Genomic DNA, 115,343 nt, shown 5'->3' with positions numbered 1-115,343 from the left:
TTTGAATAAGATAAATGGCACGCCAATTCGTTCTTTAGATGATGTTTGCAAATTTGTCAATGATTCAGAGACTAAAATATTTGAGCTTGAATGTAAATCTAGTAAATGCATTAGGCCTGAACAAAAATTTATTTTTAGGATATCCAACACCAATTATACCAAAAGAACTGATATTGTTGAGAAGATTGCTGAATCGAGAACTAATCCGAGATTAGGTGCATAATTTCTACGTTATCTAGCAAAGAGGGCATCGCCCTCTTTGTCTTATCTAATTAATCTCTAGAGGAGAGTGAAAGCTTATAGTTTATTAACGTCAATCACACCGGTCACGCGATAGATCCTCCAATAAAGACACCCGTCCCCATCTTTGATTCAAAAAGAGCTTTGGAGAAGTCCTCTATAATGGTAAACTTGCGCCCCTTTGTACCGAAGGGATGGGCGTTACATATTAAGTCAGGGAGATTTCCAAAATATATTAAAAAGAAGTCATTATGAAAAAAGGTGTTCGTGCCCAAACTGTTTCCTCTTCTAGTTCTAATAGCCAGCAATACTTCAAGAAATACCAGGAAACTGCCCAAAGGCTTTTTAATGATGTAGCAAAGGTCCAGGCGATATCTGGCAATCCGCAATATCAGGTACTCGATAAAAAGTATCAATCTTATTTGACGAACACGTCCCGTACCAAGCTGCTGCTGAAGGAGCTGCTTAAGCTGCTGCAAACAAAAGTGCTTGAAACGCAGTTGGCTATGATGAGTACGCCACAAACATTTGAAGCAATCAATTCGACATTATTATCAATGAATAAAAAAATCAATATTATTCATTATTTGCTCGAATGCGTTGTTCCCCATCACCTTGATTGTGAAGAGGTGACATTACAATTGCATAATGCTCTTTGGGAAGATGTAACAAATTCTTATAAATTTATAAAAACCATTTTAGGTAACAATATTGCTCCGATAGGTGAAAACCTGCTTTTACTAGAATTAGAAAAACAATATAGGCAAATTGTTATTAAACATACGCCTTATTATGCTGCTTTTTTGGAAAATGTAGTACAAGAAAAGAAATCAACCTTATCCCAACACTTGTTAGAGGGAGCCAAAACTAAAATTTGGAAAGGATTTGAAAATCTTATCAATATTCAATTAGATATTTGCTTTATAAACAAATTGGTGGGGGCCGAAGCAATATCAGCACAAGCGCATGACAATGCAGCCGCTATGATAGCAAAACTCGGTGAAAGAATTCCTCAAATAGTGAAAGTGGCTCATTATGAACAAGCATCCGTAGAGCATGCCTTAAAAGAGGGATTACAAAAAAAACTCGATTGGTTATCCGCTTATAATCCATCATTTGCAGAGCAAATGCTACTTGCTATGTATAAAAGTGGAAATATGTCGACAGCACTCATGTTAGCTGCTCTTACGAGATTAAAAGAACAAGCCCCATCCCAGGATTATAGCCTTAACCTGGAACAGGTGATTCAAGATATGGGGGCATTAACCTTAAAAAATGCTTCACGCAAGCTGGATGATATTCAAACCTTAACAGAAGTGAATATGGATTTTCACCAGAGTTGGGCTTATGTATTACAAATTGAACAAGTATCACTTACTCAAGCGTTAGTCTTATTGCCGTATATTGATAAGCTATTGTTAACTTGGAAAAACTTATTTGCCCAATCGACTAAAACCGTGATGGTTACTAAGCTACTTTGTGAATGCTTGGAAGACCTGGTTAAAAGATCCATTGAAACCCGGTTAAAACTGATAGCTTTACAAAAAGCGAATGAGGCTAAAGAAGCTAAAGAAGCTAAAGAAGCTAAAGAAGCTAAAGAAGCGCTAGCAAAGCAAGCGGCACAAAGCATTAAGATCGTGCCTGTAGAAATCCCTAAAAAGCAAGCGCCACAGCTGCAACCGGTAGAAGAAGTCACGGCTTTATTGTCTGATTTAAAAATTCAATCAGAGGAACCGATTAAAGTAAAATCAGCCAGTAGCAGCTTAACTAAGGTATCACAAACTGTCCCCTCTGTTGCAAAAACATCTCCTCAAAAACCACAAAGTAAGAAACAAAGGGCGCGTCATCAAAAAAGTAGTGTGCAAGGAGCGCCGAGTTTGCTGCTTTCAACTAAAGGTAAACAGAATAAGGCACTACCCCACAACCAAGACGAAAAATCTGCTGAAAAAGAGGCATTACCTTTATTAGAGGAAACAATAGAGGATACCACCCATTTATTAGCTAATTTGGTATTGGTGTCAGATGAAGTGAATGTTGCTAGTGTTGAAACAGATACGACGTTTGTGGCTCCAGCTGCGCTATTGACCACAACGTTTATGCAAGAATTGAATGTGAAAGAACAAGAAGGTATTGCTGAGGCTGAGGTCGTTCTGCCTGTGGCATTGCCTGTGCTTGAAGTGGATATCCAAAAGCAAGATGATGATGAGAAAGTGCCAGCAAAAGCATCTTCTTCGATCCATGAAACGACCATCCCAACTATTGTCGAATCTATCATTGTTGACGATGAGCCGGTGAATGTTCATTTGCCGATTGCTCCTACCGGACTAACAATTCCAATAAAGCCAGAAGTGGCTAAAATGCTAACGCTACTCAATAAAGCGGGATACTGGGCAGTTGTTGTTGGCGGTTATGTTCGAGATGGTTTGCTAAACATTCCATCCAATGACGTTGATATTATTACGAATTGCCCGGAATCACTATTGGCAGAGATTTTAAAAGAACCCTGCGTAGAAAATCCATTTATTTTGGGGCTCTTTGAAATCAGGGATATGGATATTCTCTGTACCGAGCTTTCATTAGAGGCAGAATTAAGAAGACGCGATCTCACCATCAATGCCTTCATTGCAGATCGTGAAGGGAGGGTTTATGATTTATTGGGTAATATTGCTGATTTGGACAAACCCTATTTAGTGATGATAGGCGATGTCAATGAGCGTTTAGCAGAAGACCCATCTCGAATTTTACGTCTGATTCAGGGTGCCAATCACGTTAATAAATGTATTAGCTCTGACTATTTCCCTGCCATTTATAGTAATGCCCAAAACATGACTCATTTGCCATTTGGTAAATACATGAAAAAACTAAGCAGTTTTTTCTTAAATGGAAAAGCAGGCTGTCATTTATCAGGGTTACTATATTTGTATATTTATGGTTTTATGACGCCTCCTACAAGCATTGATTTTAGTAACTTTCCTTGGGAGTGTTATTGGGGATATCTGCATAATAAAATGTCGGAAATTGATTCTATATCGGATGCAGGACGAGAGGAATTATATACGCCTTATTCCATTTTAGGGCTTTTACTGTTGCCAGAGTTTTACCAAAGAGTTGGAATGACCAATTCATTATCTCAAGCTGCTGAAGAAGTGGTTGACTCTTTTTGTAATACTTATCAAGGAACATTTTCTGATATAGAAAAAAGTTGTTTTACCAATTCAGTAAAAGCATTATTTGAAATGTACTACATTGATTTTAGAAACTATCAAGTTAATGTTCAAGTTGAGCTAAAACGCGCGGTTGAGCAACAAAGACGTCATCATAAAGGGCGAGATGAAACGAGAGAAAAAGTTTCAATGCCTCAGCAGAATTATGCTAGAAGTGATAAAGTGCCTAAGACTGCTGTGGTACCTCAATATAATCAATCTAGGGCTAAAAGTAGTCCTGGCTGGCGTAAACCAAGCCAACCTACCTTGAGTGATTTTCTTGTAAAATCAAGCAGTGAGCCTACGCCAAAATTACGTCAATCAACAGCAAAGTCTGTTAAAGCAAAACCTAATTTACAAGGTGGTTTCTAAATGTTAAGCAGCGGTAGCTGCGATTTAATAGCCCCAGGTAAAGCGAACGCGCCGTAAGGCAAGTGAGTGGAACCCGGGGTGGCAGGAAGTAGGGATCGCTTCGTGACATCCTAGCAATATTAAGTACACCTAAGAATTCTTCTTATTTACTTTTCATCTCTAAAATTTATAATTGCAGCTCCCTCAGTAAGTTTCGCAACTTTTTCCCCGAGGAGTAGCTATCAAGTGTCTGTTAATGGCCCATCTGACGAAATTTCAATTGATATTATTAATATTGCGATTGAATCTAAGATAGAAGAACTCTATAAACGGTTAGATGAAGCTAAAAAATTAACATCGTTGCAAACTGATTTATCATCGGAATTCAACCAAAGCCACATTAATCAATTTCATGAGATATGTTTACAGGCAGGGGAACTCATCAAGATAATAAGAGAATTAGACCCCACTATAAAATTAGATGAGATATTTCATAGGATAGAAACTCAGCTCGACGGTGAAATAATGCTCATTATTTTTTATCATTATTTAGATTTGGCTTATTCTAGTATTTTTGAACGGCATGTGCCTGAAACGCCCCAAACACTAGAATTACTGGAAACAGAGACAGAAACTGCTCCGTCGTTTTCAGCTGAATGTTTCTTTAGCACAACGTATCATAATGTTACTAACACATTAAGCCGTTTTTCCTTCTCTTCCTCAAGCTCATCTTCACCTTCTTTGGAAAAGGAATCACCTTTAGCAAAATATCGAGGGATAGTTTAATCATTCTTAGTTAAACAAGGATCGTTTGATCATGGCTAAAATTCATATTGTACTAGATATTGATAATGTTCTTGCCGATCGCTGCACTTTAATAAATAGGGAATTCCATTTTTTAAGAAATGGCGCAGTGCTCAGTGTAAATAATCATCTTTATTATATCTTTCCAGGAATTATCCCTTTACTAAAAAGGCTCTATTCTTATGACAATGTTGAAGTTTCATTCTTTAGTTCTGGCACTAAAGTGAGAGATAAAGAATTGATTAAAAAACTCTTAATTTTAGCCTTAGGTGAAGGTGGTTATCAATTAATAAAACCAACGTTGATTGTTCGTTCAAAGGATGACCAAACTCTAATCTCATCCAGAGTGAAGGTTAAAGATTTACTTAAGATCGTTAATGTTGATGATTTACCTCGTACAATTTTTGTCGATGATGAGTTTTGCTTTGAACCTCAGCAAGCGCACAATTTTCTAAAAAGCCAAAAAGTTTCTGCAAATGCTTATTCTGAAGACATGGGTGATGATAGCTCAGATTATCGATGGCAACGAGTTAACAATGCTTATTATCTAGCGGGAAGATTAATTCAATTAATCAATTTTCTGAGCGCTGATCCTAGTAATACAGTAAGCAATTGCTTATTTCCAATTCAATTTAACAATGATTCTAGTGGTGGTTATCTCTTTAATATGCATGTCTATCATGATAGAGCAATATATGAATATGGTCTTGCCATGTTGCAAGCTATCGATCCTAGTTTAACGTTAGTCTCAGCTGATTTCTATCGTGAATCTATTGAAACGATAGACTTTTCGACTAATCTTTCCCCTTACTTACCTAGGTATTATTCATCACTAGAACAGGGTATGAGCGTTGATGTTAGTATTGAAGAATTTGCAGAAATCTCACTTAAAAATAGGCGTGCTTATTTATCGAGTATTAGATAAGTACGGTATTTTCCTGAGTGCTTGTACATCTTTAATTGGGTAGCCTTTAATCTTAAGAAGAAAACAGTTTGTCCAGAAAATGCTGCATTGTTTGAAAAAATCATTATAACTAATCGAACTTTGTTAAGTATTTTTAGATAAGAGGTAGCTATGTTGAATTCATTTTGGGATTTTGTGGTTGGGCTATCAAGTCGTTCTGTTGCAAATTCAGGAACTCCCACCATTACGAATGACCAACCAACGCTCGTATTAGAAAGTGATAGCGATGATGATTCCGAATATGTTGCTAGTGATGAAAGTGATCTTGAAAGCTCACTTGAAAGCGACGAAGATAATGATCTTGAGAGTGAATCCGAAGAAGATAACGATCAGCAATTTGATCTAGATGCTTATGTTGCTTGGAGAACTGCGCAAGAAGAAGAAAAAGGAACCAAAAGATTGGCATCTGAACGACGTGATATTGATAACGAACTTGAAAATGCTAAACGACTTCGTAAACGCTAACATTCCTGTACCTACTCTCCGGTTGTCCTGAATTCTTAAGGCCTACGAGGCTTTAGGAATTCAGGCATAGGGCTTTGTGGGCCTTGCACCGATGGAACCGCACCTATTGCCCGAAGATAAGCATTTATACCATCTCGAGCGGCCATTGCTTCCATAGGTAATACTGGAGGTCTAGCAACTGGTTTCACAGCAGGCAATGGTGAATGATATGGGCTAGCGTAAGGTGAGGATTGCTGCATGGCAGAGTACTTTTGCATCATTAAACACATAGGATCGATTGGCGCTGCTTGGGGTATAGAAGGTGCAGGTACCTGAGCGATTGGAGAAAATATTCCGGGTGTAAAGACTTGTCGTTTAAAAAACATGGGATCAAGTTTAACGGGTGCAGGTTCTGCTTTGGGTACAAAAGGAATATCAGTTGCTGGTTTCTTCTTATTTTGTAGCAGTGTCTCCAGCATTTTCTCAATGGTTGAAAAACCATATTGATAGGCAGCGGTTTTTAATTCAGATCCATTATTCAAATCGAGTACCAGTTGCCATCTTGGATCGCAAATCCAGCTATGGCCAGATTGCAAGTAAAGAGACCAAGTATGTATCCGAGGACTTCTCGCTGATCCTGAATTGAGATCGCAACGGTAGTGTATGGCTTTACCTTTGGGTAATATTCCCATCTTGATTAAGTCACCGATTAAATATGCAGATAGTAGTGCTTTATGACGGCATACTAATAGTTTTTTTTCAATCAACTCATCGATGGTGATATCTCGCGGAATGGGTTTCGTCAGCAAAAAGAGACTTAGTTCGTCATCGAGTTCATGTTCTCTCGCGTGACGAGATTTGCCTGCTATTGCTGTTAATTCATCGACAATGTTATTAACTATCGTCAGAACTTCTTTTACTGGTTTACCAACGGTTTCATTAATAACCTGTTCTCTTAATTGAATGATGCGAGGGGAGTTTGTATCCAATAATAAATTTTCTCGTGCAGCACTGCTGCCCATTGATACCCATAAGGTTTCAGATTCATTAGCGAAATCCACCTCAGTGCGTACCCAATTCCAAAGCTTACCATCAACTGTTTGATAGATATAACCTGGCAACCCTCTGTCATCGCGATGAAAATCAATCGCTCTGCGGGTGCGCGTTGGTGAATGTAGCATGCTGTGAATCCTGGTCATCAATTTGAATGTCATTATGTTACTCAATTAAATTGAAGAAAAAATTAAGAAAATGTCTGAAGCAAATCACGGGATAATTATAAATGATTGATTACATTAGTATTGTCTTTGCGGCCTTAAGATAAAGCGCATTCTGCAGCAGATAGTTGTGGCTATGTTAATTGAGTGTACATGCTCATACGCTATAAAATGCTATCTTTTGGATGCGAATTTTAGTAAAATAACACACCTATTGCTTGTATATAAATTCATTTTGACCAAATTAACGGAGAAAATAATGCGTTTTGTTTTTGTACCTGGAAAAAATAAAGAATCTAGCACGCTTCAAAAACAAATAGTTAAAATAAATAAAAGAAACAAAATCTTTCACCCTGTCGTTGTTGATATGGCAAATGAAAATAGTGTTGAAACCAATTTTACGAAAAAAGTTGTTGCTAACGATGTTATTGAAATTCGTGCTGAAGGCCGACCTTGGGACATAGGGCTTGATTATGAGTCTACCAGAGATTTCTCACCTTTTTCTCTTGCCTTATTTCTCCAAAAAATCTTAGCCAACAAGGGTAACATAGCATTACAAATTGAGCTTCATGCTTGTAATTCAGCGACTATAGCAACGGGCCCTAGGGGTGATATTTGCTTTGCTAAAGACTTTAGTGGCGCGTTAGAGAAGCTAGGACTCACTCAGGTAAAAGTAGTGGGTTATGCAGGCTATGTGCAATCAGAAAGGCATTTTAAACAATCGGTTGTGGCTGAACCTGAAAGATCTCGTGCAAAAATTCCTCATTGTACACTGGATGAAGCAACGGCGGTTTATCTCAATGGAAAATTGGTCGGCGCCCCTGAAAAAATCTTAGTTAACGATTATTGCTATACGGAAAAAGATATCCTTAGCTTAAATAGTTTGCAAAATTATTTTAATGATGCCGAAAAAGTAGCGATGGCTGCATGTGAACAACGCTTCAAAGAACTTTCCTTAGAATTCGAAGCGTCTGTGGAAAAGGAGGACTCAGAAGCATCTGATGAATTTATTCAATTCCCATTGATTTATAATCCCAAGTTAGCAGAAGCAGCAATGGCTTCAAGCTCTGTAATATCTACCGTTGAACGTGAAGAATCTTGCCTTTCTCGTGCACCTCATCGATTTTAGTACAGCCATCCGTTTGAATAATACGCCCATCTGCTAGCAATGGAATGCATTTAGTTTTCAAGCTTATAATTGGAGGCACAGAAAACTATAAGGTGGGAATATACAATGTTACATTCAGCTCCAAGAAGAGTAAGAAAAACCCAAAAAGGTTCAAAAGCAATTTCACAAAATAATAAATTTTATTTTGCTCCGCTTAATCCGAAAAATATTAAAATTAAAGATGAAAAATCTTTAATTAGAAATGGGTATTTTGGCCAAATAATTTACAATAGATCGACTTCTCTGCAAACCCTAGCACGGCACATTCGTGATGGTGATACCATTGAGCTTCATGGTGATGGGCTTCCATGGGTTATGGGAGGAGTGAATTATAATGCTGAACTTGATTTAAATCCATTTACCTTTGCTAATTTACTTGATAACACCATTGAAAATAAAGATATTAATTTAATTATTGATTTACGTTTTTGTTCTAGCGGAGTTGAAGCAGTTGGCCCAAAAGGTAATTTCAATTTTACGCAAGATTTAAGTAAGGCATTAGCGAATAAAGGCTTTAGAAATATTCAAGTCTATGGCTATACCGGTTATATTAATTCTGAAAGCCAATTTCGACAAAGTGTTTCTTCAGTAGGCGATGGTAGTATTCATGGTGCTAAAATTAAGCATTGCACGCTAGATGATGGTCGATTAATTTATCAAAATGGTGAATTATTATCACCAGCCAAAAAAACACTGGTTGACGAATTTCCCTATGATCGTGATGACATTCGTAAAGATGGAACCTTGAGAGATTACCTTGCCGCAAGGAAAGAATGTTATAGAACATTAGCAGAGATTGAAGGAGAAGGTGTTCTAGAGCATTCTTTCGATCATCTTGTGACCGATAAGGAAAATGCTCCACTTAATTTTATGTATAACAAAGAATACATGCCATCTACTCATGAATCTTTTAAAATGGTTGACTTAGACGCAATCCGCTCTACATCTGATGTCAGACAAACAAAAGCTTCAATCTTGTTATAATGAGTAAATTTCAAAAATGGGTCACACTGTGGCCCATTTTTTTTGCGATAAGTCTTAGCCGCGTGCCTATTATCTGGTCGTTCTCTTCAGAACTAGCATTTTTTGGTATTGGCTTAGTTCAGCTGCGACCGGATCAGAAAATGCATAATTTTGCAATTTTTCATCTTTATCAAGTGCTTGGTAATCGACTTTTTCCGTTGCGAAAGTGACTGCAGGTCGTTTTAATTTTCCTGTTGCTTCTCGCTGTCTTAGATGATATAGATTTCCGGTAAATTTCAGTGGAATTTGCAAGATCTCTGGAAAAATGCTGATGATTAACGTCGGCGTCCACCGCCACCATGAAAACTACCCCGATTAGAAGAGCCGCGATGCATTGAGCGTTGCTGAGAACCTCGATGTGTCGCACGCTGCGGGGTGTGTTGTTTTCTCGCTTGATTATGGTGTGGTGGTCTATGTTGTCCAGCACCTCGTCCACCATTGTAGTTTCGTGAGGGGTGGCGAGCCTGTTGCGAAGGTTTACGAGCCTGTTGCGAAGGTTTACGAGCCTGTTGTGCTTTGGCCTTCGATTTAGCATGAGACGGTTTCTTATTCGCTAATTGTTGCTGCGGGCTCTTTTTCGCCTGTTTAAGGCTTTGTGCGCGTTCTTGGGAGAGTTGTTGACGGCCTTGTTCCGCGCGGTCACGAAATGCTTCTCGTGATTGGGTATTTTGTATTTGATCCCTGCCATATTTGTGCTGTGTAACTTTGTCACGATAGGGGACATTACCACGGTGTTCTGGGTGATGCTGCCAGCGATCACCATTGATATTTGCGCCATTGAATTTGTTGTATCGATTGACATCTATATTGACATAGCGATTGCCCCAATCAAAATGGCCCCACAGTGCGTTGCCTACAATTGCAGCGGTTGCAAATGTGAGTAATGCAGCAGCAGGGGAATAGCCATAGGGATAATAATCATAGGGAGGATACTCAGGGTAAGGCCATTCCCCATAAACGACATTAGGATCGTAGACCGGGACATATACCACGTTTGGATCGGTTTGTTCAATGGTGATGACACTTGGCTTAGAAGGCGTTGCTGCGGGTGCTTGGGTGACATTAACGACTTGTTCTTTACTGGATTTTAAATGACCTTTCTCTTGCGCCATATTTCTTAAACGTTGAATGGCTTCTAACACATCTTGCTGTTGCGCTAAAAAGGCATCGCCTAGTTTTTGGGTCATTTCTAGCTTATCACTCATGGTTTTCAATACATCGGGTACGGTGGTGAGTGATTTGACGCTTTCATCCCATTTTTGCTGCTTTAATGCGGCTTCTAATTCTGCGCCTTTAAGCTTTGGGTTTTCCTTAACCCAACGGGCAGCACTCACAATTTCAAGCGGGTAGGTTGATGCCATGAGTATCTGTGAGAGTAATGAATCTGGATAGAGTGCAATAGGAGCGACTAGTTGTTCAATTTCTGCTTTTGAATACAGTGTTTGTTTTTCTGGTTGGGCAAAAGCGGGAAAGATCAAAATGAGGGCAAGTGTCCATGTCAGGATGGATTTTAAAGTAGAATTCATAGAGCCCCCATTAAATAATTACTTTGAAGTCATAGCAGAGTTTGGTAAAAGTTAGCGTGCATATCCTGATTGTTGGTTAAGCCTACTTCTTGCGGCTTGTTTTTTGTAGTTAGCTACTTGTGTATAGAAATTGATGACTTTGTCCTGAGTTGCATCTAACAGATAAGTTTGGGAAAATGCGGCCCCTTGCATAACAATCATAAAAAAGGAAGTACGCATGCAACACGGACCTTCAGCGCAATCTCAATCTTCATCTCTTCCAGAATACCGGCATACTTATTTTTCAAAACTATTTGGTGCTGGGAGTGGTGCATTTATTGAGCAAGGTATTTTTCATGGGCTTGATACAGCTTCAAAAAATGCCATGGCACATAATCAGCCGGTGTTACCCTGGTTTAGAGGATTAGTACAACAAGAAGGGATCCTGGGTGCAACGAAAAGACTCTATGCGGGATTTGGTATTGGGTTGCTTAAAAAGGCACCCATGCGATCTTATAAATATGGTGTGCAAGATGCTCTAAATGACTATTTAACTCGAGAATATGGTGCAGCATTTGAGCGTACTTTTGGTGTTTATGGCGTGGTTGCAATACAGGCATTGGCTGGAGCCACTACCGGTGCATTTGAGCCATGGTTCTTTCAACCGATTGATACGTTGCAGATTAGAAAACAAGCGTTAAAGGAAAAAGTTTCGTTTGAAAATGCCAAAAAACTTGGGGTAAGAAACCTTTACCGAGCCAGTTTATTTACAGGTATGTTTAGGAATGTGCCCGGCTCGATTGGTCTTTTTGGTGGCTCTGAATTTGCCAATGCCATGATGGACAATCAAGATCATCATAGTAATGCTAAAAATTTACTCGCCAAATGGGGCGGTGCCTTCTTAAGTTTGATCTTATCTCAGCCTGGTGACGTTGTTAAAACGAAAATGCAAGTTCATCAAAAAGGTTTTCTGCCTACGCTAAAAGACGTAACGGTGAAGGAACTTGTTACCAGTGGTTTAAGTGCTCGACTGCTTATGTCAGCTAAGGTCGGTGTTGGCTTTTTAGTGATTGAAAAAACGATGAGTGCTTCAAAACGCCTTTTTGGGGAAGAGGTTAAACTATCTCGTGTCAGTTCGATGGATGAAGATTCAATCGTTGCTGCTGTTTTTAATAGTTCGAGTGAATCGTTTGTTCCTGGATTTGAAGGTGGCGAAAGACAAGTGGGCGAACGTTTAGTTGATCAAGATGCTACTCATGAACAGATAGATGAATTAACTGAAAAAATGAAAAAAGTAAGAATGTAGAGCGTATCTGTATTTCGCGAATTGCATATCCAGATGCAATTCGCGATTAACCTGTATACTTCTTAAAGGCAACTACGTTTAGAGGCTTTATGATTACAGCGTTAACACCACCTATTCGGGAAGTGATTGAAAAAGCAGAAAAAATGCTTTCTTTTCATTTTCAAACCCCATTAAATATCGAAAATGTTGTTCAACTTAGTGAGCCTGATAGACGTAATCTCATTTTACGATTAATGGTTAATAGCGCCAATGAAATGATCCCTCAGCGTTTTATCGTCAAGAAAACCACGTTAGAGCTTCGTGGCGAAACCGAGCAAGAGCAGATGAGTCGTTTTGCCCGTGATTGGGCTGGAATTGAATTTTTAACAAGCATTGGCACGCATCATGCCCCCCGCTTTTATGGTGGCGATCGAGAAAGCCAATTTATTATTATCGAAGATTTAGGTGAACCTCATTATAGTTTAGTGGGGCCTTTAACCCGCTTACCAACACCCGCTAATGTTCAAGAAGCAATCAATGCGTTAGCAATCTATTCGCGTCGCTTAGGGCAAATGCATGCTGATACCTTTGGTAAAACAAATGAATTTACCCAGATTTTACACCGAATTTATCCCCATACATTACGACTTCAATCGCTGAAGGAAACCAATATTGCTGAGGTGATGGCCTGCTTTAAGCGGCATACAGGGGATGATTCCTTTGAATTACGTCAAGAACTTGAAGCCATTCAGCAAGTCATGTCTTGTGGTGATTTTGAGGTGCTGCTTCATGGTGATATTTGTCCTGATAATGTTTATTTTCAACAGTCAGATATGCAAATCATTGATTTTGAGTATGGTGATGTTGGACCTGCTTTGATAGATGGGGTTTACTTACGAATGAGCATGCCAAGCTGCTGGTGCGCTAAAGTGACTCCTTCTCATATTGTGACGCAAATGGAAACCATTTACCAAAATGAACTCAAAACCAAGATTTTATTAGCAAATAATGAAGCGATATATAATAAAGCCTGTGTTTATGCTTGTGCATTATGGATTATTCGCGTCATTAATTGGCATGTAGATGAAGTGATGGAGCAAGATAGTATTTGTCCCAGCGGACCGGTCGATCAGGATTCATTGTGGAAGCCCGAAAGTAATGCTTTTCGCCCACGTATTTTGTCGCGATTAGCGGCTTTTATTGATATTGCAGAAAAACATCAGCATTTACCAGCACTTACTCAAGCCTCATCCAAGCTTTTAAAGCATTTGCAGCAACAATGGCCTACCACTCATTTTATGGATTACTATCCTGTTTTTACATAGAATTTGAGTTCTGAGGAATTCTCAGGGCTTGATCTCCCCCTTCTTACTCACATCCATTAACGGCTTCTTTTCCAGCAAATCGATCAGCAACCCATTGAATATAGAGTGGCTCTGCTTTCTCTGGGGTAGTGAAGTGATTTTGATTGCCTGAAAGTTGTACGCGAGTAATATTGGCCCCTAATTGACACATTTGTTCTGCGTAAAGCTTGCCCATGACGGGAGGCACGGTTGTATCATCGGTTCCATAATAAATAATAATGGGTGCCATGGGTTTGACAGGCATAACACTACTTTTCTGATAAGCTTCAATCCAAGCGCTTGCATTTTTGATATCACTACGAAGCAAATTTTTGTACTCTTTACCATAAGCAAAATTAAATGTATCGGTTGCAGCATGCATACATTTTCTTTCTAAAACTTCATTAACAATCTTGGCGCCTTCATCGGTAAAAATATCATTGAGTTGTAAATTGGGGAAAGCTGCAACCATTCCCCATACATTTTGAGCATAATGTGTGAAGTTAAAAATATTGGTGCTAAATTGCGCGCTTAATTGATTTAGATAAGTAGTCGCTTCTGTTGCATCAACTTTTTTATTAGGGAAGGTGACAGCAAGATCGTAAGGTGCCATGGCAACGACACCGATAATTTCAATGTTATCTTTTGCAGTCCCTTTTTGGTTTACATAATCAGATAAGCCAGCAGCAGCGATAACGGCACCGCCACCTTGCGACCAGCCATAAATAACTGCTTTTGAGCCTACTTTAACTTCAGGTAATAAGCTTGCAGCCCTAATGGAGTTGATAACATCCCGTGCTTGTGTGGCAGCAACGGCATATTGATGTTTGCCGCCTGCTCCTAAGCCTTGATAATCGCTTGCGACAATGACATAGCCTGCGTCAATAAAGGCTTTCATGGCGGGTAGACCATAATCTGACCATGAATTGCCGTTAGGCAAAAAATATTGATTGAGGGGTTGTGCGGGATCGAGTATTTGTGAAGGACCACAATTTTGGGCTGTACCCGTTGTGCCATGTGCCCAAGCAATAATAGGGCGGTCTTTTTTTAAAGCACTTGTATTAGAAAAAGCCACAATGGCGGTGGCTAGCGTTTTATGCTCAAGCACATCCGATGAAATATAGGCAATTTTCCAGGCTTGCACATTAGCCATGCTGGTTGAAATTTTTTCAGATTTGATTATTTCCCCTAACTTGGCATTTTGCTTTACGCCAGGCAAAGAGGCGTAAAAGTCACCCATACTGACAGGGCCAAAATCCGGTGTCGCAAAGCCTGCAGGAGACAAAGATAAAAGAAAAAGGGTAGTCAGCAATGGTTTCTTAGAAAAACGGAGCATATTAAGTTCCTTTTGGATATGTCTTTATACATTGTAGTCCAGATAGATTAAGGGGGCAGGTATACCGATGACCTTAGTTTCGGTACCTGATCCCTTTCCTTTCTTCTTACGGCTTGGTAAAGGTGCGAAATGCAGAAGTGGGCGAACTAAACTGACGAGTTTGCTTATTCAATTGTTGTTCAAGTTCAGCAATGCGTTGGTCCTTTTTGGCATTTTCTATTAGCTGCTGGCAAAAAGCGACATTGAGGGCGCTATATTGTTGTAGAAAATAGAGGGATTGATTCGTATTCTCAACAATCATTTTGACTAAGTCTCCTTCAGTAGCTAGACCTGACTGAGAATGACGGATGCTAGATTCTCTAGAAACATTAGGACCTCTATGAACAGTTGAAGTAGAGGCAGACGACAAAGGTGTTGTCTTTACTGCATATAAAGAGCTTAGGATAGTAGGTGTAGGTTCCACTTCGTCTTTGCAATTTGCAGCAATCTTCTCAGCCTGTAATTTTTGATATTCCTTACGTTTCAAATATCCCTGTTTAAAGGCCTCTTTTTCGTCATCGGTTCTCGTAGAGCTTAAATATTTATCATATATCTCTTGGCTATTGTGCTTTGAAGTAGATTTCATTCCAGTTGCATAAGCTCGTTTAACTAATTTGTCGGATTCACTAAGAGGAGGGTGTGCTTCATAGGTTTTTAAATATAAAGCAATTTGAGTAGGCGTAAAACGTAGATTTTCCAGCGTTTCCATAGATTTACAATTACGGCCTTCTTTGTAATCTCTGTTAGCTATACTCGTTGCGCTTTGGTAGGCGCTAGTCGATTTCTTTCGCATAATAACCTCATCTAGCAATATTCGAACATAAGTTAAGGAGCTAGATTGTATACTGGAAAACCCTGACATTCTACCCCGGCTGTCAGGTATTTCGAACATCTCGCGCAAAAACGTGTATATCCCGAAGAAAGGAAAAGGGGGGGCAATTACTAGATAGTATCGTCATTTCTTTTACCAAAAGACTTATTTAGCCTTAAGTTGTCTAATTTCGTTTCTCTGCCATTCTTTTGCACGCTCTGTGCTTTGTCGTAACTTTCTATCAGCACTCTATAAGGTGGCACCAGATGATCAAAGATAACAAAGTAATAGCTACATAGCACATGAAGTGTGCAAAAACACGCTATGAGGTAAATTAAGAGTGTTAATATTAATCTATATAATTACATTCTGGTTTAGCACCGATGTAATATCATCAATTGTACTTTAACAACAGGTTTTTATTATGTCTCAGACGCAAGATTTCATCAGAGGGTTGCAGCTTGCAATCAGAAAAGCAGAACTTCAAGAATTTTGGACAGACTATTCTGATGATAGTCGAGTTTCATTTGAAGAAGTTTTGATAAAATACAAAGACTATTACAATGGTTTAGACTCAGAAGAAAAGCAATTACTGCTACAAAGTCTTTTTTGGGAACAAGTTAAAACCGTTGGCACACCTATCATAGAAGATATCCCAGATAATAAAAGCAAAGTTTATTTCTTATATTCCAAAGATAAAGTAAAAAACAGCTCTGAAGAGCCAGGCAAAAAAAGAGATCTCTATTTACAAGGCGATTTTCATGGTTATGGATCAACACTAAAAGATGAGCAATCTCTAGGACAGTTAGCAGGTACAGATATCCTATTTAGAAGTGATACCATGGATAAGGAAGCATTAGTTACCTACTATTTTGTACAGCTTGAACCGAGTCTGGGGGACAAGCCAGCGACACATTTTTATGGTGATATTGCTTATCAACCACCGTCGTTTTTTCCTGTAACGCTCAAAGAGCCACCAAGCGACATGCCAGCCAGTAAAAGTAAAGAAGAAATTGCCATGGTGAGCAACCTTTTTTGGGGTGAAGATAGTGTTGTTGTGGATGAGTATTGTAAGTTTCATAAATCTTATGATCAAAATTCGGGGTTTTTCTGCGCAGATTCTAAAAAATCTGTAGCGGATTTAGGTTTTCCCATTAGGATGAAGGGAGATAATGCATTTTTCGATAATTTTTTTGCAAGCAAAGTGAAGAGCGCCAGCCTCGCTTTGGCTAGTGCAAACAATAAAGTAATCGATTACCCAGAAAATAGAGAAGATTTAGATAAATGCTCAAGAAGTATTCTCCTATTTGCACCAGAAGATAAAAAAGCGATTGAGAATGTTGTGATTATCTATGATGGTAGATTTTACCAACTAGGAAATACGCAAGAGCGTCTTGAAAATGTGTTTGAGCAAAATACCGCTGTCATTTATGTCAACCCAGAAAAGGGTATTGAAGAAGAGGCAAAAAGAAGTGGCGTTCAGTTTGATGTTACTGACTCTTTACCAGGAATGAATGAAAGAACGGTAGATTTAAAGCATCGGGTTGACGAATATGCACAATTTATCCATGAAGAGCTCTTACCTGAACTTGTTAAGCGTGGTTTTGCCATTCCTGACGATCCTAATAAGAGAGTTTTAGTGGGATCAAGCCTCGCGGGAACAGCTAGTATCTATATGGGCATGAAGTATCCAGCGTGGTTTGGGAAAGTGGTTGCCCAGTCGCCATCCATTGCAAATAGAGAAAAGTTAGAAGATTTTGTCACCCAAGAGCAAAAACCACCACCACCCGACCTATATTTAAGTTGTGGGCAATTTGAGTGCCCAGAGCATGCAAGAAATCAAGGCTTACCTTTTGCTAAAGAATTGGCAACTCATTTTAACATTCCATTACATATCAACCCCTATGGTCACCAAATGGAAGGGTGGAGCCAGGAGTTGGAAAAGTCGTTTCGTACTTTAGGATTGGTTACGACTGTGTCCTCTTCTCTTGAAATTGAGCCACAAAACGTCAGAACACTGGTAAAGCAATATCAAACCTATATAGATTTAAATAACCAAGAAAGGGACAAGCAAAAGTCAACCGATGCTAAAGAAGACATTCGACCTGATTCAAGTGCTAGAACCAAGAAATTTGATTAGAAGGGGTCTAGGGTCATCGGTATACCTGACAGGAGATGCATTGAACTGGCTATACCTAAGTATTTTTCTTATTTACCTTAGATAAGGTAGATAATAAACTATTGCTCCTCAATTGCTTCAAACAATATTGCTGCAGGCATTATCATGTTAAATCTCAAATTGTCACCATTCATCTTAGTTGTTACTAATGATAAAGATCTTGAAAATTGCATTAATACCTGTATTAAAACGCTGGTAGAGCGTGCTTTACCTACGCCTGAAATTATCAATGAAACCTTGGATCGGTTTGAACGAGGTTTGATTCAATACGCAACGCAGCATAGAGAAAATTATTTTAGATTATTAAAATCTAAACGAGCTATTAAAGTTAAGAAAATAGCGCTTTTTGAATTAATGAAAGACTTGATAATTGACACCAGTGGTATGATAACCATGTTGAAAAATTATCGTATCTTACTGACAGGTTATAAAGCGGAAAAGATTGCAAGTTATCGATGTGCTGAAAGAATGAAGCCAATATTTGATTTTTTTACTGATGTCATCAATGAAATAATAAGAATCAATGCTTATGATGATGATATTAAAGATACCCTTAAACATCAATTAGCAACTTTGCATATTGCAATGGTCGATTTTTATTTTACGAATAACAATGAAATGACGATATTTCATATGCATGAAAAAATCACCATTGCAGATTCTATAGTAACAGAAACATTAAAAGAAAGTTTGAGCAGCATTTCAGACGTTTTTGTGTTAACAAAAAATTATTTAGATCTTGGTGATTTGTCGCGCGTAGCCAGTATACTCCACTTAGAAAGAGAAAGATGTCTTGCTGAGGAACCTGAGCTCTATTATGGCGCTTGTGAAAAGCTGGCAAAAAAATATGTACTACAGAGAGATTTTCCTCGTGCTATTACATGGTTTAATGAAGCGGGTGATTATTCGCATCTTGCAAGTGTGTTGCTCCCAGGGTTAATGGGTGAAAATATAACATTAACAGAAAGATATTTAATATCAACGCAGCGGGACTTTTCAATTGGACGAGAATTACTTGCACAAAAAAATAATAAACCTAGGATAATACAGGCTGATTTTAACGTGGCAATCACCATTGCCATTCCTGAATGGATGCCTGCAAGCATAGCAAGATTAAAAAAATTAGCTGGAAAATTTAAATTAGACTTTGCACCTGGAAAATTGATGATACATAAGTTATCTTTCGATGGTGTTGAGACCTTAGCAAAAATTATTAGTGGAATTGATAAACTGGAACTTGAATATCAAAAAAAATTACAGGTGAGTAACAATACACAAGCTGAACATTCTGTTGACTTGCTGCAAAGTGATATCGCAGCCCTAGTGATTACACCATATATAGAAACTTCATCTGTAAGCTCATCTTCTTCAATAGCACGAACCCCATCGAGTTCATCTGTTAGCTCATCCTCTTCAATGCCATTAATCTCATCAAGTTCAACAGATCCAGTTCAAGAACCAATAAGAAGAAGAGCTACCAAACTTAAAACACATGGCAAAGCATCTAAGAGAAATGCAAGCGCATTGATAAAGGCTCCTGTGGCCCCTACCTGTGATGCCGAGCGTCATGGTTTTAGTCGTGCGCTATTTGGAATGTATGCTTTTAAAGAGTGTCGCATGCGAGGTGATAGCAATCGTTTATTTTATGTGGTGAAAGGGAATATTGAAGCACCGAAAGAACGAGGAGATAATTCTCACAAATTCGCTAATCTTATTGCAGAACCTAAAATTGTGCCACCTTGCGCAGAAGAGGGCTTTAAATGGATGAAAGTTGGGGGAAAGCAAGTGTTGGTAGGTAAAATATTAGATACCAAAAAGCGTCTTTTCCCAACGCTTTCACAACGAAATGAACAGGGTGTCATTGCATTTTTATATGGCAGGATTGTTAATACGAAGAATGGCATTCCCTCCCAAAGCATCATGCATTATGCACCAGCGCCTAAGAAGAAAAGGTGATAATTTCCTAGAGGCACAAAGCAGTCTGCGAATGAAAAAGAAGCAGGTAAAAAACTGTTAGTTGCATTTAACAGGCAAGTTGATAGCAAACAACCGGTTGCTAAACCAGGTAAATGCGCTAAAAAAAGAAAGCTTCTCTAAATATTTAGGGTCAGGTATACTGATGACCTTTCTTCAATATAAGCCAATCTAACTAGGGTCATCGGTATACCTGATCCCTTCCTCTGAAATCAACGATGTTTGCAATTAGGTCGCTATTAAGTCCTATTGGGTTGCTATATGATAAATAGTAGATATGGGTAAATATCAACGCAAAGCGCGGGTATTTGCCCATAATGGCCGTAGAGGTATATCATGATTGAGCAATCACAAAGCGGGTTTTTTTGTCGAACAGCCAAACCTGATGATGTTAAATTTGTGTATGAATGCTTGAGAGAATCCGCTGAAGATGCAGGGTTAATTAATCATTTTGCTTGCAATGTGGAAAGTTTAAAGAATGCCCTTTTTTCAGAACATCCTTATGCTGAGTGCATTATTGCACAAATTAACCAAGAACCTATTGGGTTGATTATTTTCTCGAAAATTTATAATCATTTTACCCTTTTTACTAATCCAGGGATTTATGTGCATGATATTTTTGTGGTAAGCAATTACAGGTTAAATGGTGTGGCGAGACGATTGGCAAATTACCTTATTTCATTTGCAACGGAGCATCAGTATTCACGTATTGAAGGCTCTATTCCCATTGATGAAAAAGCCGAAAAATTCTTTGAATTTACATTCGGTAAAAAACTCAAAAAGATAGACAATGCGAACTATGTGCGCTTAATGTTACCAAAGAAAGAAAATTAAAATTCCTCCCTTTTCTCCTACTATGATTTTTTATAAGCTATAATTAATAGTATTTATAAGTAGGTCAAATATTATGAAAAATTCAGACAACAATACAAGCAGGCCTGATCGCGAACCCAAAAAGGGGGATAAAATAAGAGATCCTGAAATCAATCCTAAACGATTGAGACCATTTCGCGAAAAGAGAGAACCAAATAATACAGAACAAAACAAAACTCCACCACAGAAGCCGACTAGTAAAAAACCATGAGAATGTGATTGCCAGTGATCTTGCTTACCAACAGGGTGGCAGAAAATATGCTGTAAACTCATATACACCTTTGAAAAAGTGCACGAGAGAGTTCCCCAAAGCATGAATGTAACTATTTTCAATGAAAGATGGCAACGGCCAGAAAGAGAAAATATAAAAATCAGAGCTAAGCCCAACCTATATAAAATAAGTAATTTTTCTCGACAGTCATGGCTCGGATGGTCAACCAAGCAGGAGCAAAACTCTGGCGTGATGCGTGGAACTTTTGTGCACTGCGATTTAAACCCAAGGGAGCAGCTGGTGGTTGCGGACCGACTCGGGCCGTCGGTATACATGCCCATTTTTTCTAATATTTTTGCTGTAATTCAAGCAGCTGTTGGCGATGACTGATTTCTAATCTTTGCAAAAAAGACATGCCCAGCAAAATTTGTGGAGGGTAAGATCCTTCTATAATCACAGCTTGTACATTATATGCGTGAATTTCGCCTAAACTTACTTTATCTAAATTGATTAAATAGCCTTTGGTTTTACCGGATGCTGTTACGACGGGCACCGGTTTGCCTGTAATATTGAACCCAAGGCTTTTAGCTTGATCTGCGTTCATTGTGACTAAGGTCGCACCGGTGTCAACAATCACATTGACCATTTGCCCGTTGATCATGCCACTTGAACGATATAAACCCGTATTATCTTGGACAATTCGCACAATCGATTTTTGTGTTTTAGCAAAATGGGTAGAAATTTGATTGCCCATACGATAGGCCTTGGATTGACCATTTATTTCCAACACGCATTGTTCTATATCAGCACTAATCACTTTAATTCCACCTGCTGTTTCACCAACGTGTAATACTCTGGTAACTCCCTCGACATTGAGGACAACTTTGTTTTCTCCCAAGCCTAAAATTTCCACCTCATCAGATGCATTGATTATATTGCTTAAAGCCAAAGCGATTATCATTACCACAGCTCTGATTATTTGCACAGACGATCCTTTCGGTGTAGCCCAATACTATAGACAATAGCTCAGGAAGAATTTTCTTGATAAACCTAAGTTAACTATGGTCATCGGTATACCCATGACCCTAGTTAACAATACCATTAGCCTTTAGGTCTATCCTTGCGGTGACGAGTTCGCAAATGAGGGGAGGAGGGCCCTGGACTTGTGTTCTCATCTGGAAATGGCATGTTTTTCATACGAATTAGATAATCTCGTTTTCCCTGTGTTGATAGTTTATGGGGAGAAGCAGGTGATTCGGTTGTTGATGATGAAGCAGGTTGATTGCTTTCTGATTTTTTTCTAGTACTTGATCTGATATCTGTTTTAGGCTGAGATTCCGCCGTTAATGTAGACGGTTGCGCTTTTTGCCTTTCGAGTGCTTCAGCGGCTTGCCTTGAATGTTCCTCTGCTTCTAGTCTTTCTTGCGCAAGCGAAGCAGCTTGTTTCTCGCTGTCTATCCTTAAACGCTCAGCTTCATTGCGAACATCTGTTGCAAGTTGCGATAAGATTTGCATAGATTCTTGAACTAACCTTTCGTTTTCTGCTTTAATTCTCGCTGCTTCTTGCTTCGCTCTTTCTTCTGCTTCAGCTCGAATTCTTAATGCTTCTCTTTCTGCACGTTGCTGAGCTTCTTTTCTTATCCTTTGTTGCTCTTCTCTAACTCTTATTTCTGCTTCTTGTCGTATACGTTCCGCTTCTTGACTTGCAAGTGCTTCGGCTTCTTTTCTTCTCATTTCTGCTGTTTGCGAAGAAGCTGCTTGAGACGACGATGTATCTGCTAAAACAGATTGATGACGTGTTGTTTTTAATTCTTTTGGATCAGCATTATTGAATGCTGAGATAAGCGCATTGTAGATGAGCGTGTTATCTGATTCTTTGATACTAATGTAATGGTTTGGATGCTCTCCTGTTGTTTCAAATTGAATGTTAATATTTTTTAGCTCATTGCAAAGGAAGACATAGTCAACAAAATCTTTTGGTGTTAATACCATAACTTTGCCAATGGGTTTAACGTCTGCAATCGCAATTTCAGAAATATGTGAAAAGGTCTTTGAAAAATCGTTGGTTACGATATTGTCAAGTATGTTAGCCCTAATGATCATGTCATGAATAGCATGCTCTCCGTAAAGCCTGTCATCTGCAATGAGTTTTCTTTCATCTTTAACGTTATAGACTTTTTCCCAGCGTGGGTCGCAAATCCATAATTGATGATCGGCGTTATCTCTAAATAATGTCCAAGCATGCGCACCGCGTTTTTCTTTGCTGTTGGTCACTAAATGAGATTGATACATTCTTACCTGACCATCGGGTAATATTCCAGATCTCACCAAGTTACCTAAAATGGCAGCTACAATCATTGATTTTTGGCGGCAAACAAGAATTTTTTCATTAACATTGTCGGCTAGATCAATATTGACACTTTCATAAGTTCCTTTTCCTTGTTTTTTGCGTTGTTCAAGCTCAAATAAGTCATCTCTATTATCAAGGCTAAGTTCAACTTGACGTCTGGACATGTTTGGCATATCTGTCAATTGATTTACATTCTCATTAACGATAGCGAGTATTTCTGCCGTTTTTGTTTTGCCAGCGCAATCAGAAATTGTTTTGGTTAGTAATTTTTTAAAAAACTCATCAGATTCGGAAAAAAATACTTTTGCTTGCGGATCGATAAGTACCCAATTATTATTGGTTGTACTAGCAAAATCAATAATAGATGACATGCATACCCAAGGCGTTCCATTTTTCATTACTACACTGTAATCACCCAGTTTGACAATGTCAGGGTGTATGACTCTTTGTTGTAAGACCGTTGTGCGATCGCGCAATAATAGAGGCGTAGGCCTGTCAGAATCTGGTCTAACAAAAATTGAAGCTTCTCTCATTATTATTTTGGGTCCGTCGTTTTTCATCATGCACCTATAATGTCTTGATTTCCAAAGGTGGTTGCAATTTTTGTCATATCTAGATTGAATTGCTTTTCAAGTGATTCACATTCTTGATCGATTGCATTGATAATAGAATTGAGCATTAATACAAGATCGGGTCGTTGCTCAAATTTTTCAAAACACTCAACATCTGATTCTAGTGTATGCAATAGGGCTTGGAATGAATTATCGTTGCTTTGTATGATGGCGGTAATTTCATGAAGTAGTTTTCGATGCTTTTTATTTAGCTTTTTATAAAATGCTTCTAAATCAGTTTCGACCTGCAATAGTAGTAAATCTTTTGCTTGTCTAAATAATAATTGCAGTTCTTGAGCTTTCGTTTCTTCAGGAATTTCGTCGGCTTTTATAGCATTTATAATATCAATGATTGGATTTTTAGCGTGATTCATTTTTTTACTTAACTTGGAGTGATTTAATTAATTGACCTTTGAGCGTCGTTAAAGTTCCGTTTGATGTGATATTGCACTCAAACGAAAGGGGGCAGGTATACCGATGACCTTTCTTCATCAAAGACTATCTAACTAGGGTCATCAGTATACCTGCCCCCTTTTCATGAAAATAACAACCTTATGAAAGGGTGTATTGACACACTTTTGAAGTTGACCTGATAACTATTAATTGGTAATATCCTGACGCATTCGAACATTGGGAGTTACTAATGCCTTTTCGATTAAACGACCCTACATGCTCCCTTGATGACTGAGATTTTTGCAAAATTTTATTTGAAGAGCATCAACAAATGCGGCAATGGCTTTAACAATGTTCGTCCTGATATGAAAGCAATTTTTTAAAATAATCAGTTCAGATAGTGAGTAAATATAAATGCCAGTGAGAGACCTCCAGTTAACGACTTCAACCATCATGACTGAATCCTATCAAGTTGAAGTTTCGCAATTATTAGAAGCTAATTTGGATGAAGAACGTTTTAGCGAAGCATTCAGTCAAAAACTGGCAACACAAAAGCCTATTTCAGAACATCTTTTATTTATCGCTGAAATGAATGAGCAGTTTGCTGCTCGTCATAAAAAGGCGCTTCCTTTAAAGATATGGGAAGTCATTAATGGATTTTTAGTTAATTTGTCAGACGAACAGTTGATAGAGCAACTGCCAGGCGCTCATGCTGGCAAAAGTGGGTTATGGTTGTTAGCGGGTGCAGCAGCCAATGAGAAGCCAGAAGCTTTTTTAGCGGTATGGGAAAAGTTAGGAGGGAACATCCCTGTCGAAGCTTTATTAAAAGAAGCGAAGGAGGGAGCGAGTGGTAAAAGTGTTCTGTGGTTATTAGCTTGTGCAGCATCCTGTGGTAAAACTGAAGCTTTTTTAGCGGTATGGGAAAAATTAGTAGGTGACATCCCTGCGGCAGCTTTATTAAAAGAAGCAGAAGAAGGACAGAGTAAAGGCATTAATGCTCTGTGGTTGTTAGCATCTGCAGCTTCCTGTGGTAGACCTGAGGCATTTTTAGCGGTGTGTAAAAAGTTAGATGGAAACATTCCTTTAGAGGTTTTATCGAAAGAAGTTCAGCAGGGGGCTTATGCAGGCATTAATGTTCTGTGGTGGTTAGCTTGTGCAGCATTTGAAGGTCATCCTGAAGCCTTTTTAACCGTATGGGAGAAGTTAGGCGGCAGCATTCCTTTAGAGGCTTTATTGAAAGAAGCTCAGCATGGACCTTATAAAGGAAAAAATGCGCTATGGTTTTTAGTTTTTTCAGTAGCACACAAGAATAATTCAAGACCCTTTTTAGCCGTTTGGGAAAAACTCGGTGACAAAATTTTTTTGGATATTTTGCTTAAGGAGGCGCAACAAGGTTGGGATGCTGGCGATAATATGTTGTCCTTGCTCGCTTTTGGAGTAGCTCGTGGTATGCCGGAAGCCTTTTTAGCCGTATGGGAAAAGTTAGAAGGGAACATTCCTTTAGAAGCTTTATTGAAAGAATCTCCGCAGGGAGTGATGAAAGGCCTAAATCCCCTGTGGTGGTTAGCGAATGCAGCAACAAAGCATAAGCCAGAAGCTTTTTTAGCCGTCTGGAAAAAGTGGGGAGAGAACATTCCTATAGAGGCTTTATTGAAAGAACGTGAGGGGGGCCGCCGGAGTATCATATGGTGTTTGACTTGTGCCGTAGCCAATGATAAGCCGGAGGCCTTTTTAGCCATATGGAAAAAATGGGGAGAGAACATTCCTATAGAGGTTTTATTAAAAGAGGGGGCAGGAGAATCGGCAGGCATCAATGCCTTGTGGAATTTAGCTGCTGGTGCAGTTCATTCAGAAGCCTTTTTAATGGTTTGGCAAATGCTCCATGACCAGATCCCTCTAGAGGCTTTGCTCAAAGAATCTGAACAGGGTTTTAATGCTGGCAAAAACAGTTTGTTTTGCTTAGCTGGCGCTATATCTCAAAATAATTCAGAAGCCTTTTTAGCCGTATGGCAAAAGTTTGGAAAAGACATTCCTGTTAAGGCTTTATTAAGAGAAGCAGAGCAAGGACCGATGAAAGGTATCAGCACCTTGTGGTTGCTAGCGGGTGCAGCAGCTAATAATAATCCAGCCGCGTTGTTAGCGGTTTGGGAAAGGGTGAAAAAAGAGATCAATTTGGCTGATTTGCTCAAAGCTGCACAGGCTGGATCGAGTGTTGGCAAAGATGTCTTAGGGTGGTTAATACAAGGGGCATTATTGCATTACCCACTCAACTCCACGGTAGACCAACAAAGCGTCATTCGGGAGAATGCTCGCAAAAACCTTCTAGTGGTGAAGGAAGCTTTAACGCAACTTTCGGGCGTATTGCCGGCTGAAGCGCTGCAACCAGATAGTCAGTTAGATTCGCTTTTGAGATTAGCATCACTCCCAGGGTTAACTGATGCCCGCCATCATTTTTCCCTTGCGTTAGAGAGGTACAACCAAGAGGGTAATAAAGAGAATGAAGAAAATGTCTGGGAAAAAGCAAAAAAAGCATTAGAGGCCGGTTATTTAAATGCATTTTATGATTTGGGCAACCATTATTTTGCTATTGGCGAAATAGAGAGTGGCTGTGCTGCTTATGCAGAGGTTCCTGCGGATTCCTGGCACTATGGCCGGGTGATGGCACAGTTGGGCGCACATCATTTTGAAAAAATGACTGCCAGCCCCTCAGCTCAGGAAAAGTTCCAACATTTTAAAATGGCCTTAGGTTATACCTTAAAAACCAGTGGTGAGATAAGGGAGCAGTATCTTCAAAAATTAGCGGTGCAATACTTGTTTGATTTTAATCTACCGATGGATGTGCCCCAAGATTTAGTGCCGCCTTTCTGGTTTGCTCTGATGAATAGTAGCATGAGCGCTGAAGCGGGTTTAAATATTTTAGAGAAATTAAAAACAAGAATAACTTTAGAAAAAGAGACACAAGCACTTCAAGCGCAATTAGCTCAAAAAGAACAAGCACTCCAAGAACTATTAGCAAAGCAAGGCCAAGCTCCATTGGCAGACAGTATTACTGATGTTGTTGCTCAATCACCCATCTTGCTGCAGCTAAGCCCTAATGTTAACAGAGGTAAAAGAAATTCGTCCTCAGATGAGGATGAGCAACCGCTAAAGAAAAGAAAATTCGGTAACTCTAACCGCTAAATTAATGTTAGTCGTGATGTGAAATCAATATATTCAGATAGAGATAAAATACCTATGACAATGAAAGGCCTTTTTTTAACGACTTCAACCACAGCACTTGAATCCTATCAAGTTGAAGTTTCGCAATTATTAGATGCTAATTTGGATGAACAACGTTTTAGCGAAGCATTAAGTCAAAAACTGGCAACACAAAAGTCACCTTCAGAGCATCTTTTATTTATCGCTGAAATGAATGAGCAGTTTGCTGCTCGTCATAAAAAGGAGCTTCCTTTAAAGATATTGGAAGTCATTAATGGATTTTTAGTTAATTTGTCAGACGAACAGTTGATAGAGCAACTGCCAGCGGCTCATGCTGGCAAAAGTGGGCTATGGTTGTTAGCGAGTATAGCGCCAGAAGCCTTTTTAACCGCTTGGAAGAAGTTATGTGGGAACATTCCTGCCCAGGCTTTATTGAAAGAAGCTCAAATGGGACCGCATAAAGGCAAAAGTGCTTTGTGGTTGTTAGCTTGTAAAGCAAGCGAAGGTAAACCAGCTGCCTTCTTTGCGGTTTGGGATAGGGTGAAAAGCGAAATCAATTTTGGTGATTTACTCAAAGCGGCGCAAGAAGAACCTCATGTTGGCAAAGATATCTTAGGATGGTTAGTGCGGCATGACTCATTACCGTTTTGTGCATTCATTATGGGACAGAATGCGTTTGAAAAACGCCAAATAGTGAAGGAGGCTTTAACACAATTTTCGGGCGCATTGCCGGCCACCATGCTGCAGCAAGATAGTCCGTTAGATAAGCTTTTGAAAAGGGAGTCACTCCTTGCGTTAAGTGAAGCCCGCCATCATTTTTTCCTTGCATTAGATGCCTATAAGGAAACAGATAGCAAAGAGAATGAGGAAAATGTCTGGGAAAAAGCCCAAGAAGCATTAGAGGCTGGCTATTTAAATGCATTTTATGATTTAGGCAACCATTATTTTGCTATTGGCGAAATAGAAGGTGGTTTTGCTGCTTATGAGGAGGTTCCTGCGGGTTCTTGGCAATATGGCCGGGTGATGGATCAGTTATGTGCGCATCATTTTGGAAAAATGACTGCCAGCCCATCAGCAGAGAAAAAGCTTGAACATTTAAAAACAGCTTTAGGTTGTGCTTTAAAAACCAGCGCACAGGTAAGAGAGCAACATATACAAATGCTAGCTGCGCAATATTTGCATGATTTTAATCTGACAATAGATATGCCAATGAATTTAATGCCGTCGGATTGGCTTGCTATGATGGATAGTCGTATAAGCGCAGAGATGGGTTTTAAGGTTTTAGAAGAATTTAAAGAAAGAAGTGCTTTAGAAAAAAGAAAGCAAGTACTGCAAGAACAATTGGCTCAAAAAGAACAAGCACTCCAAGAACAATTAGTTCAGCAAGCCCAAGCTCAGCCGGCAGACAGGCTGCCTGAGGTTACTTCCCAATTACCCATATTGCCGCAGTTTAGCGCTAGCAGAGACAAAAGATTGCGTGAGACGGATAAATCCCCAGCTGATTCAAAGTCAACAGGTGTGAATGAGCAACCGCTTAAGAAGCAGCGGCTTCTAGATTAAGAAAATGAGGCAACATAAATGGACTTATTTTAAAGTAATATTCTATGAAATTTTAAGTTGAAAAGGTAAATTTATGCCAAGAAAACATCCTAAAAGAACGCAATATACCAAGCCCCCTTTAAAAGTTAGAAAAGCACTTCATAAAGGAGAATTATTGTCAGGTGTTACAATTCAAGGCAATAAGGTGGCTTTAAAGCTAAAGCCAAAATTTAATCACCCTGAAAATTTCCCATCGATTAATAAAGGTTTTTTTGATTTATATCTCCGCTCAGAGGACTTTAGAAGAAAATTTGAACGTCCGATGCGAGGTAATGTGCTTTATGTCCTCATCTTAAAAGAAGGCCATGGCTACACCCATAGTCAAGAGATATTAGCAGCCTTACAAGCGTTTGCTACTCCCACACCACGAAGAGACATAAAGAAAGACTTAAGTACGGGTGCGTTATTAGCAGATGTTATCCTAGAGGGTAACCGTGTAACTTTAGTAATGCATCCCAATTATGCCCATTCAGATAACTATCTGTTGATTAATAAGCTTTTTTACAGAATGCATTGTGGCATTCCAAATTTTGCTGCTAAATTTGAGCTGCCTACTCAGCGCGCTAAACCACCGGTATTAACCTTAAAAGAGGGCCATGGTTATCAAGATAAAACGGCTATATTAGCCGCACTAAAAGAATTTGCTGATGTCGCGATGGTGCCTGTAATGCCGCCAGTCGCCTCTTCGAGCAATGTCCAAGAAGTGTTGGAAGAAAGCGCGGTTTTTCAGATTGAAAATCAATTTGTAGAAGCTTTTAAAACAGGTTCCCTTTTTACTATGTTTACGGATCACATAGGCTTGTATTTGGCACCTCACATAAGCTTGCATTTAGCGCCTTATTACAACCAGCCTTTTTACTATCAATCCATTGAACGCATGCTGAATGAACTTTGTCGAAATTCACAAGCACTGTCTGCACAAGTTGAGGATATTAAAACCGTGGAAGGTATCGTGCAGTTAAGATTAAGACCGCAAAATATCTATCCAAGTGCTGCGGCAGTATTAGCCGTTTTAATGAATCAAGCAAATAACATTTATCCACAAAGTGAGAGTTTTCTACCAGAAAAATCAGCGATGCCGGAATATGGCAATGAATTAGGTGAGGCACATTTTGCCCCGTTAACACTGCATATCGATGCCGAAGAAGAAACGTATAATATTTATTCACAACGCGATAGATTTCTACCAGAAAAAACAGCGATCCCGGAATATGGCAATGAATTAGGTGAGGCACATTTTGCCTCGTTAACACTGCATATCGATGCCGAAGAAGAAACGTATAATATTTATTCACAACGTGATAGATTTCTGCCCGAAGAAGCTATGTTGGAATATGGCAATGAATTAGGTGAGGCACATTTTGCCCCGTTAACACTGAATATCGATGCCGAAGAAGAAAGCAATAACATTTATTTTCAACACGAGAGATTGCTGCCAGAAAAAGCTGCGATACTGGAGTCTGGCATTGAATTAGCTGGAGCATTTATGGCTCCGTTTACATCGGATATGGTTGCCGAAGAAGAAACCAATTTAACCGATAAAGATGGTTTACTATCTTCGCCCAAGAATGATGCATCCGTACCCAAAAGAAAAGCTTCTAATTCTCATAAAAGACCTAGCAGTAAAAAAGCTAAATCCATCAAGCCCAATGAGCAAAGCGCGTCAACTACATTAGAAAGTAATGTAAAGCCCAAGCCAACTTTAAAAATAAGAGAAGCCTTATATCAAGGTGAGCTATTAGCGAGTATTACCCTCGATGGAAATCAAGTTCATTTAAAGCTAACGTCAACATACGATAAGTTAGAAAATTATGCATCAATCAGTAAAGCTTTTTATGATTTATATCCTCGCTCAACTGCTTTTAGAGCTAAATTTGAAAAACCCACGCGCTGTAAGAATGCTGTTGTCTCTTTAACCTTAAAAAATGATCATGGTTATCAAGATGAACAAGAAATTATGCAAGCATTACGAGATTTTGCTGTGCCTCCAGAGCGGATCGAATATAAAGAAAAATTGCGACAAGGTGAGCTATTCGTAGGAGCTGTCCTTAATGGCAATCAAGTATTATTAACATTGCATGAACAATACAATAACCTTGATAATTATCGTTTAATTAGAAAAATGCTTTATAAACTTCACTGCGATTCGGTAGCTTTTTCAGAAAAGTTCGAACTACCAACTCAGAGCGATGAAATGCCAGCATTAACGTTAAAAGATAATCATGATTATGAGGATCCCCAAGCTATATTAGAGGCGTTAAAAAGTTTTGCAGCTCTTACCAAATCTTTAGAGGTACAAAAAATTTTAGCACAAGGCAAGCTATTAGTCGGTGTGACATTGAATGGAAACTCTGTTGAGTTAAAATTGCATGAAAACTATAATAAACCTGAGAATTATCGTTCAATTAATCAGTCTTTTTATCAATTATATATAAAAGCATCACACAAAGGAGCAGAATTTCAGGTTAAATTTGAAAAGCCTGTCGTTAATTATGAGCCTCCCAGCTTAACCCTAAAGCCTAATCATGGTTATAAAAATGAAGCAGAGATATTTGCCGCATTAAAAGAATTGGTTAAATCTCCCCTGGATACAGATGAGGTGGTATCTTCAAATGAGGAAATATCTCAGATAGCGAGTGATGAATCACCAAAAAGAACCGATCCTCATCCTCAAAAAGTACGTAGGGTCAAAAAAATTCCTCAAAAAGCCATGGTTGAAGGTAGATTATTGGCAGGGGTTATCTTGCAGGACAATGAAGCCATCTTACAACTACAAAAGGAATACAACCAACCTCAATATTATAATTCAATTAAATACTTCTTGTGTAACTTATATAGAAAATCCATAGAATTTCAAAGCAAATTTAAAAGACCTAAATGTCATGGATCGAAGGTGAATAACTTGGTTTTGAAAGATAATCATGGTTTTACCGATGGGACAGCCGTGTTAAAGGCATTAAGAAGTTATGCCAGTGCCAAACCCACTACAAAAATAAAAGAAGTCTTACATCAAGAGGAGCTATTAGCGAGCCAAAGTCAAAACGAATTTAACTTCGAGCAACATCGTACTGAAGAAATTAGCCGTACGAAGGGGCTTACCTCAGTAGTTAAAAAGAATTCACCCAATGGTCATATTGCTGAAAAATATTTAGGCGGGGTTTTACCTCAATTGCCTGAACCTATTTATGGTCAAATCACCGAGCGTTTATACAATCATCACTTAACATTGATTGAATTAAGCAGTCCACGCTTTCATCGTACGAATCGTCAGCGACAATCTTTTGCGATAAATTGTCCAGAAATCAATGCCATTTTTTATTCTCATCAATCCTTGCCAGGTTCACATGAACAAGTGGCCTTTATTTTCGCCGGACGTAAAGAAAAAGCTTTGTTACCCGAAGTCTATACAGCCCGTTGTATACTTGTGTTAACTCAACAAGAATATAGTTCTTTAAAAGATTTAGTTCCTGACGACATGGATGTTTTAGTTTTAGTACGCATCAATTCCAACACACATGGTGAGTATGCCGATCTCAGCAAATTAACGGCTAGACGCATTGGGATCTTTTTAATGGCGCACCATTGGAATTTAAATCATTTTGTGATGCTAGATGATAATATTAAAGGCATTAACTATCAAATTGATGACGATGCTATTTCTACTATTCCCAATCATTTTGAGAAATTTTACACGCTTCTTCTTTCGCAGTTAAAGAATCAAGGTTGTGTCAGTATTGCTACTGAATCTAACCGTATCAGTGCGCAAGGTCAGTTGGGGTCAAAATGCTTTTTAATCAACATGCAATTGATTCGTCAGCAATTAACCAGCTTAGAAAGTGTTTTTTTACTGCAACCTCCGGCGCATGAAGTGCATAAATCCTGCGAAGATTATTATTTTCAGATCTTATTGCATGTCATGTTGGAGAGAGGTTATCAAGTTATATCGCGCGATATCGCGACGTTGCAACGCTCTCATAAAGAGCAAAATTCATGTGTGAATGCACAAATTCGTGCAGAGATATTTACCGGCCCCCGATTTCCTTTGCCTCCTCAGCAACAAAGCTGGCTTGAACAAACACTTAAAATGCTTAACCAATTGATAGAAAAAAACATTAATGACTATCAGGAAAAGCAAGCTCAAATTATGACGATAGATATTGGTCCAACGCATATCAGAGCGCATGAAGAGTCTGCCCATCAGTTTTCTGATTCCGGAACGTCTTCCTTTTCACCTCCCTTAGTATTGAAGAAGAAACAGCCTAAGAGTGCCACAAGTAACGCTAGCCGATCTATTACTCCTCAAGTCACTGCAGCAGCTACGAGCCTACCTTTGCTCTGCTCTGAAGGAACCGAGACTCGCTTCATTGACCGCTTTCAAACGCTTTTAAGCACTTGGCAAGACAATGATGGTCTATTATATGACTATCAGGTCAAGGCAATTAAAGCCGTTGGTCAGCAAAATTCCCCGTTTAGTTGCTTAGAAATCCCTACGGGTTGTGGGAAGTCTATCATTCAATACAGGTTGGCATCGCTGGCATTCTCATTGCTAGATAGAGAAGAACTCGTGATGGTCGTTTCTCCTCAGATTCAATTAACACGTCAATTATATGAAAGCTTCTTGGAAGGCTATAAAATATTCAATGAGACGCAATTTGATAACACGAGAATTATCACCGTATCGAGTGACAATCAAAGCTGCTCTTTAAGGTTATTAGCAGAAAATAAAAAATTCCATAAAGAAAAACATATTGTCATTATATGTTTGGAAAGCTTTGAACGTTTTCACCAATTGTTTCCCGAGCAGATGAGACAACGAGTCCGGCTTGTCCTGCTAGATGAGTGTCATGATTATCCTAACGCTGTTGAAAAACTTCCTACTTTAGGCTTACAGGATACCTTGGTAGTAGGTTGCTCGGCTACTCTCTTATCAAATACAGCATTGGGTAAACCAATATTTACTTATCCCATTGCTCAGGCAATCCAAGAAGGCAGGCTTGCGCCGGTCATCGTTGATAGTTTAGGGGTAAATTATTCCAAAGAGAATGTCAAAAAACTGATTCAGTGTCTACCTTTAATACTCCAACATCAACCACATCCGGGGTTTAAGGAAACTGAAACCTTAGCCAGTACCAAAACCATGGTGTTTTTGCCAAAACGTTCTGATTGCAACAAAGCTTACGATGTATTATCAAAAGCGAATATTCCTTGTTTCATCATTCATAGTGAGAATGAAGAATGTAAGGCTGATTTGAAGCGCTTTGTACAACAAACGCGATATGGTGTGGTCCTTTGTGTCAGAATGTTATTTTTGGGTTTTAATGATCTTAATATAGGAACGGTTATTATCGCGCAAAATAAAACCAAAGCAAAAAAGCAGAAACACGTTAATGCGATAAAACAAATGTTTGGCCGAGCCATCCGAAAAAATAACGATAAAATTGCTTATGTATTAACTTTTGAGAATACTAAAAAGAAAATTATTGATCCCATCTTGGCAGAGGTTGCGCATACCTACCCAGCGTCTTCTGACTACTTGGCTGCCAATAATGCTTACCGTTTTGATCGGGAAACTCAAACGTGGAAAGTTGACGATGCAGATGAAGTACAGGATGTTTCTCAGATTGTTTTTAGAATTGAAGCTTCTAACGATTATGAAAAAAGACGTTTAGAACATAATACCCTTGAATGTGATGCAAGTGATAGTGATGTCGAGAGTGAAACAAGCGATAGCAATGACGAATTTATTTCATTCTCTCAACCGCTGATTTTTAGTCAACAATTTATGGGGTTTGTACCACAAAAAAGAGCAACCGCTTTATCTGAAGAGCCCGTCATTGAAGCGTTAAATGACCCTATAAGTAGTAAAGTAAGAGTAACAAGGTAAAGACGTTATTGATGGTTTTGTTACGGTTAATTGCCATTTGGGGATGAAAAGTTAAGATAAAAATCCCCCGCTCGACGCGATGCGCCGAGCTGCCCCCTTTTATTCAAAGGGGGCGAATTGTCTAGCAGGTTGCTGAGAAGCAGCACATGCGTAAATGGCATTCAAAATTGGTTTATTTACTAAATGTGCAACAAGTTGTTGCACAAAACGCTTGATTAAACGCCCTCTCTTATTCAAAGGGGGCAGCTTGTCCATCGTAGACGGGCGAGCGGGGGATTTTTATCTTAAACTCGTAAGCCTTGCCCGTGATTTTGAACCCTTTTAAAAACGCTTGATTAAATTGCCCCCTTTGATTAAAAGGGGGCAGCTTGTCCGTCATAGACGGGCGAGCGGGGGATTTTTATCTTAAACTCGTAAGCCTTGCCCGTGATTTTGAACCCTTTTAAAAACGCTTGATTAAATTGCCCTCTTTGATTAAAAGGGGGCAGCTTGTCCGTCGTAGACGGAGCGAGCGAGGGATTTTTATCTTAAACTCGTAAGCCTTGCCCGTGATTTTGAACCCTTTTAAAAACGCTTGATTAAATTGCCCCCTTTGATTAAAAGGGGGCAGCTTGTCCGTCGTAGACGGAGCGAGCGAGGGATTTTTATCTTTAAACTCGTAAGCCTTGCCCGTGATTTTGAACCCTTTTAAAAACGCTTGATTAAATTGCCCCCTTTGATTAAAAGGGGGCAGCTTGTCCGTCGTAGACGGAGCGAGCGGGGGATTTTTATCTTAAATAACACAACCTTAAAAATGGTTTATTACAATTCAAAACTCACACCATACTCTCGTAAGCTTCGTTCAAATATGACTGAGGCTGAAAGCTTAGTTTGGTCAAAAATCAGAAGAAGACAAATTGATGGTATTCAGTTTTATCGCCAAAGGGTGATTTCTACCTTCATTGTTGATTTTTATGCTCCCACCGTAAAATTAGTGCTCGAAATCGATGGTTCACAGCATTTAGAAGTTGAATATTTGGAACAAGATAAATGCAGAGATGCATTTCTGAATAATCTTGGGATTATGGTATTGAGGTTTGATAATCACCAAGTGATGTTTCAGTTAGGAAGTGTAATTGATAGGATTTATGACGTTATTGAAGATTTTGGAAGGGAAAAATGTCACTTTAGGAGGAGTTAAAGATAAAAATCCCCCGCTCGACGCGATGCGCCGAGCTGCCCCCTTTTATTCAAAGGGGGCGAATTGTCTAGCAGGTTGCTGAGAAGCAGCACATGCATAAATGGCATTCAAAATCGGTTTATTTACTAAATGTGCAACAAGTTGTTGCACAAAACGCTTGATTAAACGCCCTCTCTTATTCAAAGGGGGCAGCTTGTCCATCGTAGACGGGCGGGGGGTTATCTTAAATAAAATAAATCTTGAGCTAACTTTCCAAAAGCTGCTATGGCAAGGAATATATACAAGCTGATAAGCATACCTTTGGTAAACTGATTTCTAAGCACAATTGACTTAGGAGTCAGACCAAAAAAATACGGCTTACGATCTCGGTTAAAGACATAAAGCATTTGCAAAAATAAAATAACACCGATTAATTGATAAGTTGTATCCATTTCTGTCTTTGATATGCTAAATAAGATGTTCTTGCTGTAGTCTAGCAGATTCCCTAGGTAGTAGAAAGAAAGAGGCCAAGTACTCGCTTCTATGAGTGTGATGGAGACTGTTCATGAAAATAAGAATATTAACTGCAGATGATTGGGTAATCTGGAAAAAAATTCGCTTAGAGGCATTGCAAAATTCTCCTGAAAATTTTGGTTCATCAATTGAGGAAGAATGTAATTGGCCAGACCTTGAGTTTCAAAATGGCTTAAACAAAAGTCATGTTTTTGGTGCCTTTGTTGAAGAGACGCTTGTGGCATGTGCTGGTTTTTATGTTTTAAATTTCATTAAGATGCAACATCGTGGCGTTATTTGGGGAATGTATACTTGTCCTGAATATAGGCACCAGGGCGTTGCAAGCGCTTTAATGGAAGCAGTCATCGATAATGCAAGAACGAAGGTTCTGCAATTACATTTAACCTGTGTAACCAGCAATCTTAACGCAGTTGAGTTCTATCAAAAAAAAGGATTTAAAATTTATGGCACTGAGCCGCGAGCTCTCAAAATTGATAATACATTTTTTGATGAACACTTAATGGTGCTCGTTCTAAATCCTAGTTAGATAGTCTTTGATGAAGAAAGGTAAAATGTGAAAATACACTGATAAAAATAAGCAAAAATCACTTTTTCTAAGAGATATTCTTATTTACGACATTAAATGGATTCTGTATGCTAACTCACTATTTCAACTGACAGCTAGAACGAAATTTATGTCTATGAGTATTCCAAAATTAATCTTCGGCTCTATTGTGGGTGCTACCCTTACAGGGGGCCTGTATTTGTGTGGACTAACTGCTCCCATTTCACTCGCTATACTTTTTCTAATTTTCTCAAGCGGAACCATAAAAGCTATTGAATCTATGTTTCTTCAGATCCGCGTATATGAATTACATCAACAACAGGCTCGGAGACGATTATTCGAGCCTCAATCTAGCAATGGAGAACACCTGCATGCAGAACGTTCTTATTTGCTTTCAAAAGAACTAAAGAATACGCCAAGTCCGAAATTGCCTAACAATACGCAAGTTGACGCTATCGATAAAAAGAATAGAGGCCAGCTATGCCGATGACCTTTCTTAATAAACCCAAGCTAACTAAGGTCAGATTCCATTCTTCAAAACTGAATCTTATCTCGTAAGCTTTGCTTGATTAAATCGCCCCCTTTGAGTAAAAGGGGGCAGCTCGCACTTGTCCTGCGTAGCCTTGGCGAAGCAGGAGCGAGCGGGGGATTTTAATCTTAACCAACATTCAATTATAACTAACATAGGTACTTCCTTATAGACTAATAATTTCGATATAGGTTTGATTCACAATAGTGCAATAAAAATGAGTGGCTAAATCTTGAAAACCTTTTTCAGTGTAATCATGAGGCCATTCTTGATAGCCACCGCTAACGCATAAACATTCTTCTTTACTCATTTTAACTCCTTTGGTTTAAACGGTTATTTAATAAATTAATGGTGATCGGTTTTCTTTTGGGTAAATTTACCGATAATTTAGGTGCCTTTTTTAAGGCTAATAAGCCTTCTAATGGTAATTGCACTGAAAATTGGCAAAATTTCATTAACGCAAGTGGTGTGAATGAATCGAGCAAATCTTCCGTATCTAAAAAGCCCATGGCTATTAGGCGCTTGAGAGCAACGTGCAGAATTTCTGATGATAAATTGAGGCAAAATGATAATTGCATATAAGAAAATCGGCAGTTGAATTGTTCATTGGCATGCATCGCCAAAAATAACCAAAGCATTTTTTCTGTTTCAGTTAATTGTGAATGACTGAAAACAAACAACACTTCAGCCAACGATATTTTTGTCGTGCGCGTGAATTGGCGTGCATCAGAAATGATGCGCGAAAAGGAATAAGAAGCTTGCATAGCAATACATCCCTACTGATTAGTAAGTAAACAAAATCTTATTAAAACCGGAGGTTGAGAACGGTTTTAGGTAAGGAATTTTTGCTGTAAAAACAATAGGTTATGGTTTCGCTGATTGGCGAGCTTTTTAACTGAGAAAGAATGTAATAAAATGCGCGTAGCCATGGGCTTAAACTCCACTAAGTTTTGCTTATGGTGAGTGGCTGTAAAGTGCTAGTAACACTTTGCAGTCACGATTCGTGTACATTATCAAATTTTAAATTGTGTTGTAAATAGATTTTCTTTGCTGTTTTCAATATCGTTTCTTACCCTCTGGGGAAAAGGGCAAGTCTCAATGTTTCCGGAGATTAATCTTATGTATGAACTTGATAAAAAAACTCTCAATTCTATCCATGGTGGTGTTTTTGCTTTAACAGCTGCTGCATGGGGTGCGACATTAGGTGTTGTTGGTTATACCGTTAGCAATAAGAACAATTTATATAGTTCAGGTTTTTTGTTAGCGGGTGTGGGTGGTGCTGTGACAGGTTTATTGGATCCTTATGGAGCATTAGGGAAATGTTTACAAGTTTTAAATGTAGCTTTCTTTGCAGAAGCGATTAGTAGCATTCAAGAAAATAGGGCATTTTTAGGATAAAAAGACTCCCACATTAACAGGCGCGGTCCAAGGATTCGATTTAGGATGGCCATTTAATAGAAATGCATCATAAGCAACGTCATTTTAATATTTCAAAAATGATTTTGTTTGAAACAACTCATAAAATAGCATGCCAATGAGCATTGCCCCTGTGAAATACAAAGCCTTGAGTTTAGCCGCGCCAAGAGCAACAATGGCAGGACCTGGACAAAATCCAACTAACCCCCAGCCAATACCAAATAGTATGCTGCCAAAAATTAATTTTTTGTCAATTTTTTGCGTTGTGGATAGTTTTATTGCTTCACCAGTTATAGTCTTTTTTACACGTTTAGCGTAGTTGAATGCGAAGAATCCGATAATAATTGCCCCTATCATGACAAACGCTAAGGAAGGATCCCAAATTCCTGTAATATCTAAAAACCCAAGAACTTTCGATGGGTTTGCCATTCCTGATATCAGCAAGCCGATACCAAAAATAAAACCTGATATAAATGAAAATAATTTAATCATTTTACCTTCCACCTAAGATGTGCCTAACAATGAATACAGTAATAATGCCTATGCACATGAATGTAAGTGTCGCAATAAGTGAACGCAATGATAGGCGCGATAAACCACATACCCCATGTCCGCTAGTACAACCACTACTTATACGCGTTCCTATACCAACAAATATGCCGGCAATAATATTCATTAACCAGTCTGCTTCAATATTAATTGTAGGATCACCGATTATGAATCTATAGAAGATCGGGGCGGAAATCATCCCTAGTAAAAATAAGATGCGCCATGACATATCACCTCGAGGTAAGCGCAATAATCCCCCAAGAATGCCACTGATTCCGGCTATTTTCCCATTGACTAAAAGAAGTAAGGAGGTTGCTATTCCTATTAATACACCTCCCAATAAAGATAACCATGGAGTAAAGTTTTCCCAGTCAATTAACATGATTAATTCCCTTGTAATTGCTTATGTGTGCGCCCACATGTACTCATTGGTATGCGTAGAACCTTAATTTTCTCCAATTAATAAAACTTTTTCGGCATGCTCAAGGTGTGAGAGAGTGCCGTATAAAACAACGATATCTCCTTCAAGCAACGTCATTGAAGGCGAAGGGTCAATAAAGCGTTGGCTTCCTCTACGGATGGCGGTGATTTTAATGTTTAATTTTGAGAGTGGTAATTCGCTTAAATTACGATTAATAGCATATGAACCTTTTGATAATAGGATAGCGTTTAGTCCGTCCTTGGAAGCTTCACCTTCTTCTGAAAAATGACTTTCGTGTCCAGGGAAAACCATCCGCAGTAAATCGTACCGTTTGTGGCGACTTTCATCTATCCAATTATAAACTTGCTTGGGAGGTATATTCATGAGTAATAAAATATGTGAAGCAATCATTAATGAAGCCTCTAATATTTCAGGAATGACTTCTGTTGCTCCTTTCTCATAGAAAACATTAGTCTCGTTTTCATCGTGACTCCTTGCAATGATAGGTAATTTGGGATGATGTTTTCTTATTTGCTCTATGATGTTATTGGTAGCAGGTGGATTAATAAAACTGATAATAACAGCACGGCATTTATCAATCGCAGCATGTTTAAGAATTTCATAATCAGTTACATCGGCATAAAAAACATTGTCTCCCGCCAGTCGAGCATTTTTTATGCGGGTAGGATCTAAATCAAATGCAATAAATTGAAGATTTGCTTTTTCTAAAAAACGTGCAATATTTTGACCAACGCGGCCATACCCACAGAGAATGATATGATTATCAAGAGTTTGACTTGCTTGATGAATATTAGCTTCTTCGCTATCTTCAGTAGGTGAAGAACTAGAAAAAAGTAAATTAATTATATTTTGATGGTACTTAATAATTAAAGGCGCAAGAATCATACTAAGTAAAAGCGCTCCAAGTATTACCTGGCCATAGTCGGTAGGGAGTAAATTGTACGACAATGCACTAATGAGAATGGCAAATCCAAATTCACTTCCTTGTGCTAATATGAGTCCAGTTTGAGTAGCAATAACTTTTGATTTGGTAAAAAATAATCCTAATAGTGTTATTAATAAAACTTTAAATATAACCAGCGCAACTAGCATTAATAATGTCCAATTCCACGCTGTTACGATAACGTGAGTGTTGAATTGCATACCTATTGTGATAAAGAAAAATCCCAGTAAAATATCTTTAAAAGGGCGAATGTCAGTTTTGATTTGATGTTTAAATTCAGTCTCACCTAGCATCATACCTGCTAAAAATGCTCCCAGGGAATACGAAAGCCCAGCAAAAGCAGTTATTCCGGCACAAAATAATGTGATGGTTAAAGTCGTGAGGGTAAATAACTCTAGAGAGTAAGCTTGACTCATATTATAAAAAATTGGTTTTAAAATGCGCTTTCCAATAAACAGAATAATAATAATGGTTGCTATCCCTTTTAAAAGAGCAAGACCAAGCTGATTAATAAATGAATGAATTGTCAGATCTGATAAGCTTGGCAATAAAATAAGAACAGGGATAACAGCTAAATCTTGAAACAGTAAGATGCCAATGGCATGTTGGCTATAAGGGGAGTTGATTTCAAGTTGTTCTGTGAGTTGTTTTATCACAATTGCCGTCGACGACATGGCCACAATGCAGCCAACGATTAACAATTGCATTGATGTCATTTCAAATAAATGCCCAATGACTAGCGTGACTAAAATACTTAAAAGAACTTGTAGGCCGCCGAAGAGAAATACATCTTTTTTAAGTCGTAGTAAATGGGTGAGTGAAAATTCCAAGCCCACCATAAACATCAAGAACACGATGCCAAATTCTGCAATGAGTTTTATCACTTCAGATCCCGATATAAGCCCGATTCCTGATGGGCCAACCAAGATCCCCACGACAATATAACCAATAATTGCGGGCAGCTTAATGCGCTGACAAATAGCGGTGATAACAATACAGGTTATTAAAATAATAAGTATATTGTTAAATAAGACGTGCGACATGTGAAATCCAGTTATAATTTTAATTACAGTATAGTTGTTATGGCCTTATAAACCACAAGCCTTAGGTGGCTAGCTAGATAAGAATAGGGATCAGCCATGCGCGCAATGGTATTTAATAAAATGGGAGAAAAGTTAAAGCTTCAAGAGGTGCGTATTCCCACGCCGAGTGAAACTGAATTGCTGATTCGTGTGTCTGCTTGCGGACTATGCCGTACTGATTTGCATATCATTGACGGAGAATTGAACAAACCAAAACTGCCCCTTATCCCAGGGCATCAAATAGTAGGAATAGTCGAAGAGCTAGGATCTGCTGTAGAAGGTTTTAAAATCGGCCAACGAGTGGGGGTTCCTTGGCTAGGAGGCAGTTGTGGCCATTGCTTCTATTGTGGACAGGGCCAAGAAAATCTTTGCGATGACGCTCAATATACAGGTTATCAATTGAATGGTGGGCTTGCTGAGTATTGTGTTGCCAATAGTCAATTTTGTTTCCCTGTTCCCGAGAATTACCCTGATCTCCAAGTTGCTCCCTTATTTTGCGCTGGTCTAATTGGCTATAGAGCCCTGAGTAAAATAGCGACGGCACAGCGGATTGGGTTTTATGGGTTTGGTGCTAGCGCTCATATATTGAGTCAACTAGCTGTTTATCAAGGCAAAGAAGTTTACGCCTTTGTTAAAAAGGGAGATGCAAAGGGTCAAGAATTTGCGAGAAGCTTGGGGGCGGTATGGGCAGGAAATTCGGAAGAGATAGCCCCCACTGCCTTAGACGCTGCCATCATCTTTGCACCAGATGGGTGTTTAATTCCTTTAGCATTAAAGAACATCCGCAAAGGAGGCACAGTAGTTTGTGCTGGGATCCATATGTCAGATATTCCTTCGTTTCCTTATGAAATATTGTGGGGGGAAAGACATGTTTGTTCTGTCGCTAATTTAACCAGAAAAGATGGTGAAGAGTTTTTAAAAATCGCGCCTCAAGTTCCAATAAAAACACAAGTGAATGTTTATCCTTTAGAAAAAGCAAACGAAGCGCTTGAGGATTTGCGAATGGGGCGATTTTCAGGTGCTGCAGTAATACAAATTAGTTAGATTTAGTAAACCCTAATACTAGGAGCATATAATGGATCGAGTCAAAAATAAGGTGGCAATTGTAACCGGTGGCGCATTGGGCATTGGTAGATCTGCATCCATCTTACTAGCCCAAGAAGGGGCAAAGGTAGCTATTACGGATATTAATCAAGAAGAAGGTGAAAAACTTGCGGAATCCATCCAACAAGACGGTGGTCAAGCCAAATTCTGGTTAATGAATACTGCGACTGAAAAGGATGTTAAGAATACCTTCAAAGATATTGAAGAAAAATTCGGTCGTATTGATACATTAGTTAATAATGCCGGTATAGCCGGGGTCAATAAACCCACCGATGAAGTAACGGAAGAAGAATGGGATAAAGTCACTTCGGTTAACGTAAAAGGGGTATTTTTTTGCACTAAACATGTTATTCCCTATATGCGTAAAGTAAAAGGCGGGAGCATTATTAACTTATCATCTATTTATGGCCTTATAGGCGCTCCTGACTTACCTCCTTATCATGCCTCAAAAGGCGCTGTGACATTGATGACAAAAACCGATGCTCTCTTTTATGCAAAAGATAAAATCAGAGTTAATTCAATTCATCCAGGCTACATATGGACTCCACTCGTTGCCGAGATCGCCGACAAATTTGATGGTGGCAAGAAAGCTTTTTTAAATACAGTTGGACCTTTACACGCTTTAGGACATATTGGAGAGCCTGACGACATCGGTTGGGGCATTGTGTATTTGGCTTCAGATGAATCCAAGTTTATGACAGGAAGTGAATTGGTGATTGATGGTGGCTACACAGCTAAATAATATATGAGAGTAGCCTTTGGGCCTATTGATCGGTGTGGCTGTTATTAAAATTTAATATTTGTTAAACAAGTCTTAATAAGACTAGACACATCAATCGCATTTGAAATATGTTCGATGGTATTGCAGGTAATAACTGATTTTGCCCCAGCTGCTAATATATTTTCATAAGCATGATGCGCAAAGATTGCATGAACGCCAATACAAATGGGGACCTTCATTTTAATATTTTTCAAATGTGTGATAGTTTCAACCATCGTAGTGCCTGTTGAAATGATATCATCGACTAATACTGGTGTGAAATCCTGATAGTCGCTAAAGTTGGGAAATTTAATCTGAACAATATTATCACCCTTTCTAATTTTTTCTAGGATCTTGTAGGGTGAATTGAGTGTTTTCGCAATAGTTGCTACCCATTGCTCACTTTCGCTATCTGGACCAATAATAAGAGGCGAGGAAACATGCTGTTGTACCCAAGTTGAAATAAGATCGTTAGCATGCAAAACAGTAGTAGGGATCTTATATATTTCGTTAAGTGAGTGATATCTATGTAAGTGGGGATCAATCGTTATCAACCAATCAATGTTATCTGATAACATTTTTGCAAAATATTTTGAAGTAACCGCTTCGCCAGATAAAAATTGCTTATCCTGACGCATATAGGGTAGATAAGGAACTATTAGTCCAATGCTGCGGGCACCTAATTCTCTCGCTGTTTGCGAAGCAAATATAAGCGGCAAGAATTTAGAATTAGGTTTATCTAAAGCGACAATAAAAACAAGATCTCGTTTTTTTACATCAGTATCGTACTTAATGTAAGATTCTTGATCAGGAAATTCACGGACGGTGAGATTGCCCAAGTCAAATTGACTGGAATCTTTGAATCCATCGAGAAAAGAAGGGGAGGTATACAATGATAAAAGAAGTGGTTTCATTCGAATTCACCAATATCAAATATTTCATGATCCATCGATAAAAAATTTACAGCATAATGTAACTCACCTTTAGTTTCTGCATGAATTTCAAAAAGTGGATCACCAAAATTTACTTTTGTCCCAATGGGGGTGAGTAGTTTAATTCCTGCCGCCTTTGCTTGTGGTGCGCCGGCCAGTTTTGCGACTCGACTTAAATATCGATTATCAATAGCAAGAATTGTTCCCTTCTTCTTGGAGGTAATCGTTCGCATATGCTTTGCAATAGGGGGTTCAAAAAGCCCACCTTGCGCATGACAAATCGCTTGAAATTTTTGCCAGGCTTGGCCGCTACTTAAGATTTTCTCTGCTACCGCGTAACCTGTTCCCTTTCTTACATTGGGTGAAAATTCTAGGACTTGACCAGCTAGGGCGATTGATCTCTCTCTTAAACTTTGAGGTGCATTAATATCTCCTTGGAGAACAGCCAATACATCTTTTGCTTCTAATGCAGGGCCTATACCACGGCCGACAGGTTGACTGCCATCAGTAAAGACTGTTTTTACTTCAATGCCCAATGTTTTACCTATTGCTTCAAGATAATTTTTTAATTCATCAGCAGATGCCGTTGTTCTGACTTTAACTGTTGGTCCGATAGGAACATCGATAATGACATGAGAAGATCCTGCAGCAATTTTCTTAGATAGAATAGAAGCGACGAGCTGCCCCATGCTATCAAGAATAAGTGCTCGTTCAATACGGATCAAAATATCATCTGCAGGGCTTAAATTAACTGAGCCGCCCCAAACTAAACATCCATTTTCTTTTTCAATAACTTTGCGCATAGCATTCAAATCAAGGGAGACCGGCGCGAAAACTTCCATGGTGTCCGCTGTGCCCGCAGGGGAAGTAATAGCTCTTGAAGAAGTTTTTGGAATGGTGAGCCCAAAAGCCGCCACAATAGGAACAACAATAAGGGTGGTTCTGTTTCCTGGCAAGCCCCCTATGCAATGTTTATCGACAATTAAATCTTTATGCCAACTTATTCGATTTCCTACTTCAATCATTGATTCTGTTAAATAGAAGATCTCCTGTTCAGAAAAACGATCATCTCCTGTGGAGGCTAAAAAAGCTGAAATATGAATATCAGACAATGAGCCGTTAACAACATCTTTGATTATTTCCCTAATTTCATCTTTATTTAATTCATGGCCATAAATTTTACCTCTAATATGATCAAGCGAATTTAAATGATCTGGGTGAAACACCTGAATTTCATCGCCAATGGATGCACTTAATTGTTCCCAAGCAAAAGTAGAAAGACTTGCTTCATGTGGAGTCAGTAGATCTGATTCAATGGTGTTCAACGTAGCTAATATTATTTTGTTCTTATGAATTACTTTGACTCGAGCTGGCGCTTCAAAACCTTCTGATCGGCATACAGGACAATCCTTGCGCATGTACACAACCGCTTCTTTATAAGTATTTATTCCTAATGGTTTTAGTGTAAGTGTGTTAGCTTTTGTCATAGCTATAAATTTACTGTTTGCATGTAAGTGGGAATAACGCAATGCCAATGAAATTGATTTTCAATTTTCTCTTTTAAAGAGGTTGCAGAGTCAAGTTCACCGTGTGTTATGAAAACAGATTTTGGTTTTTGTTTAAAATGAGATAACCAATAAAGCATTTCCTCATAATCAGCATGTGCCGAGATAGTATCTAAATTCTCAACTCTTGCATTAACAGGGATCATTTTTCCATGAATTTTAATTTCCTTTTCACCATTCATCATTCTTGCCCCACGTGTTCCACCTGCTTGGAAACCAGTGAATAAAATAGTATTTTTTGCATATGGAGCAAAAGCCTTTAGATGATGTAAAACACGCCCACCTGTAGCCATGCCACTTGCGGATATAATAATTGTTGGCATAGCATAATTATCAAGCTGTTTAGATTCTTCAACGGTAGAAATATAAGTGGCAGTTTGGCTTACCTCACTGCACTCCTTTTTGGCAAGACGATGTTCGCCAACATAATGTTCAAGCAAATGGGTTACCTTAGTTGCCATAGGACTATCGACAAAGACAGGGATATCTGGAATAGCATGTTTTAATTTAAGTTGATGGATATAATATAAAACTGTTTGCGCTCGTCCTACAGTAAAAGCAGGAATGAGTAATGTTCCACCTCGCTTAGCAGTATCACAGATAATTTTTTTCAATTCATTAAATGGTGAAGTTTTTTCATGCAAACGATTGCCATATGTAGATTCAATAATGAGATAGTCTGCACTTACCATACTGGTTGGCTCGTCAATAATAGGATCATTGCGACGCCCAAGATCTCCAGAAAAAACTATTTTTTTATGATGGGCTATAATTTCCACTATTGATGCACCTAAAATGTGCCCAGCAGGAAATAATGTAAATTGAAAGTTTTTATCTATTTTAAAGGGCTCATTAAATTCAACGACGACAAACTGTTTTAAAACTTTTTCGGCTTCTAATTTTGTGTAAAGTGGAAGTGCTAATTTATGTTTTGAGTAACCATATTTATTAGCTCTAAAAGCATCTTCTTCTTGTATATGACCACTATCAGGCAACATGATAGAGCAGAGATCTTTAGTCCCTTTTGTCGCATAAATAGGGCCAGTATATCCATTTTTCATTAATATCGGTAAATAGCCAGAATGATCAATGTGCGCATGCGTTAGGATCACTGCGTCAATTTGTTTAGGATCAATAGGTAATTTATTCCAGTTTCTAAGGCGTAATTCTTTGTATCCTTGGAATAAACCACAATCTATTAATATTTTTTTCGAATCATAACTTAATAGATATTTAGAGCCAGTTACAGTTTCAGTTGCGCCTAAAAAAGTCAATTTCATGAACTTTTCCTTTTTTTAATTTATTGTTAAGGAGTTATTGCAATTTTAATAACATCATCACGTTGATTAGCAAATAATTCATATGCTTGCTCAATTTGATCCAATTTAAATCGATGTGTCACCAAAGGTTTTAAATTAACGCGATTAGATTGAATAACACTCATTAACCGTCGCATTCGTTCTTTGCCGCCAGGACAAAGTGTCGTCACAATTTTATGATCACCCAGGCCTGCAGCAAATGCTTCTACAGGTAGTGACAATTTACCCGAATACACCCCTAGGCTAGATAGTGTTCCTCCCGGTTTCAATGCTCGTAAACAATTTTCAAAAGTTTTTTGCAATCCTAAAGCTTCAACTGAAACATCTACTCCCAGCCCATAGGTATGTTTCATGATTTCTTCGATTGGATCCACTTTAGAAAAATCAATAGTGATATCTGCACCTAATTGCTTGGCTACCTCTAATCTCTTTGCAATGTTATCGATGACAATAATTTTGGTTGCACCTTTTAGTTTTGCACCAGCGGTAACGCATAATCCAATAGGACCTTGAGCGAAAACAGCAACGGTATCGCCAATTTTTATGTTGCCATTTTCAGCCCCACCAAATCCCGTGCTCATGATGTCAGGACACATAAGTACCTGTTCATCGGTTAGATCATCGGGCACAGGGGCGAGATTAGCCATTGCAAATGGGACCAGGAAGTATTCAGCTTGGCATCCATCAATCGTATTGCCAAAACGCCATCCACCAATCGCTTTACCACCACATTGCGCTTGGTGACTATCTAAACATGAGTAACATTGGCCACAGGGCGTGATCGCACCAACAACCACACGTTGGCCAATTTTGTAGCCTGTAACTGCAGAACCTAGTTCATGAATAATACCTACTGGTTCATGACCAACGATTCGCCCTGGATCAACGTGGTATTCACCCTTTAGAATGTGCACATCGGTCCCACATATGGTTGTAGTGGTAACTTTAATTAAAGCATCAGTTGGCCCTACCTTTGGAATAGGCTTTTCTTGAAGTTCAATTTTTCCTGGTTTTACAAAAACAGCTGCTTTCATCATTTTCATAGTTGAATTCCCTAAAAAATCATATTCGACGTAAAATGATCTTCAACACTTCGAACCATAAGACACACGTAATTCCGCCACCAAAACTTAACAGTAGTTGATTTATAGTAAGTGGGGAAAAATGAAGAATGTCTGCAAAAAAAGGTAAATAGATGGTCGATAACAGAATCATAATAGTTGTTAAAGCTATCAAGATCAGTATTTTATTAGGTATCGTCAATAATCTAAAAATGGATTTCGTTCGTGAACGATTAGAATAAATAAGTATTAAATTAGAGATCACTAAACTTGAAAATGTAAATGTTCTCGCTTCTGTTTCGGGCATTACTTTCAAGGATAAAACATATATCAAGAAAGTAATAATGAGCACACCCAGCCCTTGCAGCAAAGCTGAAAAAATTGTTTTTTTATTCAGAATGGGATCGTTTATCTTTCGAGGGGGACGTTTCATTAAATCCTTTTCTGCAGGCTCATTTTCAAATGCGATGGAGCAAGTAGGATCAATAATCAACTCAATCAAAGCAATATGTAAAGGATAAAATACGGGAGGTAAACTAAATAGAATAGGAAAAAGAGCAATTCCTGCTATCGGAACATGCACAGCTAGGATAAAGGCCATAGACTTTTGCATATTGTCAAAAATACGTCTACCAGAGCGCATTGCATTTACGATTGAAGCAAAATTATCATCAAGCAACACTAATGTAGAGGCTTCACGTGCTACATCGCTACCTCGGTTACCCATGGCAATACTGACATGAGCGGATTTGAGAGCAGGAGCATCATTTACACCATCTCCTGTCATTGCAACAATATGATTGTTGGCTTTCAAAGCTTTAACAATCCGAAATTTTTGGTTTGGTGTAATACGGGCACAGATATTGGTGGATTGGATTCTGTTTTGAAGTTCCTCATCCCTCAAGTGCTTTAATTCATCACCAGTTAAAATTTCATTTGAAGAAAGGCCGGCTTGCGCTCCAATTGCTTTTGCTGTTAAGGGGTAATCCCCTGTAATCATGATGACCCGTATTCCAGCTTCATGACATTCTTGTACGGCTTGTGGGATCCCTTCTCGAAGTGGATCGGAAAGGCCTAATAAACCTATAAAAGTAAAGGCTAAGTCATTCTGATTTTTCGGAAGAATGTTTCCAGAATAGGTTCCTTTAGCAACTGCAAGGATGCGTAGTCCATGTTCGGCCATGTTTTTTAGCACTAATAATATTTGTTGTTTAGCCTCGGTATTCATATGACAAAGATCCATAATAGCTTCTGGGGAACCTTTTGCGGCTATAATATGGTGATCTTCATTATCAATTTTCCAGATATGAGACATGGCAGGTAGTTCAGGAGTAAGTGCGTATTCATGCACAAGTTTCCAATTTGAATGTAAGTATTCATTCTCGCTTAAATGCTGCTTCCCTAATTGGTGAAAGGCTTTTTCCATGGGGTCAAATGGTTGAGCTTGGCTTGCCAATATTGCATATTCAATCAATAAACGACATGATTCAGTAAATTCTTTATCTAAAGCGTTAACATTGTAAAGACTATTATTTGCCCATAGCTCTGAAACCACCATACTATTTTGTGTTATTGTGCCAGTCTTATCTACACACAGTGCAGATGTTGAACCTAATGTTTCAATGGCGGATATACGTCGAGTCAGAACTTGTTTTGAAGATAATCGCCATGCACCTAAGGCGGGAAAAATAGTGAGAACCACCGGAAATTCTTCTGGTATCATTGACATCAAAAGTGCAATTCCAAGCAGGGTGGATTTCATCCAATTCCCATGCATCATTCCATCAATTAAAATAAGTAGAATACAAAATAATAATCCAATAGCAGCTAATATTTTTACGAGGTAAGTTGTTTGTTTTTGTAATGGCGATGTTTCTGTTCCAATAGATTCTAAATCAATACCAATCCGACCCATTTCAGTATTAATACCAGTTGCTTTAACCAGAAATATTCCCTGACCTGCAACTGCCAGAGTCCCAGAGTAAACAAAAGGTAAATTATCCCCTCCTGGTGGGGACATAGGCGTAGTCATGGGGGTAGTTGAGGCTATTTTATTGACTGCTACTGATTCTCCTGTAAGTAAGGATTCATCAACTTGCAAATTAGTTTCTGAATAAAGGATCCCATCTGCAGGGACGCGATCCCCTTCTTTTAAAAGAACAACATCATCTCTTACCACGTCCGTGCCGCTAATGTGCACTAAGTGTCCATCGCGAACAACGAGCGCTCTAGGGCTTGCTAAATCTCTTAATGCTTCTAAAGCACGTTCAGTTTTACCTTCCTGATATAACTTTATAACAATAATCAGATTTAAAAATACAAATAAACTTAATCCTTCGCGTAATTCTCCAATGAATAGATAAATTAAACCCGCTACCAATAGTAAAAGAAACATAGGTTCGCGTAATGTTTCTAAACCAATGGCAAACAAGGTTCGTCTTTTTTTGCTAGGTAGAATATTTGGCCCATCTTTTTTAAGTCTTTTAATGGCCTCTACAGTGCTTAAACCTAGATGAGAAAAACTATTATTCATACATTTTTTTCTCAGTGAGCATGTTTTAATCCGTCAAGTTTTTCGCTGGCGCCAATAACCGCAATAGTGCTGGGTAAAAAAGGGTTTCTAAGCTATGAACCATCACAAATCCCTGTGTATTTATTTAGTTGTTAATTTGAATGTAGTTATCCTTATAGTTAATTGTAGGCAGAATTGTAACGGGGTGCTTCTACAACGTTAGCAGATTGGTTTCCTGGGCAATTTTATGAAAATTAGATAGCAAAAATTACTATGTTTAATTATTTACCAACTAAACTGGATAGAATAGTACTACTAGGATTGGTTGATTAGTTTGAACAACAAAAATGGGAGACGGATACATGAAAGGCTTTGTAGCAGATATTGAGCGGTTGACTGAGGAAAATTCAGATTTTCGTCGTGTGCTTTATACTGGAAAACACCTCCAGCTTGTACTGATGACTATTCAACCTGGTGAAGAGATCGGTGATGAAGTGCACGAGGATCATGATCAGTTCTTTCGCATTGAAAAGGGTGAAGGCGAAATCTTGATCGATGGCAATCGTTCAAAGATTAAAAGCGATGATGCGATGATTGTACCCGCTGGGGCGCGGCATAATCTTGTGAATACAGGTGACAAACCTTTGCAGCTCTATACGATATACGCTCCGCCAGAGCATCGTGATGAGACAGTCCATGTCACAAAGGCTGCTGCTAGTGCCGAAGAAGAGCATTTCGATGGACAAACGACAGAATGAGAGGTCATCATCGAATTCACAGTCGCAAGGATTAGACTCACATAGCGTGGACTATGTAAGTTCTTCTATCCCACTAGGAACTGATTTGTCAGAAAAGAAAGACGCACAGGCGATTCCATAATTTAAAATTATTACCTGCCGGGAGTATTTCTTGGGCGTTCTATAATTAGTTATTCGCTTTAGCTCTTCATTTAAATTTTCTAACGCAAAATCTAGTGGTGCCGGGCAGGAAATTGATTTTGGCTGAGAGGCTAATGAAATCAAGGGGTAGGGCGGGGATTTGGACGGGAGATACCCCGGGTGGTACCCCCTAATTTTATCAAATTCTCATTCATCAGAAATATCTTTCCAATATTCAATTTTTTCTATAATTCTAATAATTGGACAAGGAGCTGCATAAGGAAATGAAGGGCCATATATTTTTGCATCTAAGTTATTTCCTATATGTTCAAAAGTGTAATCCTTAAAGGTTTTTTCTGAACTTCTTTCAGTTCTTCTTCTAATACCTTCATCATTAAATAACGACATAAGTTTATGAAAATTATTTTTATTAATGCTACCAAGTACTACAATGCTTATAATTTTAGGTAATGGGTCAAATTTATTTTTTCTAAAAAGACCTTCTAGTTCTTTTATAAAACCTATAGTTTCAAACGAATTTGTTTTTAACCCATTATAAAACTCTGGTTCTTTAATTGACATACAAAGCAGGAAAATTGCAAGGTTAAGATATCCTTGTTCCGTTCTGTTACCTTTGGTAATTTGTTGAAACCCTCTTAAACAATATTCTATTTCTCTTAATGACAAATTAAATGTGTGAAAAATGTAACTTATAAAAGGAATATGATTGCTTGCGTTAATTTTAATTTCAGGAAGTGTAGAAAGTAAAGAACTCACAAATAATTCGATGTCATTTTTCTCGGTTACTGGAATGTTTACTTCATTAGTTATAAATCTCTTGAAATATCCGGGAGCATCAAGATCGCTGCCATACATTTGTCTCATAGAGTTAAAGAGCTGAAGTTTGTTAATTGCTAGGACAAATATTACACCTTTTATTGAAAAAAAATGTTTGATTGTCTCAAGAAATCTTATTGCATAATCTGGGCGGGTTCTGTCAAGCTCATCAATAAAAACAAATAGTTTTTTATTACTACCAGCAATAAACTTATCAAGAGAATCTTTAAGATTAGCTAATGCTCTTTTTTTTCTTGTGAAGTTTTCAATAATTAATTTGCCTGATTTTTTATCTTTAGTTTCTTGGAGGTCATTTGCTGCTTTGTCAAAATCAAAATTGAGAGTTTTTTGAAGAAATTGAGAACCAATACTAGTGGCCAAAAATGCTGCATCATATAATGCAGATTGAGTTTGATCGTCTACGATTTTTGATAAAGCTTCAATTATTGGTAATAAAGGGTCTTCAGCAAAATCAGTTTCCCAAGCATTAATTGTTATTGTGTGGTGAAAATCTTTTATATCATTTTGCCACATCTCAATAAATGTGGTTTTACCTGCTCCATAGTTTCCATTTAGACTTAAAACGTACGAATCAGACAGCAAATCTATTTCAGGGATAATGATTTTTGTTAAGCGATCTGCAATTTTTTTTCTATCAAGTTTATCATAATTTGAAAAGGTCTTTTTATGCATAAAATAGTTCCGTTGTTATTATATTAAAACATGATATGGCTATTTATTGCGGGAATAAAAAATCATGCTGTCCCATAGGGCTTTTTGCTTGTTTCTTGAACTAAAACATCCTTTTCTTTAATAGAATCATTTTTATTGGTATAAGATGGAGTGAAAGATTTTCTTGAACCTTCTTTTTCTTTTAGTTCAAAACTTAGATAGGGAAATCCTCCTAATTTTAAAATCGCTTCTTCAATTGATAAAATTTTTGAATTTTCTTTAGGATCTAGAAGCCTTCTAATAGTTTTTTCACTTTTAATTTTTAATATTCTAGCTAATTCACTATTTGATATATTCTTTGATTTCATTAAATGAAATAACCAAGCTTTAGTAGCTATTAATATTGGAACAGGAACTAATTTTGTTTGAGAAGATAGTATAGAGTTTCCAGGAAGAGGAATATTTTCTTTTCTAATAATGCGACCTGCTAATGCAGCTTCGAGAGCATCTCGTGCAACTTCTAAAATTTCCTCTTCACTTTCAGCCCAAGTAGTAATTTCTGGAAAGTGTTCAAATGATAGGATAAAATTGTTATTTTCTGATGATATTTTCATGGGATATGCAAAACTAGCTATCATTTTCTTCCTCACTAAATATTTTATCCAATAATTCCTCAGCTACAGGTTCGGTTAATTCAATTCCTAACTCTTTGAGTTTCTGCTTGATTTGCTTTTTATTAAAATTATTAATGTACTTTTTTTTCAGACCGAGATTTTTAAGAATTGCATCTAGGGTGCCCTCTGGTATTTCACTTTTTTTATGCACACTTACTAAAGTAATTTTTCCATTAAATCGTAAAGTTCGATGCTTCGTATTACCATTTTTTATTAAAAGAGGCTTATTAATGTGCAAACCATTAGATATCCTTCTTAAAGATCTTATTAGCTCGTCAATTGTCATCTAGCAGACTTCCTTTTGATCCCTTATATAAGTATCGGACGTTTTTGTCCGAATGTCAATACTTTTAGTGTAGTTACATAAATATTGAATCGCTATTTTTATTTGCTGATCAGTTGCTTGTTTTGTTTGTGGCGTGAGAACGTAAGTTGCTAAGGGAACATTGAAGGAAATCATGGAATTAGAGTAAATAAAATTGTTCTCACAGGTTACCCTAGTGAGAACGAATGAGTATTAATTATGGTTATAATTCAATTTTCTCAACTATATGATACAAATTCTTCACCCCAGCACTGGTTCTTGTCTTCTTTGTCGTTCTCCCAGGATCTGAATCAACCAACCATTTAGCCCGTTTTAACGCTTCAATAATCCTAGAACGTTCAAACCCGGCCCCAGCTTCTAATAGAGCAACAGGGTGAAACATGTAAACCCGCTCCTCATTGACCACTTTGTACCAACCGGCACGGTTTTGAATGGTTTTGTCATTACTTAAGGCAATATCAGAATATTGAGGAGAGAAACGTGAGTCACCATGTTTAGCAATAAAGTTACTGATGGCTTCTAAGATTTGCCGGTCTTCTGTTTGGCCTGGTCCAATAAAGGCTTGCCAGCGTTGGAAGGCAGTATGAGTTGCTTTGAAAGCACCCCCATGTTCCCAGGGGAGCAATCCATATTCAATGGCTAATTCGCCAGCAAGGCCAATAATGGAGAAGACGCTTGAAGCTCTTTTTTCAACGTTTGTAGTGGTAGTCGTGCTAAATTTCTGCATGACTAAATCCAACAAAGCTGGAAAGTCACGCTTATCTTCAACAAGCTTTTCAATAAAAGCTGGACCTAAGTGGCCATAGTGTTTCAACCGCGTCGCTTTAAGGTGATCGGCTAAAGCTCGGCCACTCTCGAATCCATGAAGATTACTGAATGCACCATGTTCAAAGGTAACAGGAATGCTAAGTAGCCGTACCAGCTGCCCAGCATTTGGCCGTTTACCAATTTCATTCATGATACTGGTTAGGGTTCTTTCGCCAGTGGATAGTGTCATAATCCGCCAGCGTTGTATTTTACGGGCAAGCCCAATACGGCCAGCACGCTGTTTGCCTTGGCCATTACCCAGCATGTACGCGATTTTGCCGATTTCTAGTGGGGCGGCTTCATCTATTTCGTCTAATATAAGGCAAGTTTCATTGCGCGTTGCAGCAACACCTTCTAAGCCGTTAGCGGTAGCACTCCAAGAGCGGATAAACTCCGAAGACCCCCACACACTGGCCGCCACTTCCACCGCCGTACTTTTCCCACTAGAAGAATCACCCACCCAATGGATACCACCGCCTTGTTGGCGATCGACAAACTTTAATAGGGGGCCAGCAAGCGCCATGCAGACTGAAACCATCAGAGGAATGTTATCAATACAGTATTTAGCTATATGTTCTTGCCATTCACTTAAGCTACCTTTATATTGAAATTCACTTTCGGCTACCGATTCCGATTGAAAAACCACATCAGCATCCCCAATTACTATATTAGGTAACACAAAAGCATTATCGTGCCAGCCGACCCGGTCAACAGCGGTAATTTGCCGAGTGGTTTGCTGCGTCATAATGTAATTAACGATATCGCTACGCCTTTTGGGGTTAAAGGTTACTCCTTGATTGAGTAATTCTCCTCGTAACTCATCGCCATTCCCTTTTAAGAGAAACATCGGCATCGCCCATTCATGCCATTGGCCGTTAGTATCTTGAAACTTCAATAAACGCCCGAAGTTATCATGAGTAGGGGATGATGATATGCCTTCAATGGTTAAAGGAGAGCAAATCCACTCATCGACTTCAATCGATTCGCCATCCTGTTGCTTTTTACCATGCCAATAGACCCCAGGTTTCATTTTCTTGCCATTGAGTTCAAACCAATCTTCATGAGAAAGGTAACTATTACGCTCGATTTTCGGTTTATGAAACCGCAAAGGGGGAACCATAACCGGCATGAGATTGTTCTCATTGTTACCAGTATGAATTGGGTCTTGGGAACACTCACTCCCATTGTAATGACTAGGTTGTTCCCGCTGTTCTCGGTATTCTCTATCGATAATCATTATTCTGCACCTCGCTCGGCTAACCAGCACATCAAATCGTTGTAATCTGTTAATTCTTGAGGAGCACCGTAAGGCCAAGGAGGCGAGGCAAGGATTGCACCACTTGCGTCTGCAGCTTCTTGAGCTTTTGTTAATCCAGGATTATCCGGCGTCAGCCTGTCATCATCAGCACAAATCACAATCCGACAGTAAGGGTAACGAGTTCTAATAGCGGTCGCGACCATTTTGAGATTCCCTGCATCAATTGCCGCAATCACGCAATCATTAGGGTATTTGAGCGCTAAGGAAGCACCGGTTGCAAACCCTTCACAGATAATAAAATCGCCACTATTTAATTGACCGTTCACAATAATAAAACGGCCTTTTTTTATACCATTAGCAAGTAGGCGCTTGTTTGAATCCGGCCTTATAAATTGTAAGCTTTGAATATCTTTATCTAAATTCATAATCGGTAGCACTAAACTCGCTCCCAACTGCCGCGCACAAAAGGCGGGAATGCGCTTTTTAACCAAATAAGGATGACTGGGGGCGGCAGGAACAGCACTAGCCCACAAACGTTTTGCTTTTAATGCAGCTTGTTGTTGCTGAACTGCGCGGATTTTCTGACATTGCTCGCGGGCCTGTGCCAATAATCTCAAGTTCTCGACCCTTTCACTAGGAGACATTTCCTGTTTATCTTTAGCACACCACTTTTCAAGAATATTCTTGCGCCAATCACCGAAACAACCTGCAGGGATGGGGGCGGCATGCAATACATACCACCCCGCTGAGTCTTGTTTCTTATGACTAGTAGAAAACCTATGTAGCTTTCCATCATCAATGATATCGCTTGGGGGCGTAAGGCCTGCTGTTAACATCGAATTCTTGAAAGCTTCAATATGATTCTGCATTAAACATTCTCCACTTCTTGTTGGCTGTTTCTGATTTGTTGTTCCATCCATGCATTCACATCACTTTCAAGCCACGCTATCGCGCGCTCGCCTAACTTTATAGGTTTAGGAAAGCGATTTTCAGCGATACGCATATAGATGGTGCTGCGTGATAATCCTGTGATGTTTTTGATTACGGGTAATCGTAAGAACTTATGCGTCATTTTTAGATCTCCTGAAGTTGTAATGGACTTTACACTTCACATGCTACGAGGAAGAAAAAATGAGTGCAGCTCGATTCGGTTAAAATCTGACCGAACTGGGGGCGTTCGGTTTGCGGGGTAGAGAAATCAAGGGGAGAGAAAGCGGTTAACTTTTGTTGCGTTCGGTTTGGTAAGGTATAGAAGACAAATTATAAAAGTGCTAACTTAAAATTATTAATAACAAAGGTATGCTAAAGAAGAGTTTAATGACAAGACAGTATAAAAAAAATGAAGAAGTAGATTTGTGTAAAATTTTTTTAAGTGCGTATTATTTAGATTTATCAAATCTGAAATTTGAGGAATATGATGATAATAAAAAGGAAAAAATTGATGTCACAGTAAAAGATCAAAGCAACATATTAGAAAAGCAATTTAATTTTCAAGTTAAGATACTCAACTTCCATCCTTGTGAAAAGTCTCAAAAAGATTTTAATTACGAAAAAGGAATGTCTAAGGCCGCTCAAGATGGAAAAAAGCTAATTATGAAAGCTTACGATTTACCTCGTCCCTCATGGAAAAGTGCATTATTGTGTAAATTAAAAAAATATTCAAAAGATTATGATGTGGACATTAAGAGTAACTTAGATTTACTCGTCTTAATAAATGATGCAGCTCTATCTGATTCTAATGAAATTTTAACGAACCTTGATTCCTATGGGTTTCGCTCAATAAATTGTATTTTAACTGGAGGAGTAAAATTTAAGTCTCTAGTGTTGTATGCATCGGATATTTCTCCCAAAATCCTACAAAAATTTGTTAACAAAAGAATTAGTTGCGTGAAAAATACTTATCTTTGAAGCAAAGATGAGTCCTGAAATATTTACTTCAATTTGTTGCTAGGAGCCAGTTGCCGGAGTATTGATTTGAAATATAACTAATTTTAATAGTTAAGTATTGTGCGAGTTATTCAAATTATGCAGTGCATGCATACAGCCATATTAATTGATTTCATAACTAATATTGCTAAAGATAACCGTGTAAGTCCTAGGTTTACATGTTATATGCTTTGTAATTATAACTTGTTCGCTGTTCGCGAACAGCGAACAAAGATTTAATTATTACTTATGTGTATGTAATCTTAAATTTTAACTTATTGATTTTAAATTAATTATTTTAAATTATAGGTTTGTGTTCACTGTTCGCGAACAGCGAACAAACATGATATACTTAATATAAGGTAATTAACTCAAAAACGAGCTGCCAAGATGAAACCCCAAGACTGCTTAATTCTACTTAAATTGCTAGCCAATCCTAAGGTTGTTTGGACGCAACGTGAATTATCAAGTTTGATTTTTATTAGTTTGGCTGAAGTTAACCAAAGCATAAAAAGACTTATTGCCGCGCGCTTAATTAGGAAGGACAATAATTGGCTGGCAGATTCTTTTAAAGTAAAGAATATAGACATAGAACAATACGTTAAATTCGATTCTATTTTGAATGAAATGTGCAGCAAAAATTATATAAATGATTCATTCACAGACAAAGTTAAATTAAAAAATATAATAATAAAAAATATTAATTTACCTAATTTTACCAATACCAATTATGATAATCTGTTTACAAAAAATCAGATTGCTCCAATAAAATCAGCTGCTAAAGAGTTTTTGATTTATGGGTTAAAGTATGTATTTCCTGCTGAACTAGGAGAGTACACGCGAGGAGTGCCTACTGCAATTGGCGCCCCTTTTCTAAGTGAAAAATTTGTGATGGGAGATGACCCAATACCTGTATGGCCTTCGGCAGAAGGGGAAGTAAAAGGAGTTGCTCTAGAACCTATACATCCTTCTGTTACAAAGTCTTTGCAAGCTTACCCAGATGATAATTTTTATAAATTGCTTGTTTTAGTTGATACAATTCGGGTAGGAAGAGCCCGTGAACGCAATATGTCTATTGAGATGTTAGAAGATGTATTAAATGATGAAAACGAATAAATTAGCAAATCTAAAGATGCTTGAATTCGTTGCAATAAAACTAGGCTCAATATGCAATGATGTGGTATTTCTAGGGGGCATAACTACTGCTCTTTTTTTGACTGTTGAAGCTTATCCGGATGTAAGGCCTACAATTGATGTAGACTGTATCGTTGATGTGATTTCTGATGCTAAATATCGTGAATTACAAAAAAAACTGAAAAGACAAGGCTTTAAACAATCGCACCAAGATGATTTTACATGCCGCTGGCGCTATGATGAGGTGATTGTAGATATAATGCCTACTGACGAAAAAATTTTAACATTTGGCAATCGATGGTATAAATCAGCCGTTGAACATGCAGTTAAATGTCAACTTACAGACGAACTCGAAATTAATTTGGTAACAGCTCCATATTTTATAGCTACCAAATTGGAAGCGTTTAAAACACGTGGCAATATGGATTTTATGGGTAGTCATGACTTTGAAGATATTATTACAGTGCTTGATGGTAGGGATGAAATAGTAGCTGAAATTGAGCAAGCAGATCCTGAACTTAAAGATTATTTACGAGAAGAATTTTCTAAAATATCATCTAGAAGTGGTTTTCTTGATTCATTGCCTGGCCATTTAGTTGTACATGGTAGTTTAGCTGATATGCAAACTGCTTTATTGAAACGTAAAATACTGCAACTTATTAAGTTAGTATAAAAAGTAGCTGTTTATGAAATTAGCTTGGTTAACCGATCCTCACCTTAATTTTTTAGATCCCAAGAGGCGATTGCAATTTTATCAAACATTGCCAAACGATATTGATGCTATTGCAATTAGTGGTGATATCGCGGAAGCAAACGTGCTTTCTCTTATTCTGCATGAAATGGGAGATTCTTTTAAAAAACCCATTTATTTTGTACTAGGGAACCATGACTATTATCGTGGCCAAATTGTTGAAGTTCGTGAATTAGTGGGTTTATTAACTAATAATCATCCATTACTGTTTTGGCTGAATGCGTGTGATCCCATTACTTTGGATAATGAGGTGTTATTAGTGGGAGTAGATGGTTGGGCTGATGGACGATATGGTGATTATGTCAATAGTTATGCAGTCATAAATGATAGCCGAATGATTACTGAGTTATTTCAGCAAAAGATTCTGGGCAGATTCCAGTTGCTTGAGAAAATGCAGCAATTAGCTGATGAAGATGCCCATGGTTTATATGAGAAATTATGTGTGGCTGCAAAACAAAATCCTAGAAAGATTATAGTCATCACCCATGTTCCTCCATTTAAAGAAGCAGCAAGGCATGAAGGTAAAGTAAGTTCTGATGATTATTTGCCGTTCTTCAGCTCAAAAGTTACAGGTGAAGTTTTAACTCGTTTTGCGATAGAGAATCCAGCTATCGATATTTTGACGCTTTGTGGTCATACGCATGATGGTTGTACCTATCAAGCTTTAGATAATTTGACGGTGAGAGTAGGAAAGGCTGAGTATAATCAGCCTTATGTGCAAGGAACTATTGATAGTGAAACACTAGTCTTTATGCCTAAATAATCTCTATCGAGTTTTTATTGGTATGCACTCGATAAATTTATGATTTCCACCATTCGTGCTTTCTACGATAATCCAAGCATCTCCTATTAAGGGATCCTTAGGAGTATTTATATATTCTTTAGCTTCTTCTACTGTATCAAAAGAACGTATTGGCCCGGGGATGGAAGGCGGTGGAGAAAATCTTATTTGATACAATCCAAATTGTTTATTTATCATTAATGATATTCCTTAGTATCATATGGTTAATTTAACATAGACTATTGATTAAAATATAATTGTTGTTAATTTGATCAGTGCAAAAATTCCAACCTTTAAGTAAAACTACATTTTCATTTATAATCTAAATTTACATGTTCTTAGTTATGAAAGTGTTTATGAACAGATTAACTTTGGAAGAATTATTAACCGAAAGCGAATCGGAATATCTTGATTTTAAACGGCAATATCATCAAAATACTGCAAAACTAATTCACGATATACTTTGCCTTGCGAACTCACATTCCAAAAAAAATAAATATATAGTCTTTGGTATTGATGATTATAAAAATGTGGTTGGAATTGAAAATGATGCAAATCGCAAGAAGCTTTCTCAAATATCTGATTTAATCAAAAATTCAAATTTTAATCACAATCCGAACATTGATTTGTATACAGAGAAAAAAGATAACCATGAAGTGGATATTCTTGTTATTGCTGATGTATCTGATAAACCTTATTTCCTTATTAAGCAGAAGAAAGAGGGGCATGCCATTATAAATGCCGGAACAGTATATACAAGAAATGCAGATAGAAATGTTTCATCTTTAGAAACGGCTACCGATTCTGAAATTGAAAGAATGTATAAAGAAAGATTTGGCTTAGATAAAACTGTGAATGAAAGAATGCATGAATATTTACAAAATCCAGAAAAATGGAGCAAAGGACACCTTCATAGCGGTGCCGAGTGTATTTATTACACCCAATTTCCTGAATTTACTTTTGCGATTTCAAATTTTGATGGTGATCATGAACAGTTTGATGAGTCTTGGGCCACAAAGAACCCTGATTCCAAGGCTTATAAAACCAGATATTTTTTAATGTACCATTTAACTGTGCTAAAAAATTTATTTGTTATAAGTTGTGATGGAGGTAGATATTTAACTGTAATGCCTGAGCCATACAGAAGAGAGGGATCAAAAGTAAATAGCTATTATTACATAAATAATAGTTTGGCACATCTGGCCAATAATTTGTTACAACATCATGAATTAGATTTACCTACCAAGTTGAGATATGGTTCCTTTGCAATTTTTGATAGTGCCGATGTCGCTCGAGTAGAATTCGACCAAGATTATAATTTAACAAAAACTAAGTATACACATCATTTTTTTGATGAAGATAAATCTAAGTTTGATGTGATTAAAAATAACAATTTGCTGTAAATTAAATTTAAGTTGTTTATTATGGAGAAAGAATAATGAATAAAGAAGAAATGATTGAAAATATCTCTAAATATATTCAAGGTAATACAGCTTGGAGTTTATTTTCTGAATTAAGTGGCCATACAAGAAGTATGGTATTAGAAGGTTTTTTTGAGCATCATTCTTCATTAGGAGGAGATAGAATTGACGAATGGGTAAGAACAAGAATTGGTAGAGAACTTAATAAAGACGAAGAACTAAAATTAGCTGAAATAATCACAGCTTGGCGTGAATGGGCATATTGTTTATCTCAGGGGAAAAAATCGGGAAAGCTAACATTAAAATGATTTTTAACCGGGTCCCCCCTCCACATCATTTCTGCGGGCCGCAGAAGCGCAAAATCGCTCTAGTAACTGGAATTCCTAAATTGGTCTTCTTTCTTACTCAAGTCTCAATTGCGCTGCAAAAATTAGAATACAAGTGGAAGTTGGTATAAAGTCATATACAACAAGTTGTTTTACAATCCTATCAAGTCTTAATTGATTCATTAAGATTTTTTATCTCTCGAGGCCTGACATAAGGATATCGCCCTTTAGCCTCTTTCAAGTATTTACGTATGGTATCTTCATCGATAGCAAGTCCAATACTTGAAAGCTCAGCTTTGATACTACCTGGCTTGTTACCCGTTGCAAGATTTTTATTATCGTGAGGATTAAAACCAAATGATGTAACAGCCATTCCCAAAATTAATTTGAGCATATAATTTCTTTCTGTTTCGTTTAATTTTAGTTGTGGTGAATTAACTTGATTTAGAATTTTTTCGGTCTGAATTTTATAGGCCCAAAGGTCAGTAAAATTTGCTAATTGGGTATTAGTGTCTGGGAAAAAGATATTTCGTGTTTGATCTTCATCCAAAGGTAGCTTAAACGAGACTTCTGCTTTTTTTGGATGCATAGAACGAATTAATTGAACATGTTGTTTTTCTAATTTTACAAATTGATCAAAATAAGTTGATTGAATATAAAGTTCAATTTTATTCATGAGCGCTGCTATATAAATTCTAAGCACCGCTTCATCATTATCTTTATATTCATATAATGAGATTAAACCTTCTAATTCCATGAATTTGTACCCGTGTGACTAAGTTAACCCATCCAAATAATCCGCCCAAGCCAGCATCATTTCACGACGTTCGCTCAGGTATTCAGCACGGTTATAAACTGCTCTAACCTTGTTTCGTTCAGTATGCGCAAGTTGACGTTCAATCACGTCAGCGCGCCAGCCTTGTTCATTTAAAATGGTGGAAGCGGTTGCTCTAAACCCATGCATGGTGGCTCGGGTGTGATAACCCATGCGATATAACGCATAAATCATGGTGTTTTGACTTATGGGTTTAGAAGGAGAGGCTTGGCTTGGAAAGACCAAGCGACTTCTACCGCTTATTTGATGAACGTGGCGTAATAATTCAACAGCTTGAGGGGCAAGGGGCACCAAATGGTCGCTGCGCATTTTCATGCGAGCTGCTGGAATACGCCAGATTGGTTCTTTAGCATCTAGATCGAACTCTTTCCATTCCGCTGCTCTTAATTCAGTGGTGCGCACAAAGGTGAGGACAATTAAGTTAATTGCCACCTTGGTTAGTCTATGCCCTTGGTATAACTTCAATGTTCTTAAAAACTCTGGTAATTCTTGAGCAGATAATGCTGCTTGCGGTGTAGAAACAGGGTGGGTTAATGCACCCCGTAAATCAGCTGCAGGGTTGCGGTCACAACGGCCAGTGACAATACCATAACGAAAAACCGCACCACAACTTTGTAAAACTTTAATACAAGTTTCATGAAGGCCTTTAGCTTCAATTTTACGCATGGTACGTAACAGCTCGGGCGCATTAATTTCAACGATAGAGCGATGCCCCAAATCGGGGAAAATATATCTTTTAAAAGCATTCAAGATCTTGGTGGTATGCTTGGGTGTCCAACGGTTCTTCTGGCGCTCTAACCATTCCATCGCCACGGTTTCAAACTGGTTGGTCGCTTCAATATAAGCAGTTATCTTAGCTTGCTTTCTTTCATTAACGGGATCTAAATTTTGTTTTAATTTTTTCCTAGCATCGTCTCTAAGTTCACGAGCTTCTGCCAAAGACACTTCCGGATATACCCCCAGAGCCATCGCTTTCTCTTTATTGGCAAAGCGATATTTCATACGCCAATAGCGTGCCCCATTAGGTTTCAATAGCAAATAAAGTCCTTTACTATCAAACAGTTTCATCTGCTTGTCAGTTGGCTTTGTTTTTCTAATTACTATATCGGTCAAAGGCATTTTGGGGGTACTTTTTTGGGGTCCAATCTCAGATACCCCACCTTATACCCCCAAATAGGGGTGGAACTCAAGAGCGCTTAAAAAATGTGCTTGGATGTTAAACCAGGTTAATATATTGAATTTACTATATTTTTTTAATCTCTATTGTTACCTAGTGATACTTGTTGGACAAGTAACTGGTGCCCCGGGCAGGAATCGAACCTGCGACCTGCCCCTTAGGAGGGGGCCGCGCTATCCACTGTGCCACCGGGGCCAAGAAAGGGATGCTAGAATAATACTTCGTAAGCGATTGTTATAAAACAAGAAAGTAGGGTTAGCATACCTAATAGCTTTAGTACTGGAATACCAAAGGGTTGATAAGGTTTTAAATCTGCTAAAGTTACAGGGCGCTCGTTTGACATGAGTTTTATCCCAAAGAACAACTAGAATAGGTAGGCGATTTTACCATGTGGCATGTAGGCTGTCATGTGACCTAAAAAGCTAGTTGGCTTATGCATTGTTGGAAGAGGGTAGATGGATTTCTATATTGGTGGATACTTTATTGTCCAAGGGAGCACACCTTCACATTTAGCCAATCCCTCGATGCGTTTAGACGAGGCAATGTTACCTCTGCGTATATGGAGTTTAAGCAACTGTATTTGTCATATTCATCCTATCGTTGAATGTTTGAGCTGGGTGAATGATAACGACAAACCGAATAAACTCGAGCGATATCAAAAAGCACTAAAACTCACGTCTTCTGAATTGAAGCAATTTATGACTGAATGTGATGATTTGTTTAAGCAAAATAAATTGGGCTGGCAAGAAATGTTTTTTGAGCCGGAACCTGCAATGACATTTGCTAAAAAATACCTCTCTTGGGTTCCTGATATTAAAATTTTGCAAATTGCCACCACGGCAGAATATCGAGATATCATTTTAGAAAGTGAAAATCCAAGTAACCAAGCTGTTGGTTTAACGGGCGTTTACGAATGCTTACAAGCGGGAAAAATAAGTAATCATCTTGATCATTTTAGAGGTTTTGAAATATTGGGATTTGAAACAGGCGTATTCCATTCATTTTATTGCGATAATTTCCATGTTGAAATTAGCAAATCACTCAATATTCAATTGAATCAGTATGGCTTAATTTCGGATTTAACGGATGCCATCAAAGCTAATGATTATATCGATGATCCTGAACATGGTGCAGAGTCTGCTTATTGGCTCCCATGGGCAATCACTGAAATAACCACAAGATAAATTTACACTGGCTAAAAAATTTCATTTTACGCAAGACTTTTAGGCTATCTTTTATGTGAAGCTTATGGAAACAAAGACCTCCATGAGCAAGATATACAGACTGCATAAATTGAACTGTCTTTCATTAATAAATAGGAGTATGCACCATGGGTCACGATCCAAAGAAAGAGCAAGAAGAACGTCAACGTCGTGAAAGAGAACAACAACAACGTCAAGCAGGACAACCACAACGTCCAGGCCAAACAGGACAACCAGGCCATAATAAAGATATGGGTAGAAAGGATAACCCAAGCAAACCACAAAGATAATTTTTATTATCGAGTGGTACGAAAGACATCCATTTAATCATATTAAATGGATGTCTTTTTGTTTATAAGCGTTCACATTGCTATGTTCACTTTGTGGGTGTAGCTGGAGGCTGAGGCTTGCTTGTCTTGCGCTTGCCCGCCATAGCCGTGGCGACGGCGGGTAGCTTAATTGCAGCATGGAAAGCAGTGAGTAAGTCGTCATCTGAAACAGTCCGTCTTCGTCTGTCATTGCTTGCAATGACGACTACGCCGAGGGTAAGCCGTCATCTGAAACAGTCCGTCTTCGTCTGTCATTGCTTGCAATGACGACTACGCCGAGGGTAAGCCGTCATCTGAAACAGTCCGTCTTCGTCTGTCATTGCTTGCAATGACGACTACGCCGAGGGTAAGCCGTCATCTGAAACAGTCCGTCTCCGTCTGTCATTGCTTGCAATGACGACTACGCCGAGGGTAAGCCGTCATCTGAAACAGTCCGTCTCCGTCTGTCATTGCTTGCAATGACGACTACGCCGGGACGTAAGTCGCTGTAACGTTCGCTTCGCGAACTAACAGCGACTAACGCCCAAAAAATTCATGGGTTTTTTGAATGCCGGTAAAAATACCAAGGCCAACAAATGGAACAATAAATCCAACGGTTAAGCCAACGGTGCTACCAATAAAAAATCCACCCACAATATTAATGCCAATATCCTGATAAAAGATAAGGCCGAGAGTTGCACCGGTGACAGTACTCATTAAGCCGCCGACGGCTGCTGCATCTGCAAATTTATCGCCGCCATTTACCAGTAAACATTCATCAAGATTGAGTTCTTTCATTGGTTTGTTGCCTGTCATTACTACTCTGATTCGAACGACACTATAACCTTAACAATCGGTGTATATCAATTGAAAGAACCGAGCTAGCCCAGTCTAATATTTTGAATTTTAACGATATTTGAATCTGGAGAACTAAATAATAGTAGCCACCACTCTAAATATAAATAATGAGCAAGGTGAATTCTAATGGCAAAAAATGCGACAACGACGGGCGTTGAAGTCATTACTTGGGGAAGTGGGACATCTCAGGGGAATGGCATGTTGCACTTTGTGGACGGGGTTTTGTTTGGTGGTAATACAGGTCATGCTGCCATTAAATTAACGATTCCCGCTGATGAAGAAGGCAAACGCCTCGTTGAAGCCTATTGCGAAGGCCCACCAACAATCCCTTTTGAACTAAAAAAGAAGAAAACGGTTAGCGCAGAAGATGGCGACAAATCCGTTTATAAGGAATCTGTTTATGAGGTTTATTTTAGTTGGTGGCCAGGTGAGAAAACAGAAGAGGGCGTTGAAACGAAATTAAATGTACATGAAATCGATCGTCGAAGCGAGGCTTTAGGCGTTAACGTTCAGCATTCTGAAAAATGGAAAGGGGAAGATATAGAACTAAGGAGTGTAAAAGGTAGTATTGGCAGTAGAATTATCAGCATGGGGGTTGATCGCGTCGTTCATCTTACCCAGGTAAGTGATAAGGAAATGGAGCATGTTTTGCTCAATGAAAAAAAAGCAAAATTACTTAATGATGATGAATCACTTAACCTCTTATATATGAAAGTAGCAATGCTTGATGAAAAGGTAAGCAATCAACCCAACATGAATGTTAATGTAAGTCCAACGATTAATTTGCTTATCAATCGTTTTGCCAGCGAATGGAAAAATAATTTAAACCCTGAGGATGTTGTCTATAAAAAAGACGGCGTAACCATAGAAAGTCTTAGTCCTAATGCAATCGAAAGCCTAATGTCTCATACGAGAGATAAATTAAATCAATTATATGTCGACATACGTGAACTTGAATATCAAATTGATGAAGAGCTTATCGAACGATTAAAAGAAGAAGGCCGAATGACAATTAATTTAGGAGCAAATCCTGATAATGTCGTTCATCTTCCTATTGCAAGTGCTGATAACCCTCATGATCCCAAAAGGCTCAATCCTGAAAAAATGTTACAACAAATGCGCAAAATTGTGGATGATGGCGGTTTTGATATGATGCATAACAACTGCTCGGGAACAGTCGATTCGGTTTTAGCTGCAGGGTGTAATAGTAAAAAATTGCAAGAAAATTTTAAACAAGGCGCTTATGGCGTTTTTAAAAATCCGCAAGAAGCCTACTTGCATGCCAAAGAATGTCAACAAGAAATGATGCGAGCAAAACCAAAAGGGATGTTAGAAAAAGTGGGAGATGCAATCAGTAAAAATAATCCGCTTAAATTGGCGAGAAATCAATTAATTAAAGCCATGACAAGTGGAAAGCCAGTTGCAATGGGGTTGGGTGGTTTAGGACTGGTTGCTCTTGCGGTCGTATCCGCGCCTATTTTTTTAATATCAAAAGCAGCTAATCCTGCGCAAACGATAAAAGATGTCGATCGTTTTAGGAATTATGCAGAAAAACGACCTTCACCTTTTATGAAAGCATTATCTGTTATCGCATCAGGACCTACTCATCTCTTGCTGGGTGTGCCAGCGATGATACAAAATGGTGTTAATAATGTTTTGAAAAGTCAAGACTTAAAAGCCAGCCAAACGAAAGCGAAAACCCTTCAAGGTGTAGAAAATGAAATGGAACTTGAAAACATCAGGAACATGAAACCAGAGCAACAAGAGAAAGCGATTGAGGCCAAAATAATCGGTTATATTCACAACGAAGTATTACAATCACAAATCAATGAAAACACCATACCCATTTCAGAAAAAGATCCTAAAGTTGCTATCGCAAAATTTCATGAAGCATTAAATGCACACCCTAATGCGATACCGACCTTAGATGATAAAACACTTGCAAAAGTGGCCAATTTTGTCAGCAAGAATAAGGATTCTGATTTAGTAAAACAATTTAATCGTGATCGCTTAACGACCGCTTTGCACCTCAAAACAATTGAGGCTACTATTTTAAGCAGAGATCTTACTGGAGAGAATGAAGAAAATATTGCAGCTAAAAGTGAGGCTTTATTTAAAGCCTTAGGAGTTGAGCAAAATGGACGCGGTTATGAATATTTAGAAAAATGGAAAGAAAAACTTTTATCCATCGAAACAAAAGCAGAGGAAGCACGTCTTGCTTCAGGCCCACCCAAGTTACCTCCGAAAACCGCAAGCTCGGGTTATAACGCATCGCTGCCACCCCAATTACCCCCGAAAACGGCAAGCTCAGGTTATAACGCATCAGTGCCACCGCAATTACCTCCAAAAACCGCAAGCTCGGGTTATAACGCATCGGTGCCACCGCAATTACCGCCAAAAACTGCAAGCTCGGGTTATAACGCATCGGTGCCACCGCAATTACCCCCGAAAACGGCAAGCTCGGGTTATAAAGCATCAGTGCCGCCGCAACTGCCCCCTAAAACCGCAAGCTCGGGTTATAACGCATCAACCGAGACACCACCACAAGTTAGACGAGGCTCATTCGTGCCTGGTTATCAAAGTTTACAGAATAGACATGAAGAAGTTAAAAAGAATGATAATGAGATAACGAACGAAGCAGAAGTAAAGCCTATTAATCCAAGAAACTCAACTAAAATGTAGTCAATGGTTTACTTCAGATTAGGATTCATCATCTTCGCCAGCACCTTAAGACGCGTATTATCTAATTGCTCAAATTGGCAACCCAGAATCAACTGACCATTCTCAAAATCATGACGGTAATGTTTTAACGAAAAGGCAAAACTTAAGGTGGGCTCTTGTTGAAAAATGAGACGGCTGTCATGATTTTCTAACAGGGTATGAACGACATTACGTAAATGTTTGGGAATGCAGATGGAAACCCCTAACATCGATACATCTTTGATAAAGGCTTTAAAGCGGGGAAGAGGCGCAATAAAGAGATCAATCTTATTATTGTGGTTTATAGGAAGGCGAGGGCAATCACGGCGTTTACTATGGGCAATCGCCTTAGGATAAGTAACACGATAGCAGGAATGGCCATTGAAAGATTGCACTGAATGAACCTGTCCTTCAAACACAACAAAATCTTCACCACATTGTGCTTTAATGACAAAAGACTCACCCTGTAAGGCGAGGTTATGCCCTTCATCATGATTGATCTCATCCATCAGAATAAACCGGTGTGCTGGATCAACATAAAGCACGGTGCTTAAAAAAGGTGTTTTGAAACGATAAAATTGAATATTAACAGCACATTCGTGTTTAAATAAGGTTGCCAGCACCGTATCAAGGAAAAGCGCTTCTTTTTCGTCACGTTCTTTTGCTAAGCGATGGTTTAAACGTCGCTTAAAAAAGTTTAACCATTTCATGCCTTATGTTCTCGAGTTGAAATAGGGCCATTTTGATTATTCTGCTGTGGATTTGAATAAGTCGTCGATTCTTGTGGTCTTTGGGTCATAATGCGTAGAATGACATCATTCAAATTCTTTATAGTGGTAATCAGCATGCCATTCAGTAGATTTTTCTGGTCGCATTGTTCTAAAGCTATTTTGATATCATTCCATAAGTTATGAATGATTTTTTGCTTATGCGGCGGATAAAGATCGATAATCGCCTTAATGTTTTTCTCTTCAAAAGATTGGCTATTTAAGCATTCTTTCAATTCATTCATGCTCATTTGTACTTCATTCATATGTGTTTGCTTTTGATAAACTGCAGCTTCTAAGGCGGGCATATCTTGCTTGTTGAGCAACAGTTTTTCTTCATCTAAAAACTGTTGAAAGCTTGCAAGTTTTGCTTGTAACGTGAGCAATACACATTCAAAATTATTTAAAAAACTGGAATTGAGCTCTATCATGCTGTGCCCTTATTTTTTACCAAATAAATCATTTTCAAATGAAAGCATTTTTTCAGCTAAACGCATGGAAGAATCATTAACGATGTCTGCATTGGCATTTAAAATACCATAGGTTCTGTCGCTGATTTGCTGTTTGAGCGCATTCACTTTTTGCTCGTTTACTAGTGGAACTTCTTTGATCTTCTGTTGAAATTTTTGCAATTGCAGTGAAAGCTCTGTCGAAGGCGCATCCTTTAACTCAACTTCAGGCTGTGCATTTTGCGCAGGTACGGCTTTCTCTGTTGTAGTCGCTTTCTTTGTTTTAGTATTGGCATAAAGCTCTAAGTTTAAACTATTCATTTCAATCCACATTTTTAACTCCTTTTAAAAACAAACTGATTCTAAATACTGACTTCGCCGCTGCCTTTAACTTTGGCATCGATGATTTTATTAGAGCGGGCATTTTTCACTTTAATCGTGTCACCCACTGCGCCATCCATTTGTGCCACGCCTGCCGCTTCGAGATTAAATCCTGGATAAGAGACCACCATTTTAACGGTTTCCCCACGGTGAATAATCAGCGGCTGTCTTACCATATGACGCTTAATCACCGAGCCAGGCTGAATGGATTTAACCGAAGATAAACCAATCAGTTCTTCTTCTGCTTGAAAGTAACCATCACCCAGTTGCGCAATATCTTGTTTGAGCACCTGTACATCGCGAGGGGTTAAGATTTGATCGCGAGAGATAGGTTGGGAAGCAACCACAACGTGTTGAAAAATTTGCAGTTTAACCGGAACACGTAAGGCCCATTTAACAGGCGCTTCACAGCTCACTTTAATTGTTAAGTGTTTTTGTTTAATGTTGCCAAATTCGGTTATGGTCTGAAGAGGGGCCTCGCAAGCTTGAAGTCGTAAACGGCTATCAAGTGGTGTAATGGCGGTTTTAACGTCATTGAAAGCGCTTGGGGCATTGGCAAGCTCTTGCGTAATATGCTCCTCAACGGCTTTATAGATAGCATCCGATTGCTGTAGTGTCTGGGCGAAGGCTTGGGGAGCCAGTAGCCAGCTAATCAATACGCTAATCCCTAATTTCTTCATGACCGCATCCTTGCAATATGCATGAAATCATGACGTCAAATGGTTGACGCCTTATAAAGCCTTTGTATCTGATTTGCATAAACTATGCCATCTTCAAAAGCGGAAAGCTTGCGGCAAAAGCGGAAAAGATTTGCCGACGGTGCATGGCAATGCAGATGGTTAAAAATTGTTAAGCAATTGAATTTAAACATAATGCTGACTTGGCATTGTTGTTGCAATCATATTGTGTAGTTAAGTAACAAAATATGATGGCATATGAATATTGATAATCTTTTTGGCATACATGAAAACGCGTTGAACCTACGAATCAAACGCGCTGAAGTCTTGGCAAGTAACTTAGCCAATGCGGATACCCCAGGCTATAAAGCCAAAGACATGGATTTCAATGATGTCTTAAAAGATATATCGAGCAATCAAAGCAAGGGCATGATGACAACCAATCCAGCCCATATCGCCAACAGTACTTACAACGCAGATGTGCCATTAATGTATCGCGAGCCCTTACAAACCTCGCTAGATGGAAATACCGTTGATACCCAAATTGAAAGTGCCAAATTAGCAGAAAACAATATGCGCCTATTAGCAAGTTTACGCATTATGGATATGAAAATTAAAAGCTTTACAACCGCATTGAGAGGCGAGTAATCCATGTCGACATTTAATATTTTTGATGTGGCCGGAATGGGAATGAGTGTTCAAAGCTTACGCTTAAATACCATTGCCAGTAACTTAGCCAATGCCGAAAGTGTGGCGGGCTCCCCAGAAGATGCTTATCGCTCAAGACATCCCGTATTCTCAACCGTACAAATGCAAGCCATGAATGATGCGATAGAAGATGCAGCATCCGTTGGGATTGAAGTGACCGATATTATGCAAAGTGATAAAGATGTACAAAAAAAATACGATCCCAACAATCCTAAAGCTGATAGTAACGGGTATGTTTATTTATCAAACGTCAATGTGGCCGATCAAATGGCAGATATGATTTCAGCATCAAGAACCTTTCAAACCAATGCCGAAATGATGCGTTCGGCAAAAGAATTGATGCAAAACATTATTAATATTGGAAAGTAATTTAGGTGAACAGTATGAGTGATATGGGTGGTATACAAGGCATTAATCTCAGCGATATTGGGCTTAACTCCCCATTAAAAGCCGAGAAAGATAAATCAGAAAAAAATGAATTTTTGCAGCTATTTGTCACTCAGCTGCGAAATCAAAATCCATTAGAACCCAGAGATGGTGCAGAATATTTAGGACAACTAGCGCAATTTAGCACCTTAGAAGGGATCCGTAATATGGAAAGCGCCTTCAATAAAATTGCGAATTCGCTCAATTCCAATCAAGCATTACAAGCCTCATCCTTAGTTGGCAAAAATGTAGATGTGAAAACCGAGAATGGACTTTATTTGCAAGGTAACAATGTTAGGGGCAGCATCGAAATACCGCCTTATGCAACTAATGTGCAAATGGACATTGTTAACGAGCAAGGCCAAGTCGTTAAAACCGTGAAAGTGAACCATGTTGAAAAGGGTGAAATGGCATTTACCTGGGATGGTTTAGATGACAGCGGTAATGCACAACCTTCAGGCGTGTATCGTTTTGTTGCAAAAGCTTCGATTCATGGTCAAGAACAACGTATTGATACTTATTTATCAGCGAATGTCGATAGTGTCACCATTAACAAAAATGGACAACCTGTGACTTTAAATGTGTCAGGCTATGGAAAAATTTCCATGGACGATATTCGTACGATTAGCTAAACGATGAAAATGAAAGGATAGAGCAATGGATTTTAACTCGGCACTTAGTGGTTTGAAAGCAACATCCAGCGAGCTTAGCGTGATTAGTAATAACATTGCTAACGTGAGTACCAATGGTTTTAAAAGTTCACGTACCGAATTTGCAGATATTTATGCTAACTCCAATGGTGGGGGTGGTAAAACAGCGATTGGTTCTGGTGTATTGCTTTCAGCGGTAACACAGCAATTTGGCCAAGGACAAATCAGTTTCACGGATAACAACCTTGACCTAGCTATTTCGGGTAAAGGTTTTTTTATTATGAGTAATAATGGCAGTATCGCGTATTCACGTGCCGGTTCTTTTGGTGTTGATAAAAATGGTTATATTGTTAATAACACCGACCAGCGCTTACGAGGATTTTTAGCCGATAATTTAGGTAACATTACTGGGGCACAAACCGATTTACAAATTAGTACGGCAACTTTAGCGCCTAAACCTTCTAGCGCCGTCAATGTCAATGTTAACCTTGATGCAACCTCAGAGCCACCAACCGCTCCCTTTGTCGCTGGGTTTACGCCAGTACTACCACCCGATCCATCTACCTATAATTCCTCTACCTCTACAACTATTTATGATAGCTTGGGTAACTCACATATCATGACCAGCTATTTTGTTAAAGCCCATGCGGAAAACACCTGGCGTGTTTATGTGGGGATTGATGGCTCAGACGTGACACCGGTTCCCAACACACCACCCGTTGGGGTACCACCCATGCCTTACCCAACAGGCGAACTCGCACAACCTTATACCTTAGTATTTAATACTTCAGGTGGTTATATCGTTAATAATCCAGCAACACCTGCGACTTACTATGGCCCAGGTCCTGTCACCAGTACCACATCAGGTCTTGTCAACTCAGGTTCATTACAACCCTTGAACCTCAACGATTTAACCTTAAATAGTGTTGCGATTACCGCAAGTTCTAGTACTTCCGATGGTTCATCAACCACCGATAATGGTGCAAGCTCTATTGCCTTGGCAGCAGCAATTAACCAAAATACCGCATCTCATGGTGTGACCGCATCGGTGAATCCTAATGTCTTAGACTTAGGGATTGCTACTTTCGGTAACTTGGCGGCGGGTGATTTTAGCATTAATGGCGTGCCAATCATTGGGGTGAATGCCAATGAAACCGACTTGTTAAATTTAATTAATGCGCAAACCGCAACAACCGGTGTGGTGGGAACGCAACCTGGCGGTGCGGGTACAAGCATCATTTTGACAGCCAATGACTCAAGAAATATTCAATTGATTACCGATGGTACGCAAGCAACCGGTGCAAACTTTGCGAATTTCAATTTGAATGGGGGCGTTGCTTTAAATCAAGCGCAACGTGGCACCATTAATTTAGTCACAAACAGCAATCAAGGGATTATTGTGGGTGGACCTAACCCAGGTCATGCCGGTTTAGTATCGGGTCCACAATCGGGTATTGTGCAAACCAGCTCCGATCCCATTGATATCTCAAATTGGACCCCCGCAGGTGGTGCATTTGGTCCACAACAAGTGAGCCTCAATTTCAATAACTCAACCCAATACGGCGCGCCATTCTCGGTATTAGCGTTGAGTCAAAATGGCTATTCAACCGGTTTGCTTGCTGGGGTGAATGTGGATTCCTCTGGGGTACTCTTTGCCAAATATAATAATGGTCAGTCATTGGCTTTAGGGCAGGTGGCATTAGCCAATTTTGGTAATGTGCAAGGATTAAGTCCACAAGGTAATACCAGTTGGGTAGAAACCTTTTCTTCTGGCTCTGCCTTAATTGGTGCACCAGGAACGGCTGAATTAGGAACGATTCAATCGGGTGCCTTAGAAAGCTCGAATGTCGAATTGACCGATGAATTGGTAGAATTGATTGTGGCACAACGTAACTTCCAAGCGAATGCACAATCAATTAAAACAGCCGATGCCGTCACCCAAACGATTATTAATTTAAGATAAGCTAGGAATTAAACCATGGATGGAATGATTTATGTGGCAACGTCAAGCAGCGCAAATGTGCTACAAGCGCAGGCGATTAATGCCAATAATTTAGCCAACGCCAATACACCCGGGTTTAAAGCCGATCATCCTCAGTTTGTTAGCGCTTACAATCAAGCGGTCGGTACCTTACCATCGCGTATTTATTCGTCTATTAATGGCACTCGAACGGATTTTACCTCAGGTGAATTAATCCCAACCGGGCGCAATTTTGATATTGCTATCAATGGTGATGGCTGGTTAGCGGTCAGCTCTCTTGATGGCAGTGAAGCTTATATCCGTACCAATAGCATGCAAATCACCGAAGAAGGGTTATTAGTTACCGCTAATCAATTGCCTTTATTAGGAACGGGTGGCCCCATTACTTTGCCACCCGGACAAAAAATAGAAATTGGCACCGATGGTACGATTTCAGCAATGCCCTTAGATGGCTCCAGTAATACCGCGGCAATCATTGATAGGTTGAAACTGGTAAAGCCTGATGTCAATGACTTAGTTAAATCTACCGATGGTTTGGTTCGCACCAAAGGCAGTAAACCATTAGAAGCAGATAGTACCGTTAAGATTGCTTCAGGTTATTTAGAAGCAAGTAATGTCAATGTGATTGAATCGATGATAACCATGATTACGCTATCACGGCAATTTGAGATGCAGTTAAAAATGCTCAATATTGCCAAAGAAAATTCACAATCAACAGATAGAACGATAGCGTTAAGTTAATTTTGAGGGAGAATAACCATGCATCCAGCACTCTGGGTTAGTGTCACGGGGTTAGACGCACAAGATACCAATGTGCGAGTTATTTCAAATAACTTAGCTAACGTGAGCACGACAGGCTATAAAAAGAGTCGAGCGGTATTTGAAGATCTGTTTTACCAAAATGTAAGACAACCTGGTGCTCAAGCCACCGAACAAAATGAAATCCCATCGGGTTTGATGTTGGGGGCGGGTGTTAGAACGCTTGCGACACAAAAAATTCAAACGCAAGGTAATTTAATACAAACCCAAAACCCATTAGATCTGGCGATTAATGGTCAAGGTTATTTCCAAATTTTACGACCCGATAATTCCACGGCTTATACCCGTGACGGTTCCTTTCAACTTTCAAGCACCGGGCAAATTGTGACAGCAAATGGCTATCCGCTACAGCCTGCGCTGACCATTCCGAACAATGCACTCAGCATCACGGTGGGTAATGATGGTACCGTTTCGGTACTGGTTGAAGGTAACGCCATTCCTAGCCAAATTGGTACCATTCAATTGGCAGACTTTATCAATCCAACGGGGTTACAACCCATTGGTGAAAATCAATTTGTTGAGACAGGTTCAAGTGGTTCACCCACAACCGGCAATCCAGGTCAAAACGATTTGGGTTTACTCTATCAAGGTTCATTAGAAAGCTCTAACGTTAATGTGGTTGAAGAATTAGTGCGTTTAATTGAAGTACAACGTGCTTATGAAATGAACGCAAAAGCGGTCGAAACGGTCGATGGCATGTTGCAATATTTATCACAAACCATGTAAGTAGCATTTTTATGAAAATGAAAACAAAATTGATTAGCCTTATTGTTCCAGCGCTTACCCTCTTATTAGGGGCATGTACTAATTTGGTTGAGTTCCCGAATGATCCAAACTATGCGCCGATTATTCCTGAACGCTTCCCTGTTCAAACGCCTGATATGGGGTCGATTTACTATTTGCAACAAGGTACATCGTTATCTTTATATGAAGATATCAAAGCACATCATGTCGGTGATTTGATTACGGTATTCCTGACCGAAAAAACAGATGCGACCAAAAAAGCAGAAAACACATATAAAAAGAACGATCAAAACACCACGCCTGAGCCCAATTTGTTCGGTACGCAAGCCGAATGGAAGTTTCCTAAAGAGCTGCCCATTCCTTTGCAAACCACGGCTAATTTAGGGTTGGCGACCAATATTAACTCGCAACGCTCATTTACTGGTACCTCTGATGGTAAACAGAATAATAAATTAACAGGTACTATTTCGGTTATGGTGACGCAAATTTATCCCAACGGGAATTTATATGTCAGAGGCGAAAAGTGGGTTAAAATTAATGATGGGAATGAGTATATTCGGCTCTCAGGCATTATTCGCCCAGAAGATGTGAATCCGAATAATACCATCGATTCGAATCGTATAGCCGATGCACGAATATCTTATAGTGGCACAGGCACTTTTGCGAATCAAAATAAACAGGGTTGGTTAACACGATTCTTATCAAGCCCTTACTGGCCAATTTAAAGGATTGCCATGAGAATAAAATGGATTGGATTCTTAGGTTTATTGTTAATCAATTTGGCACATGCTGAACGGATTAAAGATCTGACTGTTATTCAAGGGGTTCGTAGTAACCAGTTAATCGGTTACGGTCTGGTTGTGGGTTTAAATGGGACGGGCGATTCAGAAGAATTTACCAAGCAGTCATTTAAAAACATGTTAAATAAATTAGGGGTGACCATTCCTGATAATATTAACCCGGGCATTAAAAACGTGGCAGCGGTGGCACTGCATGCAGAGCTGCCTGCCTTCACCAAACCGGGGCAAAAAATTGATGTCACCGTTTCATCACTGGGTAATGCAAAAAGCTTACGAGGCGGTACCTTACTCTTAGCGCCTTTAAAAGGGGCAGATGGTAACGTTTATGCGGTGGCACAAGGGAGCTTAGTCGTTGGTGGCTTGTCTGCTGAAGGTGAAGACGGCTCTAAAATCACCGTCAATGTTCCCTCCATTGGTCGTATTCCCAATGGTGCGATTGTGGAAAGAGGCGTACCAAGCCCCTTTACCCAAAGCGATGTACTCATTTTTAACCTGCATTATGCCGATTTTACCACTGCCAAAAGGTTAACCGAGGTCATTAACGAATATATAGGTCCTGGAACCGCGACTCCTTTAGATGGCTCTTCCATTAAAGTGCATGTTCCTTGCGATCTGACGGAAAAAGTCACTTTTATTTCAGCACTTGAAAATTTAGAGCTGGTTCCTGGCGAAATGCGAGCACGAATCGTGGTTAATTCACGTACGGGTACCATTGTGATAGGTAAACATGTGACGGTGGGTCCTGCCGCCATTGCCCATGGCAACTTGGTTGTGACTGTTAGTGAAACTCAACAGGTTTCTCAGCCACAACCTTTATCATTAGGCTTAACCGCAGAGACAGTTAAGTCTGAAATATCGGTTAATCAACCCAATTCAAGAATGTTCTTATTCGATAGCAAAGTATCATTGGAATCAATCGTGAATGCGGTGAATAGAGTGGGCACAGCACCTGGCGATCTGGTTGCGATATTAGAAGCACTGAAACAAGCAGGTGCTTTGCAAGCCGATTTAGAGATTATTTAGAGGTAGCATGGAAACAAAATACGTTAATACCTTTAATTACTATGACTTTTCAGCACTGAAACAGCTCAAAAGTGAGGCAGACAGTGAAAATGAAGCTTCATTAAAAGTTATCGCGAGCCAGTTAGAATCCGTGTTTTTACAATTAGTCATGAAAAACATGCAAGATGCGAATGAATCTTTTAAATCCGATATGTTTTCGCGTGATAAAGAAGATTTTTATCAAGATATGCTAAATCAGCAAATGGCATTATCACTCTCAAAAGCCGGTGGTATCGGTTTGGCAGACATGATTGTGCAACAACTAAAAGGTGCAGGTAAAACGCTACCACAGCAAACCGGCATGCTGCCTTTAGTTGCCCAATCGAATAAAATGAAAAAAGAAGAGCAATTCGAAGTGCCTTTCGCTATTCAAGCGCAAGTTGAAACAAACACTGAACCAAATGCACAGCCAACGTCCAAAGTGAATGAGTTTGTTGAAGCTTTATTGCCTATTGCAAAGCAAGTTGCTGGCATGATTGGGATTGATCCCAAACTGTTAATTGCCCAATCTGCTTTAGAAACGGGCTGGGGCAAACATATGATTCATGATGAAAATCAGGTTAATGCTAACAACTTGTTTGGCGTGAAAGCATTTTCATCACGTGATGAACAAGTGACAGCACAAACCACGGAATACGTTGATAATCAGCCGATTCGTCAGCAAGCCGCTTTCAAATCCTATAGTTCGATGATGGATAGTTTATTAGATTACGTCAAACTACTCCAAACCAAACGTTATGAAAAAGCGCTCGCAAATGTTGAAGATCCAAAAGCCTTTTTGACAGAGCTACAAAATGCAGGTTACGCAACCGATCCGCAGTATGCCAATAAAGTATTAGCGATTTACGAAAATCATCCTTATTTAAATGAAGTATAAAGTGAGATTGGACGTATTTTATGAGTGATATGTTAAGTATCGGAACCACAGGTCTTGGGGCGGCACAAAAGTCGTTAGATACGATCTCACATAACATTTCGAACGCCAATACACCAGGATACAGTCGGCAAACGACGTTATTAGCAGCACGCGAATCGGTGCAAATGGGCCAATCGTTTACTGGCACCGGGGTTGAAGTACGTGGTACCCGACGAATTGTTGATCAATTCTTAACAACTTCATTACAAACGCAGCAGGCTAATTTTAGCCAATATGATAGCTTTTCCCAAGTGATCAACCAATTAGATAATATTTTTTCAGATCCAAGTACTGGTTTATCAAACGTTTTGAACTCCTTTTTTAATGCGATACAAGACTTAAATGCGAATCCTGATTCTGTTTCTGCCAGACAGTTGCTTCTTTCACAAGCGCAAGTGCTAGAAAATCGTTTCGTCGACTTATCTGAACGGATTTCTTCACAATTTTATAATATTAATACTCAGTTGAATGGCGCTATCAATCAAATCAATAGTCTCGCTGAACAAATAGCGCAAATTAACGTCAAAATTGTGAATACAAGCAATAATGCTTTTGCTGAAGCCCCAAATGATTTATTAGATCTGCGAGAAGAGTTAGTATTGGAACTTTCTCAATATGCTGCTACATCAACGACCATTCAAGATAATGGCTCAATGAATGTGTTTATTGGTAATGGACAAGCCATTGTGATGAATGGTACCAGCAACCGTCTGGCGGCTTTCCCGAATGTAATCGATGCGACGCGGACCGATATCGCGATTATCACGGCGACATCTACTGAAGTAATTAGCTCCAATTTAAAAGGAGGACAAGTTGGCGGCTTATTATCATTGCAAGACGATGTCTTAATGCCCTCACAAAATGCATTGGGTCGTATTGCCATTACTTTGAGTAGTTCTTTTAATGCACAACACCAAAAAGGGGTAGATTTTGAAGGGAATTTAGGCAATAAATTTTTTAATGATCCTAATGAAATTTCTAGCACACTCAATCGTACCCTTAAAAATCGTGGCAATACCGGAAATGCGGTTTTTTCAGTAAAAATTAATCCTATATCCATTGCTACCACGACGTCGCAAACTTACTCAGTGCCATCTAACTTAGTTGATGCAGGAACTTTATTACCGATAACGCTGGGCATGTTCTCACTCAATGATTCTATCATCAGAGCAACGGTGCCCGCTGATGACCCATATTCAACCTCCGATGCCACAGGCAGTGCAATTGCTATTGCAAATGCCATTAATGCTTCGAGTGCTGCACATGAAGTGACTGCAACTCCTGAGCAAAATGTCGTGTATCTTGGACAATTTACGGCAGGTGCGTTTGCTGCGGGTGAATTCATGATTAATGGTATTAACATCGTTTCAGCGGGTATGAATGAAGCGATGCTACTCCAAGATATTAATGCATTAACGTTGCAAACCGGTGTTGTCGCATCAGGAGATGGGACAGGTAAAATTATGCTGGTTGCCAGTGATGGGCGTAATATTCAGCTATCATCTAATGGTTTGTCAACAGGAGCGACGTTTAGTTATTTTGACACCCAAGGTGGTGTTGCACTTGATAAAGTATCAAGAGCCAGCGTATTGCTTTTTTCACAGAATAATTCGATCAAAATTGCGGGGGCTAACCCTGCAGCCGTTGGTTTTACAGCAGGGACGGTACCTCAAGCAGCCTCAAGCCTCACCACCGATAATTACAATCTTGAATATGATGGCACTTTTTATACGTTGAGGAATCGAACTTATAATACAGTGACGGCTCAATCACTCATACCGTATTTTAACGTCGATGGTATGACTATCGAATTGCAAGCAGGTGCAATGGCGGTGAATGACAGCTTCATCATTCAGCCTACGCGTAGTGGAGCGCACGATTTTAGCGTTGCAATTAATAATCCCAATTTTATTGCATTAGGTGCTCCTGTTCGAGTTAATGGCAGTTTAAATAATCGTGGTGACGTACAAATTTCTCTGGTAGAAATTACCGATACTAGTGGTTTGCCTGTTTCAGTTGATGGTGTGTTAGGGAATGCTTTTAGTACTAAAGGAACATTATCTCCCCCCATCCAGATTGAATTTACATCACAAACCAGCTATCGCGTATTTGACGTTTCTGCAGGATTGCCTGGCGTGCAAATTGGCCCTGATCAACCTTATGATCCCAGTAGCCTCAATCAAGCCGTATTTCCTATTTTTGGAGTCATCAATGCGTCTTTGCCAGGACCCAACCCGACCTATGTTTATGATCCAGGCTATCGAGTTACATTGCAAGGTACGCCCCAAGCTGGTGATATTTTTACCATTCAGTATAACAATGATGCATCAGGAGATAACCGTAACGGCTTAAAATTAGCTAATTTGCAATCAGAAAAGACCATGGTAAATCATTCTGCCACATTTCAAGATGGATTTGCTCAACTGGTTGGTGATATTGGTACCAAAGCATCTCAAGCGAAAGTCAATGCTGGATCAAGCGCTAATTTACTCAGTTTTATTGAGTCACGTCGCAATGAAGTTTCCGGTGTTAATCTTGATGAAGAAGCCGCTAATTTATTACGCTTTGAACAAGCCTATCAAGCTGCTGCGCAAGTGATATTGGTGGCAAAAAGTATTTTTGATGCATTAATGGATTTAATGAGATAATAATATGAGAGTTTCATCAGTTGATATTTATCGTAGAACCGTTGATAGCTTAATGGCGCAGCAGTCTACGATTAGCGATTTACAATTAAAGATCTCAGCAGGTAAAAAAATTATCAATTCTTCTGATGATCCCATTGGGGCAACGCAAGCTTCAAACTTACGTTATGAAATCAGTAAATTTAATCAATTTATTAAAAATGCTGATGCTGCCAAAAACATCTTAGAGTATGAAGATTCTATTTTAGATTCGGTCGTCAATATCTACCAGAGAATAAGAGAGCTTGCTATTAATGCCGGGAATGCAAGCCTTGGGCGTGATGATAGAGAAGCAGTTGCAACTGAAATGGAAGAAAGATTGTTAGAGTTGCAAGATTTAGTGAATGCCAAAGATGCTAATGGTGATTATCTTTTCTCTGGTTATAAATCTAAAGTACAAACTGTCATTAAAGCAGCCGATGGCCAATATGTTTTTCAAGGTGATGAAGGTAACCGCAATGTCGCTTTAAGCAATACCACCTCTTTAACCATATTAGATTCTGGAAAAGGGGTTTTCTTTAACATTCCAACCGATACCGTGATAGGCACAGTCACCTCGGGAGTGGCAACATTAACCAATACGCCATCGGGGTTAGTGAATGCAGGAACATTAACACCACTTGCTTCAACTGATTTACGGATTAACGATGTTCTCATTCCAGCAAGTGAACTTGATGGAATTTCAACAACCGATGCCGCAAGCAGTGCCATTGCGATTGCTAGAGCAATTAATAGTAAAATTGCTGATCATGGGGTTCATGCCATTGTGAATCCTAATTCCGTTGATTTAGGTGCTTATACGCCAGCGTCTCTGGTTGGCTCACAATTTAGCATTAATGGCATTGCGGTTTTAGATAACATAGGCACGGAAGATTCATTATTATCGGCCATTAATTTGCTCACTTCGCAAACAGGTGTTATTGCCACACAGCCAGGTGGTGCAGGAACCGCTGTCATTCTAACGGCACAAGATGGGCGTAATATTCAATTACAGACCAGCGGTGGCGCAACCGCATCTTTTGCCAATTTTAATTTAACAGGTGCTGCATTAGATGAAGTTGCCCGTTCAACTGTCACACTACGTAGTCATGAAGCTTTTAATATTCAAGGTGCTTTTCCCAGTCATGCTGGTTTTACAGCGGGAACCTATTCACCATCAACCAATGCGGGCTCTGGGCTCATAACCAAACCAGCTATTATCGATAACATTACCAATCTTAATGAAACCTATTCGATTGTTTTTAACAATCCCCCCAGTACTTTCAGTATTGTGGCCGATTCTGATCCTGGTACCCCTTTAGAGGGCTTTAGTAATGTTACCTATGTTCCAGGACAAAATATTGATTTTTTAGGGATCCGAGTGGTGATTACCGGAACGCCAAGTGCCGGGGATATTTTTGGGCTCGAGGTCGAAGCCAAAGCAACGCAAGATGTTTTTACGACTATCAATACGCTGATTACCAGTATTAGAAACTTTGGTTTTGAACCGATACGTTATTCTTATGAAATAGGGCAAGCGTTGAACAATATTAGCTACGCTGAGTCTCGTTTAATTGAGACCCGAGCAGAAGTCGGTGTTAGAATTAATATTGCCGATAGCCAAAAAGATTTTAATGACAAATTAAATGTTTTAACGCAAAGTATTTTAAGCGAAGTAGAAGATCTAGACTACACAGAAGCGATTACGAAATTAACACAAAACTCTTTTATTCTCCAAGCAGCTCAGCAAAGCTTTGTTAAGGTACAAGGTTTAAGCATCTTTAACTATTTGCGTTAGCGTGCCCGGCGTAGCCTTTTAGGCGAAGCGGGGGAGCTGCTTTTTTTTTCAGAATCTTTATCTAATTTCAAGTTATTTCTAAACCTCTAATTCACCTTGACGATAACGAACCTGGGAGCGGTAAATATATCCTTGTGATGTATATCCGCTAATTATTATGCAGTGATTGTTTTGACGATCACTTTTTCCAGGAGCATTATTCTATGCCACAAGTAATTAATACGAATATTGCGTCTATTAATGCGCAACGTAACTTAACGAAATCCGGTGAAATGTTAGCGACTTCATTGCAACGACTCTCATCAGGTCTTCGCATTAATAGTGCGAAAGACGATGCTGCTGGTCTTGCAATTAGTACTCGTTTTACTTCACAAATCCAAGGTTTATCCCAAGCTTCTCGTAACGCGAATGACGCTATTTCGCTTTCTCAGGTAGCGGAAGGTGCGTTACAAGAAGTAACCAATATTTTACAACGTTCACGCGAACTGTCGATTCAGTCAGCAAACGGTACGAATAGCTCTTCTGACCGCGCAGCGATTCAGGATGAGGTAAACCAACTTAAACAAGAATTAACGCGTATTGCAACAACAACGACGTTCAACGGTTTAAATATTTTAAACGGTGAATTACGTAATGCGCTATTCCAAGTAGGTGCTGAAGCCAACCAAACTATTGGTGTAACCATTCGTGATACACGTGCAACAGCGATTGGTAGTAACCAAATGAAAACGGATAACGCCGATGGTCTTGAAGGTGCTACCCGTAAACAATTATATATTGGTACAGTAGGTGGTACAGGTGGTGCAGCATTAGGTGCTGAAGTTGCGGTCGCTCAAGCAAACGCGGCAACGAACGGTTACAGTGCTTCCAATTTTACCGTCTCTAGCGTTAGCTCATCCGGCGTAACAACAACGCAAACCGCTGCAGTTGCTGCCGATGATCAAGCCAATACCATTGCGACTAACTTATCCGCTTTAACGGGTGTGAAAGCGCGTGGTTTTAACGAAGTGACCGTTAGCAACTTGGCAACCATGGACGCTGCCACCAACATTACGTTAAATGGTCAAGTTATTTCTAGTGGTGCAACCACCACGGCAGATAGCATTGCAACCGCTATTAACGCGAATGCAACGTTACAAGGTCAAGGGATATATGCAGTAGGTAATGGTACAAGCATTGACATCATTGGTCTTGATGGTCGTGACATGGTATTCGCAAGCACGGCAGGTACCGGTGTATTTGATATGGTTGGTTTACGCGGCGGTGCAGCAACGACCCTCGTTGCAACACAATCAACCACATTTGGTGGCCGTGTTGATATCGAATTGAGTGAACGTTACACCATTTCATCCGATGTTGACTCCATTATTATTAATGGTCAAGCAACAACGGTTGCAGTGGGTGATGGTACGATTACCGATAGAATCAACAATACCACGATTTCTGCTAATAACCTCAATAACAACATTGGTGCGCAAAACCTCAACTTAGTAGGTAGTGCAGGGGCGGCAACCGTTGCTGTGACAGCTGGTCAATCAGCAGATAGTATTGTAACCGCTATCAATGCTGTTTCAGGTTCAACCGGTGTGACAGCTGAAGCACGAACGACCGCAACTTTATCGAATTTAACCGCCAATGGTACGGTTAGTTTCGCTATTTATGGTGATAACGCGATTGGTGCCAACGTATCTGCAACGGTTACCAGCTCAGATTTAACTGCATTAATGAGCGCTATCAATAACGTTGCCGGTACAACGGGTATTACTGCTGCATTAGGTAGTGATAACTCTTCTGTAGTGTTGACTCACCAAACCGGTAAAAATATTGTGTTACAAAACTTTACGCATAGTGCAGCGGTTGATTTTGCCGCGCCTTCTGTAACACCAGTTTCTGGTACAGGTAGCAATATTGTTGCCCCTGTTGAGCAATCGATTACCGTAACCGGTAATGCAGATACCAACACCGGCACTTCTGTTAAATTGTATGATGGTGGTGCTCGCACCAACTTCGACACAACTGTGATTGGTGGTGAAATTACCTTCTTATCAGCAGATGCATTTAACGTAGCTTCTGATATTTCAGGTTTAGCTTCCACCGGTACCTCATTATTTGCAGGTGGCGCTAATACCGCTAACTCTTCAACCTTGTTAGACGTAGGTCAGATTGACGTTAGTACGCAAGCTGGTGCTAATGCTGCCATTTCTATCATCGACGGCGCATTAGACCAAATCAGCCAAGTCCGCGCTGAGTTGGGTGCTGTGCAAAACCGATTTGGTAGCACTATTTCAAACTTGGCAAACGGTGTTGAAAACTTGCAAGCTGCACGTTCGCGAATTCAAGATGCTGACTTTGCACAAGAAACCGCGAATATGACTAAAGCGCAGATCTTGCAACAAGCAGGTATTGCTATTTTGGCACAAGCTAACTCGTTACCACAAAACGTTTTAGCATTGCTAAATGGCTAATAAAAAGAGTAGTCATGATTTGGTGGGTGTTAAAGCAGTTATTAACACCCACTGATCATATCCGGCGGAAAGGTTTTTCCTTCATGTTTCTCAAAAACAGATTTTAATTGCCGCTTTATTCAAAATAAAAATAGGTGCATGTTCAAATTAAAATCTAACAATATGAAATTTAAAGAGTATTTTAGTTGTATTTTATTAAGAGAATTGGCGCATATTTTGCCTTGTCTCTTTATAATAAAAAAGCGGGTTCAAGGAGAGATTTAATGCCCATTACGACCTCAGGTGTCGGTTCTGGAATCAATATCAGAGAATTGGTCGATGAGCTAATGGCTGCAGAAAGTAAAGATAAAAAATTACGTTTTGATCGAAATGAAGCAGAAGCTCTTACCAAAATCACCGCTTATGGCACACTCAAAGGTGCATTATCTGATTTAAAAGATAAAGTTAATTCATTAAAAGAGTCGAACCCCTTTGCAAGCCGCTTAGTGAATAGTGGGTTAACAACCGATAAAAGAACGGTTCTAGAAGCGAAGGCAACCAACACGGCACAAACTGGCGATTTCCAAATTGAAATTATCGCTTTAGCCAAAGCGCATAAATTATCATCAGCCAATTTTGCAAATTCGACTACCATCGTTGGTACAGGAATGATTGAGTTTCAAGTAGGGGCAACCACTTATTCAGTTGAAATCACCGATCAAGATAAAACCCTGCAGGGAATTAAAAACAAAATTAACGAAGTAAGTAAAACAACAGGTATTACCGCAAGCTTAATTACGTCTGATTCGGGTGCCGTTCTGACTTTTCAAGCAGATAAGACCGGATTAGACAATGCCTTTATCGTGACAGTCGTTGATAATGATAGCAACGACACCGATAACAACGGATTATCAAAACTTGCATCGAATCATTTAACCATTGCACAAGCTGCACAAAATGCGACTGTGAAAATAGATGGCGTTACCGTCACAAGTGAAACAAATACCCTTACCGATGCTATTGAAGGAGTAACACTCGACTTATTGGGCACTAATACCTTAGATCCCATTACCATGAAAGTGTCTCTTGATAAAGATGCGGCGGGAAAAGCAATTGAAGATTTTGTCAATGCTTATAATAACACATTAGATGCCATAAAAAAGTTGACGGCTTTTAATAAAGAAGATCCTAAAAATGCGGGGATTTTAATCGGCGATGCATTAACCCGTAATGCACAAACACAATTACGCAGAATATTAAATACCGCCAATTATGATCTGCCTTTGGCTGTTTCTTCATTGACCCAAATGGGCATATCTACAGATAGAATCACCGGTAAACTTGAAATTGATCCTTATAAATTAAACAGCGTCATTACCAAAAATTATGATGAAATAGGTCAGTTCTTCATTGATAACGAAAATGGCCTATTTAATAATCTAGAATCAACCATAGATACTTATATTAAGAATGATGGTGTCATAAAATCCAAAACCAATGGCTTGAATAAAAGTATTGATCTCATTACAGAACAACGCGTTAACCTAGAAAGACACTTAATACATTTTGAAGAGCGCTTATTGTCACAGTTTATTGCTATGGATTCTATCGTGGCAAACTTGCGTTCAACCAGTGATTTCTTAAAAACACAACTTGATAGCTTAGCTGAACCTTTATCTTTTAGGAAATAATTATGAATCCAAACTACGCTTTGAAGCAGTATCAACATGTTTCGATAGAGACAGGGATCTTAAATGCCGATCCTTATAGACTCATTCAAATTTTGTTAGAGAGTGCCTTAGAAAAGCTAAATATCGCTAAAGGATTTATTGAGCGAAACAATATTCATGATAAAGGAATATCAATCAGTTTAGCCATTTCAATTGTTGAAACATTACAAGCCAGCCTAAATGAACAAGAAGGTGGTGAAATCGCTAAGAATTTATCCGATCTTTATACTTACATTTTACAATCATTGATTGAAGTTAATTTACATGACGATCTCAAAAAATTAGATGAAGTTATCGAGTTAATCGCAACCATTAAATCCGGTTGGGATAATATGCCACGAGAGAATGTTGACAATGAATAAAAATTATTTGGCAGCATTGTCACAGATTGTGCAAGATTTAAATGCATCAATCGATGAGAATGATCACAATCGATTTGTTAATCTGTGTGCTGCATTACAAGATTTTCGCAACGCGTATCCAGAGCAGAACCTTGATGAACTTCAAGATAAACAACAAATTATCGATATGATACCGGTAATTGATACCTTGATTGAAAAAATGGAAAGCAATAAGCAAAAACTAGCAAAAGAAATATTAGTGGTTAGAAAATCAATTAAAATATCAAAAAATCAGGATGATTTATGAAAGAGTTAAGTCACGAAAGTGGTACCGTAAAACCATGGCCTAATACAGGACAAATGTTTTGGCAAAAACATAAAACCGATGCTTGGTATACGGGTATATCAAACCGCTTTCAAGAACCTAAAAAAAATATTATCGATATTTCAACGTTAACCAGACCGTTAAATATTAAAAAAGGAAGATAGTAGCCTGCGCTTAGCAGGTAGCTTGGCGAATTGAGTATCTGCGCTTTCAATCAGTAAAGACGAAAGTCCTATTTCCTATGACAAGAATTTGACATGTCATAAACCTAGCGACTATTAGTTAACAATGATTACAAAAACATTGTGAAAAAATGCGTGACTCAACTGTAGAGATTAGTGGTAGTAGCCACACCATTACCCAAATCAAAAAAATGTTAAGTCAGGCAGCGCTGACCGAAGTCAGTGTCATGATTACGGGTGAATCAGGCACAGGTAAAGAAATTGCTGCCCGCTTTTTGCATTTACATTCCAAACGTAAAGATAAACCCTTTATTCCGGTTAATTGCGGTGCAATACCTAACGATTTACTCGAAAGCGAGCTTTTTGGGCATGAGAAGGGCGCTTTTACGGGTGCCATTAGCTCTCGTATAGGCCGTTTTGAATTGGCCAATGGCGGGACCATTTTCTTAGACGAAATTGGTGACATGCCCCTTGCCATGCAAGTTAAGATACTTAGAGTTATTCAAGAAAAAGTATTAGAGCGAGTTGGTAGCAATAAGTCGATTAAAACGGATGTGAGAATTATTGCTGCAACGCATCGTAACCTCGAAGAAGAGATTAAAAATGGACGCTTTCGGGAAGATCTGTATTATAGATTGAATGTCTTTCCCATCGAAATGCCCCATTTAAGAGAACGCAGTGAAGATATTCCAGACATTATTGCCGATTTAACCCAAAAGCTTCAGCAAGAAATTGGTAGTAGTATTGAATTGACCCAAGCTGCCATACGTTCTTTAATGAAATGCGAATGGCAGGGCAATATCCGTGAATTAGCCAATTTAATTGAGCGCCTCATCGTTCTTTATCCCGATCAAAAAGTGGATTACCACCAATTGCCCGCAAAATATCAACAAATGTCAGAGCAAAATAAAGTGGACGTAATCCCCAAATACCTAGAAATGACTGAGACAGTCATGATTAATCCGCAGGCCACCGTATCAGAAAATGTGAATTTGAAAGATATTTTGTATCAAATTGAATTAAATTATATTCAAGATGCATTGAATAAAACCAATGGCGTGGTATCGCATGCCGCCGAAAAATTAGGAATGAGACGCACCACATTGGTAGAGAAAATGAAAAAATTTCAAATCGCTAAATAAACCGGCATTTTTACATGAAAATGCCGGATACTACTCTATTAACAGTAAAAAAATTTATTTCGTTAGCTTAGAGGTATTGGGAGATGCTGCATCACTTATATTGGCAGCAGGAGCATTGCGAATCACCACGCCTTTGCGAGCAGTATTTGCGGCATTATTCGCCGGTGTATAAGTCCGAGTGAAATTAACCGGTAGCACTGATTGTGGCATACATTCATCATATTTATATTTAGCTTCTTGTTGTTTGTTATACATTGTGCGCTCATCATCTGTCAGTTGTTCTATCAGATTTCGTTTTTCAGCATAACTTTGTGCGCGATTAATTCGTTCAAATTTAAGTTCCATTTGACTTTTAGGACCATGTTGCATGATTTTAATGTTCTTATAACTGTGTAAGGGGCGCCAATCATAATGAATATAAGATCAGTTATCAAGTTCAGCATCTAAACCAAATGCCAATTTCTTGGCAACCTAACATACTTAATTCCTTATCTATTTGATAAATATGATAATAATAGTTGGCATAACAATTGCTATTCTAAAGTATCACTTAAAATATGACGGTTGAATGTTATGCAAACCATGATTACGTCACCAAAAACAAATAGGGAGCCACTCTATGATTGGCTAGAAAGTATCCCTGCTGGCGTGATTATGATTACTGCAGAAGGCATGATTGATCTTTATAACAAGCAAGCACAAGAGATGCTTGGTTTAGAGAAAATGAGCAAGGATTGGTCAGAAGTACTACGTCAAAATGTTAAAGAAATTGTTAACGAAGGAAATTATATTTGTCTTAAGAGCGGACATACGGTTTTATTCAAAACGCAGTCTTTACCGAACGCTAAAGGCCAATTGGTATTGCTAGTTGATGAAACAGAGATCCATCAAAGTAATCTTTGTACAATGCAATTACAAAAACTGGATTCGATTGAAAAACTTTCCGCATCATTAGCTCATCAATTAAGAACACCTTTGTCAACCGCCATTTTATATGCATCAAGTCTACCGCTTGATTCAAGCTATCAAGCCAAAATCATGAAGCCACTGTTACTCATTAAACAGCAAATCGATGATGTGTTGATGGTCTGTAAAGGCCAAGAAAAGATGATCGAAAACATGTTTATTTATGATGAATTGCAGAAAATGTTGATGGATTACCAACAATTGCATCCTGGTGTCAACATTGAATTAAATAGCGAAAAAAACTGTGATAAAGCCATTATTATTGGTCATAAAGCATCGCTGATGGGTGCTTTAATGAATATTATTGATAACGCCATTCAAGCCGGCAAGCAACAAACTTTTATTGAAATCAACCTGCAATTAATTGGTGGCGAATTAAGCATTGCAGTGAAAGATTATGGCAAAGGGATAACGCAAGACGAGCTAATACGGATTGAGAAACCCTTTTACACCACTAAAGAAAATGGCACAGGCTTAGGGTTAAGTATTGCCAAATCAATTCTAGAAGCGCATCAAGGACGATTGGCGATCGAATCGGTTGAAAATAATTACACTATCGTCTCATTGTATTTGCCATATTCGATATGGAATGGATAGCGGAGTCACCATGACACAAAGTTCTGTATTATTGGTTGAAGATGATAAAGACTTATTAGAAGCATTAACAATGACATTACAAAATGCTTCTTTTGAGGTTGATGCAGTTGAATCTTCAACAATGGCACTACAGATGCTCAGAACTAAACATTATCATATTGTATTAAGTGATATTCAATTAGATAAAATGAGTGGTATCGATTTACTCAAATTTATTAAAAAGCAAGATTATCAAACTTCGGTGGTACTAATGACAGCTTATGGTAAAATTGATGATGCTGTTTTTGCCATTAAAAATGGAGCGATTGATTACATCACCAAACCGTTTGTAGCCAATGAATTGATTACTAAATTAAACAAGATTAGCCAATATCATCACCATCCACAAAACAATCTTATTTGCCATGATGAAGTGATGAAAAAGTTATTTGAGGTTGCTGCACAAGTCGCCAAAACTGATGCCTCTGTGCTGATAAGTGGTGAAAGTGGCACCGGTAAAGAAATATTAGCACGTTTCATTCATGACAATTCACTACGCAAAAACGAGCCTTTTATTGCCATTAACTGTGCAGCGATCCCTGATAATATGCTAGAAGCAATGCTTTTTGGTTATGAGAAGGGAGCATTTACGGGGGCACATCAGTCAACCCCAGGAAAGCTTGAGCAAGGCAATGGCGGCACTATTTTACTCGATGAAATCTCAGAGATGCCATTGGCGTTACAAGCCAAGATTTTAAGAGTCATTCAAGAGAAAGAAGTAGAAAGATTAGGTGGAAATAAAATCATCAAGTTAGATGCAAGATTCATTTCAACAACGAATCGCGCATTAGCTAAAGAAGTAGAACTCGGACATTTCCGTAAAGATCTTTATTTCCGCTTGAATGTTTTCCCGATGTATATTGCAGCACTTCGCGATAGAAAAGCAGACATTATACCATTATCAAATTATTTTATAAAAAAGTACGCATCCCAGCCTGATATGATGTTATCAGAACAAGCAATAGAGAAATTATTAAATTATGCGTGGCACGGTAATATTCGTGAGCTGCAAAATGTGATGCAAAGAAGTGTTATTTTAGCAAAAAATAATCTAATTGAGCCTGATATCATTTTATTTGAAGTCTCACACACTCAACCAGCGGTTCATGCATTTGCCGATGACACTTTAGAAAACAAAATGGTCGATAAAGAAAATGCACTGATTCTGCAAGTATTAAAAGAATGTGATGGCCATCGTGAACAAAGTGCTCACAAATTAGGCATTAGCACCAGAACACTTCGCTATAAAATTTCTCGCATGAAAAAAATGGGTATACAAGTATGAATGAAATTGATGCAAATCAGCTATTGCTGCAAATGAAAATTATTGCTGCTAAAGCAAGAAATACTGAAATGTCGGCGGGTGCAAATCCGGTAGGGCAGAGTGAATTTGGTCAATTATTAAAAAATGCTATCAATGATGCCAATCAAATGCAAAATAATGCAAGTGATTTAGCTAAGCGTTTTGAAGAGGGCGATAAAAACATCCATTTAACAGATGTGATGATAGCAACACAAAAGGCCCACTTATCGTTGCAAGCCGTTTCTCAAGTAAGAAATCATGTAGTTAGTGCTTATCAAGATATCATGAACATGCCAATTTGATAGAGTAATGTGATGACAGAAAATAGTCAATCTAAGGGAACTTTGGCAGATGGTTACTTTGAACTGCCAATCGTAAAACAACTAGGGTTGTTTATTGGCTTTGCGGCAAGCATTGCTTTAGCTATCTATGTGGTGATGTGGTCAAAAACACCTGACTATATTCCACTTTATTCTCAACTCAATAGTAAAGATTCAGGCGATGTCGTGGAAGCATTACAACGACAAAATATTCCATTTAAAGTCGATGAAAAAACAGGTTTGGTGTTGGTTGATGCCAACAAAGTTCATGAAGCACGCATCCGTTTAGCAGGAGAAGGAGTTCCAAGTCACAGTGGCAATGGCTTTGCGGGGTTATTAGATAAAGATTCCGTGTTTGGAACTAGCCAATTTATTGAAAGAGCTCGCTATATTCATGCCTTAGAAGGCGAACTTGAAAAGACCATCGCTTCGATTGAAAATATTAAATCGGCTCGGGTACATTTAGCGGTACCCAAGCAAACAGCCTTTATTAAAGACAAAAAAGAACCCAGCGCTTCTGTTTTTGTTGATATTTATGGTGGACGACGTTTAGAGCCTGAACAGGTTTCATCCATTACCCATTTAGTGGCTTCTAGCATTCAAGGTTTATCAGCTCAGCATGTTACGGTTATCGATCAAAACGGAAAACTGCTTTCTTCATCTGGCAGCGATGAAATGAGTGTGGCAGCAAAACAATTAGATTATACCCATAAGCTTGAGCGAGTTTATGCACAACGGATTCAGGATTTATTGTCACCTATCTTAGGGTACGATCGCATTAAAGCCGAGGTTACTGCTACGATGGATTTTACCTCATCAGAGCTAACGAGTGAAAATTACGATCCTACCAAAACAGCATTACGCTCTGAACGCATTTCAGATGTACATAAAGAGGGTACCCAATCAAGAGAAGGCGGAGTACCTGGCACTTTATCAAATCAAGCACCAGGAACACCCCATCAACCAGCGCCCAACCAAAAGCCAGGGCAACCAGGGCAAGAAGCAGCTAAAAAACCTAGAGAAATGGCACCAGGCGTTATTAGTTTGCAAGAAACCAAGAATTTTGAAATTGATCGACAAATTAAGCATCAAGTTAATTTGCCGGGCAAGTTACAACGTTTATCAGTTGGTGTCGTGGTTGACGATAAAACCGTTTATGACAGCAATGGTACAGCAACCAAAGTGCCATTAAAACCAGAAGAAATACAGAAGATTGAAACGTTAGTCAAAGATGCGATAGGTTTTGAAACAGAACGCGGCGATAGAGTGACGGTGATTAATTCCTCATTTGCCCAAGTTGAGCCTATTCAAGAATTGCCCAAGCAATCTATCATGGAAAAACCTTGGTTTTGGATGATTGTGAAACAATCGCTTGCAGGCGTTGCTATCTTAACGCTCATTTTGGTTGTGTTGCGACCTTTATTGAAAAATCTGACCAGCATCTCAGACTATAAACAAAAAATGCTCATGCAAACATCGACTGACAACGTGGGTGGCATCTTAGATAAAAAAGGCAAGAAAATAGATGAATCAGATTACCATGTGAGAGTCAAAGAACTAATTAATGAAGATCCTAAAAAAGCAGCGCAAGTCATCAAGCAATGGGTAGGAATTGAGCATGAGAAAAGCAGCTAGTGATGAAGGCGCGCATAAAGCCGCCATTTTTCTAATGAGTGTCAGCTCAGAAGATGCAGCAAAATTGCTTAAATTTTTGGGCCCCAAAGAAGTACATAAACTTGGGGTTTCAATGGCTGCGCTTGAAAATGTGGATAATAAAACCGTCACCCAAATTTATTCGGAATTTATTGTTGAAGCAGAAAGTAAAACCAGTATTGGTTTAAATAAAGATGAACAGATACGAAAAGTATTTGTGACCGCTTTAGGTGAAGACAAGGCCAACAACGTGATTGATAAAATTTTGATTGGTGGCAATACTAAAGGCCTTGACTCATTAAAATGGATGGATGCCAAAGCGATTGCCGATATTATTCGCGATGAACATCCGCAAATTCAAGCGATTATCTTAAGTTATCTTGATCCTGATCATGCGGCAGAAGTATTAAACTCCCTTGATGAGAAAGTGCGGATTGACTTAGTGATGCGAATCTCGATGCAAGATTCGATTCAGCCAGCGGCGATTGACGAGTTAAATTCTGTGATGGAAAAACAAGTTTCCAATATTATTATGAATCAAACTAAAACCATTGGTGGTATTAAACGTGCTGCCGATATCTTGAACTTTGTGAGTGGTGATGTTGAAACAACCATTTTAGGTGCAGTGAAAGAAAGAGATGAAGAACTCGCCAATCAAATTCAAGATTTAATGTTTATTTTCGACAATATCAAATCTATTGATGATAGAGGCATTCAGATGTTGTTGCGTGAAGTAAAAACGGACACATTAGTTATTGCACTAAAAGCAGCTGATAATGAAATTAAAGATAAAATCTTTAAAAACATGTCAAAACGAGCGGGTGAATTATTAAAAGACGATCTTGAAGTCAAAGGTCCAGTTCGCATAAGCGAAGTTGAAGCAGCGCAAAAAGAAATTTTAATGATTGCTAAATCATTAGCAGATCAAGGTAAGATCATGATGGGCAATAAGAGCGAGGAAATGGTTTAATGCCAGAGAGTCATAGCAAATGGGCATTGCCTGAATTTGGTTTAGTGGTGAATGCGCATCATACGACCAATAAAAGTTTAAAAGTTAACCCCAATGCATCAACCGCCAATGCGGTTCAAGCTGAGCTTAATCAAAAAGGGTATGATGCAGGCTTTGCTAAAGGCTATGCTGAAGGTCTGCAAAAAGTTGAGCAAGAAATGCAATTGCAAAAAAGGCAATTAGAATCATTAATTAAACAACTTCATGAAGATAATCAAGCCATTTCGCAAGAAAAAGAACAAGCAATATTATTATTTGTAAAATCCTTATGCGAAAAAGTACTTCACAAAGAACTTGCAACGTCCTCTGAAACGATTGCGAATGTGATAACCCAAGCATTGAAAATGATTGACAATTCAGGTAAAGAAATTCGTATCGCATGCCACCCTAAATTATACGAAAAAATTCAGAATGAAGACTTTAATGGTTATTCAAGAATCATTTTTGAAACGCAGCCACAATTGGCAGATTTTGAATTTAAGATAGAATCTGAAAAGCAGAAGATCTGTTTTAATCTGGAATCACTCCTAAACAGATTGCAGGATGAACTATTACTATGCAATTCCCAAACTTAAGTCAATTAACCCCTTTTACAGTTTATGGCAAGGTACATAAAGTATCGGGCTATTTAATTGAAGCAACAGGGTTAAAAGCCAAGGTGGGGACACTCTGTCAAATTGATTGTGCGCCTTTACCTGTTCAGGCTGAAGTGATTGGTTTTAAATCCGATGTCACTTACTTAATGAGTGCGGATGAGCTTAGAGGTATTTTGCCTGGAGCTGAAGTAACCCAATTAGATACCTATGCTAAAGTGCCTATTGGGGAGGGGCTATTAGGTAGAGTCATTGATTCTACCGGCTTACCTTTAGATAGCTTGGGAGAACTCAAGGGAATAGAGCGCGTTCCACTTCATTTTGAACCCATTAATCCATTGCAACGTGCACCCATTCGTCATGCGATGGATGTGGGCGTTAAAGCAATCAATGGATTATTAACCTTAGGGATAGGGCAGCGAATGGGGTTATTCGCCGGTACCGGCGTTGGGAAAAGTATATTGCTAGGCATGATCACGCAATTTTGCCAGGCGGATATTGTGGTGATTTCTTTGGTGGGTGAACGGGGCCGCGAAGTCAAAGAATTTATCGAAGAAAATATTGGTGTGGCTGGACTGCATAAAGCAGTTATTGTCGCGGCACCTGCCGATAGCTCACCTTTAGCGCGGGTGAAAGCAGCAGAAACAGCCACTTTTATCGCAGAATATTTTAAGAATAAGAAAAAGCGCGTATTGCTGCTCATGGATTCTTTAACACGTTATGGTCAAGCATTACGGGAATTAGGTTTAGCACTGGGTGAACCGCCTACGAATAAAGGTTACCCTCCATCTGTCTTTGCTCGTATCCCTAAATTAGTGGAACGTGCAGGCAATGGCATCAACGAAGATTCCTCTATTACGGGTATTTATACGGTACTCGCAGAAGGGGATGATGTGCAAGATCCCATCGTTGACTGTGCGCGAGGTATTTTAGATGGTCATATTATGTTAACAAGGCAGTTAGCAGAACAAGGCCACTATCCTGCGATTGATATTGAACAATCCATCAGTCGAGTGATGGATAAAGTAGTGCCCGCTGAGCAAGTGCAATTAGCCAGAACTTTTAAGAAAAGTTATGCTAAATATCAGCAAAATCGAGATTTTATTATGATTGGTGCTTATCAAAAAGGAAATGATCCAGAAATGGATATGATTCTAGAAAAAAAGCCCAAGCTGTTTGCATTTTTGCAACAAGATAAGAGCATTCATGTGGATTTGAAACAAACAGCCGATATGCTAAGAGAATTTGCTAGCCTTGCCATGATACCGGTTGCCACTAAATGAAGCGAGAGGTTAGCCACCTAGAAAAATATCGTTTTGTTCTGGAAACGCAAGAACAAAAACTCATGCGGCAAATCGCCAATAATCAAAAAAAATGGGAGCAAGAGAAGGGCAAACATGAAATGTTGAATCATTGTTTGTCAGAAACGCAAAGCAATTTGCAAACGCTAGCCAATAATCATATTTCAAGCATGCAATATCAACAATTTCAACATTTCATTTTCCAATTAGAAAAAGCTATTATGATGCAAAATGAGGTGCTCAATAACCATCAAAAGCAGCATGTGGATTTCATTGCTCAATACCAAACATTGAAAGTAAAACGTAACAACCTGCAAGAACTTATCAATAATATTCAAAAAAGCAATCAATTCCATGAAAATCGCAAAGAAAATCAAGAAAACACCGAAATATTTAATCGCTTAAAACCGTATCAATAAGCTATGTTCCAGGCTCATCATTGATGTCGCGATTAAACCACATTAGGTAGCATCGTGAAGTTACACTAAATTATCGTGCTCGTGATCTCGATTAGAATCTTTACATGGTCGCTTATCATTTACCTGTGCCTGAACTCAACAGTAACCAGAGTGAATCCCCCAAGAAGAAGCGTTTGAAGTGTGGATACAGTAAATGCGATGCCGTAAGGAATATCTTTACTTTTTTTTCAAATTAAGTTAGATTGCAAAGTTTTTATATTCGAACATTTTGGCGGTAAAGTGGCAGTTAAAGACGATTATCATGATTTGCTTTGTATAGCGATTGAAAAAGGGAAGCTGAAAGAAGCTCTTGGCTTATTAGATATGGAGCTGGTTAGGGAAATTGCTCATCTTAAAGAAAACAAGGCGCTGCGTACTGCCGCAATTAAAGGTCATATTCTCATCGTACAAGCTTTACTTAACATCAATGGTGTCAAAGCCACAGCCCATGTTAAGGACAATGCAGCCCTTCGACTGGCCTCTTTTAACGGCTATGTTGATATTGTTAAAAACTTATTAGCGATTCCAGAAGTGAAAAATAATGCTCATATACTCCAGAATTGGGCATTGAGTTTTGCGGCATTGAATGCCCACCTTGAAGTGGTCAAGGTATTACTCACAATAGATAGCGTTAAAGCGAATGCGCATGTATTGAATAATAAGGTACTCGCATTTGCTGCTAAAAATGGTCTGCTTGAGATGTTAAAAACCGTACTCGCCATTGATGTTGTTAGATCGAATGCACATTCAAATCATAATGAAGCACTTAACTTAGCGGTCGAGCACGGTCATGTTAAAATCGTTGAGTTGTTATTAACGATTGATTCTGTTAAAGCCAATTTGCAAGTAAATTCATATTATATATTGCGCTGTGCGATAGATAATAAACATTTCGATGTGCTAAGCATTTTATTAAAGCAACCGTCTCTATTACAAGCATTAAAGAGTGACGAGGGAGAAAATATACTGGTTTTCTTCGAGAAATATCCTCATTGTCAGTCTGTTATTATTAAGAATATTGCTTTATATGGATTGCCATTATCAGAATTATTGAATGAAACACCTGAGGATGAGCAATTAGCGGTCCTTGCAAACTATTTTCATAACCCAATTATGTATTTAGAAAGCAAAAACATGCAAGCGTCAAAGGTAGAAGCGGTAAGAATACTGTATACTGCGCAATTGGTAGTGAATGATAAACGTCGTCAAGTGAGAATGGAGCGAGAGCGGGAGCGCTTTAATAATGTGGATGATGAAGCGCGTATTGGTGCCATTCGCCAACATTATAATGCCGTGATCAAACCGCATTTTAAAGACCGTTATGAAGCCTATGGCGATAATGATACGCTAAGAATTTTCCACATTGAGACAGCGATCCGTCAATTATTATTAGATGCCATTATGCACGAAGCACAAGAGAAAGCGGCAACTGATCAGCATGCAGCAAGCATCATTACTTTTATTAACGCCCTAACGCAAGATGACAAAACGCGGTTATTACAGGGTAATGATGAAACGTTAATGAATAAAGCCCGTAGTATTTTTAGCAGTAATGAAAGTGAAGCCGAAACGGCTTGGCGTGCCTATGATTCTTGGGCTCCTGTTGGCGGAGACTGGCCTAATCTACTGACAGCACCATTAATCAATAAAGACAATGCCGTATTTACCGTCAATACGGTTGGATTGCATGCGCCAACAACGCAAATGGCGAGTGATTTATCAAGAGAAATGATGGCGTATAGTTACTTATTAGTCACCGATAAGCAAGATGGCACTGAGGATGAACAAAAAATACGCGAAACGACCTTCATTGCAAAAGTAGCTGAGATCCGCCGTGCACATAATGAAAATACACTAGGGTTAGATGATCCTTCTTGTTTACCCGGGACACTCTCACGAGCGGGAGACACTTGGGTTGCGCATCATAAAAGTGTCATACCGGATACATCCCAATTGCTCATTGAAGAATTACGTAGTTTTATTTTGGCTAAATTTCAGCAAATTCCTAAAGCAGAACAAAAACAATATTATAAATCGCTTACCATGCTGAGTTTTTGTAATGCAGAAGATGTGATGGTAGATAAAGTTGCATTCTCATCCAAATACGTTTTGTTAAGGCAACAGTTTAGAGACAGTTTAGGCAATTATGGTGAACTGACGCAAACATTAAATCAAGCATTTCGAGCACGAGGTGCGATAGAGGCAAGCTTTGAAATATTGAATGTGAATCTGCCTGCTTTATTAGCTAATATTGGAGGTGCTTGGATTGTTCAGGGATTAACGGATATTTATAGAAAGAATCAGGAAGTCATACTGGAAAATCCTTACACTTACTTCATTCAGTCTCAAACTTGCTCGGTATTTTCAAAAATGCAAGCTGTCATGTGGTTGCGCCCTTATTTACAATCAATCGAAGTGGAAGACAAAAATGCCTTAATGTTTCAAGCTGCACAAGAATTTGTTAATAACGATATTGAGAGAGCGATACAAATACTTAAGGAAAAGAATATCTCGCAGGATATTCTAATGGCAATAAGAACTTCTTTTCAAAACCTTCATTCACAAAAGCAAATGCAACAGCATATGACATCTAAAAAAGCGGTTTTGTGGGATAAATTATATCAACGTTTTAAAAGCACTGATATGCAAGACAAAGGTAAGACGTTAAGGTTAGTCGTTAATCGAGTAGTTGATGAGCAGGTAGAACTGGAAACAGTCTTGCAAGATGAAAAGGTATCATTACAAGCAAGAGTGACTGGCTTAAAACGTACAATTGAATCTCATATAGCCGAACACCCTGAACAAGAAAAAGATGTAACAGATACCGCTAAAAGAGCCAAGTGTTAAACTCGAGTATTATTATGTAGATGCACTGCTCTCATACTGGCAATGGAATGCCAGCATTATCATCCTCTGAATTCAAGAATTCCTATCCTATACCGACTAAATACAATGTATTAACCTTTCTGGACAGAATACTGTATACAATAACTGGAGTGGGATATGGCAATCAAATCAAGCATATCAAGTGACGGACAAGAGATGACTATTAGCGTACAAGGAAGATTTGATTTTAGCTCATTACAAATGTTCAGAAATGCCTATGAAAACCAAGATATGCATCCTCATTCATATGTTGTGGATCTAAAAGAATCTGATTATTTAGATAGTTCCGCATTAGGGATGTTACTCGCCTTGCGTGATCATGCTGGTGGCGATACTGCTCAAATCAGAATTGTCAATTGTGCGCCGGATGTAAAGAAAATATTTACAATTACTAAATTAGACGAATTATTTACAGTAGAATAAAGAAAAACCATTTATGAGCGACTCACAAACAAGTGCATTAATAGATATAAAGCAGGTAAACAATCTTAAAGAGTTATTTAATGAAGGATTTGGCTCATTTCTAGAAACGTTTTATCTTGATTTTGAGAAGAAAGAACAAGATCTATTAAATGCACTGAATAACAATCAAATGGACACAGTTGGTAGGATTGCGCATTCCATTAAAGGCAGCAGCTTGAATATGGGCGCATCGGGTTTAGCCATTATTTGCGAATCAATTGAAGAGGCCATTAACCAAGGAAATCTTGAAAAAACCAAAGAAGCCTTTACTCAGCTACATCAGACCTACCCTAAAATCAAAGACGAATTCAATAAAATCTCATCAATTCATTAGCTTCTAGAGCTCGCGACATTACATTGATCGTGAGGTTACAAGATAAAAATCCCCCGCTTGTTTTGCAAACAAGCTGCCCCCTTTTATTCAAAGGGGGCTATTTTATGAATCGAGCGTATTGTTGCCCCCTTTGAATAAAAGGGGGCAGCTCGCACTTGTCCTGCGTAGCAGGAGCGAGCGGGGGATTTTTATCTTCATTAGCAGTGCTAGCTGCCAAGCCATAATTGATAACCTGGCACACCTTTTGATTACTATTTAATGTCTTCATCTCAAAGGAAATGCTTAGAGTGGAAATTAACGGTAATCTAGAACTGCTACCTGAGCTTGTGGCTCCACCACAAGTAGCTGATTCAACAACAGATTTTTCTCAAATGCCACTTTCAGAATTTGAAAACATCCTCGTTGAAGCAACCCTTGATCATGAAACAATAGAGAATCAGCCCAGCATAAACCTGCCAACGGGTGGCAATAGTTTGCCACTGGATATGACTTCAACCGCTGAAGAAGCAAGTTTGCCCGTTATGCTTGAGCGCTCTGAAAATACTGAAATAAAATCGAATGAACCTGAGAAAGAAGATCCCGTTTTTTTAATGACCCATTTGCTAGTACATTTGCCAACAGAGCCTATTGAAATTCGACCTATCATCCATAAAAATGAATATACTGATGTCTTATTAGAAAATAACAACAAAAATAATCATTTATCAGCGGCGCAAATAAGCGAAGCAGACTTAACATCAGTGAAACTGCCAGAGGTTGAAAATAAAGCGCTAGAAAAAGAAGACTATCTGTCTTTCGATAAACCCTTGGTATTCGATCTTAAACCATTAAAAATGGAAGCTGAAAATGAGGCTGTTACTAACGATAAGCTGTCGATTGAAATAGCGCCTGCTCTTTTGAAACAGCAAGAAGAAGTCATTACACAATCTAATTCAATAGCCACAGAGCGATTAAATCAAAGTTTTATTGAAGTTGAAAAACCCATGAGTAACGAAGAAAACATGATTAGTGAAACATTCTATGCTCATAAAGAAGCTTCAAAGCCGATGATTGAAGCGCCTGCGGTAACTATGCAGCAAGAAGATTTTGCCGAAGTATTTGAACAGAAATTATTCGATAATGTCACTTTAATGATCAATCGCAATGAAAATGTCGCTAAAGTGCAGATAGATCCACCAGAGCTAGGGAAAATTGAAATTACGATTGAACATAATGATGATAAAACGGACATACGATTTGTAACACAGGTCGATCAAACCAAACAATTAATAGAAAATACGGTCGATAAACTTAAAATTCACTTAGCACAAAGTGGGTTAGAGTTAGGGCAAGTGGATGTTCGTGGTGGGAGTCAAGAACAACATTCATCTAAAGCAAATCATGCTTTTAATGATGATTATTCAAACTTTCAAAAAAAAGAGACTACAGTGGTGACCGTCAATAAAATGGTTAGTGCCAATCAATCGCAGCTGATTGATCTATACATCTAACTGGTCTGTCAAGTTTTTGACAGACTGCATTTTGTAAGTCCATGATTTTTAAAAACTAAAACATGGTACAACTTTTGCTTTGATAACTCCATAAGGAGCTATCATGGCAACATCAGAAAAAAACGATGAAAACAGTCGACCTAACAAGCACATGCTCATTATTGCGGGTGCGCTCATTACTTTGATGTTAATTGTGATGGGTGTGCTGGTTGTCATGCTATTAAAATTATCAGCTCCCACTCAACAGACGATAGTGGTGGATGCCAAAGGCAATGAAGTATCAACAACGTCTAAATCGACAGAAACCGTTGTTAAAGCTGATCCAAAGGATATTAAAGAGGCTAAAGAAGCAATGGATGCCAAAGGGACCGCTGATGCTAAAGGTGGTAATGAGGCAAAACATGCTGAGAAGAGTGATAAAAAGTCTGTAGAAAGGCCTTCATTTTATAAATTTACTCCTGCCTTTATTGTCAATATTCCAAGCAATGGACGGTTGCGATTTTTACAAGTTGAAGTGCAATTAATGGCAAAAAATGATGAAGATGTGAAAAGCATTGAATCGTATGCTCCGCTTATTCGTAATGATCTCATTACCTTATTTAGCAGCCAAAATTATGATGATTTACTAACGCCTGATGGCAAAGAAAATTTAAGAAAAAGCGCTTTAAGTATTTCAAGAAAGATTTTAAAAGACAACACAGGGATGCCACGTGTTGAACAAGTATTATTTACCAACTTTGTAACACAGTAGATAGTGCAATGAACCAAATATTAACACAAGATGAAATTGATGCGCTCTTAAATTTTAAAGAGAATGACTATCAAGATTTTGAAAGGATTGATCCTTCGATTCCTCGTGAATTTGATTTAACGAATCAAGAAAAAAGCATACAAAGCAAGATTATATCATTAGGTTTAATTAATGAAAAAATTGCAAGAAACGTTCGCAATACTTTGTATCATTTTTTAAAAAAACCAGTTGATATTGGCATTTCAAAAATTAAGATAATTCACTTCAGTGAATATATGAAATCATTGCCAATACCCAGTAGCGTAAACATATTTAAAATGAGCCCTTTGAAAGGGATGTCACTGTTCGTATTTAATTCAAGATTAATTTATACCTTTGTTGAAAGCTACTTTGGTGGGGAAGGTCACACTCATTTTAAATCAGCAAAGGAATTTACACCGACTGAAAATAGAATTGCTAAATTATTATTGGAAAATTTTTACAAAGATCTCAAAGATGCATGGTCATCTGTGATTGATATTAACTTTGAAACTAAAAGCACGGAAACCAATCCAAGCATGATTACTTCTTTTCATGATAAAGAAGTATTCATCGTTTCTAAGTTCAAGGTTGAAGGAACAGGGGGCGATTTTGATATCTGCTTACCTTATTCCATGATAGAACCTATTAAAGAATTATTTGAAGCAGGCATTCATGCTGAACATGATAAAAATAACGAAAAGTGGGGTCAGCTTTTAAAAGATCACCTGTTAGACGTCAGAATTGATGTGAATTGTGTTTTAGCAAGAAAAAAGGTCTTACTAAAAGAAATTATGAAGTTTAAAGATGGTGACATTATCAATATTGCCATTCCTGAAGAAATCGTTATTAAATCAGCTGATATTCCATTGTTTAGTGGGTCATTTGGAACATTTGATTCAAAATACGCAATTAAAGTTAACAAAAAAAGTAAATAAATCATAAGAGGAATATTATGGAACCAACCGATCAAAATCAGGGAGCACCCCAGCCAGCGGCTCAAGATGCTGCAACCAAAGCGGCGGCTGCACAATTTTCTGAATTTAGTAAGGATGGGAAAAGGAATGATTCAACCAACAATAAAGATCTTGATCTCATTCTCGATATTCCAGTGACAATTTCGTTAGAGGTTGGACGGACTTCTATTAGCATTAAAAACCTTCTGCAATTAAATCAAGGCTCTGTTGTCGAACTTGATCGTTCTGCAGGTGAACCTTTAGATGTGTTGGTGAATGGCACTTTAATTGCACACGCTGAAGTCGTTGTTGTCAATGAAAAATTTGGTATTCGTTTAACCGATGTGGTCAGTGCAACAGAACGTTTAGAAAACATTCAATAAGGAGAGTGTCAATTGGTCAATTTACCGATGGTAGCAAATGTTGCATTAATGTTGGTCATTACTATCGTTTTAGTGTTTGCGCTCGCTTATCTATTAAAGCATTTTAAGAAGATGGTACCGCAGTTTTCAGGCGTTATTCAGGTATTAGGTGGAGCAAGTTTAGGTAATAAGAGTAAGCTGGTATTAGTTGAAGCTTATGATACTCAAATTCTGGTTGGTGTAAGCGATTCGCAAATACAAACATTGCATGTTTTCAAAAAGAAGCCTGCTGATGAAAAACCTCAATTACCTTAAATTTATATTGTTATTGCTAGGGATAATATCCCCTTGTCTTTCTTTTGCAAAAGATCTGAGCTTAAATGCTTTTGCCGTGACAGAAGGTAACGGCACCCAAACTTATTCTATTAATATTCAATTGTTGGCAATTATGACGGTTTTAACCATTTTGCCAGCCATTGTCTTAATGATGACATCTTTTACTCGCATTATTATCGTATTATCCATTTTACGCCAAGCATTGGGGATGCCACAAACGCCCAGTAATCAAATTATCATTGGGCTTTCATTGTTTATGACCTTTTTTATTATGTCACCCATCTTATCTCAAGTTTATAGTGAAGCAGTTAGTCCCTATATGGAAGAGAAGATAACCCAACAAGAAGCGCTGCAAAAGGGTTCGGCGCCTATTAAAAAATTTATGTATGATCAAACCCGAACCGAAGATTTGATTTTATTTGCAGAACTTTCTGGCAAACAGATTCAAAGTGATAATCCTGATGATATTCCTTTTTCAATCATGATTTCCTCCTTTGTTGCATCAGAGTTAAAAACGGCATTTCAAATTGGTTTTATAATTTTTATCCCATTTTTAATCATTGACTTAGTGGTTGCGAGTGTTTTGATGTCAATGGGGATGATGATGTTATCTCCTGTCATCATTTCGCTTCCTTTTAAGATTATGTTGTTTGTATTAGTTGATGGATGGAATTTAATTCTAGGTACGTTAGCAGCCAGCTTTTCAATATAGGTGCAATGATGACTCCTGAAATTGTAATTGATTTATTAAGACAAGGTACCTCACTCTTACTGGTTCTAGTTTCATTACTAATTTTACCAAGCTTGATAGTGGGGTTGTTTATCAGTGTCTTCCAAGCGGCAACTCAAATTAACGAACAATCCCTCAGTTTTGTGCCAAGGCTCATTGTGACCTTTACCACTCTTATTATTGCAGCGCCTTGGTTGATAAGAGTGATTACAGATTTTACGCAAAATATCATTGAATCTATCCCCCAGTTAATTGGTTAGCAATGATTACATTTTCAGGTGATCTTGTTAAATATTTGATGATGTATTTGCTGCCATTTGTCAGGGTGTCAGCCATGATGATGGCACTTCCTATTATCGGTACGCAACTGGTCCCTGGTAAAATAAGACTTATTTTTAGTTTGGCATTAACTTATATCATTGTTTGTGCCGATCAAACGCATTTGGTATTACCGTCAAACACTTCGTTTTTCTCATTATTTCTGATTGTAGTATTACAAGCCATTATTGGGATTTTGATGGGGCTTGTTATTCAGATTATTTTTCAAACCTTTATGATGGCAGGGCAAATTATTTCCATGCAGATGGGCTTAGGTTTTGCATCGTTAATGGATCCACAAAATGGTATTTCAGTTCCTATTGTAGGTCAACTTTATATTATGATTGCAACCTTGCTCTATCTCACCATGAATGGTCATCTATTTGTGATTGGTATTTTGGTTGATAGCTTTGCGCAAATTCCGGTTAATCAGTTGGATTTTGATGTGCTACAAATCGAAAAATTTATCGCATTAGGATCTTTCATGTTTTCTTATGGTTTAAAAATAGCATTGCCAGCGGTAATTACTATTTTAATCACTAATATTTCTTTTGGTATGATGACTAAGGCTGCGCCGCAATTAAATATTTTTACACTCGGTTTTTCAATTACGTTGATTGCAGGATTTGCCTTAATTTATATTTGTTTATCTTTTATGTCGGCACAGTTTACTGAGGTTTCAGAAATGGCTCATACCACTTTAGTCGCGTTAATAGAGTAAAGTATGTCAGAAAAACGCGATGATTCACAAGAACGCACAGAACAGGCGACAGCGCGGAAGAAGCAACAATCCCAAGAACAAGGGCTTGTTGCGCGTTCTAAAGACTTTAACGCCTTAATGGTTTTACTGTGTAGTGGACTGTTTTTTATTGCTTTAGGGCACTCAAGTGCTCTCAAGTTGCAACATTTATTTGAATCTTATTTGGCATTTGATCCCAAATTATTAGCAGATGACAATGGTTTATTTCTTGCGCTAAAAAATGCTGCATTTTCTGCTATTAAAGTGTTGCTGCCGTTTCTGATTCTCATTGTTGCGGTATGTATTGCCGGCCCTATGATAATAGGGGGATGGGCATTTTCGTGGGAGAATGTGGCACTTAAATTTGAAAGGTTAGATCCGGTCAAAGGGTTGTCAAAGATATTTTCACTAAAAAACTTGGTAGAGCTCATTAAGTCCATTTTTAAAATAGCGTTGGTTGTACTCGCCATGGCGCTTATTGTCTATTTGTTTATGAAACAGATCGTTTATTTCTCCTTTGCCGATCCCCTCGTCGGAATTAAGCAGTCAGTTAAAGTCTTAACATGGTCATTCATGCTGTTAGTGGGGGCCTTATTGATTATTACCTTGTTCGATGTGCCGTTTCAACTATGGAATTATCAGCAAGAATTGCGCATGACCAAGCAAGAAGTGAAAGATGAATATAAAGATACCGAAGGTAAACCGGAAGTAAAATCCCGCCTTGCTAGATTACAACGTGAATTGTTAAAACGCCGTTTTGCGACAGAAGTACCCCAGGCTGATGTGATCATTACTAACCCAACCCACTATGCGGTTGCCCTTAAGTATGATCCGAAGAAAATGAAAGCACCCAAGGTTGTTGCAAAAGGGGTTGATTTTATGGCCGAAAAAATTATGGAAATTGCCAAGCAACATTCAGTGCCGTTAGTCGCTTTACCGCCTTTGGCACGTACAGTTTACTTCCATACTGAAATTGGTGAAGAAATTCCTTCAGAACTATATGTGGGTGTTGCACAAGTATTAGCTTATGTCCATCAGTTAAAACTATATAAACGCGGTAAATCTAACAAACCAAAAATACCTAATAAAATAGATATTCCTCCTGAAATGGTGAAATAATGGCAACTGCAAACAATTTGATGACTTTAAAACAACTCGCCAATATTGGTGTCGGGATACCGATATTTGTGGTTGCGATGTTAGCAATGACAATATTACCATTGCCTCCGTTTCTATTAGATATCTTATTCACTTTTAATATCACCTTGGCTTTAATGGTATTATTAGCCGGAACCTATACCGCCAGACCTTTAGATTTTAATGTGTTTCCTACCATTTTATTATTGGCTACTTTACTACGATTAGCGTTAAATATTGCTTCAACCCGTGTTGTGTTATTAGATGGTCACAATGGTACCGATGCTGCAGGTAAAGTGGTGCAATCATTTGGTGAAGTGGTCGTTGGTGGGAACTACGCGGTTGGTTTTGTTGTGTTTATGATCTTAGTCATTATTAACTTTGTGGTTGTGACAAAAGGTGCAGGACGTATTTCAGAAGTAAGCGCTCGATTTACCTTAGATTCCATGCCCGGTAAACAAATGGCAATCGATGCCGATTTAAATGCGGGTGTGATTACCCAGGAAGAAGCGAAGCAACGCCGTCAAGATGTCGCAAGTGAAGCTGACTTTTATGGCGCGATGGATGGTGCGAGTAAATTTGTCAGAGGCGATGCGATTGCGGGTATTTTAATTTTATTAATTAATATACTCGGTGGCTTCATCATCGGTGTGGTTCAGCATGATATTTCAATGGGAGAAGCTTTTAGAGTTTATGGTTTATTAACGATTGGCGACGGATTGGTTGCGCAGATCCCTTCATTATTACTGTCAACAGCGGCCGCAATTATGGTGACACGTGTGTCATCATCACACGATGTTTCTCAGCAAATTAAGTCTCAAGTCTTTAATCAAATAAAGCCCTTAGCCATTGCGAGTATTGTTTTAGGTGTTTTAGGCTTAGTCCCTGGCATGCCCCATTTTGTGTTTCTAAGCATCGCTGCATTATTAGGCTTTGGAGCGTACTATATGCAGCAACAAAAAAATAAACCTCAAGTCGTTGAAGAAGAAACAGTAGCAGAAAATCAACCGAATGATCCAGGCAAGCAAGAAATTAAAGAAATTTCATGGGATGATGTGCCACAACTTGACGATATCAGTTTAGAAGTGGGTTATAAACTCATTTCACTCCTTGAGCCTAAAACCGGCGGTGAATTATTAAATAAAATTAAAGGGGTGCGCAAGAAACTTTCCCAAGAGTTAGGTTTTTTAATTCCAACGGTTCATATCCGTGATGATTTAAATTTAGGGGCCAATCAATATAAGTTATCTTTGCAAGGGGTTATCGTTGGTGAGGGTGAAATTCTACCAGATTGCCTTTTGGCGATTAATTCAGGACAAGTCTTTGGCAGTGTAGAGGGGATCCCAACCAAAGAACCGGCATTTGGCTTACAAGCATTATGGATTAAACCCCAATTAAAAGAGCAGGCACAAACCTTGGGTTATACGGTCGTTGATACCAGCACTGTTATTGCTACGCATTTAAGCCAAATCATTAATGATAATGCACATCAACTGTTAGGACATCAAGAAGCGCAGAAAATGCTCGATTTACTAGCAAAGACAGCACCTAAATTGGTTGAAGATTTGGTGCCGGATAAATTGTCTTTATCGGTTATTGCTAAGGTATTCCAGAATTTACTAGAAGAGCATGTGCCACTGAAAGACTGCAAAACGATTGTCGAGACTTTGTCAGAATTCGCTCCAAAAAGTCAAGATCCTGTGATTTTAACTGAGATTGTACGCAGTGCTTTAGGGCGTTTAATTGTCCAACAGTTAAATGGTTCATCTCCAGAGCTGCCCGTTGTGACCTTAGAATCCAACTTGGAACAGATTTTGCTTCAATCTATGCAAGCAACTCAAGAGCCAATGGGCACAATAGAGCCAAGACTGATGGAAAAAATTCAAAAAGCAGTAATGCAGTTTGCAGCAAAGCAAGAAGTGTTAGGCAAGCCTGCTATTTTATTGGTTCATCCACATTTACGACGTCTATTGTCCAAATTATTTAAACATGTTGCTCGAAACTTATCAGTGATGTCGTTTAAAGAGGTCCCTGATGATAAACAAATCAAGATTGTTTCGACTTTAGGCTATTAGACAAGTTGAGAGATTGATTATGGCAAATCGTAAATTTGTAGCGCCGACCATGAACCTTGCATTACAAAAAGTAAAGCAAGAATTAGGCAAAGATGCTGTCATTGTATCGCATTCTACGATTAATGGAGAAGTGCATCTGGTAGCAAGCCTTCAACCTGAAACCTCTTTAGATATATTGCTTGCAAAAGGGGTAAAGCAGGGCAGTGCTCCTGTGTTAGAGATGCCAAATAATGAGAGTTTGCCTCATGAATCACCCAGTATGACATTGCAATTACAAAGTGAAATTGCGGCAATTAAGCGAATGATAACTGAATTTCAGGCGCCAAATAATCACAAAGCTTTTACGCATGCGATGCAATTTTTCTTCGGAAAAAAATTACAAGACATGGGGTTTTCAACGCAACTGGCTGAAAAAATCTTAATCGATCTGCCGCAGGATTGCTCATTTGATGAATCAATGAGTCTGATAGTCGAGCAATTATTAAAAAATATGCCTTATCGTCAAACCATGCCACATGCTAAGTATCATGGTTTCATCGGTCCAAGCGGTGTGGGCAAGACTCAATCCATGATAAAAATTATTTTACATTATTTAAAAAGCAAATCGCTCAACCATTTTTCATGTATTTTTGTAAATCATCATAATTTGCGTGTTTTAGAAGAATCAAAACTATGTGCAAGAATATTTAATGTGCCTTGCTATTATGTGGAAACACAAGAAGATTTAGCTGCCACTTTAGAAAAAACGGCTGATAATGATTTTGTTTTTATCGATTTTCCCGCATTTGATCATGTTACACCTGAAAATAATTATTACATTCCATTTATCGAAATGTATAAAAATGATTTTTACAATACGATGGTTTATGCAACCAGTACCAAGAATTTCAAACAATATTGTACGTTGCATGAAAACATTATCCATGAATTAGCGATAACAAAATTAGATGAAAATGCGCAAATTGGTGAATTTATGCAGTTTTCATTAAAAAATCAAATTCCCATTGGATTTTTAAGTACCGGGCAAAATTATGCTGCATTAGAGAGCGCTTCACCCCGTTATTTTGAAAACCTGTTAAAACAAGATTTGTGCCCCACCCGTGAACGTAATGTGATGGATAAGGTATTTTCCCTATGAATACGACAATGAATCATAAAATAGCGAATGTAATTGCCATTACCGGGGGAAAAGGGGGAATCGGCAAAACGACGCTATCGGTTAATTTAGGGATTGCGATTGCGCAAACGGGTAAAAAAACTTATCTATTAGATGCCGATTTTGGCTTATCGAATGTCGATGTCATGCTCGGTTTAAAGCCGCAATTTACCTTATTAGATGTCATTGAAAACCGTGCCAGCCTTGCGCAAATTATTATTGAGGGGCCAGCAGGGCTTCACATCATTCCCGGGGCCAGTGGTTTTGCCCGTATGGTTGATATGGCTGCAAGAGATTATGGTGGCATTATTGCCGCCTTTCAAAGCCTGGCATCGCAGGTGGACACCCTTATTATTGATACAGCAGCGGGCATCTCAGATTCCGTGATTCGCTTTGCCGTGGCAGCAAATGAAATCATGGTGGTGGTCACAGATGAGCCAACTTCGCTAGCAGATGCTTATGCTTTGATCAAGTTGCTAAACCTGCGACATGGCATCCAACGCTTCAGAATTATTGTGAATTTATCTAGTAGTTTATATGAAGCTAAAAAATTATTTGCTAAGCTAACTAATGTAACGGATCAATATTTGAATGTGGTATTGCACTTTTTGGGGTGGGTACCGGAGGACGAATTGGTACGCAAAGCGATAAAACAACAATGCGCTGTCATGGAAGCTTATCCAAGTAGTAAAGCTGCGCAATGCGTTATGACGCTCGCAAGCCAGATTAATAAACTCCCTCTACCTAAATCCCAAGGCGGTCAAGTGCAATTCTTTATTGAGCAATTTATTAACGTACAAAATGTCGTTCAATAGAGGTCATGCATGAGTGGAGCAGCAACGTATAAGAGCGTTCTCAAGGAATCAGATGAAGATTTCATCAAAGAGTATGCCCCTCTGGTGAAAAGAATTGCTCATCATTTACTTGCAAGATTACCGGCCATTATCCAAGCAGACGATTTAATCCAAGCAGGGATGATAGGTTTAATTGAAGCTGCACGTAATTTTGATGAGAAAAAAGGGGCTACCTTTGTGACTTACGCAGGGATCCGCATTCGTGGGGCCATGCTTGATGAAATCCGCAAAGGGGATTGGGCGCCTCGTTCAGTTCATAAGAATTCACGTCGTGTCGCACAAGCGATGAGAGAAGTTGAGAATAAAACCGGGCGCGATGCTCGTGATACCGATGTTGCTCAAACATTGGGAGTATCATTAGAGGAATATCACCAAATCGTCCAAGATTCTAATAGCTCTAAAATCTTTGCTTTTGAAGATTTAGGCGTTAATGAAGAAGCCATTGATTGCCCCACCAATAATCCGATTTCAGGCCCGCTAGAAGGCCTACAACGCGACGATTTCAAATATAAGCTATCCAAGGAGATCGAAAAGCTGCCAGAGCGTGAAAAGCTCGTCTTGGCGCTTTATTACGATGAAGAGCTCAATCTACGTGAAGTAGGGGAAGTGCTTGGTGTCAGCGAATCTCGGATCAGTCAAATCCACAGCCAGGCGATGTTAAGGTTAAAATCGCGATTGGTGAATTGGAAGTAAGCGAAGCTTAATTAAGATAAAAATCCCCCGCTCGCTTAAAAGCTCGCCGCCCCCTTTTATTCAAAGGGGGCAATAATACGCTCGATTCATAAAATAGCCCCCTTTGAATAAAAGGGGGCAGCTCGCGCTGTCCAGCGTAGTCCGGCGAAGCATTAGCGTAGACGGACGAAGCAGGAGCGAGCGGGGGATTTTTATCTTAATTCACGAAAATCATCACTGTCTTAAATCAAACTTCCCCACTACACTAAAAATGTTCAACCATGGATAGGGTCGGGGTCAACATATGTTATTCGCATTTTGGGGCTTAATGATTTTTTGCGGACTTTCTTTCCTGGTTAATTGTTACCTCTTTCATCGCAATCAAAAAATATTTCAACAAAATAAAAATATTCTTTCAAATCTGCAAAGAATATCAGCAGACATGGGACATCTGGTCACAAGTTCAACCATGATGGGGCAAAAGATACTGTCTTTAG

110 protein-coding genes, 1 tRNA gene and 1 pseudogene (2 of these 112 cut by a window edge) are annotated in these 115,343 nt (G+C 38.7%); 75 read left to right on the top strand and 37 right to left on the bottom strand.

Annotation, left to right across the window (positions count from 1 at the left end; all coding sequences use genetic code 11):
- The 5 genes from HT99x_RS08715 to HT99x_RS08695 form a co-directional block, all read left to right on the top strand.
- Positions 1 to 223 carry the 3' end of a trypsin-like peptidase domain-containing protein gene (locus tag HT99x_RS08715; protein WP_075065964.1) on the top strand. 2,867 nt of this gene lie to the left of the window's left edge, so only the last 223 of its 3,090 coding nucleotides appear in the window; its start codon lies off the left edge, out of view; its stop codon occupies positions 221 to 223.
- A gap of 268 nt (positions 224 to 491) precedes the next feature.
- Positions 492 to 3,815 (top strand): tRNA nucleotidyltransferase/poly(A) polymerase family protein, encoded by a 3,324-nt coding sequence (locus HT99x_RS08710; protein ID WP_075065963.1) that lies wholly within the window; start codon positions 492 to 494, stop codon positions 3,813 to 3,815.
- A 225-nt stretch (positions 3,816 to 4,040) separates the two neighbouring features.
- Positions 4,041 to 4,580, top strand: coding sequence for a hypothetical protein (locus HT99x_RS08705; RefSeq protein WP_075065962.1), 540 nt, complete (start codon positions 4,041 to 4,043; stop codon positions 4,578 to 4,580).
- A gap of 31 nt (positions 4,581 to 4,611) precedes the next feature.
- Positions 4,612 to 5,523, top strand: coding sequence for a hypothetical protein (locus HT99x_RS08700; protein ID WP_075065961.1), 912 nt, complete (start codon positions 4,612 to 4,614; stop codon positions 5,521 to 5,523).
- Between the two features lie 150 nt (positions 5,524 to 5,673).
- Positions 5,674 to 6,027 (top strand): hypothetical protein, encoded by a 354-nt coding sequence (locus HT99x_RS08695; RefSeq protein WP_075065960.1) that lies wholly within the window; start codon positions 5,674 to 5,676, stop codon positions 6,025 to 6,027.
- Positions 6,028 to 6,062: 35 nt separating this feature from the next.
- Here the strand turns inward: HT99x_RS08695 and HT99x_RS08690 are convergent, their stop codons facing one another.
- Complete coding sequence (locus HT99x_RS08690; protein WP_075065959.1) at positions 6,063 to 7,187, bottom strand: hypothetical protein; 1,125 nt, start codon at positions 7,185 to 7,187, stop codon at positions 6,063 to 6,065.
- Positions 7,188 to 7,482: 295 nt separating this feature from the next.
- On the opposite strand from HT99x_RS08690, the gene HT99x_RS08685 reads away from it, so the two are divergent.
- Positions 7,483 to 8,352, top strand: a complete 870-nt coding sequence (locus HT99x_RS08685; protein ID WP_075065958.1) for a hypothetical protein — start codon at positions 7,483 to 7,485, stop codon at positions 8,350 to 8,352.
- Between the two features lie 105 nt (positions 8,353 to 8,457).
- Positions 8,458 to 9,375 carry a hypothetical protein gene (locus tag HT99x_RS08680; RefSeq protein ID WP_075065957.1) on the top strand — a complete coding sequence of 306 codons (918 nt, stop codon included), beginning with the start codon at positions 8,458 to 8,460 and terminating at the stop codon, positions 9,373 to 9,375.
- A 69-nt stretch (positions 9,376 to 9,444) separates the two neighbouring features.
- Here HT99x_RS08680 and HT99x_RS08675 read toward each other — a convergent pair whose 3' ends face one another.
- The 3 genes from HT99x_RS08675 to HT99x_RS08665 are packed head-to-tail and all read right to left on the bottom strand — an operon-like array spanning position 9,445 to position 11,159.
- A complete protein-coding gene (locus HT99x_RS08675; protein ID WP_075065956.1) occupies positions 9,445 to 9,666 on the bottom strand; it encodes a hypothetical protein in 222 nt (73 codons plus the stop codon).
- A 23-nt stretch (positions 9,667 to 9,689) separates the two neighbouring features.
- On the bottom strand, positions 9,690 to 10,940 hold the full coding sequence (locus HT99x_RS08670; RefSeq protein ID WP_075065955.1) for a DUF3300 domain-containing protein: 1,251 nt from the start codon (positions 10,938 to 10,940) through the stop codon (positions 9,690 to 9,692).
- A gap of 51 nt (positions 10,941 to 10,991) precedes the next feature.
- Positions 10,992 to 11,159, bottom strand: coding sequence for a hypothetical protein (locus tag HT99x_RS08665; RefSeq protein WP_259566100.1), 168 nt, complete (start codon positions 11,157 to 11,159; stop codon positions 10,992 to 10,994).
- Here HT99x_RS08665 and HT99x_RS08660 point away from each other — a divergent pair.
- A complete protein-coding gene (locus HT99x_RS08660; protein WP_075065954.1) occupies positions 11,158 to 12,225 on the top strand; it encodes a hypothetical protein in 1,068 nt (355 codons plus the stop codon). The two genes, HT99x_RS08665 and HT99x_RS08660, sit on opposite strands and share 2 nt — an antisense overlap.
- A gap of 89 nt (positions 12,226 to 12,314) precedes the next feature.
- Positions 12,315 to 13,529, top strand: coding sequence for a phosphotransferase (locus HT99x_RS08655; protein WP_075065953.1), 1,215 nt, complete (start codon positions 12,315 to 12,317; stop codon positions 13,527 to 13,529).
- A gap of 43 nt (positions 13,530 to 13,572) precedes the next feature.
- Here the strand turns inward: HT99x_RS08655 and HT99x_RS08650 are convergent, their stop codons facing one another.
- Together HT99x_RS08650 and HT99x_RS08645 are read right to left on the bottom strand one after the other, a co-directional pair.
- Positions 13,573 to 14,883, bottom strand: coding sequence for a lipase family protein (locus HT99x_RS08650; protein WP_075065952.1), 1,311 nt, complete (start codon positions 14,881 to 14,883; stop codon positions 13,573 to 13,575).
- Positions 14,884 to 14,989: 106 nt separating this feature from the next.
- Positions 14,990 to 15,715: a hypothetical protein gene (locus tag HT99x_RS08645; RefSeq protein WP_075065951.1), complete on the bottom strand. Its 726-nt coding sequence runs from the start codon at positions 15,713 to 15,715 to the stop codon at positions 14,990 to 14,992.
- 442 nt (positions 15,716 to 16,157) lie between these two features.
- Between HT99x_RS08645 and HT99x_RS08640 the strand changes: the two genes are divergently transcribed.
- The 4 genes from HT99x_RS08640 to HT99x_RS08625 all read left to right on the top strand — a co-directional run bounded on the left by HT99x_RS08640 (position 16,158) and on the right by HT99x_RS08625 (position 20,970).
- On the top strand, positions 16,158 to 17,873 hold the full coding sequence (locus HT99x_RS08640) for an alpha/beta hydrolase-fold protein (protein ID WP_075065950.1): 1,716 nt from the start codon (positions 16,158 to 16,160) through the stop codon (positions 17,871 to 17,873).
- 144 nt (positions 17,874 to 18,017) lie between these two features.
- Positions 18,018 to 19,868 (top strand): hypothetical protein, encoded by a 1,851-nt coding sequence (locus HT99x_RS08635; protein WP_259566097.1) that lies wholly within the window; start codon positions 18,018 to 18,020, stop codon positions 19,866 to 19,868.
- 354 nt (positions 19,869 to 20,222) lie between these two features.
- On the top strand, positions 20,223 to 20,720 hold the full coding sequence (locus HT99x_RS08630) for a GNAT family N-acetyltransferase (protein WP_075065947.1): 498 nt from the start codon (positions 20,223 to 20,225) through the stop codon (positions 20,718 to 20,720).
- Positions 20,721 to 20,793: 73 nt separating this feature from the next.
- The gene (locus tag HT99x_RS08625) at positions 20,794 to 20,970 is read left to right on the top strand and encodes a hypothetical protein (protein ID WP_158003370.1); all 177 of its coding nucleotides are present in this window, start codon (positions 20,794 to 20,796) and stop codon (positions 20,968 to 20,970) included.
- A 346-nt stretch (positions 20,971 to 21,316) separates the two neighbouring features.
- Here the strand turns inward: HT99x_RS08625 and HT99x_RS08620 are convergent, their stop codons facing one another.
- From HT99x_RS08620 to HT99x_RS08610, 3 genes are all read right to left on the bottom strand, one after another.
- The gene (locus HT99x_RS08620) at positions 21,317 to 21,955 is read right to left on the bottom strand and encodes a TIGR02281 family clan AA aspartic protease (RefSeq protein WP_075065946.1); all 639 of its coding nucleotides are present in this window, start codon (positions 21,953 to 21,955) and stop codon (positions 21,317 to 21,319) included.
- A 116-nt stretch (positions 21,956 to 22,071) separates the two neighbouring features.
- Positions 22,072 to 23,883 carry an MAP7 domain-containing protein gene (locus tag HT99x_RS08615; RefSeq protein ID WP_139016584.1) on the bottom strand — a complete coding sequence of 604 codons (1,812 nt, stop codon included), beginning with the start codon at positions 23,881 to 23,883 and terminating at the stop codon, positions 22,072 to 22,074.
- Complete coding sequence (locus tag HT99x_RS08610; RefSeq protein ID WP_075065944.1) at positions 23,880 to 24,305, bottom strand: hypothetical protein; 426 nt, start codon at positions 24,303 to 24,305, stop codon at positions 23,880 to 23,882. The genes HT99x_RS08615 and HT99x_RS08610 overlap by 4 nt, the downstream gene beginning before the upstream one ends.
- A 433-nt stretch (positions 24,306 to 24,738) precedes the next feature.
- Here HT99x_RS08610 and HT99x_RS08605 point away from each other — a divergent pair, with 433 nt between their 5' ends.
- The 4 genes from HT99x_RS08605 to HT99x_RS08590 all read left to right on the top strand — a co-directional run bounded on the left by HT99x_RS08605 (position 24,739) and on the right by HT99x_RS08590 (position 36,185).
- Positions 24,739 to 27,504 carry a hypothetical protein gene (locus HT99x_RS08605; protein ID WP_139016583.1) on the top strand — a complete coding sequence of 922 codons (2,766 nt, stop codon included), beginning with the start codon at positions 24,739 to 24,741 and terminating at the stop codon, positions 27,502 to 27,504.
- 54 nt (positions 27,505 to 27,558) lie between these two features.
- Positions 27,559 to 29,082 carry a hypothetical protein gene (locus HT99x_RS08600; RefSeq protein ID WP_075065941.1) on the top strand — a complete coding sequence of 508 codons (1,524 nt, stop codon included), beginning with the start codon at positions 27,559 to 27,561 and terminating at the stop codon, positions 29,080 to 29,082.
- Positions 29,083 to 29,155: 73 nt separating this feature from the next.
- Positions 29,156 to 35,005, top strand: coding sequence for a DEAD/DEAH box helicase family protein (locus tag HT99x_RS08595; RefSeq protein ID WP_075065940.1), 5,850 nt, complete (start codon positions 29,156 to 29,158; stop codon positions 35,003 to 35,005).
- Between the two features lie 793 nt (positions 35,006 to 35,798).
- Complete coding sequence (locus HT99x_RS08590) at positions 35,799 to 36,185, top strand: endonuclease domain-containing protein (RefSeq protein ID WP_075065939.1); 387 nt, start codon at positions 35,799 to 35,801, stop codon at positions 36,183 to 36,185.
- A 218-nt stretch (positions 36,186 to 36,403) separates the two neighbouring features.
- On the opposite strand, the gene HT99x_RS08585 is transcribed toward HT99x_RS08590, so the two are convergent.
- Entirely contained in the window at positions 36,404 to 36,616 is a 213-nt protein-coding gene (locus HT99x_RS08585; protein WP_075065938.1) for a hypothetical protein, read from the bottom strand.
- Positions 36,617 to 36,729: 113 nt separating this feature from the next.
- Here HT99x_RS08585 and HT99x_RS08580 point away from each other — a divergent pair, with 113 nt between their 5' ends.
- Complete coding sequence (locus tag HT99x_RS08580; protein WP_075065937.1) at positions 36,730 to 37,224, top strand: GNAT family N-acetyltransferase; 495 nt, start codon at positions 36,730 to 36,732, stop codon at positions 37,222 to 37,224.
- A 298-nt stretch (positions 37,225 to 37,522) separates the two neighbouring features.
- The gene (locus HT99x_RS08575; protein ID WP_259566089.1) at positions 37,523 to 37,732 is read left to right on the top strand and encodes a hypothetical protein; all 210 of its coding nucleotides are present in this window, start codon (positions 37,523 to 37,525) and stop codon (positions 37,730 to 37,732) included.
- Positions 37,733 to 37,937: 205 nt separating this feature from the next.
- Here HT99x_RS08575 and HT99x_RS08570 read toward each other — a convergent pair whose 3' ends face one another.
- Both HT99x_RS08570 and HT99x_RS08565 read right to left on the bottom strand, forming a co-directional pair.
- Positions 37,938 to 38,081 carry a hypothetical protein gene (locus tag HT99x_RS08570; protein WP_158003369.1) on the bottom strand — a complete coding sequence of 48 codons (144 nt, stop codon included), beginning with the start codon at positions 38,079 to 38,081 and terminating at the stop codon, positions 37,938 to 37,940.
- Between the two features lies 1 nt (position 38,082).
- A complete protein-coding gene (locus HT99x_RS08565; RefSeq protein WP_075065935.1) occupies positions 38,083 to 38,535 on the bottom strand; it encodes a hypothetical protein in 453 nt (150 codons plus the stop codon).
- A 334-nt stretch (positions 38,536 to 38,869) separates the two neighbouring features.
- Between HT99x_RS08565 and HT99x_RS08560 the strand changes: the two genes are divergently transcribed.
- A complete protein-coding gene (locus HT99x_RS08560) occupies positions 38,870 to 39,169 on the top strand; it encodes a hypothetical protein (protein WP_075065934.1) in 300 nt (99 codons plus the stop codon).
- An 84-nt stretch (positions 39,170 to 39,253) separates the two neighbouring features.
- Here the strand turns inward: HT99x_RS08560 and HT99x_RS08555 are convergent, their stop codons facing one another.
- The 3 genes from HT99x_RS08555 to HT99x_RS08545 all read right to left on the bottom strand — a co-directional run bounded on the left by HT99x_RS08555 (position 39,254) and on the right by HT99x_RS08545 (position 42,164).
- The gene (locus tag HT99x_RS08555) at positions 39,254 to 39,679 is read right to left on the bottom strand and encodes a DUF6691 family protein (protein ID WP_075065933.1); all 426 of its coding nucleotides are present in this window, start codon (positions 39,677 to 39,679) and stop codon (positions 39,254 to 39,256) included.
- A 1-nt stretch (position 39,680) separates the two neighbouring features.
- Positions 39,681 to 40,118, bottom strand: coding sequence for a YeeE/YedE thiosulfate transporter family protein (locus HT99x_RS08550; RefSeq protein ID WP_075065932.1), 438 nt, complete (start codon positions 40,116 to 40,118; stop codon positions 39,681 to 39,683).
- Between the two features lie 63 nt (positions 40,119 to 40,181).
- Positions 40,182 to 42,164, bottom strand: coding sequence for a cation:proton antiporter domain-containing protein (locus HT99x_RS08545; protein ID WP_075065931.1), 1,983 nt, complete (start codon positions 42,162 to 42,164; stop codon positions 40,182 to 40,184).
- 96 nt (positions 42,165 to 42,260) lie between these two features.
- On the opposite strand from HT99x_RS08545, the gene HT99x_RS08540 reads away from it, so the two are divergent.
- Positions 42,261 to 43,247: a zinc-binding alcohol dehydrogenase family protein gene (locus HT99x_RS08540; protein ID WP_075065930.1), complete on the top strand. Its 987-nt coding sequence runs from the start codon at positions 42,261 to 42,263 to the stop codon at positions 43,245 to 43,247.
- Positions 43,248 to 43,278: 31 nt separating this feature from the next.
- Complete coding sequence (locus HT99x_RS08535; RefSeq protein WP_075065929.1) at positions 43,279 to 44,049, top strand: glucose 1-dehydrogenase; 771 nt, start codon at positions 43,279 to 43,281, stop codon at positions 44,047 to 44,049.
- 44 nt (positions 44,050 to 44,093) lie between these two features.
- Here HT99x_RS08535 and HT99x_RS08530 read toward each other — a convergent pair whose 3' ends face one another.
- Genes HT99x_RS08530 through HT99x_RS08510 form a run of 5 tightly spaced genes read right to left on the bottom strand, consistent with a single transcriptional unit; the run spans position 44,094 to position 51,477 of the window.
- Positions 44,094 to 44,981, bottom strand: coding sequence for a ribose-phosphate diphosphokinase (locus HT99x_RS08530; RefSeq protein ID WP_075065928.1), 888 nt, complete (start codon positions 44,979 to 44,981; stop codon positions 44,094 to 44,096).
- Positions 44,978 to 46,486 carry a thymidine phosphorylase gene (locus HT99x_RS08525; RefSeq protein WP_075065927.1) on the bottom strand — a complete coding sequence of 503 codons (1,509 nt, stop codon included), beginning with the start codon at positions 46,484 to 46,486 and terminating at the stop codon, positions 44,978 to 44,980. The genes HT99x_RS08530 and HT99x_RS08525 overlap by 4 nt, the downstream gene beginning before the upstream one ends.
- A 2-nt stretch (positions 46,487 to 46,488) precedes the next feature.
- A complete protein-coding gene (locus tag HT99x_RS08520) occupies positions 46,489 to 47,844 on the bottom strand; it encodes an MBL fold metallo-hydrolase RNA specificity domain-containing protein (protein ID WP_075065926.1) in 1,356 nt (451 codons plus the stop codon).
- 26 nt (positions 47,845 to 47,870) lie between these two features.
- On the bottom strand, positions 47,871 to 48,926 hold the full coding sequence (locus HT99x_RS08515; RefSeq protein ID WP_075065925.1) for a zinc-binding dehydrogenase: 1,056 nt from the start codon (positions 48,924 to 48,926) through the stop codon (positions 47,871 to 47,873).
- 19 nt (positions 48,927 to 48,945) lie between these two features.
- On the bottom strand, positions 48,946 to 51,477 hold the full coding sequence (locus HT99x_RS08510; RefSeq protein ID WP_075065924.1) for an HAD-IC family P-type ATPase: 2,532 nt from the start codon (positions 51,475 to 51,477) through the stop codon (positions 48,946 to 48,948).
- A gap of 341 nt (positions 51,478 to 51,818) precedes the next feature.
- Between HT99x_RS08510 and HT99x_RS08505 the strand changes: the two genes are divergently transcribed.
- Positions 51,819 to 52,214 (top strand): cupin domain-containing protein, encoded by a 396-nt coding sequence (locus HT99x_RS08505; protein WP_075065923.1) that lies wholly within the window; start codon positions 51,819 to 51,821, stop codon positions 52,212 to 52,214.
- A gap of 327 nt (positions 52,215 to 52,541) precedes the next feature.
- On the opposite strand, the gene HT99x_RS08500 is transcribed toward HT99x_RS08505, so the two are convergent.
- The 6 genes from HT99x_RS08500 to HT99x_RS08475 all read right to left on the bottom strand — a co-directional run bounded on the left by HT99x_RS08500 (position 52,542) and on the right by HT99x_RS08475 (position 57,979).
- A complete protein-coding gene (locus HT99x_RS08500) occupies positions 52,542 to 53,864 on the bottom strand; it encodes a P-loop NTPase fold protein (RefSeq protein WP_075065922.1) in 1,323 nt (440 codons plus the stop codon).
- A gap of 62 nt (positions 53,865 to 53,926) precedes the next feature.
- Positions 53,927 to 54,481, bottom strand: a complete 555-nt coding sequence (locus HT99x_RS08495; RefSeq protein ID WP_075065921.1) for a hypothetical protein — start codon at positions 54,479 to 54,481, stop codon at positions 53,927 to 53,929.
- Entirely contained in the window at positions 54,471 to 54,803 is a 333-nt protein-coding gene (locus tag HT99x_RS08490; RefSeq protein ID WP_075065920.1) for a type II toxin-antitoxin system HicA family toxin, read from the bottom strand. The genes HT99x_RS08495 and HT99x_RS08490 overlap by 11 nt, the downstream gene beginning before the upstream one ends.
- Positions 54,804 to 55,044: 241 nt before the next feature.
- Positions 55,045 to 56,886 carry a DUF927 domain-containing protein gene (locus tag HT99x_RS08485; RefSeq protein WP_075065919.1) on the bottom strand — a complete coding sequence of 614 codons (1,842 nt, stop codon included), beginning with the start codon at positions 56,884 to 56,886 and terminating at the stop codon, positions 55,045 to 55,047.
- Entirely contained in the window at positions 56,886 to 57,776 is an 891-nt protein-coding gene (locus tag HT99x_RS08480; RefSeq protein WP_075065918.1) for a toprim domain-containing protein, read from the bottom strand. Before HT99x_RS08480 ends, HT99x_RS08485 begins: the two co-directional genes overlap by 1 nt.
- On the bottom strand, positions 57,776 to 57,979 hold the full coding sequence (locus HT99x_RS08475) for an AlpA family phage regulatory protein (RefSeq protein WP_075065917.1): 204 nt from the start codon (positions 57,977 to 57,979) through the stop codon (positions 57,776 to 57,778). The genes HT99x_RS08480 and HT99x_RS08475 overlap by 1 nt, the downstream gene beginning before the upstream one ends.
- Before the next feature lie 245 nt (positions 57,980 to 58,224).
- Here HT99x_RS08475 and HT99x_RS08470 point away from each other — a divergent pair, with 245 nt between their 5' ends.
- The 4 genes from HT99x_RS08470 to HT99x_RS08455 all read left to right on the top strand — a co-directional run bounded on the left by HT99x_RS08470 (position 58,225) and on the right by HT99x_RS08455 (position 61,481).
- Entirely contained in the window at positions 58,225 to 58,815 is a 591-nt protein-coding gene (locus HT99x_RS08470) for a DUF1780 domain-containing protein (RefSeq protein ID WP_075065916.1), read from the top strand.
- Between the two features lie 408 nt (positions 58,816 to 59,223).
- Entirely contained in the window at positions 59,224 to 59,949 is a 726-nt protein-coding gene (locus tag HT99x_RS08465; RefSeq protein ID WP_075065915.1) for a helix-turn-helix domain-containing protein, read from the top strand.
- A complete protein-coding gene (locus HT99x_RS08460) occupies positions 59,933 to 60,640 on the top strand; it encodes a hypothetical protein (RefSeq protein ID WP_075065914.1) in 708 nt (235 codons plus the stop codon). Before HT99x_RS08465 ends, HT99x_RS08460 begins: the two co-directional genes overlap by 17 nt.
- Positions 60,641 to 60,653: 13 nt before the next feature.
- Positions 60,654 to 61,481, top strand: coding sequence for a metallophosphoesterase (locus tag HT99x_RS08455; protein ID WP_075065913.1), 828 nt, complete (start codon positions 60,654 to 60,656; stop codon positions 61,479 to 61,481).
- A 3-nt stretch (positions 61,482 to 61,484) separates the two neighbouring features.
- Here HT99x_RS08455 and HT99x_RS08450 read toward each other — a convergent pair whose 3' ends face one another.
- Complete coding sequence (locus HT99x_RS08450) at positions 61,485 to 61,697, bottom strand: hypothetical protein (protein ID WP_075065912.1); 213 nt, start codon at positions 61,695 to 61,697, stop codon at positions 61,485 to 61,487.
- A gap of 158 nt (positions 61,698 to 61,855) precedes the next feature.
- Here HT99x_RS08450 and HT99x_RS08445 point away from each other — a divergent pair, with 158 nt between their 5' ends.
- A complete protein-coding gene (locus tag HT99x_RS08445) occupies positions 61,856 to 62,902 on the top strand; it encodes an RNA-binding domain-containing protein (protein ID WP_075065911.1) in 1,047 nt (348 codons plus the stop codon).
- A 35-nt stretch (positions 62,903 to 62,937) separates the two neighbouring features.
- Positions 62,938 to 63,228, top strand: a complete 291-nt coding sequence (locus tag HT99x_RS08440) for a hypothetical protein (protein WP_075065910.1) — start codon at positions 62,938 to 62,940, stop codon at positions 63,226 to 63,228.
- A gap of 181 nt (positions 63,229 to 63,409) precedes the next feature.
- Here HT99x_RS08440 and HT99x_RS08435 read toward each other — a convergent pair whose 3' ends face one another.
- The 4 genes from HT99x_RS08435 to HT99x_RS08420 form a co-directional block, all read right to left on the bottom strand.
- Positions 63,410 to 64,003, bottom strand: coding sequence for a hypothetical protein (locus HT99x_RS08435; RefSeq protein ID WP_075065909.1), 594 nt, complete (start codon positions 64,001 to 64,003; stop codon positions 63,410 to 63,412).
- Positions 64,004 to 64,021: 18 nt separating this feature from the next.
- Positions 64,022 to 65,200, bottom strand: a complete 1,179-nt coding sequence (locus HT99x_RS08430) for a phage integrase central domain-containing protein (RefSeq protein WP_075065908.1) — start codon at positions 65,198 to 65,200, stop codon at positions 64,022 to 64,024.
- 177 nt (positions 65,201 to 65,377) lie between these two features.
- A tRNA-Arg gene (locus tag HT99x_RS08425) sits at positions 65,378 to 65,453 on the bottom strand.
- 13 nt (positions 65,454 to 65,466) lie between these two features.
- Positions 65,467 to 65,601 carry a hypothetical protein gene (locus tag HT99x_RS08420; RefSeq protein ID WP_259566073.1) on the bottom strand — a complete coding sequence of 45 codons (135 nt, stop codon included), beginning with the start codon at positions 65,599 to 65,601 and terminating at the stop codon, positions 65,467 to 65,469.
- A gap of 112 nt (positions 65,602 to 65,713) precedes the next feature.
- Between HT99x_RS08420 and HT99x_RS08415 the strand changes: the two genes are divergently transcribed.
- Together HT99x_RS08415 and HT99x_RS08410 are read left to right on the top strand one after the other, a co-directional pair.
- The gene (locus HT99x_RS08415) at positions 65,714 to 66,442 is read left to right on the top strand and encodes a hypothetical protein (RefSeq protein WP_075065907.1); all 729 of its coding nucleotides are present in this window, start codon (positions 65,714 to 65,716) and stop codon (positions 66,440 to 66,442) included.
- A gap of 146 nt (positions 66,443 to 66,588) precedes the next feature.
- Positions 66,589 to 66,750 carry a hypothetical protein gene (locus HT99x_RS08410; RefSeq protein ID WP_158003368.1) on the top strand — a complete coding sequence of 54 codons (162 nt, stop codon included), beginning with the start codon at positions 66,589 to 66,591 and terminating at the stop codon, positions 66,748 to 66,750.
- Between the two features lie 555 nt (positions 66,751 to 67,305).
- On the opposite strand, the gene HT99x_RS08405 is transcribed toward HT99x_RS08410, so the two are convergent.
- Positions 67,306 to 67,566 (bottom strand): hypothetical protein, encoded by a 261-nt coding sequence (locus HT99x_RS08405; protein ID WP_075065906.1) that lies wholly within the window; start codon positions 67,564 to 67,566, stop codon positions 67,306 to 67,308.
- Between the two features lie 186 nt (positions 67,567 to 67,752).
- On the opposite strand from HT99x_RS08405, the gene HT99x_RS08400 reads away from it, so the two are divergent.
- Positions 67,753 to 70,308 carry a hypothetical protein gene (locus HT99x_RS08400; protein WP_075065905.1) on the top strand — a complete coding sequence of 852 codons (2,556 nt, stop codon included), beginning with the start codon at positions 67,753 to 67,755 and terminating at the stop codon, positions 70,306 to 70,308.
- 8 nt (positions 70,309 to 70,316) lie between these two features.
- Here the strand turns inward: HT99x_RS08400 and HT99x_RS08395 are convergent, their stop codons facing one another.
- From HT99x_RS08395 to flgA, 4 genes are read right to left on the bottom strand one after another with little or no spacing between them, the layout of a single operon-like run.
- Complete coding sequence (locus HT99x_RS08395) at positions 70,317 to 71,036, bottom strand: flagellar regulator YcgR PilZN domain-containing protein (RefSeq protein WP_075065904.1); 720 nt, start codon at positions 71,034 to 71,036, stop codon at positions 70,317 to 70,319.
- Positions 71,033 to 71,524 (bottom strand): flagellar export chaperone FlgN, encoded by a 492-nt coding sequence (locus tag HT99x_RS08390; RefSeq protein ID WP_075065903.1) that lies wholly within the window; start codon positions 71,522 to 71,524, stop codon positions 71,033 to 71,035. The genes HT99x_RS08395 and HT99x_RS08390 overlap by 4 nt, the downstream gene beginning before the upstream one ends.
- A 9-nt stretch (positions 71,525 to 71,533) precedes the next feature.
- The gene (locus HT99x_RS08385; protein WP_075065902.1) at positions 71,534 to 71,875 is read right to left on the bottom strand and encodes a flagellar biosynthesis anti-sigma factor FlgM; all 342 of its coding nucleotides are present in this window, start codon (positions 71,873 to 71,875) and stop codon (positions 71,534 to 71,536) included.
- Positions 71,876 to 71,904: 29 nt separating this feature from the next.
- Positions 71,905 to 72,603 (bottom strand): flagellar basal body P-ring formation chaperone FlgA, encoded by a 699-nt coding sequence (gene flgA / locus HT99x_RS08380; RefSeq protein WP_075065901.1) that lies wholly within the window; start codon positions 72,601 to 72,603, stop codon positions 71,905 to 71,907.
- Between the two features lie 255 nt (positions 72,604 to 72,858).
- On the opposite strand from flgA, the gene flgB reads away from it, so the two are divergent.
- From flgB to HT99x_RS08290, 18 genes and pseudogenes are all read left to right on the top strand, one after another.
- The gene (gene flgB, locus HT99x_RS08375; protein ID WP_075065900.1) at positions 72,859 to 73,248 is read left to right on the top strand and encodes a flagellar basal body rod protein FlgB; all 390 of its coding nucleotides are present in this window, start codon (positions 72,859 to 72,861) and stop codon (positions 73,246 to 73,248) included.
- Positions 73,249 to 73,251: 3 nt separating this feature from the next.
- Complete coding sequence (gene flgC / locus HT99x_RS08370; RefSeq protein WP_075065899.1) at positions 73,252 to 73,677, top strand: flagellar basal body rod protein FlgC; 426 nt, start codon at positions 73,252 to 73,254, stop codon at positions 73,675 to 73,677.
- 14 nt (positions 73,678 to 73,691) lie between these two features.
- Positions 73,692 to 74,366, top strand: coding sequence for a flagellar hook capping FlgD N-terminal domain-containing protein (locus HT99x_RS08365; protein ID WP_075065898.1), 675 nt, complete (start codon positions 73,692 to 73,694; stop codon positions 74,364 to 74,366).
- Positions 74,367 to 74,391: 25 nt separating this feature from the next.
- Positions 74,392 to 75,366, top strand: a pseudogene (locus tag HT99x_RS16050) (flagellar hook protein FlgE); the annotation flags it as partial.
- Positions 75,367 to 75,420: 54 nt separating this feature from the next.
- Positions 75,421 to 76,347 (top strand): flagellar hook-basal body complex protein, encoded by a 927-nt coding sequence (locus HT99x_RS16045; RefSeq protein WP_445971443.1) that lies wholly within the window; start codon positions 75,421 to 75,423, stop codon positions 76,345 to 76,347.
- Between the two features lie 15 nt (positions 76,348 to 76,362).
- Entirely contained in the window at positions 76,363 to 77,106 is a 744-nt protein-coding gene (locus HT99x_RS08355; protein WP_075065896.1) for a flagellar basal body rod protein FlgF, read from the top strand.
- Positions 77,107 to 77,124: 18 nt separating this feature from the next.
- On the top strand, positions 77,125 to 77,910 hold the full coding sequence (gene flgG, locus HT99x_RS08350; protein ID WP_075065895.1) for a flagellar basal-body rod protein FlgG: 786 nt from the start codon (positions 77,125 to 77,127) through the stop codon (positions 77,908 to 77,910).
- 11 nt (positions 77,911 to 77,921) lie between these two features.
- Positions 77,922 to 78,653: a flagellar basal body L-ring protein FlgH gene (locus HT99x_RS08345; protein ID WP_075065894.1), complete on the top strand. Its 732-nt coding sequence runs from the start codon at positions 77,922 to 77,924 to the stop codon at positions 78,651 to 78,653.
- A gap of 9 nt (positions 78,654 to 78,662) precedes the next feature.
- On the top strand, positions 78,663 to 79,751 hold the full coding sequence (locus tag HT99x_RS08340; RefSeq protein WP_075065893.1) for a flagellar basal body P-ring protein FlgI: 1,089 nt from the start codon (positions 78,663 to 78,665) through the stop codon (positions 79,749 to 79,751).
- 7 nt (positions 79,752 to 79,758) lie between these two features.
- Entirely contained in the window at positions 79,759 to 80,667 is a 909-nt protein-coding gene (flgJ, locus tag HT99x_RS08335) for a flagellar assembly peptidoglycan hydrolase FlgJ (RefSeq protein WP_075065892.1), read from the top strand.
- A gap of 20 nt (positions 80,668 to 80,687) precedes the next feature.
- Positions 80,688 to 83,354, top strand: a complete 2,667-nt coding sequence (gene flgK, locus HT99x_RS08330; RefSeq protein ID WP_075065891.1) for a flagellar hook-associated protein FlgK — start codon at positions 80,688 to 80,690, stop codon at positions 83,352 to 83,354.
- A 4-nt stretch (positions 83,355 to 83,358) separates the two neighbouring features.
- Positions 83,359 to 85,167 carry a flagellar hook-associated protein FlgL gene (flgL, locus tag HT99x_RS08325; RefSeq protein ID WP_075065890.1) on the top strand — a complete coding sequence of 603 codons (1,809 nt, stop codon included), beginning with the start codon at positions 83,359 to 83,361 and terminating at the stop codon, positions 85,165 to 85,167.
- Positions 85,168 to 85,370: 203 nt separating this feature from the next.
- Positions 85,371 to 87,632, top strand: coding sequence for a flagellin N-terminal helical domain-containing protein (locus tag HT99x_RS15920; RefSeq protein WP_075065889.1), 2,262 nt, complete (start codon positions 85,371 to 85,373; stop codon positions 87,630 to 87,632).
- A 263-nt stretch (positions 87,633 to 87,895) separates the two neighbouring features.
- A complete protein-coding gene (gene fliD, locus HT99x_RS08310; protein WP_075065888.1) occupies positions 87,896 to 89,302 on the top strand; it encodes a flagellar filament capping protein FliD in 1,407 nt (468 codons plus the stop codon).
- Positions 89,303 to 89,304: 2 nt separating this feature from the next.
- Positions 89,305 to 89,703, top strand: coding sequence for a flagellar export chaperone FliS (fliS, locus tag HT99x_RS08305; RefSeq protein ID WP_075065887.1), 399 nt, complete (start codon positions 89,305 to 89,307; stop codon positions 89,701 to 89,703).
- Entirely contained in the window at positions 89,696 to 89,989 is a 294-nt protein-coding gene (locus HT99x_RS08300) for a hypothetical protein (protein WP_075065886.1), read from the top strand. The genes fliS and HT99x_RS08300 overlap by 8 nt, the downstream gene beginning before the upstream one ends.
- Positions 89,986 to 90,171: a hypothetical protein gene (locus tag HT99x_RS08295; protein ID WP_075065885.1), complete on the top strand. Its 186-nt coding sequence runs from the start codon at positions 89,986 to 89,988 to the stop codon at positions 90,169 to 90,171. The genes HT99x_RS08300 and HT99x_RS08295 overlap by 4 nt, the downstream gene beginning before the upstream one ends.
- 149 nt (positions 90,172 to 90,320) lie before the next feature.
- Entirely contained in the window at positions 90,321 to 91,331 is a 1,011-nt protein-coding gene (locus HT99x_RS08290) for a sigma 54-interacting transcriptional regulator (protein WP_075065884.1), read from the top strand.
- A 54-nt stretch (positions 91,332 to 91,385) separates the two neighbouring features.
- Here HT99x_RS08290 and HT99x_RS08285 read toward each other — a convergent pair whose 3' ends face one another.
- Positions 91,386 to 91,700 (bottom strand): hypothetical protein, encoded by a 315-nt coding sequence (locus HT99x_RS08285; RefSeq protein WP_075065883.1) that lies wholly within the window; start codon positions 91,698 to 91,700, stop codon positions 91,386 to 91,388.
- Positions 91,701 to 91,904: 204 nt separating this feature from the next.
- Between HT99x_RS08285 and HT99x_RS08280 the strand changes: the two genes are divergently transcribed.
- The 25 genes from HT99x_RS08280 to HT99x_RS08160 all read left to right on the top strand — a co-directional run.
- Positions 91,905 to 92,894, top strand: a complete 990-nt coding sequence (locus HT99x_RS08280) for an ATP-binding protein (protein WP_075065882.1) — start codon at positions 91,905 to 91,907, stop codon at positions 92,892 to 92,894.
- 10 nt (positions 92,895 to 92,904) lie between these two features.
- Positions 92,905 to 94,218 carry a sigma 54-interacting transcriptional regulator gene (locus HT99x_RS08275; RefSeq protein WP_075065881.1) on the top strand — a complete coding sequence of 438 codons (1,314 nt, stop codon included), beginning with the start codon at positions 92,905 to 92,907 and terminating at the stop codon, positions 94,216 to 94,218.
- Positions 94,215 to 94,538, top strand: coding sequence for a flagellar hook-basal body complex protein FliE (gene fliE / locus HT99x_RS08270; protein ID WP_075065880.1), 324 nt, complete (start codon positions 94,215 to 94,217; stop codon positions 94,536 to 94,538). Before HT99x_RS08275 ends, fliE begins: the two co-directional genes overlap by 4 nt.
- A 12-nt stretch (positions 94,539 to 94,550) precedes the next feature.
- The gene (fliF, locus tag HT99x_RS08265) at positions 94,551 to 96,191 is read left to right on the top strand and encodes a flagellar basal-body MS-ring/collar protein FliF (protein WP_075065879.1); all 1,641 of its coding nucleotides are present in this window, start codon (positions 94,551 to 94,553) and stop codon (positions 96,189 to 96,191) included.
- A complete protein-coding gene (gene fliG, locus HT99x_RS08260; protein WP_075065878.1) occupies positions 96,175 to 97,179 on the top strand; it encodes a flagellar motor switch protein FliG in 1,005 nt (334 codons plus the stop codon). Before fliF ends, fliG begins: the two co-directional genes overlap by 17 nt.
- On the top strand, positions 97,179 to 97,793 hold the full coding sequence (locus HT99x_RS08255; RefSeq protein ID WP_075065877.1) for a FliH/SctL family protein: 615 nt from the start codon (positions 97,179 to 97,181) through the stop codon (positions 97,791 to 97,793). The genes fliG and HT99x_RS08255 overlap by 1 nt, the downstream gene beginning before the upstream one ends.
- Positions 97,775 to 99,094: a FliI/YscN family ATPase gene (locus tag HT99x_RS08250; protein WP_075065876.1), complete on the top strand. Its 1,320-nt coding sequence runs from the start codon at positions 97,775 to 97,777 to the stop codon at positions 99,092 to 99,094. The genes HT99x_RS08255 and HT99x_RS08250 overlap by 19 nt, the downstream gene beginning before the upstream one ends.
- Positions 99,091 to 99,531 (top strand): flagellar export protein FliJ, encoded by a 441-nt coding sequence (locus HT99x_RS08245; protein ID WP_075065875.1) that lies wholly within the window; start codon positions 99,091 to 99,093, stop codon positions 99,529 to 99,531. The genes HT99x_RS08250 and HT99x_RS08245 overlap by 4 nt, the downstream gene beginning before the upstream one ends.
- 279 nt (positions 99,532 to 99,810) lie before the next feature.
- A complete protein-coding gene (locus HT99x_RS08240) occupies positions 99,811 to 102,417 on the top strand; it encodes an ankyrin repeat domain-containing protein (RefSeq protein WP_075065874.1) in 2,607 nt (868 codons plus the stop codon).
- A gap of 156 nt (positions 102,418 to 102,573) precedes the next feature.
- On the top strand, positions 102,574 to 102,879 hold the full coding sequence (locus HT99x_RS08235; RefSeq protein WP_075065873.1) for an STAS domain-containing protein: 306 nt from the start codon (positions 102,574 to 102,576) through the stop codon (positions 102,877 to 102,879).
- Positions 102,880 to 102,892: 13 nt separating this feature from the next.
- The gene (locus HT99x_RS08230) at positions 102,893 to 103,252 is read left to right on the top strand and encodes an Hpt domain-containing protein (protein WP_075065872.1); all 360 of its coding nucleotides are present in this window, start codon (positions 102,893 to 102,895) and stop codon (positions 103,250 to 103,252) included.
- A gap of 287 nt (positions 103,253 to 103,539) precedes the next feature.
- Complete coding sequence (locus HT99x_RS08225; RefSeq protein WP_075065871.1) at positions 103,540 to 104,742, top strand: flagellar hook-length control protein FliK; 1,203 nt, start codon at positions 103,540 to 103,542, stop codon at positions 104,740 to 104,742.
- A 103-nt stretch (positions 104,743 to 104,845) separates the two neighbouring features.
- Positions 104,846 to 105,493 carry a flagellar basal body-associated FliL family protein gene (locus tag HT99x_RS08220; protein ID WP_075065870.1) on the top strand — a complete coding sequence of 216 codons (648 nt, stop codon included), beginning with the start codon at positions 104,846 to 104,848 and terminating at the stop codon, positions 105,491 to 105,493.
- Between the two features lie 8 nt (positions 105,494 to 105,501).
- Positions 105,502 to 106,449, top strand: coding sequence for a flagellar motor switch protein FliM (gene fliM, locus HT99x_RS08215; protein WP_075065869.1), 948 nt, complete (start codon positions 105,502 to 105,504; stop codon positions 106,447 to 106,449).
- Positions 106,450 to 106,466: 17 nt separating this feature from the next.
- Positions 106,467 to 106,850 carry a flagellar motor switch protein FliN gene (gene fliN / locus HT99x_RS08210; protein ID WP_075065868.1) on the top strand — a complete coding sequence of 128 codons (384 nt, stop codon included), beginning with the start codon at positions 106,467 to 106,469 and terminating at the stop codon, positions 106,848 to 106,850.
- A gap of 12 nt (positions 106,851 to 106,862) precedes the next feature.
- Positions 106,863 to 107,144, top strand: coding sequence for a flagellar biosynthetic protein FliO (gene fliO / locus HT99x_RS08205; RefSeq protein ID WP_139016582.1), 282 nt, complete (start codon positions 106,863 to 106,865; stop codon positions 107,142 to 107,144).
- Positions 107,122 to 107,877 carry a flagellar type III secretion system pore protein FliP gene (fliP, locus tag HT99x_RS08200; protein WP_075065866.1) on the top strand — a complete coding sequence of 252 codons (756 nt, stop codon included), beginning with the start codon at positions 107,122 to 107,124 and terminating at the stop codon, positions 107,875 to 107,877. The genes fliO and fliP overlap by 23 nt, the downstream gene beginning before the upstream one ends.
- Positions 107,878 to 107,885: 8 nt before the next feature.
- Complete coding sequence (gene fliQ, locus HT99x_RS08195; RefSeq protein ID WP_075065865.1) at positions 107,886 to 108,155, top strand: flagellar biosynthesis protein FliQ; 270 nt, start codon at positions 107,886 to 107,888, stop codon at positions 108,153 to 108,155.
- 2 nt (positions 108,156 to 108,157) lie between these two features.
- Positions 108,158 to 108,934, top strand: coding sequence for a flagellar biosynthetic protein FliR (fliR, locus tag HT99x_RS08190; protein ID WP_075065864.1), 777 nt, complete (start codon positions 108,158 to 108,160; stop codon positions 108,932 to 108,934).
- 3 nt (positions 108,935 to 108,937) lie between these two features.
- Positions 108,938 to 110,071 (top strand): flagellar biosynthesis protein FlhB, encoded by a 1,134-nt coding sequence (gene flhB / locus HT99x_RS08185; RefSeq protein ID WP_075065863.1) that lies wholly within the window; start codon positions 108,938 to 108,940, stop codon positions 110,069 to 110,071.
- Entirely contained in the window at positions 110,071 to 112,164 is a 2,094-nt protein-coding gene (gene flhA, locus HT99x_RS08180; protein WP_075065862.1) for a flagellar biosynthesis protein FlhA, read from the top strand. Before flhB ends, flhA begins: the two co-directional genes overlap by 1 nt.
- 19 nt (positions 112,165 to 112,183) lie before the next feature.
- Positions 112,184 to 113,302 (top strand): hypothetical protein, encoded by a 1,119-nt coding sequence (locus tag HT99x_RS08175; RefSeq protein WP_075065861.1) that lies wholly within the window; start codon positions 112,184 to 112,186, stop codon positions 113,300 to 113,302.
- Positions 113,299 to 114,135 (top strand): P-loop NTPase, encoded by an 837-nt coding sequence (locus tag HT99x_RS08170; RefSeq protein WP_235528427.1) that lies wholly within the window; start codon positions 113,299 to 113,301, stop codon positions 114,133 to 114,135. The genes HT99x_RS08175 and HT99x_RS08170 overlap by 4 nt, the downstream gene beginning before the upstream one ends.
- Before the next feature lie 9 nt (positions 114,136 to 114,144).
- Positions 114,145 to 114,867 (top strand): RNA polymerase sigma factor FliA, encoded by a 723-nt coding sequence (locus tag HT99x_RS08165; RefSeq protein WP_075065860.1) that lies wholly within the window; start codon positions 114,145 to 114,147, stop codon positions 114,865 to 114,867.
- 283 nt (positions 114,868 to 115,150) lie between these two features.
- Positions 115,151 to 115,343 carry the 5' portion of a hypothetical protein gene (locus HT99x_RS08160; protein ID WP_075065859.1) on the top strand. Its footprint extends 140 nt past the window's final position, so the window shows 193 of its 333 coding nt (coding positions 1-193); it begins with the start codon at positions 115,151 to 115,153; its stop codon lies beyond the right edge, outside the window.

Source organism: Candidatus Berkiella aquae (genome assembly GCF_001431295.2).
GTDB classification, from domain to species: Bacteria; Pseudomonadota; Gammaproteobacteria; order Berkiellales; family Berkiellaceae; genus Berkiella; species Berkiella aquae.
Note: the sequence above shows the minus strand (reverse complement) of the source record. Positions and strands in the feature narration are given on the sequence as shown.

Coding starts and splice junctions, on each gene's coding strand:
- HT99x_RS08525 (WP_075065927.1), bottom strand. CDS start 46,486: ATGACAAAAGCTAACACACTTACACTAAAACCATTAGGAATAAATACT.
- HT99x_RS08440 (WP_075065910.1), top strand. CDS start 62,938: ATGAATAAAGAAGAAATGATTGAAAATATCTCTAAATATATTCAAGGT.
- HT99x_RS08535 (WP_075065929.1), top strand. CDS start 43,279: ATGGATCGAGTCAAAAATAAGGTGGCAATTGTAACCGGTGGCGCATTG.
- HT99x_RS08345 (WP_075065894.1), top strand. CDS start 77,922: ATGAAAATGAAAACAAAATTGATTAGCCTTATTGTTCCAGCGCTTACC.
- flgC (WP_075065899.1), top strand. CDS start 73,252: ATGTCGACATTTAATATTTTTGATGTGGCCGGAATGGGAATGAGTGTT.
- HT99x_RS08680 (WP_075065957.1), top strand. CDS start 8,458: ATGTTACATTCAGCTCCAAGAAGAGTAAGAAAAACCCAAAAAGGTTCA.
- flgB (WP_075065900.1), top strand. CDS start 72,859: ATGAATATTGATAATCTTTTTGGCATACATGAAAACGCGTTGAACCTA.
- HT99x_RS08665 (WP_259566100.1), bottom strand. CDS start 11,159: ATGCGTACTTCCTTTTTTATGATTGTTATGCAAGGGGCCGCATTTTCC.
- HT99x_RS08505 (WP_075065923.1), top strand. CDS start 51,819: ATGAAAGGCTTTGTAGCAGATATTGAGCGGTTGACTGAGGAAAATTCA.
- HT99x_RS08515 (WP_075065925.1), bottom strand. CDS start 48,926: ATGAAAATGATGAAAGCAGCTGTTTTTGTAAAACCAGGAAAAATTGAA.
- HT99x_RS08510 (WP_075065924.1), bottom strand. CDS start 51,477: ATGAATAATAGTTTTTCTCATCTAGGTTTAAGCACTGTAGAGGCCATT.
- fliE (WP_075065880.1), top strand. CDS start 94,215: ATGAATGAAATTGATGCAAATCAGCTATTGCTGCAAATGAAAATTATT.
- HT99x_RS08590 (WP_075065939.1), top strand. CDS start 35,799: ATGGTTTATTACAATTCAAAACTCACACCATACTCTCGTAAGCTTCGT.
- HT99x_RS08655 (WP_075065953.1), top strand. CDS start 12,315: ATGATTACAGCGTTAACACCACCTATTCGGGAAGTGATTGAAAAAGCA.
- HT99x_RS08470 (WP_075065916.1), top strand. CDS start 58,225: ATGACAAGACAGTATAAAAAAAATGAAGAAGTAGATTTGTGTAAAATT.
- fliN (WP_075065868.1), top strand. CDS start 106,467: ATGGAACCAACCGATCAAAATCAGGGAGCACCCCAGCCAGCGGCTCAA.
- HT99x_RS08340 (WP_075065893.1), top strand. CDS start 78,663: ATGAGAATAAAATGGATTGGATTCTTAGGTTTATTGTTAATCAATTTG.
- HT99x_RS08700 (WP_075065961.1), top strand. CDS start 4,612: ATGGCTAAAATTCATATTGTACTAGATATTGATAATGTTCTTGCCGAT.
- HT99x_RS08445 (WP_075065911.1), top strand. CDS start 61,856: ATGAACAGATTAACTTTGGAAGAATTATTAACCGAAAGCGAATCGGAA.
- flgA (WP_075065901.1), bottom strand. CDS start 72,603: ATGAAGAAATTAGGGATTAGCGTATTGATTAGCTGGCTACTGGCTCCC.
- HT99x_RS08695 (WP_075065960.1), top strand. CDS start 5,674: ATGTTGAATTCATTTTGGGATTTTGTGGTTGGGCTATCAAGTCGTTCT.
- HT99x_RS08405 (WP_075065906.1), bottom strand. CDS start 67,566: ATGAAAGAACTCAATCTTGATGAATGTTTACTGGTAAATGGCGGCGAT.
- HT99x_RS08610 (WP_075065944.1), bottom strand. CDS start 24,305: ATGAATCACGCTAAAAATCCAATCATTGATATTATAAATGCTATAAAA.
- HT99x_RS08460 (WP_075065914.1), top strand. CDS start 59,933: ATGATGAAAACGAATAAATTAGCAAATCTAAAGATGCTTGAATTCGTT.
- HT99x_RS08170 (WP_235528427.1), top strand. CDS start 113,299: ATGAATACGACAATGAATCATAAAATAGCGAATGTAATTGCCATTACC.
- HT99x_RS08175 (WP_075065861.1), top strand. CDS start 112,184: ATGGCAAATCGTAAATTTGTAGCGCCGACCATGAACCTTGCATTACAA.
- HT99x_RS08600 (WP_075065941.1), top strand. CDS start 27,559: ATGACAATGAAAGGCCTTTTTTTAACGACTTCAACCACAGCACTTGAA.
- HT99x_RS08545 (WP_075065931.1), bottom strand. CDS start 42,164: ATGTCGCACGTCTTATTTAACAATATACTTATTATTTTAATAACCTGT.
- flgJ (WP_075065892.1), top strand. CDS start 79,759: ATGGAAACAAAATACGTTAATACCTTTAATTACTATGACTTTTCAGCA.
- HT99x_RS08540 (WP_075065930.1), top strand. CDS start 42,261: ATGCGCGCAATGGTATTTAATAAAATGGGAGAAAAGTTAAAGCTTCAA.
- HT99x_RS08250 (WP_075065876.1), top strand. CDS start 97,775: ATGCAATTCCCAAACTTAAGTCAATTAACCCCTTTTACAGTTTATGGC.
- HT99x_RS08450 (WP_075065912.1), bottom strand. CDS start 61,697: ATGATAAATAAACAATTTGGATTGTATCAAATAAGATTTTCTCCACCG.
- HT99x_RS08365 (WP_075065898.1), top strand. CDS start 73,692: ATGAGTGATATGGGTGGTATACAAGGCATTAATCTCAGCGATATTGGG.
- fliG (WP_075065878.1), top strand. CDS start 96,175: ATGAGAAAAGCAGCTAGTGATGAAGGCGCGCATAAAGCCGCCATTTTT.
- HT99x_RS08670 (WP_075065955.1), bottom strand. CDS start 10,940: ATGAATTCTACTTTAAAATCCATCCTGACATGGACACTTGCCCTCATT.
- HT99x_RS08465 (WP_075065915.1), top strand. CDS start 59,224: ATGAAACCCCAAGACTGCTTAATTCTACTTAAATTGCTAGCCAATCCT.
- flgL (WP_075065890.1), top strand. CDS start 83,359: ATGAGAGTTTCATCAGTTGATATTTATCGTAGAACCGTTGATAGCTTA.
- HT99x_RS08400 (WP_075065905.1), top strand. CDS start 67,753: ATGGCAAAAAATGCGACAACGACGGGCGTTGAAGTCATTACTTGGGGA.
- HT99x_RS08355 (WP_075065896.1), top strand. CDS start 76,363: ATGGATGGAATGATTTATGTGGCAACGTCAAGCAGCGCAAATGTGCTA.
- HT99x_RS08290 (WP_075065884.1), top strand. CDS start 90,321: ATGCGTGACTCAACTGTAGAGATTAGTGGTAGTAGCCACACCATTACC.
- HT99x_RS15920 (WP_075065889.1), top strand. CDS start 85,371: ATGCCACAAGTAATTAATACGAATATTGCGTCTATTAATGCGCAACGT.
- HT99x_RS08165 (WP_075065860.1), top strand. CDS start 114,145: ATGAGTGGAGCAGCAACGTATAAGAGCGTTCTCAAGGAATCAGATGAA.
- HT99x_RS08420 (WP_259566073.1), bottom strand. CDS start 65,601: ATGTCAAACGAGCGCCCTGTAACTTTAGCAGATTTAAAACCTTATCAA.
- HT99x_RS08220 (WP_075065870.1), top strand. CDS start 104,846: ATGGCAACATCAGAAAAAAACGATGAAAACAGTCGACCTAACAAGCAC.
- HT99x_RS08295 (WP_075065885.1), top strand. CDS start 89,986: ATGAAAGAGTTAAGTCACGAAAGTGGTACCGTAAAACCATGGCCTAAT.
- fliS (WP_075065887.1), top strand. CDS start 89,305: ATGAATCCAAACTACGCTTTGAAGCAGTATCAACATGTTTCGATAGAG.
- fliD (WP_075065888.1), top strand. CDS start 87,896: ATGCCCATTACGACCTCAGGTGTCGGTTCTGGAATCAATATCAGAGAA.
- HT99x_RS08645 (WP_075065951.1), bottom strand. CDS start 15,715: ATGCGAAAGAAATCGACTAGCGCCTACCAAAGCGCAACGAGTATAGCT.
- HT99x_RS08710 (WP_075065963.1), top strand. CDS start 492: ATGAAAAAAGGTGTTCGTGCCCAAACTGTTTCCTCTTCTAGTTCTAAT.
- fliF (WP_075065879.1), top strand. CDS start 94,551: ATGACAGAAAATAGTCAATCTAAGGGAACTTTGGCAGATGGTTACTTT.
- HT99x_RS08580 (WP_075065937.1), top strand. CDS start 36,730: ATGAAAATAAGAATATTAACTGCAGATGATTGGGTAATCTGGAAAAAA.
- HT99x_RS08555 (WP_075065933.1), bottom strand. CDS start 39,679: ATGATTAAATTATTTTCATTTATATCAGGTTTTATTTTTGGTATCGGC.
- flgK (WP_075065891.1), top strand. CDS start 80,688: ATGAGTGATATGTTAAGTATCGGAACCACAGGTCTTGGGGCGGCACAA.
- HT99x_RS08390 (WP_075065903.1), bottom strand. CDS start 71,524: ATGATAGAGCTCAATTCCAGTTTTTTAAATAATTTTGAATGTGTATTG.
- HT99x_RS08630 (WP_075065947.1), top strand. CDS start 20,223: ATGATTGAGCAATCACAAAGCGGGTTTTTTTGTCGAACAGCCAAACCT.
- fliQ (WP_075065865.1), top strand. CDS start 107,886: ATGACTCCTGAAATTGTAATTGATTTATTAAGACAAGGTACCTCACTC.
- HT99x_RS08280 (WP_075065882.1), top strand. CDS start 91,905: ATGCAAACCATGATTACGTCACCAAAAACAAATAGGGAGCCACTCTAT.
- HT99x_RS08435 (WP_075065909.1), bottom strand. CDS start 64,003: ATGGAATTAGAAGGTTTAATCTCATTATATGAATATAAAGATAATGAT.
- HT99x_RS08255 (WP_075065877.1), top strand. CDS start 97,179: ATGCCAGAGAGTCATAGCAAATGGGCATTGCCTGAATTTGGTTTAGTG.
- HT99x_RS08650 (WP_075065952.1), bottom strand. CDS start 14,883: ATGCTCCGTTTTTCTAAGAAACCATTGCTGACTACCCTTTTTCTTTTA.
- HT99x_RS08570 (WP_158003369.1), bottom strand. CDS start 38,081: ATGAGTAAAGAAGAATGTTTATGCGTTAGCGGTGGCTATCAAGAATGG.
- HT99x_RS08625 (WP_158003370.1), top strand. CDS start 20,794: ATGAAAAATTCAGACAACAATACAAGCAGGCCTGATCGCGAACCCAAA.
- HT99x_RS08575 (WP_259566089.1), top strand. CDS start 37,523: ATGTTTCTTCAGATCCGCGTATATGAATTACATCAACAACAGGCTCGG.
- HT99x_RS08430 (WP_075065908.1), bottom strand. CDS start 65,200: ATGCCTTTGACCGATATAGTAATTAGAAAAACAAAGCCAACTGACAAG.
- HT99x_RS08585 (WP_075065938.1), bottom strand. CDS start 36,616: ATGGATACAACTTATCAATTAATCGGTGTTATTTTATTTTTGCAAATG.
- HT99x_RS08500 (WP_075065922.1), bottom strand. CDS start 53,864: ATGCATAAAAAGACCTTTTCAAATTATGATAAACTTGATAGAAAAAAA.
- HT99x_RS08640 (WP_075065950.1), top strand. CDS start 16,158: ATGTCTCAGACGCAAGATTTCATCAGAGGGTTGCAGCTTGCAATCAGA.
- HT99x_RS08485 (WP_075065919.1), bottom strand. CDS start 56,886: ATGATTATCGATAGAGAATACCGAGAACAGCGGGAACAACCTAGTCAT.
- HT99x_RS08560 (WP_075065934.1), top strand. CDS start 38,870: ATGTTTCCGGAGATTAATCTTATGTATGAACTTGATAAAAAAACTCTC.
- HT99x_RS08245 (WP_075065875.1), top strand. CDS start 99,091: ATGAAGCGAGAGGTTAGCCACCTAGAAAAATATCGTTTTGTTCTGGAA.
- HT99x_RS08285 (WP_075065883.1), bottom strand. CDS start 91,700: ATGCAACATGGTCCTAAAAGTCAAATGGAACTTAAATTTGAACGAATT.
- HT99x_RS08490 (WP_075065920.1), bottom strand. CDS start 54,803: ATGACAATTGACGAGCTAATAAGATCTTTAAGAAGGATATCTAATGGT.
- HT99x_RS08300 (WP_075065886.1), top strand. CDS start 89,696: ATGAATAAAAATTATTTGGCAGCATTGTCACAGATTGTGCAAGATTTA.
- fliR (WP_075065864.1), top strand. CDS start 108,158: ATGATTACATTTTCAGGTGATCTTGTTAAATATTTGATGATGTATTTG.
- HT99x_RS08235 (WP_075065873.1), top strand. CDS start 102,574: ATGGCAATCAAATCAAGCATATCAAGTGACGGACAAGAGATGACTATT.
- flgG (WP_075065895.1), top strand. CDS start 77,125: ATGCATCCAGCACTCTGGGTTAGTGTCACGGGGTTAGACGCACAAGAT.
- HT99x_RS08495 (WP_075065921.1), bottom strand. CDS start 54,481: ATGATAGCTAGTTTTGCATATCCCATGAAAATATCATCAGAAAATAAC.
- HT99x_RS08230 (WP_075065872.1), top strand. CDS start 102,893: ATGAGCGACTCACAAACAAGTGCATTAATAGATATAAAGCAGGTAAAC.
- HT99x_RS08550 (WP_075065932.1), bottom strand. CDS start 40,118: ATGTTAATTGACTGGGAAAACTTTACTCCATGGTTATCTTTATTGGGA.
- HT99x_RS08395 (WP_075065904.1), bottom strand. CDS start 71,036: ATGAAATGGTTAAACTTTTTTAAGCGACGTTTAAACCATCGCTTAGCA.
- HT99x_RS08520 (WP_075065926.1), bottom strand. CDS start 47,844: ATGAAATTGACTTTTTTAGGCGCAACTGAAACTGTAACTGGCTCTAAA.
- HT99x_RS08475 (WP_075065917.1), bottom strand. CDS start 57,979: ATGACGCATAAGTTCTTACGATTACCCGTAATCAAAAACATCACAGGA.
- flhB (WP_075065863.1), top strand. CDS start 108,938: ATGTCAGAAAAACGCGATGATTCACAAGAACGCACAGAACAGGCGACA.
- HT99x_RS08530 (WP_075065928.1), bottom strand. CDS start 44,981: ATGAAACCACTTCTTTTATCATTGTATACCTCCCCTTCTTTTCTCGAT.
- HT99x_RS08385 (WP_075065902.1), bottom strand. CDS start 71,875: ATGTGGATTGAAATGAATAGTTTAAACTTAGAGCTTTATGCCAATACT.
- HT99x_RS08410 (WP_158003368.1), top strand. CDS start 66,589: ATGGGTCACGATCCAAAGAAAGAGCAAGAAGAACGTCAACGTCGTGAA.
- HT99x_RS08415 (WP_075065907.1), top strand. CDS start 65,714: ATGGATTTCTATATTGGTGGATACTTTATTGTCCAAGGGAGCACACCT.
- HT99x_RS08615 (WP_139016584.1), bottom strand. CDS start 23,883: ATGATGAAAAACGACGGACCCAAAATAATAATGAGAGAAGCTTCAATT.
- HT99x_RS08660 (WP_075065954.1), top strand. CDS start 11,158: ATGCAACACGGACCTTCAGCGCAATCTCAATCTTCATCTCTTCCAGAA.
- HT99x_RS08690 (WP_075065959.1), bottom strand. CDS start 7,187: ATGCTACATTCACCAACGCGCACCCGCAGAGCGATTGATTTTCATCGC.
- HT99x_RS08685 (WP_075065958.1), top strand. CDS start 7,483: ATGCGTTTTGTTTTTGTACCTGGAAAAAATAAAGAATCTAGCACGCTT.
- fliP (WP_075065866.1), top strand. CDS start 107,122: ATGAAAAACCTCAATTACCTTAAATTTATATTGTTATTGCTAGGGATA.
- HT99x_RS08565 (WP_075065935.1), bottom strand. CDS start 38,535: ATGCAAGCTTCTTATTCCTTTTCGCGCATCATTTCTGATGCACGCCAA.
- HT99x_RS08635 (WP_259566097.1), top strand. CDS start 18,018: ATGTTAAATCTCAAATTGTCACCATTCATCTTAGTTGTTACTAATGAT.
- HT99x_RS08275 (WP_075065881.1), top strand. CDS start 92,905: ATGACACAAAGTTCTGTATTATTGGTTGAAGATGATAAAGACTTATTA.
- HT99x_RS08605 (WP_139016583.1), top strand. CDS start 24,739: ATGCCAGTGAGAGACCTCCAGTTAACGACTTCAACCATCATGACTGAA.
- HT99x_RS08595 (WP_075065940.1), top strand. CDS start 29,156: ATGCCAAGAAAACATCCTAAAAGAACGCAATATACCAAGCCCCCTTTA.
- flhA (WP_075065862.1), top strand. CDS start 110,071: ATGGCAACTGCAAACAATTTGATGACTTTAAAACAACTCGCCAATATT.
- fliM (WP_075065869.1), top strand. CDS start 105,502: ATGAACCAAATATTAACACAAGATGAAATTGATGCGCTCTTAAATTTT.
- HT99x_RS08455 (WP_075065913.1), top strand. CDS start 60,654: ATGAAATTAGCTTGGTTAACCGATCCTCACCTTAATTTTTTAGATCCC.
- HT99x_RS08480 (WP_075065918.1), bottom strand. CDS start 57,776: ATGCAGAATCATATTGAAGCTTTCAAGAATTCGATGTTAACAGCAGGC.